A 115,343-nucleotide genomic window follows, 5' to 3' on the forward strand; every position below is an offset into this window, starting at 1 on the left:
CTAATTTCTCTTGATATCCCAGTTCTTTTTGGCACAGATGAAATTCCTGGATTACTGCTGGAGTATGGTAGTGTTGCAATAATGGGTGCAAAACACGTAATGCGGCCGTATAAAGTTTCATTGCCCGGAATGTTTTTGCCTGTAACAAGGAAGGTCGCGGGTTAGGAAGACCGGTGAATGCACCCCAGAGGTCAAAGCAATCAGGCGTTCCGGAGGCCTCTGGAAGTGAATAAGTCCAGGCTTGCCGGTTGAGAAACTCTTTGGCAGGTAGTAGCGCCACGATTTTGGGGCTACTCAACAATTCGCCAGACCAGCCAAACGGAATCACAGAAGCATCAACAGACATCGGTTGCCAACGACTGTCTATCAGAGCGCGAATGGTTTTCGCGTCGCCATTGGGTACCAGTAACAACTGGCAGTTTCTTTTTTTCAGTCGAACCCACCAGCCTCCCCAGCTATTATCAGATCGGGGATGTTGAAATACCCAGCCGTTCGATAATTCTTGATTTAATGAGATCTCTTCAAACAGTAACCCTTGCAGCAGCGCTTGCCTCAATGTTCTGACTGGTTGAATTTTTCGATCAGATTTAATCCAGCAGAGCATGCCTGTTGAAGCGATTCCCATACAGTGGCCCGTACCACGATAGTCGATAGGGCCAATCGTTTGATTTAATAATGTAATATCCAGTTCAGGATCAATTCCCCAGCCTAATCTTTGTGGGTGTCCTGATAATGTACCCGAAGCGGACTTCCAGCTTATCAGGAACACACCAATGATGAGTAATAACCTCCCCATTGCCGGAGAAATAAGTAGTTTCCATTTCTGAACCTGGACTGGTACATCGTGGGTGAGCATACATTGACAGACCAGTAGTGAGACACCAATCACGCACGGAGGCAGGCAATCATAGTTGGTCCAACCTGGTATTGCGAAAGCAAGAAAAGCAACGGTGTCAAGCCAATTCGCCGAATGCAATATTAGTAAGAGAGCCATCCACGCCGTCAGAATTCCAAATGCCAGAACTTCAATCGTGGCGCCTTGCTGAAACGTGGGTTGCCAAATCGTAAGCGAGAGTAATACCCTATCATAAAACAGGCCGGGAAACAGTTGCACAAAAGAATCAAAAGGGGTGAACCATCCGCGTGGAGTGACCATTAATGCCAGACATGTTGCAAGAAGCATGAGGCAAGTCTGTTTCCGAATTGAGGTACTCTCTGTTCGAACTCCTTTTAACCAGGGAACGAAGAGCACCACTGGAATTCCCAGTAAACTGAGCGGTGAAATATTTGCCCAAAGGATGAGTAAGACCAAAACAGGAAGCTTTTTTTTCCAATGCGGCTCCTGACACCAGCGTTCGGTCATGATCCAGGTCAGAAATAAAAACCAGCAATCCAGGAGTCGCGGCGTTGGTTGCCAGGCAGGATTGGCTGCCATTAAGGTTAGTGTCACGACGAAAAAAGCACGCCAGTTGAGCTGTGTCTCATAACGATTCAATAATGAATAGAGCAGCAGTCCCACAGCGGCAATTTTTAGAATCATCAATCCCGAAAAGCCTGCTACCTGATAGGCGAGATAAAACGGGAGCCCTCCCAGCCAGTCTGCTTCAGCAGGATTGTTTCCGGCAGTTAAAATGGGACCTGGAGGTGACAAATCAGAAATGACGACTCTTCCGCGACTCAGTTGCCACCAGATTTCTGGAGCGGAGAGGGGAGTCAGAACAAAACTGACCGTCATCACCAACAGCAAAAATCTGCGCAGTCGCCAGTCAATCGTTGATAAGTCCTGTTCAGTCATGCAGCGCTGGATTATGAGTATTAAAAATAAGAAAAATAAAGAGTTACGGACGAAGTCGGAGAGTAGTGTCAAGTCAATTATAAAGAGGAGATGCAGGGATGAATATGGTGGTTTTGACTTGCCTGATGAGAATTTTCAAGATGTGAACTTAAAATCGATAAGATCGCTCTCCTATAAGGCTCTCTCATAGATTCACAGTACCCTAAAAGATGAATATTGTGAACAAACTGATCAGTAATTGGGGATGACTCACTGAGAGTGAGTTTTGGGAATGAGCAGAAGACGTCGTTTTAAATGCGAACGAATCCGTCTCTAACCCTTTGAAGTGATACATTCAAGTCTTCAACAAGAGTATTTAAAATTACCGTTTTGTATTGCCAGTGTTAGACCTCGCCTTGATGGCTCTTGCTTCGGCTTCTGCATCGTACTTGTGATTGGGCCTGGTAGGGATGGGAGCACCCAAAGTTTTTTGCCATTGCTGAAGTGTTGCGAGTAATTGTCTGGTCACTTCTGGTTTTGAAGAACTCAGGTCATGCGTTTCACCAATGTCTTCTTTAAGGTTGTATAGTTCGAGTTGGTTGTCTTCAAAATATTGATGCAACTTCCAGGGGCCAGATCGGATTATGCTGCAGGGGCGAGTACGAAATAACGGGTCTCGCTGTTCTTTTGAGCCTGTGGAGGACTGCAGGTATGCTGGGAAATGCCAGTACAAGGGGCGCTTGTAAAAAGATTTCTTTGACCCATTCAGCAGTGGTACCAAACTCACTCCATCCGCCGGTTGACTGGAGGGCATGGAAGCACCACCGATCTCACAAATTGTCGGGTAAATGTCGACTCCAATAACGGGTTCGGCCGAACGCGTGCCTGACTTGACGACTCCCGGCCACTTAACAAAGAAGGGAACACGGATCCCGCCTTCGTAATACGTCCCTTTGTAGCCTCTCAACGGTTTCATGTCTGTCGCTCGTCTGTAACCTCCATTGTCTGAGAAGAAGACGACAACTGTGTTGTCAACAAGTCCCAGTGTTTCCAGAGTGGCTTGAATCTTTCCAATACCATCATCAACAGATTGAATCATTGTCGCCATCGCGATATGACTATGAAGTTTACCGGTCTTTTTCGCTTTGTATTTCGCAACCAGTTCTTTCTTGGCGTTCAAAGGGGTATGCACTGCAAAGTGGGTCAGGTACAGCGCCCACCGTTTGTCTTTGTGCTTCTGAATGAACTTAACCGCTTCATCACTCAGGCGATCTGTTAAGTATTCACCTTGGGGTGCCTCCTTGAGACCTGGTACATTCTTGTGAGGTGGATAGTACCCCTTGGGGGGGCTTCCAGAATGGGTTCCCCCAATGTTGATGTCGAATCCGTAGGGAATCGGGTCGTCACTTAAGTGCCATTTACCCATGCTGGCTGTGGTGTAGCCTGCTTTTTGTAACTGATGAGCCCACGTGACAATCTTAGGGTCAAGTACGTCTTTACCGGCAATGTGTTCCAGCTTTCGATGTTTTGCGTTTCCACGCGGGGACGTTCCAACATTGTAGATTTCGTGACGGGGTGTGTACTGACCAGACAACAGGCAGGCTCTAGCGGGAGCACAGTTGGCAGCGCAGGAATACGCATCACTGAAAACCATTCCTTCCGAAGCCAGACGATCCAGGTTTGGCGTTTCGTAGAAATCCGAACCCATATAACTGGTGTCTCGCCAGCCAAAATCGTCTAAAAAAATAAATAGAATGTTGGGCCGATCAGCGGCGGATGCTGATACAGGAGAGAAAATAGTAAAAAGCAGAATCAGATACAGGAATCGAATCATGGTAAATCGCTTCGTAAGGAAAATGTGTGAAACAAACCCACTTATTGAGTGTCCTGACCAGGCCAGTGCGGGCTGACTGTTCTGGCACCATCGAGCAAGTCTGCGAGCTTTCGAGCCAGTTCGGGATGTTGTGCGGCGAGATCCCTGGTTTCTTCAGGATCATTTGAAAGATCGTAGAGCTTTACCGGTTCTTTGAGACCGAAGCGAATTCCCTTCCAATGGTCCTTACGGATGGCTTGATGAAACGGATTGTGAAATTCCCAGTAAATATATTCCAGAGGTTTTTGTTTTTTGCCCATCAAAGTCGGTACGACGCTGACTCCATCGGTATCAGGGATATCCTGAACAGCAGCTAAATCACTGATGGTTGCCAGAATGTCGGTATGCGACCAGGCAAATTCACTCACACGTCCAGCAGGTACGTGATCCGGCCAGCGGACGATCATGGGGCAGCGAATTCCCCCTTCGTTCAGACTGCGTTTCGTTCCCTTAAACGGTCCGGCTGATTTCATCCGCGCGAGAAGTGGTTTGTTGGGGCCGTTATCTCCCGTAAAGAATACAATCGTGTTTTTGTCTAGATTCAGTTTTTTCAGCAGCGCAAAAAGTTCCCCCATATCTTTATCCAATCGAGTGACCATCGCTGCGTGAGTTTTTTCGTTCTTTGTCCATGCTCGATCCTCATAGGGGGCAAGCGAGGGCATTTCATATTTTCCATGGGGAAGCGTGACGGGAAGGTAGAGGAAGAAACGTTGATTTTGATTCTTTTCAACGAAATGAAGCGCTCGTTCCATGATGAGATCGTGGCTCCAGACCGCTTTCGATTTGCCTTTGTTCTCTGGTAGTGCCACATATTGATCTGTATCCCACAAGCGGTCTGTGTAATAGTTGTGGGCATGCACCTGGTCGAGATAGCCATAAAATTCATCAAATCCATGTTTTGCTGGTGCTCCCGTGGTGTCGAAATCTCCGAGCCCCCACTTTCCAAAGCCTCCCGTCACGTAACCGGCCTTTTTCAGAACTGTCGCCACGGTGATATCTTCTGGTTTGAGCGGTACAAGCGGACGTTTGTAGTAGGGGCCTTTTCCCACTGAGGGACGATTATCACGTCTGGTGCAATGGCCAGAGTGCAGCCCCGTCATGAGTACACAACGTGTGGGCGCGCAAACGGCAGAGCCACTATAGCAGTTTGTGAACCGCGTGCCTTCTGCAGCCATACGATCCAGATGAGGAGTTTGAATTAACCTGGAACCATAACAGCCAAGGTCGCCCCAACCCTGATCATCCGACATGACAAGTATGATGTTTGGGGGATCAGATTCAGTGGCTGATGTGAGATTACAGATACAAAATGCAATCAGGAAGTAAACGTAGAAATCGTGTTTCATTAGATCACTCAAGAAAAAATGGATGAAAGAATCACGTTATGATTCAATGGCAAAATGGATATGATTGTTATTCAAAGTCTTCAAATTTCAAATTTTTGGGCTTAAAACCATCTGAATTTAAATCGAAATCGATCTCACTACCGCCTGATTCGACGATTGCATTCAGAGAAGATTCAATATTGTATTTCGGTGGAACACGTTCCGGTCTGGGGCGGTCATCTCCGACATCTTCGTTATAGACAAATTGCTTTGTTGAGATACGAACCGTGTGAGTGCCCAGTAGAGCGCCATCGAGGTCCGTTGTGTACTGGAGTCGGTAATATCCATTCGCATCTGTGTTTCCAATTGAAGGGCGGCCGGGCCCCGTCGGTTCAAATGAGACGATTGCATCAGCCAACGGACTACCATCCATCATGACAGTACCCGTTACCCTTGCAACTTTCGGACCGCTATCACTACAGCCGGAAAAAAACAAAAGCACACACATTGTGATTGGAAGTACGCAACAAAGACGCATGGCTCGCTTCTCCTCATCCATTTATAGAACTAATGAAAGTAATATAAAAAGTAGTCGCCTCGAAAGGCTGAGGCGACTCTCGAAATGATCGCATTATCTAGAAGTCACCGATGATATTTCCATCGTCGCGACCCATCAGGTTTTCCAGGAGACTATTTCGATTATGCTGAGATTTGGCAGTATCTCCCTTGAAATCAATGTTTTCAGAAATAAATCGAACCGATCCATCAGCCATCGTGACTTGAACGCCGCCGACATGGAGACTACTGATCGAAGTAGTACAGGAAACGAGGCTATTGATTCCTTGATTATTTCGCATATTGAACATCACATCGGAAAACCTCTGTCCTTTGTAAAGATTGGGGTAAGGGCTGCCCCCAATTCCCTGACGTCCTTGTGAACCGTACACGAGTGCCGAGTTGCAAAATCGTGTTGGATTCAATTTCCAGCAGCGTTCACTCAGCATAATTGTGTTACTGGTACCATCGGTGATGTCACGGATTTTCACTTTGCTTGCGGGAGCGAAAATCCCATCAAATCCAGCGAAACCATCGACGCTTTCAGCAGCATCCACCTTACGAGCCCATGTTCCGGAATTTGATCCCACATAATTCGATGTTGCAATACGTCTATTATTTGTGTTACTCGCATTTCGGATTCCATTACGTCTGTTATTCAGGTCCGGAGCGGTATCACTGGGACAGCGGAATGTAGGAACTGGTTGTTGCATGAGATCGTAAGTTGCTCCTGGTTCCAGTGCGTTGATCATGGGCTGATTGCCAACGCCGAGCGTATTGTAATTGTTGGCCAAGTCGATATAGGGCATCACCATAGCAGACCACCCCCATGCGCCTCCTCTGTCCCTGTTGCCCTGATTGACACATCCAGGTGGGAATGTGCTAAAGACGTCATGGTAATTGTGCAAAGCCAGCCCCAATTGTTTGAGATTGTTTTTGCACTGAGAACGACGTGCTGCTTCTCTGGCTTGCTGAACTGCAGGCAACAACAAAGCGATGAGAATTGCAATGATCGCGATGACCACCAGCAATTCGATGAGTGTAAATCCGCGAATTCGATTTCTCTTCATTTGATTCCCCCCCAAATAAGAAAATTAGAATAAAACAAGGGAATTCGATTCCCAACTATTATTTACTTTGAATCAGCACTCGAAATTGATCTCTTGCGAGCCTTAGTTTCAGTTTATATTCAAGCCGGCGGCGATCACCGGAGATGATGATTTCGTCATCACTCTCGAGTTCTGTTTTTCTGTATTTTGTTGCATTCGGATTTGTGTATTTCATATCGGGAATTCCGAGGAGGTTGTCGGTCGCTTTGAGCCCATCATCTTCTACAATCACCGCAATAATCGGCTCTTCGAATTCAATGAAACCCGACACAGTACGCTCTTTTTTGGGACCGGAGTCTCCGTGGACTAAAAAACTATCGATTTTCTCCTCTACACTGTCTGGATTTGACAGGCTTTCCAGATCCAGCAAACTTTGTTCACTGAGATCGGTGATTACTTTCCGTAATTCCTCATCAACGGGGACTTCGCGTCCTTCAGGGATGAGAAAAACACGTTGTGTGTCTGTCAGTGCTCCCCGATCAACACTGGGGGGAGGATTGTGCAAATAAGCGGTTGTGGGACTTAAACTTTTGATTCCCTTAAACATCGATAAAGCGTCAGCGAATTTATCTGGTGCAAACGGAGTTTTACGAATGGTTGTGTTTGACATGTCGAACGCGACTGCTGAATTTTGCTCCACCACTTGAGGCTCAGACTCCCAATTCTGCTTGACCACAGCAGCGGAGACGCGTCCTTTGATCACATGAGTTTGAGTCGCTCCCTCGTTGCCTATCTCGACACCAAATTCTGTACCGAGATCAACGACTCGACCAGCGGGAGTTTCTACAGTAAACCCAATTGCTTCTTCAGGAACTTTCGCGACGAGCTGACCAGCACTAAGAATACAGCGATTCGGTTCGACCAGCTCGAGAATTGCAGGACCGCGCAATGCCACCATCACGCCATTCAAAAACTTCAGCCGCATTGTTCCGGAATCAAGGTCGATCACTTCATTATTGACTAACGTCTCACCTACTTGAAATGGAAGATCGATTCTTGAAGCGCCATAACCAACGGCATCTACGGTTGCAATGGGAATATCTGGAACAACCGGTGGCACATCAGCCAGAGGTACCGGTGCTTTCTCGGGAGTCACCAGAGTTACGATTCCTACCATCGCGAATACACAAATGGCAATTACAACCCAATACCCTGTGGCTTGACGCTTTGGATTTGAAGTTGCAGGGAGTGAAACTTCTACTGTCTCATCTTGATGGTGTACCCGTTGGAGTAACGAATCTATTTCGATCAGGGCAATATAGTCAGATCGCGCACGCTCATCGACCAGGAGAATCTCTTCGAGACGCTTTGCCTGCTCCGAGGAGAGAGTCTGGTCAAGCATTGCCTGAAACAGAAAATCTAGTTCGAAATCTTCTTGAGGATTTGACATATAAAACTAACTATTTGCTGTGCGACGTACACAGTCCATCAGTGCCAGACGAATACGATAAAGTAATGAGGATATTGTTTCTGCCGACCGTCCATTCAACTTTGCTATCGAAGACACGGACAGGTCTTCGTAGTACCGCTTACGAACCATCGTTCGATGATTGGCTGGTAGTTTTTTAATGCACTCTTTCAAGCGTTCATTTCTTTCATCTACGCAAGCGGTCTCAGCGTCATATTCTGAGACTAGTTTTTCGATCAGTTCCCCACCAAAAAGTACCGGTTTTCGGTTTCGGTCCCGAATTTCGGAAAGGACGCAAAAATGGGCGATCCGTTTCGCCCAGGCTTCAAAATCTGTACCGAATTTGAAAGTTGATGACTTACGCCACAAAACTAAATTTGCCTCCTGTAGTACGTCTTTCGCACGATTGTGCTGTCCCGACATTAACGTAAGTACGTACCGATACAGCACATCCTGCGAAGATGTTAAGAGCGTTACGAATTTTTCGGTTTCTTCAGGAGTCAAGACTCTACTCACGATAAATTGCCATGCCGCTTAAGCCATTATTAATAATTCCAAATTGCGGCATGTCATGATGGGCTTTTTTGATAAATCTCAAAAAAAAGAAATTAACAGGAGTTAATCCTATGAATGCATGCTGTTTATTAAAAAACAAGTCTATGACAAAGTGTGATCGATTTTGCTGATGGGAAATTTTTCTCGTGTTTGATTCTGTAACACAATATGACTAATTCTGAGCGCATACGGTAATTTTTCAGACTCACAAACAATAAAAAAACCCGACAGATCATACTGTCGGGCTCAGAGGTTTTTTCTAATGATGAATTACGAAATGATCTTTATTTTGAGAGGGACTTCAATTCTTCAGCCGTCAATACACGGTCAAAAACAGCGATTTCGTCCAGACGTCCTTCCCAATTGGATTGATTGTCGGTTCGACCACCAAAGAAGAACTGCTCCAGGACAACGCCTTCTGTTCCAGGGACAGATTCCATTTCTATTTCCGGTTTGGTATTTCCATTGAGATAAACTCGTACCATTTTTCCATCGCGCACCAAAGCTACATGATTCCAGGTCCAGCGTTCAATCGCAGTTTTACCTGCATGCAATTTACGATCTGCTCCGTTCATATAAACCAGCTTACCAGGGTGTTGTGTGCCTCCGACTCCTAAAAAGTCTCCATAGGCGGCAAGTCCATGATTGGGACCTTGTGAGAACATCCATCCGCTGATTTCGCGTGCATCGAGGGGCATCCCGTTCCAGATCCAAAGTGATATGGAATAGTGGTCCTTCAAATCGTTGATCCGCGCCTGTAATCGATTACCGGCAAAATGGACAGCGCGGTTTGTTTCATCTCCTCCACAGAAGGATTTCGAACGGGGGCCTTCCAGAAAGTAGGCGATCGCCGGTTCATAGAACGCATCGCGTTGATTGCCGGATGTGTCTCTTGCACGGGGACCGTTGAATTCATCGAGTCGCCAGTAAGCAACTGGTTTCGCAGCTAAGATTGTTTTGACCGCAGAGCCCTGGCTTTGCTGATAGAATCGCCGGTGTTGATTACACACTTTTTCCAAGAGTTGCAGATCAGATTCGACGATTTTGGGTTCGGCTAAGACTTCAAGACCAGCGGAGCGCGCCGCCCAGGTATTATACCCCCCCAACAGGTGTTGTTCCGGAGGAGGAATATAGCCATCACCACCATTGGCCAGTTCAATGACCATTGTATTAGCCAAGGGGCTTTGCAATTTTAATTTTAAACCAGTGAGTGCATATGTTTCATTGGGAGTGGTGGTAATGGCAATGTCGCCGATCCGCAGTGCCTGTGTGACGACTTCTGTCGACTGCCGTTCGTGCAGAATGATTTGCTCCCTGGCGTAAACTTCTTCTGTGGTTTTGGGGAGACGATCACCAGTCTTCTTGACCACTTTTTGTGCCCATTCCAGGAGTTGTTGATTGGGAACGCGATAATTCAGTTGCATCCGTTGTTCTGCCATCTCAATATCAGCGTCTTTTCGATACTGAATCTTCTTGTAAACATCGGTCGTGATTTTAATCAGTCCTGCTGCATACTCATTGATATCATCGGTCACGGCCCATTGCTCTGTCGGTTTCGTGTAGTCACGGCGATAAATATCACCACTACAACCGTGTGACATAATGGCAACAAAAGGAGGAGCGTCTTCACCAATATCTTTTCCAAGTTGGGTTTGTAAACCGTTGCAGTACAGACCGAAATAGTCAGCACTCAAATCCCTGTCACCAAAATAATGCATCGAGAAATTGGCGAGTAATGCAATCGGTCGTCCATCTTTGGCCTGAAAAGAAATGATGGAAAGGTCGGGATCTTCAGGCCCCGATTCGCCGGTAACATCTTCCCATTTCCTGCCTGCATGCATGTTCGCCCGAACTGTCGGGTTTCCAAACGGATCGTTGCTGATTCGATCAGGGCGTTTGATCCAACGACGCAGTGCTGTATACTCTGGCGCTTTACCTAAACCCCAGCCAACTTGTGCTGGTTCCAGATTGGCTTCCGCTTTGGCGATCGCATCAACAAGTTTACCTCTGAGGTAGGGGACATAGTCGGGATCCGCGCTGGTTCCCAGACAGGCCAGACTGGAAGGAGCCGTATGCGTATGCGTAGCTGAGATCAGCATATGATCGGCTCGAATTTTGGTTCGTTGCGCTGCCAGCGTTTTGACTTCATCCAGTAAAGGGCGGGGCAGCATACAGCTATCGACGACGACAATCGCCAGCCGATCCTCACCATCGGCGACAACAATCGCCCGGGCGTTGACTTTGGTTTTGACTTTTTTCACACTCCGACTAACCATGCTGCCATTAACCAGTACAGGGAATTTGGTGGGTGTCACGTCAACAATCGTGGCACCGACTTTAAGTTCTGCAATTAATTGAGAGGGAAGAAAAAACGTCAGGCAGGAGAGCAGGAGGGTCGCGAAAGCCGGTTTCATCTGAGGAGATCCTTATTGAATGTCAGCTAACTTTGAGGTTGGAAAAATGTCACTATATCTTGAATATAGCCGCTCTCTGGGAAGAAAGATACCGAAATAATTAGAGTTATTAATTAAAAAAATGGGGTCAAATAAGAGCCAGTTTCAGAGGGGATTGGCCACTCGTACTTTCCTGATTTGTGGTTAACAAATAGGAATAAGTTCTACCACGAAATACACGAAACTCACGAAAAAATTGAGAATTCGAGTGGCCAATTATTATTGAGCGTGGCACTATCAGTGCGATTTGAATGAGCTTCTTGGAAACGAAATATATTCGTGTTTTTTCTTGTATTTCGTGGTTAATAGATTTAAGAATTCATTGGTTATCGTAAATCTTCGGAATCGATGTAGATCGACTTCAGGAAGTGGGGGTTGCAGACTACGATGAAGACCAGATCGTCCTCTCCGATGTTGGTGATCCGCTGGTCTGTATCTGGCGGAATGCGTACGACGTCTCCCGGATGAACTTCGGTCGGCTCGTAGTCGCCGACTTCGACTAACCCGGTTCCGGAGAGCATAATATAACGTTCAAACGTGCCTTTGAGTCGATGGAAACGGGTCTTTCTTCCTGGTTCGACACGTGCCCGTGCAATCGAAACTTCCGGATCAACGTCGGGGTGCGACATCTCCAGGATGTAACAACCTTCTTCGAAATAGTATTCGTCAGCTTCCTGGGGGCGTGTGATGTGATCCATGTTACTAGTCCTTTGGTCGTTTGAAGTGATTTGAACTTGTTATCGTATGGATCAGAGGCAATGAATACCACCGAACCAAAATGAAATTTACAAAATTTTGATTCGGTGTTCTCAATGGAAGTATGAAAGTTAAGTCAGTTCAGACAAAATTCCATCGCCGCAGAAGTTCGAATTACCGAATGTTTTGATACGGTGTCCCATGCCGTGGGCGAAGGACATCAGCAATCGGTTGTGGGGAACATTCTTGAATTGGAGTGAGCGTCCCATTTTGAAGTCCAGGCCTTTACCAACGAGTACAAGGGGAACATCATTCAAGGTATGAGAGTTGCCTTTGCCTAACTCATTCGTCCAGACCACCAGCGTGTTGTCCAGCAAAGTTCCTTCGCCATTTGGTTCGGGAGTTTTATCCAGTTTTTCGACCAGATAAGCGAGTTGTTCACAGAACCACTTATTGATTTTCGTGAGTTTGTCCTGTGATTCCTGGTCTTTATCAGGCTTATGAGATAATGAGTGATGTCCATCATCAATGCCGAGCCACTTCATTCGCGCCTGACCGACTGAATTGGTATATTGCAGTGTCGCAACGCGCGCCATGTCGTTTGCCAGGCTGTTGACCATCAGATCGATCTGCATCTTACTGGTGATGGGCATGTTGTCGTTGTCATTTTTGATTCCGACTTCTTGCACAGGAACTTCAACTGCCAGCTTCTGGTTTTTATTGGCTTTCAGTTCCTGTTCCATTTGACGAACATAAGATTCATGTTCTTCCAGGAGCTGACGATCCGCACGACTTAATTTCGTTCGGACTTTTTTCAAGTCTTCGCGCACATCATCCAGAATGCTTGCCAGACTTTTGCGGTCTTTCATCTGACCATAGATTTTTTCAAACATCTGATAGGGATCGTCAATGGGGGCGATCGGTTTATTAGATCCTGCGTAGACCATTCGAGTCCAGGGATCGGCGCGATCAGGAACATTGACACCGAATTCCAATGAGCCGAATCGGGTGCGTGTTTCCGGTTGGCTCTGCAGAAAACGTTTGATTTCCTGATCAATTGAATGCCCACTAGCCCAACCAGCGGGGGTGTGTGAACCGCCTTGAATATTACCGGGTAATAATTCAATTCCCGTCAAGAGGCAGCTCATGCCGCGCATATGACTGTCGCCGTCGCCTCGTACACGGTCGGCTACACCTTTAATGACCAGCATTTGATCCTGATATGCCTTGAGCGGCTGCATGATCTCTTTCAGTTCAAACTTCTCTCCCACTTCATCGGGCCAATAGGTTTTGGGGACGATTCCATTGGGGCTGAACATTACGATCAATCGCTGCTTGCGAATGCTCGCATCAGCGGCAAAGCCGAGACTCGGTAAATGGGTTACCAGCGGTAGGACAGCCGTGGAAAGCCCCAGTTCTTTTAAAAATGCGCGGCGGGATTGGAATGTCATCAGATATCACTTTCTCAGGACTGAGGTTGGTGTAAAGCGGCAACCTTCATAATTTCTATCAGCAGTTGTTGAATATTATAGTCAGACTTTTCAAATTGCGTGGTTAATTTTTCACGAATCTTTTCGCCATAGGCATTAATGGGCTGTTTCACAGCCTGATGAAATAACTGATCGACAAATGCTGCGTGGGCATGCCGATCTTTGGCAATATGTTCAGCCAGGTCTCGGGCTCCATTAAATTGAATTGTTTCACCGGTGACGGAAACTAATTCCGATTTAGCATCAATCGATTTTTGGGATTCCTTTTCTCTATATCGGCCAATGGCATCAAAGTGCTCCAAACTAAAACCAAGCGGGTTGATGATGCTGTGGCACGACATACAGGCCGCAGGCTTGGTGATCAACGCCACTTTTTCGCGTGTGGTCATACCCGGCTTGAAATCTGCATCTTTGAATTCCGTGGCCTGTGGTGGTGGTTTCAATGTTCTTCCTAACAGATGACGTGTCACAAAAACACCACGGTGGATGGGCGAACTTAAATTGTGATAAGCAAAGTTAGCCATGAGGTATGGGTGTGTGACCACACCGGCCCGCTTATCTTTATCCAGCGAAACTTTTTGAAAACCTTTTCCTTCCGGGAGTTTCACATTATAAACTTTGGCTAATCGATCATTAAGATAGACGTAGTCTGACAGGAGCAATTGCCGATAATCAGAAGAGCCTTTCCAGACCACATCATCGAGGAACAGATCGAGTGAGGTCCGGAGGTCGGAGACCGTCAGCTTATCAAATTCCGGAAAGAGTGCTTTGTCTTTTGATAGTTCTTCCTTATCATCTAACTGTAACCAGTGATGAAAGAAATAACGGAGCTTGGATTGTGCACGCGGATCTTTGAGCATCCGTTCTGCCTGTTGGGCGACCTGAGTCGAGGTCTTCAATTTTCCCGCTTTGGCGGCCTTATAGAGTTGTGTGTCTGGCATTGAATCCCACAAACCATATGAGAGCCGGGACGCGACTGCAAAACTGTCTACCGATTCAAACTCGCGGTCTGTATAAAGGAATCGTGGTGATTTCAAGATCAAAAGAATAGCGCGTTTGACTGATATTTCGATCGCAGTTTGCTTTTTGAAGTGTTGATCGACAAAAAATGTTTTTTGGTCGTCAGTTAAAGGACGACGAAATGCCAGTTCTGCGAAGCGATGGCAAAACTGCCTGACTTTTTCTTTACGATTTTTGTCATTCTGTTTTGTGCGTGCCATTCGGTCGAGATGTTTGATGACCTTGGTCATGATCTCGATGGCTGCCGTGGTTGTTGCTTCGTCCCAGGATTTGGAAACCGCGATACCCCGTTCGTACCCGGACACGCTGTCATCAGGTGGAAAGACGGTCGAACTGATAAACGTTCCCGGCACTTGCTGAGGAACCAGATTCCGTTGCGGAATCACTTCCTGTGCTTTGCGAGGAGGTTTCCATTCCAGTATAACCGATGCCGATTTGTCTTTGTATTTGAATAGATGCAATCGGAGTGTATAAGGTTTGCCTGCCAACAAACGGATGGTGGCTTTATGCTCTTTGGCCCGTCCCTGAGAACTGACCCATTCATCAATAATGGGCTCTGCCTGATTCACCCATAAGCGGGCCCCATTTTCAGTTTTCAGAATGAACTCGTAGTCACCAGTTTCTTCTGCGAGGACCGAACCCTCCCATTTGATAGAGAACTCTTCGGCGTTTGTGACTTTTTCAACGGGCTTTTTATTGTCAAACTGAAAGTTCACGACGGGATCAATACGTTGGAGAATCCGTTTGTCGCGACGTAAACTGCGACTGTCGTAGTATTCTGCATTTAAACCGCGCTTTTGATTTGTCGTTCTGGCGTGGCCCAGAAAATTCGCCATTAAGTCGGCAGTGGTATACAGGTACTGTCGCACAGTCAAACGCGAAAGTTGAACGCGCGCGCTTTGGTTGGCTGACTGAGAATCTTTTGTATAAAACCGCTTGAAAACATACTCTGCTACACGTTTTGCCTCTTCACCCTGGCAGGTCTCCGGATCTTCTTCCGGCATCGTTTCATGAATGAGCATGCTCAATTCAGCCAGGCTTTTATGACCTTGCAAGGGGTTTGCCTTATCGTCAACGCCTTGGCCATTGGCGGCGTGGCATTGAATACACATCTTGCGATAGATCTGCTCACCCGTAAGAGGTTTCGCTTCAATTAACTCAGCAGTACTGTGGAAACTCAAAAAGCAAAGAGTTGAGAAAAGGCAAAACGTACGAACTCTGAACTGAAAGCAGCGTCGATTCTTTCGAACAATCTTATTTCTCATCACACAGTCTCAGGTAGGGTATGTTGGAGGGCACTCTTATGGCTCTCCTATTAGGTGGGTGATGACAGGAGAGCCTTTTCTTTTCACTGAAGCTATTTTATGAGTTACAAATAGCAGGGTCAAGCAAGTCTATTTCTCGTAAGCCCTTTTGAATTTAAGAGTTTAGTTAATAAAAGGCCCACTTCGCATACCTGAAAACAAGGTACTCTTGTTACTTTTGCTCTTCAAAGAATGAGTAGATGCCTGTTATTTGGAGATCAGTTTAAACTCTACGTCTTTATTTTTATCTTTTACTTCATATGTGAGCACAGACTTTACATTGTAAATCGCTGGGACTTGTTTTTCATAAGAGACGATTCGAACGATATGATTTCCGACTGCCGCTCCCTTGAGATCTTTTAAATAATTGAGCGAAAATTTTCCTTGCTCATCTGTGATGCCTACTGATTGTGCTGGTTTTTTATCTTCCTTCCATGTGTCCTGGGGAACAAAAGTAACCTCGGCACGTGGTAGTGGTTGACCATCAAGGGTTACGATCCCGCTCACAATTTCCAGTGGTGGATGATCAACGGTTTTGACCATCGAAGACATTAAAGAATATAAGCCATAACAAACCAAAATCACTACGGCAGCACCAGGAAGAATCATTTTTGCATAATGTTTGCCGACTTCTTTTGCATATTGATTCTCATCCAACCATTTTTTGATTCCCGTTTTTTTCTTTTGTTTTGATTCTTCAGGTTTGGGTTTTCCTGAGTCAAAAGAATCTGTTTTGTCCGCTTTGGACGAATCCGTATGACGCAGTAATTGATTCGCAATATTACTAGACGCAGGTGCTTCCGGTTTTTTAGGAGACGTTTCCTCGGAATCATGTTCCTCAGGTTTGTGAACTTCCGAGAGCGGGGGAAGCTGAACATAGCTTGCTGAAGAGAGTTTGCTTTTTTCTTTCGCTGCAAGCACTTTTTCTTTGTCAGGAACTCTTGAAATGTGGCCACATTTTGAACAGGAGACTTTTTTGCCTATGTACTCATCAGGCGCTTTCAGCTTTTTGCCGCATTTGCATAAAAATCGAATCACCATTTTGGGGCCCACTGGTTATGTTAGAGTAAAAAACTTCCTGTCAGATAACATTCCTTATTCAGTACAAGCTACAAGTCGCTTGATTGATTCGCATGTGAGAAAATTCTAGCGCTAAAGTCTTACTTTGCATCATCTTCGAAACGGAATGAAAATGAGAGACGCTTCGGTTTCTCAAAGATTCATTTCCAAACAACGTCCAGCAAATTATTCCCCTACGGGAATTCCATTCGACATGTTGCCCAAGTTAGCAAATATGAAACCATCGATATTCTCTGAGATCGCACGAACTCCACCATCAGCAAACGCAAATTGTGCAATCCCATCGTGATCGCTTCCAGGACCTGCAATACTGAGTGCTTTATTAGGTCCTTCTCGTGTGCTGAAGAGCGTAGCGGCTCCTCCCCAGGCCCAACCATCGCGGCTTCTTAAATTATCCAATGTGCCAGGAATTGTCAGACGTTGTGCTTCACCGACAATGATTACATTTGATGTACCATCTTTAATGTCACCCATTCTGGTACTGCTATTCACAGAGAAAACTCCAATATCGAATGGATGTGGCGTTTTCATGATACCGGGAGGGCCGAGAGCCGTTGGCTGAATAGGTTCATTAAGATTTTGAGCTGGTGTGACAGCCCAGGTTGCTCCAGGGATACCTAAAGACAAATTGTTGAAAGCAAGTCCTGAGCCGATACAACCTACATAGTCATTTCCGCCTTTGGTGAAGTTAACATTCACCCTTTGCAGATTACTAAACTGGGTTAAATTCATATCACTGCGTCGAGAGGGGCAGTAATATGCAGGGATATTTGTCTGAGTTGGAGTGAAAAGCGGGGTGAAGGTATCTGTCGGGAGTAACAGGACTCCGTTCCCATAGACATTACGTTGGAAATTCCATAAGTCGTAAATCTGTGCCTGCTCAATCTGCGGTAGGATATGGAACATCCAGCTTGTTCCATGGCGCCCTGATCCATTAATGAGCGTTCCTTCAGTAGCAAACGCATAGGTGCGATCATTAGCACCGAGTCCACCATCAAAAGAGGACGTTAATTCTCCAGGAGGAAAAGTACCATGTAAGTCATGATAGTTATGAAGGGCCAAAGCAATTTGCTTTAAATTGTTTTGACATGTGGAACGGCGAGCTGCTTCGCGTGCCTGTTGAACTGCTGGTAAAAGGAGAGCAATAAGAATCGCAATGATTGCAATGACTACCAACAACTCAATCAACGTAAAGCCTCGAGCGAGACGCATTCGGTTTCTACGCATGGTCGTTCTCCTGAATTTGATTTTAGTCTATAGATTAAACCTTTCGATATATAAGCTCTTATCAGTACTCCCCACTCAATTGCTCAATTGAGCAAACATGAAGAGATTTATTTATGATGAAGATATTGTTAATAGTTTTAGTTTGTTTAACTTTTAAGTTAATTTCTCTTATTTAAAGGGTATCAGGATTAGATTTGAGACTCAAGAAAATTATCTGTATTTAGCTGTTTGTAGACAAAAGTATCTTACTTCAATGCGGCCGTTTGTATTTCCAGTATTTGTAGAAACGAACTATTTCAGAAGTGGCGCTGTTTGTGCTTTGCTTGTGACGCCGGGGGGCAGTTCCATGATCTGGATACTGCGAAATTGGATTTCTGCCCCTTCTGATTCGAGACAGAGATATCCTTTCTTAACAGAAGCATTTCGGACTCCATTCACAAATTTCCCATTTACAGAAAGTTTCACAACACCGTCGACACAGACGACATCATAGACATTCCATTCCCCTTTTCCTTTGCAGCGATTTTCGATGGATTTACTGCGAGTGCCACGTGGGTTATCGGGAATTGTCGTCAAACCATTGGCACCAAAGAGTTCTCCATGAACGTAGGCAATCGGAGGGAGAGTTCCATCTTTTTTCTTGTGGAGATTGACCCACTCCAGTTCCAGCATTTGAATTTCCATACCTTTGGGCAAGCGTTTGCCTTCGGGGACGGTGCCTTCACTCCAGGCAAACACACCTGAATTTCCACCCGCTTCCATATGGCGCCATTCAACATGGAGCAGAAAGTTCTCGTACTGTTTCTCGGTTCGCATCACACCGATGGGGTGCCCGGTGCAGATCAGCATGCCATCGCGAACGAACCAGGTATCTTTGTCGGTGTTAACATTCACCCAGCCGGTGAGATCTTTGCCATTGAAGAGAGGCTTGTAATGTGGGAGGTCTTCTGAATGGCCAACATTTGGAATGCAAAGCAGAGTCAGAGAAAAGCAGAACAAGGTAGTGATGCTATGTTTCACGGTAGAGTCTCTCCTGTTGGGAAGCCGTTGGTACGTGGTTTAAGTGCAGTTCGTAAGTTTCAAACACAGATAGCGATCATACCGGGAGTAAAAGCGTGAAACAAGTTGTTTGCTGCAGGGATGTGTAATTCACATCTCACGCAAGTTCCGTGAGACGCTGGCCTTCATCGAGCAGGTATTGCGGTCTGCCCCGTGGATCGATGAGGGTGACGGCATGTGGATCAATTCCCAGGTTATGGTACAGCGTAGCGAAGACATCTTTATAATCGACGGGGCGCTGAATGACTGCGCTGGCGGTGCGGTCTGTTTTGCCGATGACCTGTCCTGTCCGCATGCCTCCACCGGCGAGAATAGCAGGGCCAACGCGTGGCCAATGATCGCGGCCTCCCTTTTTGGAATTGATGCGAGGTGTCCGCCCAAATTCTCCCCAGGCAACGATTGTCACATCATCCAGCATCCCGCGTTCTTCGAGGTCTGTTACCAGAGTCGTGAGACCATGATCTACAATCGGCAATATTTGTCGCAGGCGATCAAAATTGCTGCTATGAGTATCAAAATCACTGATGGAAATACTCACGCAACGAACACCCGCTTCGATGAGCCGGCGGGCTAATAGAAATTTTTTCACCGCATCCGGTCCTTCCGTTGTATAAAAACGGGGGTCAGCTTTGCGAGACAGGGGAGTATAGCGCGCTAAGCTGGCGGGATCTTCTTTGGAAAAATCCATCGCGTCAGCCATTCGACCCGATGTCAGAATGCTCACCGCCTGTTGAGAAAAACGATCCATAGCATCCATCATGCCGCTTGCATCGACCTGACGCCGAATGGAATCTAATTCGGAAAGTAACGTTGTTCGGTTTTCCAGACGTTGGATGCTGAGCGAAGGGTTCAGCTTCAGACTGACTTGATGGTCTGTCCCCAGTCGTTTGAGTTCACCTTGCATCCCTTTTTCCAGCTCACGTTTGAATAACTCAGAGATATCCGGGCGAAAGGGTTGATGTGCGGGACCTAAAAAACCGGGACGCGCACTATTACGGACTAAACCTCGACCCTGCATAATGTCAACAAAGGAAGGAGCGCGATCTTGAGGTGAGCCTTTGAGTTTGGAAATCACGGAACCCAGTGCAGGGCGCCCCCCCACAGAGAGCATGTCTTTTTTACGAAAGCCGGACTGACACTGAAAGGCATCGTGCACACCGGCAGATCCTACCAGGGATCGGATGAAGGCAAACTGATTCGCATTCGCTGCCATCCGCGGCAGCATCTCACAGAGTTTCAGCCCCGGCACATTGGTAGCGATCGGTTGAAATTCCCCCCGAATTTCCGCTGGAGCCTCGGGTTTCAAATCGATCATATCCATATGCGGAGGGCCACCATCCAGATGCACATTGATGATGGCTTTGGAAGAGGAGCGAACTCCTGCCTGTTCTTCAGCCCGCAACAGGTCAGCCAGTGTGAATCCCGTGAGTCCCAGCACTCCTGCTTGAAGAAAGGTACGACGAGAGCAGGCCTGATGTCGCTGTATGTGTGAGCTTTTGAATGACAGCATCGCTTCCCTTTCTTGTCAGACACGACAGCACTAAGCCGTTTTGGAATCGCCTTTTGAGAAGGTCGAAATACGTATCAACGTTTGTTTATAACAAAAGAGACTCAATCGGCTCAAGCGTGATTCCGCAATTAACAGAAATCTCAATAAGTCTTTTATTGATCGAACAGCGAACTATGTAGTGATATATCGGGCTTTCCGCCAATTTTGATACAGATCATCTTAAAAACGTAAAACAGGATAATGATGTCTGGTTTTGATGTGTCTGAGCTGATAGAATGGTTTTTCATACGAGAAGATGGGAGGAATTTCCGTTGCTTTTCCAGATATGTAAAGCCTGATGAAATCAGGTTTATTGTTAGATTTTTTAATAGTCGGCAAACTTAATGCTCAACGTGGGTTTTAAGTCTGAGGATTTCAGGAGCAATCCAATGCGTTTCACTGTACCAATGGCTTTTTGTTCGGCGATGACTTTGGCTGGCATGTTCTGTTTTGCTATTTTTCTATTTGCTGAACCGCCGGAAGAGAAAAAAAGCAGTGTGAGTGTGAAACCGAAATCCGTTGATCCAGGTCGGAAAACGGAGACTCAAAAGGCTTCGAAGAAACGTCTTGTATCCGTGGAAGTCGCGCGCGAGCGTGCGAAATTAACACATAGTATTTATGCAACTACTCTCGAAGCAATGCACCATCACTACTTCTTCCATGACAGGGCGAACGTTCCTGCGCGTGTGATGGAAGATATGTTTGAGGATATCGCACGTCAGGAGAATATCAAGGCGAAGTGGATTGCCGTCAATGCCAAGGCAATGAGCATTGATCATGAACCCGAAAGCGCGTTTGAAAAACAGGCAGTCAAGGAAATTTCGTCAGGTAAACCCACATATGAACGAGTCGAAAAGGGTGTGTACCGAAGTGCCTTCGCGGTTTCATTAATGAATAACGGATGTCTGGGCTGCCACCTTGGTTTTGGCGCGAATGAAAACAAAAAACCTCGTTTTGCCGGGTTGGTGATTTCGATCCCCGTCAAAGAAGATTAATGGATTTGTTTTCCAAAGCTTTTTAGATCAATGCGACTATCGCTGGGAACTTTTCTGTTTGAGTTGCTTGCGATTTCTTTATCACGATGCAGCACGAATGAAACTCTCTGCGCGCGATTTCTATGAAGTTCTTTCCAAATCGGAGAGCAGTATAGGCTAAGGCAGCATGAATAAAGAGACATCTTTATTCATGTTATGGATGGCGAAAGCGGGATGTTAATCATGACACCGTGAACAATTTTTCTTTTGGATTCACGAGAAATTCATAATTCAAAAACAGAGCCTCATTTTTGTCGATAAGTGGCCGATTTAAGCTGTTTTGAAAAGTCGGACTCTTGCCCTTAATTGTATATCGCAGAAATGCCCAAAACGTTAACAACTATTTTCAAAAAAAACGAAATTCCCGCGTATCGCCATCTTTTTGCGTTAATGAATAAAACTTCTTAGTGATCTTCATCAACTCTTAACAGATTCTACTAGAATATAAAATATTGAGATTACTGACGCGATGTATTAAAGTTTGCAAATTAAATCAGATACGATTCTCATCAGATATTCTTTTAGTTACGTCATAACGAAACTTCGGAACTCATTCAAAAATCAGCAAATAGAAGAGACGCACTAGTCCGATGAATGCGACACAAACAACAACACTTCAAGTCGATTCTGCACGCAGCCGAGCAGATTTGGCACGCAACTGGGTCAAAGTTCAACCTTCATTGATGGCATTCGTGGTGGCATCAACTCCACAGTTCAATGATGCAGAGGACTTACTGCAAGAGGTCGCAGCGGAAGTCGCATTACGTTATGATGAGTATGACAGTTCTCGCCCTTTTTTGCCTTGGGCTTTGTGGATTGCAAAGCTCAAAATTGCCGACTACTACCGAGGTAAACGCCGCGATCGAGTGTTGTTCATGGGTGAGGCCATGGATGCACTCGCTGATGCCTGCTCTCGTGTCCAACGCTTGATGTCAGAAGAACGGGATCTCTTGGAATACTGTCTTGATCAATTAACTGAGCGATCCCGGCGTTTGTTAGGGCTGCGTTATACAGATGATTTGAAGCCAAAAGAAATTGCCAGTGAGTTAGGAACATCAACTGGCTCAGTACGGGTGACGCTTTCCCGTATTCGTACCAGCTTAATGGATTGCGTTCAAAAACGAGCCGCCGGTGAAGCGAATGTCGGAAACTAACGAACTGAAAGAAGTTACAGCGCTCGAGAATATCGATGCGTATCTGGACGGTGAAGATCTTTCGCTGGAAGAGGCGCAAAAGTTAGAGCAGTGGATCAAGTCAGACAGCGACAATGCTGATCAGGCCTTTCGTCGTGTATTTCTGCATTCGTATCTTAGACAGCGGTTCCAGGTCCGATCGATTGGTGAAGCACAAGTCAAAGAGATGCAATCGCGTCAAAAAGAACCGTTGGTTCTACCTTCTGAGTCTGAAATCGAAGTCAAATCCCGTCAGACGACACCACAAAAACAAACACGAAGGCAGAAACGACATACACTGCTGACTTGGCGTTGGTTCCTGATGATCGGAATAGGAATCGTTTCTACTATTAACCTGGCAGTTTTGTTTATCAAAGATTTTCAACTTCCCTATGACGAAGACAAAGCGTTTGAAACTCTTTTTCAGCAGTCTGATTATGCTAAAAAAACGTTTCTGATGGCGCGCATCGCGGCTCAACCTTTTTTATATGAAGGATTTGATTATTCAGAAGCACTTCTGGATGAGAAGGAATCCAAAGGTGCCACCGGTTTGAATGGAGGGCAGGGATGGTCTGGGCCCTGGATCGACAAGGGACCCAAGTACTCTACCATTATTCATGACCCGAAACGACAGACTTCGGGTGGTAATGATATGCGGTTGTTTGGTTCCCTCGGATTTTCTGATCAATATGGGAATATGCTCTTAACAGAAGGTGGCCAGTTTCGTTCGGGGGGGCCTGCAGAATCTGTGACGGTTCGTCACATTGATCTACAACAGGTCCCTTATGCATTATCCGACGAAAAGGGTTTTGGAGCCGACGGCGAAACGGTCTGGCTCAGTTTCATGGCGCAATCCTACGATAATGCAGGTGAGGGACGCTATGCTTATATCGATTTTGGAAACGAAGAATCGAGCCTGCGAATCGGAAAGTTGGCTTCCGCTCCCAGAGGAAACTGGGCTGCCGCGGGACAAGTCAATGGAACCGAATATAATACGACTTCGAGTGACGTGCTTTCGGGGCAGGTTGTCCTGATTGTGGCTCGGATTCTCTTTCGTCCCGGTGCTGAAGAAGTTGCCATGTGGCTGAATCCCCCTCTCAACCACATTCCCGATCTGGGAGATGTGGACTTGCGACTGATGACGCCGGATCTGAGAATCGAGCGTGTCAAAATTGTCAGTCAATACTCAACTGACTTCGATGAACTGCGCGTGGGAGTCTCTTTTGTCGATGTGATTCCAGCCCCTGATGAAAACTGAGTGCATTACACAGAATGTGGGTTTCGTTCGTTCTGATCTCCTTTCTCTGTACCGTATCAGGCCCAGATGTGCAGCAGCAGCTATTAATGTCGCTGCTGGGTGGACAGCTGGTTGTGTTGCTGCAGCCGCTGCTTGCGCGCTGGTGGCAAATAACAACTTCGATACTTGTGTCGGTAATCAAAATATTCTTTACGTCAACTGTATTAATAAAGCTACCGGAGATTATAATGATGCGATAGCAGCAGATGCTGCAGTGGCTACTTGTTATGCCGATGCAGATAGTGCATACGCTGATTGTCTAACTGCCGCAACCGATGCCTACAATGCTTGTCTTGATGCATGCCCTGTGGAATAAGTGAACTATCAAATCTGGATCCCGTACGAGAAGATGCGGGATCCAGTTTGATTCTTGATATTGGATCAAAACTGTATACAATAGAGTTGATGTATCATTATGGTAGCCAACATGTTGACCCCCCACACTTACAGGCAAGGTTTTCTATTATGCAAATTTCTGGAGGTTAAAGTGAATTCACCATTTTTGCTGATTTTCATGGCCATGTGTCCTTTTTTACTGCTTTCCCTATTTATTTCCTGGTGGAGCAGCAGACTGCAAAAAACGAGTACAGGTCAGAATGGCGCCACTAAAATCCCTACTTATAAAACTGTCATCGTTTATATAGTAGCGGTTCTCATCATAATATTCCTACCACAGCCTCTCTATAATTTTCTAATCCCTAAAATAGAACCAGCTGTTCCTCAAAACTTGCAACCTCCAGCACCATTAGCACCCACCGAGCATCATCCTGCTCCTGATGCAAAAAAGAGTACTCCTTTACCAAACAACATCAAATAAGGTCCATATTGCAAAGTAATTTACTGCTTGCCTTTAACTTAAGTCATACTGGATAACTGAAACGTTTACGGAGCGTTTCATAATAAGAAGGCAATGAAGTGGCCTGCTACATCACCCATCTGAGAGAGCGGTGATCTACAATCAGATTCTCAACTTTAGCTCTGCCACTCCTGATAGTGGATACTGACACTGATCAGATAGTCTCTGTTTCAAAGTCTAGAGAAATTGACGTGATACTATGACCGCCGTGTCAAGCCCCCTCCCTGAAACGCTAAAATAAGTGTTCCAGTTTTTCCTGACCTGAACACTCTATTAAGGATGCAAAATTATGTGGCATATTGGTATCGATCTTCATCGGAGAACGGTTGTCACGTCCGCGGTCAATGATTCTGGAGAAGTGGTCTCTCCTGTGACAATCGAATGTCGGAACACAAAAGCCATTCTCAAATTTCTACAACCACTCAAACCGTTCCGAGCGGTTGTCGAGTCCACAGCAACTTATCGTTGGTTATATAAGTTACTCTCTGAGGAAGGAACCATCCTGTTGGTCCATCCAGCGAAATTACGCTTGATGATTCAACGGCGCGCTAAAACAGATCGTTTGGACTGTCAGCTCCTAGCGAACCTGTTACGGATCAACCAGATCCCGCTCTCCTACATTCCCCCCAGACGATTATCAGCAACTGAGAGAGATTACACGCCACCGCGCCCGCCTGGTCCGTGACAGAGCCCAGGTCAAGATTGGTTTACGGTCATTGTTGGCGCGTCATAATCGGGACGCCCCCTATCGCATCCCTTTTGGTCCTGGAGGGATCAAGTGGTTCCGGGATCAATCATTTTCGCCCATTGACGATCTGATCCGTGATGAACTGATCACGCGACTTAATCACTTTACTGAGCAAATTAATGCGATCGATCAACAACTGGAAGAACTACGGGAGTCTTTTCCCCAGGTAGAAGCATTACTCGATATTCACGGAATCGGACTGTATTCCGCTTTGGTGATTGTTGCTGAACTGGGGGAGATTGAACGATTTCGCTCTGCGAAACAGGTGGGTGCTTATGCAGGATTGACATCAAAAGTGAACCAGTCTGGAGGTCACTGTTATTACGGTTCCATTACCAGACAAGGACCACCCTGGTTACGTTGGGTGCTGACCGAAGTCGCGATTCACGCGATCAAACGCTATGTTCCCTTGAAAAGGTTTTACACCCGAATTCGTAAGCGATCTGGAGCCAAGAAAGCCTGGGTTGCTGTAGCTTGTAAACTTGCGGAAATTTCCTGGAAACGATTATTCCGCTGGCAGATTGAGCACTCAGTACAGTTGGCTTAAAAAGAGAAAAGACGAATTACGCGAAAGCAGTGAGTTCGGCCCGCTGTGGGGGCTGGTGAGAGAAGCTCTGCGCCGTTGACGTGAATGGGCTGCTCACTGATTGAATTGTAATCTGCGCGACGGCGTTTTGCCGGACGGCGCGAATGGGTGCCTAGTTTCGCGTAAAAACAAATTTAGAATACAATGGAACGGAGGCTTGACACGGCGTAGTCATGGGTGCCCCCACGAATGTCTCGAGTCGCTGGAAACAGTAATGATTTGTTCTTTTAAGATTGAGTTGCTTGGTGTGAAGTGGAACCATAGAATGGAAAGCAGTATTTGTTTGTGGGATTCCAGACGTTCATTTATCGCTTCCGATTGGAAATTAGATGAGACTGCTTTGCATTAGTTGGCTTGTTTGTGTGTTCTTAGGTTTACCTCAGTTCTCAGAGAAAGTAAATGCGGCGGAAAATCAATATAACGTGTTATTTATCATTTCAGATGATCTGACAGCGACCGCGCTTTCCTGTTATGGCAACAAAGTCTGTCACACTCCCAACATTGATGAAATCGCTGCGAAAGGAACACGTTTTACACGCGCTTATTGTCAGGCCACCTATTGCGGACCCTCTCGGGCTTCGTTTATGTCGGGCTATTATCCACATGCTTCATTGGCCTTTGGTTATGTGAGTCCGCGTTCCTATATTGGTGACCGGCCCACCTGGTCACAACACTTCAAGAACAATGGGTATTACACTGCTCGGGTGAGCAAGATTTATCATATGGGAGTACCCGGAGATATTGAAAAAGGAAGCAACGGCACTGATGATCCTGCGTCGTGGACCGAACGCTTTAATAGCCAGGGACCGGAATGGAAAGCGCCTGGAAACGGCGAAACACTGGAAAACAATCCTGATGGAAAGAAACCTGCCGTTGGTGGAAACACATTTGTCGTTGTGGAAGCGAACGGGGATGATCTCGTGCACTCCGACGGAAAGACAGCAAAAAAAGCAGTGGAGTTAATTGAGAAACATAAAAACGAACCCTTCTTTCTGGGCGTAGGTTTTGTAAGACCGCACGTGCCGTTTGTCGCTCCTAAATCTTATTATCCTCCATTCCTGCCTTACGGAAAACATATTCTTCCCAAAAAGGTGAAAGGAGACTGGGATGATATTCCGAAGTTCGGCATTAATTACAAAACGAGTGTGAACATGAAGATGGATCTCCGCCGACAGAAAAAAGCGGTCGGTGGTTATCTGGCCTCGGTCGCTTATATGGACGCGCAGGTCGGAAAATTACTGGATGCTTTGAAACGTGCGGGGATTGAGGATAAGACGATTGTGATCTTTACCAGCGATCATGGCTATCACCTGGGTGAACATGATTTCTGGGCTAAGGTCAGCTTGCATGAAGAGTCGGCGGCGGTTCCGTTGATTATCAGTGTGCCTGGCAAGAAACCGGCTGTCTGTCATTCTCTCACCGAGTTGCTTGATTTGTATCCGACGATCACAAGCTTGTGCGGCTTAAAAATTCCGAACGGAATTCAAGGTAAAGACCTTTCTGGCATGCTGGACGATCCAAGTGTGAGTGTGAGAGATGCTGCCTTTAGTGTGGATCCGCGAAATAAAGGGAATCGAGGCTTTCTCCTTCGCGATGACCGCTGGGCCTTCATTCAATATAAAGAAGACGCTTCCGAGGGTGTGGAATTGTACGACATGCAAAATGATCCGCAGCAATTCACAAATCTAGCAGAAAAACTCGAGCATCAGTCCAAAGTCGCTGAATTTAAGAAACGACTTGCGAAAAAGCTGAAAGCAATCCGCACGAATGACCTGGGTCATACCTACACGAAACAATAAGATGTGCGAAAGAGGGCAAAATCAATTGACGGGAATGCTCTGAGTTTGTCCTGTCTCGGCTGCTTTGTAGGCGGCGTAGATCGTTCTGAGAACCTGTAAGCTGTCATGGCTGGTGAGCGTGGGTGGTTCTTTTTCCAGTACAGACCTGACTGCGGCATGCACACAGGGAGTATAGCCCCGAGGTTGAATGGGACCTTCAAACTTGTGAATGGTTCCGGGTTTGTCATCATTCAGAGACCATTGTAAATGTTTGCCAGTCGAATAATCCATTTCCAGCCAGCCTTTGGAACCCCAGATTTTAATCAACGACTGCTTGCCCCGTTTAGTGTAATAACCGGATGTCATCGTACCTAAAAATCCTTTATCGAATTTCAGGCTGAGGGCTGCGGAATCTTCGACGTCAATGGGCTGTCCACCGACATTGGTGATGAAACCGCACACATCCGTGATTTTGGAATCTGTGATATACATTCCCAGGTCGAGCCAGTGAATTCCCAGCCAGATGAGGTGACCGCCACCGGCACACTTTTTTTGAGCAAACCAGCCAGCCTGATAACTTTTGCTTGTCAGTCTCGTCTGATCGGCAATGAAGTTGAGTTCAATGCCATAAATCTTACCGAAGGTTCCTTTGCGGATCATACGACGCGCGGCTTTGACTTCCGGGTTATTACGATTTGCTAAAGCCAGCATCAGATTGAGATGTTTTCCGTCTGCTTTTTGCACCAATGCTTCAAATTGTTCGATGTTCGTGCAGGAAGGCTTTTCGGCAAATACAGGACAGCCATTTTCTAGCGCAAGATCAATGGCCGCCGGTGACTGGATGGCTTCCATGGTGATTAATGCCATGTCGGGCTTTTCTTTTTTAAACAATTTTTGGGGATCGTCATAAACCCGGGTTAATTTATCGCCCAGTTTGTTGCGTGCCGTTGCGACATGTTTCTGGCTTGGATCACAGAGAATGACTTCGCTGACGTCCTCGCAGGAAGCGAGTGCCGGATAGTAGGCGCCCAAATGTGCGGATGTGTCATTGATGAGAAGGGCGACGATTGCCTTGTCTGCCATGAAACTGCTTTCTCTTAAAACGAAATGGGATTAGCTGTCAATATTGAGTCAAAGGTTCAAACTCGGGGTAGCTCAAAACCGTCTCGATAATCACGGGTCAGATAGCGGTTGGCTTCCTTATCTTCAGGGAACGTCTCCGTTTTCGGATCAAATACGAGCCGACGCCCCGTGCGATACGAAATATTTCCGAGATGGCTGAGCATGGAAGAATAATGGCCTTCCTCGATTTCTGCTAACAGATTTTCAGATTTACGACTTTTGACGCAGTCAATAAAGTTTTGATAGTGGGTTGGTGTATCCTGCCACTTCTGCTCATAGGCGGGGCCGCGTTTGTGCTTATAAAAGATGCGATAGCCGGATCGATCGACCATCATAAATCCTTTATCGCCGTAGAAAATGTTATCGTTATCATGGCGATGTGCCTGCATGCGGTACGGTGTGAAATCACGCTGCTCATAGACATAGAGCAGATCGTCGTATTCCCAGGTGACGACCATGGTGTCGGGGGTTTCCTGTGCGTCTCCTTTGGAGCCGAGCTTGGCACCACTGCAGGAAACGGCATTCGGTGCTTTTAAATTCAGAGCCCAGCGGCCAATATCAATCTGGTGTACGCCGTCATTACCAATATCACCGGTGCCAAAGTCCCAGGTCCAATGCCATGAGGTATGAAAGCGATTTCTATTAAAGGGGCGTTTTTTTGCAGGGCCTAACCAGAGGTCGTAGTTCACTCCTTTGGGAACAGGCTCATCCGGGCGGTGGGCATAGAGCGCACGCCGTTGGTTATTGATGGCCTTGACCATCATTACTTTGCCGATGGCACCATCCTGAATCTGCTTCCACGCTTTTTCATAAACGGGAGTGGCTCGTAAATTGGTACCATGCTGGACAACGCGTTTATATTTGCGGGCTGCATTGACCAACTGGCGCCCTTCATGAATATTATGCGAGCAGGGCTTTTCTACATACACGTCTTTGCCCGCCTGACAGGCCATGATCGCCGCCGGTGTATGCCAATGATCGGGAGTGGCGATCACAATCGCATCAATGGTATTTCCATCCAGCAGTGTGCGAAAATCTTCGACGAGCTGGGGACGTTTGCCTGAAGACTTTTCGACCTGATCTGCCATCTGGCCAGATCGGTTTTCATCGGGATCACATAAGGCGACAAGTTGACTTTCCGGCAGACTGGAGAACCAGTTGGCTAATCCGCGTCCGCGACCACCACAACCCACGAGTGCGACGTTGACTTTTTCGTTCGCGGAGACGGCTGTATGTCCGACCGCTGACATTCCAGCCCAAACAAGAGACGCTCCCAAAAATCCCCGACGGCTCACATCACTCATAGCGGATCTCCTCGCATGTTGACATTACTAATGCGTAAACTGCTATAAATGATCCTAAACAACACAGAATGATACATCAAGGGCTATTGATGCTTTGGGGCTTTCGTTATCAAGAGGGTTCTTAGTGCTCGAAAGATCTCGGAACTAAAAAGAACCTTTCATTCTAGTAGTCTTCGTCCTCATAGTCATCGTAGGGGGGCGATAGATAAATCTCGCCTTTCCAAGGGTGGTTTGTTGAGCCATGTAGTGAGTATTTTTTATCGGCAGGTAATAAATCTAATGCTCTATGGAATCCGTCCATGATTGAGTCCGCTGAATCAAAGAGCGATTTGAGTTGGTTCTCTGTCCGTTCATAAAGATCATCATCTTCATCGAAATCATCACTGTAGGAGATGGTATCTGCTAGCTCAGAGATGATCGATTCAACATCAGACCGTTCATGTACAATAAAGATCCGGTCGACCGTCTCCTCCCATTCATCACCTGACATATTGGTTTCTTTAAGATAATTCTTACGAATCTGTTCGTCGATAAAGTAGCTGATTTCTTGTTTCCAGGGCTGTTTCACCATTTCAATTTCTTCGTCTGAAAGGTCCGTGCGGCCTTCCTTGGCGGAAACCCGCATGACTTCTTCTGTTGTGATACCTCCTCGCTCAATGCGCCAATCCATAGTACGCGCCCAGGATTTCTTGAATACTTCTTCAAAGCTTTTATCTGTATGGTCGACGACGGTCTTTCCGGCGATTTCTTCAAGCATCCGATTATGCAATTCATTGACATGACTTTCATCTGATAGATTCAGATGATCCATTCTAATCATTTGGCTGAATTCAGGATGGTCCATTCCATCATCGGGGGCCGTACTGACTGTGATCTGTGTTTCGTCTGACATTTCACAAACCAGATCCAGATAAAACGCGTTTGCTTGATCGACTTCATAGATTAAAGCGAAGCCCGGTAAATCTGAGTTTTTGAATCCCAGCATTTTGACATGCACAGGAGCATATGAGTCAAATGATCCGGTAACCCGATACCCTAATCTTTCCAGTGCTTCCGTTGTTGTTTTTTTCTTTGAGAAATCAGTCCATTCCAGTTCATTATTTTTTTCCAACTCAATACGAAGTGGAGGAACGCCTGCCCCTCCCATATTTGAGAGTGCTTCTGCTAAATGCGAAGAAAATTTTCGGAGCTTGAATTTAATCCAAAACCAGATGAGCAGAATTAAAATCACAAAGCCTAAAATAACGCCGAGCGCAACGTAGAGGATCATGATCATCGGGCTTCCGTTCTACCAGTTGGATACAGGGAATAGATGTCCCAACTGGAATATCAAATTTTGGAATGCAAACTCAGAGAGGTGATCTCAACTAGTACTAAGGTACCAATCTGAAAAAGAGGATCAAGAAAATTTAGAAGCCACTCATACTTTTTTAACTAAAGTCGATCAATCATTCATTTTTCACGGGATGGGGCTGATTCCACAAGATTTTTGAAACATACACGCTGTTGTCTGCCCCGTATTTGTTATCAACGGGCATGATGTGATTGGGGCCGTGAGTTTGCATCCACTCACTGACAATCACCCAGGTTTCATGTTTGTTTACATTAACGACTCCAAAATTTCCCAAACGGGCACCACGTTCGGGTACCAGGATACGTTCCGAATTTCGAATGATGGCCATCTTTTCTGGATTCACACGGCCAATGAAAAGAGGAGCACGGTTTCGAAAGACGTGGTCATTCTTTGCTCCTCTGCGCGTGTAAACCAAAAATAACCCGTTTGCGTGAGTGACCCAGTGGGCCTGCGTATTGTAACTGCCCAGATCCTGACCATCATCGAACGTCCATTTTTGCGGTGGTGCGAAATGCAGCCCATCCCTGCTGCGGGTGACATAAGCAAATTTGTCGTTCCGCAATGTCAGGTAAAACCAATCACCAAATTTTGTGATCGATGGCTCGGCAAATCCCCGTCCGAAATCGATCGATAATTCATTACCGTGTTCAACATACTTCAACGTTTCACCGTCAAAGCGACAACGGATCACCATCACATCAGAGACTTTTTTACCAGGCTTCGTAAAATAGACCGGTAGCAGAATGTCACCGTTGGGTAAATCATAACGTTGCACCGAGCCAGCGCCGCTACTGGCAAACTCGGGGCCGTCCGGCAGTTTGAGCGATTTCCAGTTCGACCAGACATTCGTTTTGGGATCGTAAGCGGCATATGATGTGACGCGAATATTCTTTTTGTGGTCGATGCGATTGTTGTAGTAGCGGACGGTATGGCCGATACCCAGAAGTGTTTTCGATTTCGCGTGCCATTGCGGCCAGAAATCAGAGACAACAACTTCACCACCGTCGGGGAGGTTATGGCGGCTAAGGTTTTTCTGTTCGACTGGACCCTGCCAGCTTTTCCCCAGGTTGTCAGTTCGCATTGAGTTCAATGCATAAAAAATATCACTACCCGATAATAGTAATTTTTGCATCGTCATCACCACAATTGGATCAGAGGATGAGTTGCCCGGTGCTCCGACAGGAATCGCTCCGGCTCGTGCATGTACCCAGCAAGTCTTTCCATCATAGCCTTTGATGGCGGTACTCAACTGAATGCGAAAATCCAACTGCTGCGGCTTTTGATCTGCAGCATGCAAATTATTGTGTGTGAATAACCAGAGCATCGACAGCATCAATAGAAACGATTTTTGTAAGGGCATGGTTTGTTCTCGATCTATTATTTAAGTTGTGCCATTGAATTCAGAGGTGATCGCAGATTCATCATACCCGCAGTAGTCCAGACCGGCAATCATTTGCTGCTTTGCAGAATTGAGCAGAGTCTATTTGCCAATGCGCTTGCGGTTGCTCACGAACTGCTTACAATAAAATGCAATGCTCATTGATTACTGATTTGCAATCCCATATGCCCCACACATTGCCAACCCGTTAGAAAGCCCACCGATGAAGCGACTCCTCAGTCTCAGCTTGTTGTTTTTGATTTCCCATCCCATCTGCATCATTGCGGGGGAAGAAAAAAAGGATTCTGTCGAGCCGATTAATGTCAAAGCAATCGATTGGCCCTGGTGGCGAGGCCCACAGCGAAATGGGATTGCCTATGCGAACCAGAATCCTCCACTCAAATGGAGTAAAGCAGAAAACATCGTCTGGAAATCACCGATTCCCGGGCGCGGCTATAGTTCTCCGACAGTCGTCGGAAATCGAATTTATCTCGCGACGGCGAATAAGAAGAATGAAGCACAGTCTGTCCTGTGCTATGACCGTGCAACAGGGAAACAACTCTGGCAAACCATCATTCACAAAGGGGGCTTCAGTACTAAAGGTAATAAAAAATCGACGCATGCGTCTTCAACGGTTGCCTGTGACGGAAAACGACTTTTTATCAACTTTGTCAATAATGGGGCCGCTTACACCACGGCACTGACATTGGATGGCAGGCTTCTCTGGCAGACGAAGATTACAGATTACGTCATTCATCAGGGATATGGTTCCTCACCCGCAATTTATGATTCACTGGTGATTGTCTCAGCGGATAACAAAGGGGGCGGCGCGATAGCCGCATTGAAACGAAAAGATGGTTCGGTAGTCTGGAAAATTGATCGTCCCAAGACTCCGAACTATCCTTCGCCCATCATTCTAAACGTGGCGGGGAAAGATCAAGTGCTGATGACGGGTTGTGATTTGGTAACGGGCATTGAACCACTCACGGGGAAAAAACTCTGGGAGATCGAAGGGGCAACCACGGAATGTGTGACTTCTACCGTGACGAATGGCGATCTTATTTTGACCAGTGGTGGTTATCCCAAAAATCATATGTCCGCTGTCAAAGCCGATGGTTCTGGTACCGTCGTCTGGGAGAACAGCAATCGCATGTATGTACCTTCCATGTTAGTGCAGGGTGACACGATTTACTCTGTCACCGATAATGGCGTTGCCATCTGCTGGGATATTAAGACCGGTAAACAAATCTGGAAGGCGCGATTAGGCGGAACTTTCAGTTCATCTCCCGTGTTGGTGGGAGATCGGATTTATGTGACCAATGAAGCGGGCGAGACGTATATTTTCAAAGCCGATCCGAAAGAATTCGAATTATTGGGAGAGAATAAATTAGGAACGGAAGTTTTTGCAACTCCCACATTTTGTGACAGTCGCATTTATATGCGTGTTTCTGAAGAGGTCGACGGTAAACGTCAGGAATTATTGTACTGCATCGGAAAACGCTGATTGGTTCTGAATCAGTCATCCGCTGGTTGATAAAACCAGGCCAGTGGTACCGAACGGAAGCGCGACGAAATCACATTCTTCTCATAGCTGACGTAATAACCCATGATGGCTCGTCCCTGATGGAACATAAGGCTGATATAGGAATATTCGTGATCTGGGTTGTTCTCCAGGTTCTTTTTGAATTTCCAGGTTTTGCCTTCATCAGAACTAATGGCGACGGTTAAGGGAGTGCGTTTGCCGCCGTGTCCTGCTCCTGCTTTAAAATGATCGTTCCAGATCAGCATCAGATCACCGGTGGAGGGAATGCGACGCAGCGTGGCTGGTGCCTCGGGAGCCCGTACACCCCACGAACCTGGCTTGCCCCAGGTCTCTCCTCCATCTTCGGAAACACTTGATCCGATGTGACCGGATTGCGTACGGAAAATCATCAGAACGTTACCATTTTTTAACTCACAAACTTCTGGTTCCATCGCACCTCGTTTTGCGTAATCGACGCTTCCCTTTGATTGCCGCCAGGTCTTTCCCTGATCATCAGAGATGAAGCAGGTGCATACGAAGTGGTTCACATTACGCACATCAGCTGTGGATGCGACCGGAGCGAGCCAACGGCCTGAAGAGAGGATTGTGATACGATCATTATTCATCACGTGGTAACCGGGAGGCACCGTGATTTCGATTGCCTCCCCAAATGTTTTTCCGTTGTCTTCGGAAATCTTTAAATAGGCTTTCAGGTCAGAGTATGTATTTTTCTTGAGATAGAACAGTCCGATAGGGCGTTTTTCATGCATGGGTCCTTTTATGTAACGCAGTGTGGCCGACATGACATTTTTCTTGCCCGTGTTTTCCTGCAAGACGCGGGGTTCGCTCCAGGTTCTGCCTCCATCGGTTGATGTTTTACCGATGATTCGCGCAGTGGCGAAGTCAGAGCCACTGTCGATGAATTGTGTGGTTGCGTACAATAAACTGCCGTCGTTCAAAGGCAAGATCGAACCTTCACTGTAACGGGGGTACTTTTTCGATGACGGGAAGAGTTCATTGACGACAACTTCTCCTCGCGGATGTGGAGCTGTTTTCGCAAGGACAATTAACGCCTGGGCAGCCCGCACTCTGGCGTCCAGATTGTCATCGTTTAACTGTTTGATCAGCTTTGCTTTCAAATGACTGGCGCCCGCTTCACCGGCAAAGATGGCGGAATAGGTTTTGATGGCGGGGTTATCGCTGTCCAGATTCTTTTCAATGGCCTGTAACCCTTCCGGATCGCCATGCATGGCCAATGCCGTTTCGAAATAAGCACGTACAAACGGATCATCGGTTCGTTTCAGATTTGCTTTAAGTGCGGGGATATCCTGCTGGTCTCCCACGCGAGCGATAATCCAGGCGGCCACGCTGGCGACGCTGATATCCGGATCGTTCAGGAATTTTCGTACTAAACGCAGTGCATCCTGGTTACCCCAACGCGAGAGCAGGGCGGCAGCCATCATCGCTTTACGGGGGTTTTCGGATTGCATCGCTTCGCGAATGAGAATCCCGTCACCCAACTCATTGACTTTGTACAAGGATTCGCAGGCATGTACGTGTCCGTGAGGATCTTTGCCAGCGAGAATCTGAAACATGATTGCAGCTTTGGAACGATCGCCAGCACGTACGAGTTCTCGTGCCAGCCCGCAACGGTGCTGGTCATCTTTCTCTGTCTTCAATTTGGGTTCCAGCAAGTCACGAACTTCTGCCCCTTCACCGGCCAGAGTGAGTGCTTCCGCCGCATGCATGGAAGGCCAGAACTCATCACTGCGAATGGCCTCTCGCAATACTTCCAGGCAACGCGCCCTGGTTTGGGGACTCAATTTGATCTGAGGTGACTTCGTTTCGTTACCAGCCACCAATACTGATTGGCAGAATAAAGTCAAAGCCAAAGTAACCGTCGTGAACCAGGAGAGTGATTTCATCATGCTGCTTCTATCAAAAGGTGTGATTCAGTGTGTGGTGGATTTAAGAAGACAGCAGCTGTGTCTGCTGTCGTTGGCATTCCGTTTTAACTAAGCCGTTTCAGTTTTGTGATTCGCCCCGTGGCCACCCATTCGGCAACAAAAATATTTCCATCCTGATCAAAACAGGCATCGTGCGGATGCACAAACCGACCGGCTTGCCACTTCTGTGGTGTTTCCCGCATGCGGGGTTTGGCGGTTTTCATCGCTTTGGCCCAATCCGGATCCTGTCCTAAATGAGCGACAACTTTATTATCAGCATCCAGCAGCGTGATACGCGATGCCAGGTCGGGAACCAGCAAGAGTTCCTGGTAGGCATCCACATTCGCGGGCAGAATAAAGTCTGTCATCGTTTTGAGATGCTTTCCCTCTAACGTGAACCATTGCAGGCGGCCATTAGCCCGGTCTGCCACCACAACGGATGGCTCGCGTCCTTCACGGTCATCAATCCACAGGCCATGCGGCAGGTTGAATTTACCATCTTCTTTGCCTTGACCCCCGAAGGCAGAAAGCCATTTTCCATTTTTGTCATAACGGTGGATCTGATAGGCGCCATAACCATCGGCCAGATAAAAACCACCATCGGTATGAAAGGCAAAGTTGGTCGGCATGAATCGGTTTCGTCCCCAGACTTTCTTGGGTTGGGTCGCTTCTCCTTTCGCATACGCTTTGGATTCCATCGGCGCATAGTTCTGCCAGACCGTTTCCCCTTTCAGATCAAGCTTGGCAAAGGTTTTCAGATGTTGATAACCTGTAACATAGAGAAACTGTTCATTGCCTTCCTGCCGGACTTCGAGACCGTGGCCGCCACCTTGAAACTGTTTGCCAAATGAGCGGACATAGTTTCCTTTCGGATCAAATACAAAGATCGAAGGATGATCTTTCTGATTGGCGCGGCCTTCGTGGATGACATACACAAACCCGTCTTTGTCAACGGCGACATTGTGTGTGGTCTGCCACGTGAATTGGGAAGGGAGTTTCGCCCAGTCGTGATTCACTTCGTATTGATAGTCGCCAGAACCCAGCACAATACGCGAGTCGGTTTTTGTGCCTGCATGAATGGCGGGAGCACCGAATAAGGCGGCCGTGGTTCCGGCTGCTGTCGTTTTTAAAAATTCACGACGCGTTTGTGACGGTTGCGGTTGACTCATGATCGATCTCCCTGAGCGGTTTTATTGAGATAAGCGAATTTGGTAATGAAATTAAAATAGGGTTCCTTAAACTGTAACCAGTGCTGAAAGCCAGATCAATTCGTAACTCGAATCTTCCTGCATTTCTTCAGAACCGGCGTGACAGTGATTTTCGATTGTTGAGTCCTGTCTCATGTCTGTTTACAATAGAGTCCATATCTCTTTGAATTCCGTGATCTCTCACATTAGTAAAGCAGCAACATGCCAAACTCGCGTCTCCCTAGATTTGTGATTCTCTTTTGTACGTTCTGTTTTCTGTTTTCGTTTGGAACGCATCTGAGTGCCGCTGAAAAGCCGAATATCATTCTCATTATGTGTGATGATATGGGCTATTCCGATATCGGCTGTTACGGAGGCGAAGTCGAGACTCCCCATCTGAATCGACTGGCGCGGGAAGGGATGCGGTTCACTCAGTTTTATAACAACGCCAAATGTACGACCACGCGGGCTTCTATTCTGACCGGCCTCTATCCCCGTTTCGGCAAGGGAGGCCATATGCGACAAAATATGGTGACGCTCGGCGAAGCGATGAAGGTCGCCGGTTATCATACGGGACTCAGCGGCAAGTGGCATTTAATGCGCACGAAGGGCTACGCCAAGAGCAAATATCCCGGTGGCTGGATTGATCGTTACGATAAAACAACACATCCGTTCTTTCGTGGCTTTGACTCGTATTACGGTGTGCTGGATGGTTGTTGTAATTTCTTCGATCCAACGATTTCTGATCCTCCCTACAAACGCGCCGGCATTCGCAGCTTTGGGCATGACGACAAAGCGGTGACCCAATTTAAAGAGGATTACTACACAACGGATGCCTTTACCGACCATACACTCGATATGATTCAGCGTTATAGCAAAGATGAGAAACCGTTTTTTATTCATCTTTGCTACACTGCCCCGCATTATCCGCTCCATGCAAAGCCCAAAGACATCGCAAAGTATGTCGGAAAGTTCAAAATGGGGTGGGATCAGATGCGGAAAGACCGTTGGAAACGGATTCAAAAGATGGGTTTGGCGGGTGAGAACTGGTCTTTGTCGGAAGGAGACAGCCGTAGTTACGCATGGGAGACGGCGAATCACGAGTTCGAAGACCTGCGAATGGCCGTTTATGCCGCCATGATTGACAGTATGGATCAAAATATTGGTCGGATTATGACCACTTTGAAAGCAACGAATCAACTCGATAATACCCTGGTCCTGTTTCTCTCAGACAATGGGGGCTGCAGTGAAGAACCGGGCGGACGTGATCCTAACAAGCGGACTCCCGGTCCCAAAGACGATTATGTGGCCGTCGGTCCTTCCTGGGGCTGGGCGCAGAATTCTCCTTTCCGGCGGTATAAATCGTGGGTACATGAAGGGGGCATCTCGACGCCTTGCATCGCCTGGTGGCCGGGTAAAGTTCCGGCTGGGAGTATCAATCGCAGTCCGGCTCACATTATTGACCTGATGCCGACCTTTCTGGAAATGGCGGAGACCGAGTATCCAAAAACCTATCAGGGACACGACATTCTACCCGTTGAAGGTACCAGCATGCTGGCACTCTTAAAAGGTGAAGAGAAATCACTGCACAATTCTCTCGCCTGGTACTGGTCAGGTAATCGTGCACTGCGACAAGGTCCCTGGAAACTCGTTTGGGACTCTCAGGTCAAAGAGTGGGAACTGTATGACATCAATGCCGACCGGTGTGAGATTAACAACCTCGCCGCGCAGCATCCCGATCGGGTCAAACAGATGACCAAAGACTGGTTTGCCTGGGCAGACAAGGTGGAGTTGCGGTCGAAGCTCAAAGCAGACCGGAAGAAGAAAAAGTGACCTTTTATCGGAATCAGGTTCGACCTGAAGACGGCTGCCCGAATACCAATCGGCGGACCCGATAAAATCAACCATTTTTGACACGCTCAGTAAATCAAAGATGGTCCACGACTTCAAGATCCAGAAATTCGCCTAATTGCTCGGCAGCGTGTCGTGGTTGGTCCGGGGATTCGTGAGCCCGGACATCGAAGCTCATGAGATTGATGCGATTTCCCATGAAGGAATCCTCGATCAGGTTGATCTCGTAACGCGTAGCACGTTCGGGGATCTCCTCTTTGCATAACTGAAGAGCAACGCAATCATCATACGGAATGGATTTCTCGTCGTGATTTGAATAGATAATACGGATCGCTTCATTATTTGTTTCGATGCGAACGGGATAGACATCGGCAGCGTGGTCAACAATGCTGCGGTCACGGCTGAACGCCTTTCGTTTGATTTCGGCTGCATTTTCGGCGACAACAGACAATCGGCTCTTGTATCGTCGCTCATGGCCGACTTCCCACGTCGCCAGGCGATCGACTCGCAGCGGCGAGCCGTCTGCCAGGGTGATCGCGGCTTGCGTGTAGTTGTGGCTGCCCTCGGCCAGGATTCGTGACAAGGCATCAAAGACCGGCAGTGCGTCCTCGCTTTTCAAAGTGTAGCCAAGATGGGCGACCTCCTGTGTTTCAACGTGACGCAACAAAATGATCTTAAATCCACCCCAAGTGCGATGTAGCTCGGTCTTGGCCCCTACCTGGTAATCGACGACAACACTTTGGCGATTCAGCACAAGACGCGTCGGCAACAGAAAGAAGCCATATCGAACGATCACCTCATCCGCGCCCGTCGGTATCAAAACGCTGCGGGGAAAGCACAGTTGGTGAATCACTGCCCAAAGAACCAACCCGCCGGGCAGGAGGGTCGCCGCCTTGGATTCCGTCATAAAAAACAAGAGCCCCGCAAAAAAAACACCACAACCAATAATGAACGCCAGACGCTCCAGTTTGGGGCGGACCTGCGTGCCTTCTGCCGTCAGCACGGCCTTGGGATCAAACATCAACGGTCGCTTGCGGGTTTTACGGACAAGTCGATTCCAGTCAGCATCGGACGGATGGTTCATATTGGATTCTTCACGCCTTTAATAACCGGGCCTCTGCTACTCCGACGAAGAGCGCACTTAAACAGGAATTCTACAGTCATGGTTGAAAAACCACATCACACTTCCACCTCCGATACTAACGGGGCAAAACTAGTCTCGGATCATTCATTTGTGAACAAGAGCGAAAAAAAACGGACGTTTTCGTTTGAGTCAGTGCGTTCAGGTGTGGTCGCGCTCAATCAGCTTCAAAACTGATCCAAGACAGGCCACGCGTAGTTTTAGTCTGCGAAACTCGTCATTTCACGGACACACCGTAAAACCACCCAATTTGCTGACACATCATATGAGGTAGAGGAAACTGTATTTGGTTAGCAGTGAAAAGAATCCCAAAATGGCTGCAAGGGATTTTCGTCGAAATGCTTTCGCGTAACTCATCATTTGCGGGACAGTCAACTCAAACGAACGATTTACGGGTTTACTGAAGTAGCATATCAATTACGAAAGGCGGGGCAGCGGTTTGCCACACACATCACTACGGGGTGTGCAGCTTTTCAACGACGTGGCAGCAATCAGTTCTCTTTTGTGTTAAACATTTCTCCAAAGCTGACTTCAACACTCGTCGAACGTGTTTCAAATCTTTGAGGCGTTTCTCGACATCTTCCAGCCGATCTTCAATCAATTCTTGGACACTACCACAGGTCGGTGCTTCACCCGATTCATCTGATAGCAGTGCTTTCACATCTTCGAGAGTAAAGCCAATGGATTGAGCCGACTTGATGAATTTGAGCTTTTGTAACGACTCGTCACCGTAGAGTCGATAGTTCCCCGCACTACGGTCTTCGGGCTGGATAAGACTGATTCGCTCATAGTAGCGAATAGTCGTTGTTGGGATATCGGCTTCTTTTGCCAATTGGCTGATTATAAATCGCTTGTTCATTCTGCCCTAATTCCTGCGACTTTTCCGTAAAAACAGCTAAGTATTATGATCTATAACAAAACATGTGAAACAGGCTTGACCTTACACTATAGTGCAAGGTCGATAATAAGTAATTAACAACGGCTTTGCAACAACATCTATCGTGCAGAACTTGGAAAAGAACAGCTAATATGGCTTCTGAAAAAACCATACAAAACCGAATTCAGTGTCCCTCCTGCGATAAAAAAGCAAAACGGGTCAGCGCCGTCACACTGGCATCTTTACTTAACAAGGAGTCTGCTCAATTGTTCCAAACAGATGGTCATGACTGTTGCGATTCAAACGAAGAAGGCTGCACACCAATTAATGGAGATACTGGTTGGCGATTTTGTGACTCAGAAGATTGCGATGTGGTCTATTTCTCTGAGGTAGAAGACACGGTATTTAACAAATCGCAACTAAATGTTTCAGTTGGTGTGAAAGAAACGACTGGTGAGCGTCCACTTTGTTATTGCTTTGGACATTCGGTTTCCAGCATTAAAGAAGAGCTAAATACTAAAGGGCATTCCGATGCCTCTGACGATATTCGTGCAAAGATGAAAAGCCCTGGTTGTCGATGTGAAACTGAAAACCCCTCTGGTTCGTGCTGTTTGGGAAGTGTTACTAAGGGAATTAAGATAGCACAGGATGAACTAGAAATGGATAACGCTGAGATAGATACTCCAGCCACCCCATCAGGCAATAAGGGTGAGAAGATTGCCAAAATTGGAACTATTGTTTCTGCAATCATGGCATCAAGTTGTTGTTGGTTGCCACTGTTGTTGTTGGCAGTAGGAGTCTCTGGAGCAGGCATTGCATCGACATTGGAAGCCTACCGACCGTTGTTAATCATGGTAACATTTAGTTTTCTCGGTGCAGCATTCTATTATACATATCGCCCCAAAAAAGCGGCTGCCAATGGTGGGCATGGTTGCTGTGCGACAGAGCCAGTAGGTGGAGAAGATTGTTGTGCTCCGGCGGCTAAAGGTAAATTCAATATAATGTCTCTCAATAATCTGATGCTGTGGGGCGTGACAGTCATGGCTCTCGTTTTCCTACTCTTCCCGAGATATGTCGGGATAATTATCGGCGGTGATGGAAAGGCTGTTTCTGAAAACATGAACAGTGCCGTTTTCAAAATTGAAGGCATGTCTTGTGAAGGTTGCACGGAAAGTGTTTCAAAAGCTATCAGTGGCGTAACTGGTGTAAGTAGCGTGAAGGTCGATTTCAAATCGGGCACTGCAACAGTGCAACATCTTTCATGCTGTAAACTTCCCACAGATGCTGTTTTATCCGCTGTGAAGAATGCGGGATTCAAAGGCAATGTCGTACGGAACCACATTGCGAAACCAAAACCTGATAGGAAGAAATAAACTGGCCTCAGCTTACGAATTTGGCTCTATTCATTCAACAGCTTTGTTTTCAGAGTTTTTGATCGTGACTGAAACTCGTAAGCCTTCCATAATCCTTTAAAACCACCATTTTAAAAGACACTGTCTAAAATAGTGACGGGGAAATTAAGGTTTCGTAAACAGTGCAAACTGATCGTCCTATAACAATTAACTTTCGAATTGCCAGCAGTGTCACATTTTCAGTTCGAGTTGCCGGGCGCTATTTCATATCATTTCTTCGGATTTCTTTAGCCAGATTGTTTTTGTAATCTTTGGCAAGTACTCCATCAGACATGGCTGAGATGTCCTTTTAGGTTGAGAGGTTTTGTGATGCTTCTGTCTCGCTGGTTTCTATTCATGGTTTCATTTCGAATCATGTTAAATCATACAGGACGGCGGGAGATAGACAAGAGAAACTTTTGCGCAGTTTTGTCTGAGATGTGGTATGAAATTGATATTTTGTCTCGCCTACGTTGCCGGAAAGCATGCTCAAAGGGAGCGAGTCATTACGAATGTGTTCTCAATTTGCAGGTGAAGATGTGGAAAAAACAGGCGTTTTTGTGGTGTGGAAATCCTCAGTGTTCACGATGAGCACCTGCTGGAAAAATTCTCCTCGCGCGCGCGACGCAGATCAGCTAGTTTCAAAAATGGTATGACGGTGTCAAGTTCAAAAAATACACTTGGATTCAAAGTGAAAATGGTTGTTCGAAGGTTACTGAAATTGTCAAGACTTTTTGATTGGGAGACTTTTGGATACTGTTTATGAATCAGTTTCTTCCGAACACAATGGAAATAAAAAGATTTAAACCGCTTCTGAGTCCGGTTAGACTGAAGTGTGGTATAAAATCAGAGTTGATTACACAGGAATCAATAAGCTTAAACTCGACTATGAGAACTTTATTATGCAGGAAGTCACACAAATTTTGAAAGCGCTGGAAGCGGGTGATGTGGCTGCTACCGATCAACTGCTGCCGATTGTGTATGCGGAGTTGAGGAAACTGGCGGGGAATAAAATCTCTCAGGAAGCACCGGGGCAAACACTGACGGCAACAGCGCTGGTGCATGAGGCCTATTTACGGTTGGTGGGGAAGGAAGAGGAGCCGCAGTGGGATCATCGGGGGCATTTCTTCGCGGCGGCTGCGGAATCGATGCGGCGGATCCTGATCGAAAACGCACGACGCAAAAAAAGACAGAAACATGGTGGCGAACTGGATCGTGTTGAGCTTCCTGAGATTGCGGTGCCCGCTCAGAAACAGTTCGATGATCTGTTGGCACTGGATGACGCTTTGACTCAATTTGCGAAGGAAAGTCCTGAGAAAGCCGAGTTGGTGAAGCTGAGATACTTCGCTGGATTAAGTGAACAGGAAGCCGCGGAGGTATTGGGAATTTCCCGTGCGACGGCCGCTCGTCACTGGGCTTATTCTCGTGCCTGGTTATTTAGCCAGATTAATTCCGATTTAAATCAAACCGAATAATTATAAGGACTTACAGATAATAAGGAGAACATGACGAAAACCAATCTTCAAAAAATTTTGTTTTTTGAAAGAAACTGTGAGGCGCGCCATATGACAAAATCGCATGGTTGAATAGTCGGGGAACAATGACTGTTCCCATTTAAAATCTTTACCTGGTGGGGCGACCCATCCTGAAGAAAACAAAATCATGTCCGACCCTGAAATACCAGAAAATCCTGAGCCGGAACCAACACGTGAGAATGTGAATCCTCAATCAGTAGAGGGTCTGTTTCTGCAGGCATTGGAAAAGAAAACTCCAGCGGAACGTGCACAATTTCTGGATGAGATGTGCGGTGATAACATGGAACAACGCCGTCGTGTTGAGGCACTGTTATTGGCATATGACGATGCGGGCAGCTTTCTGGAAAAATCCCCCATTGGATCAAGTGAACCACAGCCCGTTTCTCTTGAGTTTCTAACACCCTCCGATAATCCAGAATTGTTGGGGACACTGGGAGAGTACGATATCTATGAAGTGATCGGGCAGGGGGGGATGGGGATTGTCTTTCGTGCGCTCGATCCGAAATTAAATCGTATCGTTGCCATTAAAGTGATGTCACCACTTTTGGCGATTAACCCCAATGCGCGGAAACGATTTTTACGGGAAGCCCAGGCGGCTGCTGCCGTCAGTCATCCGCATATTGTCACGATTCATGCCGTTGACGAAGACAAATTACCGTATCTCGTGATGGAGTATGTCGTTGGCCAGTCGTTGCAGGAAAAACTTGATAAAGTCGGTTCTCTGAAAGTGACAGAAATCCTGCGGATTGGAAATCAGATTGCCGAGGGACTTGCCGCCGCTCATAAACAGGGATTGATTCACCGCGATATCAAGCCGGCGAATATTCTGCTGGAAAACGGTGTGGAGCGGGTTAAGATCACCGACTTTGGTTTGGCGCGAGCCGTCGATGATGTGACGATCACGAAGACCGGCGAAGTCTCAGGCACTCCCCAGTATATGTCTCCTGAGCAGACAACGGGAGAACGCGTAGACCAGCGCAGTGACCTGTTCAGCCTGGGTGCGGTGATGTATGCGATGTGTACCGGACGTTCGCCTTTTCGAGCGAGCAATCTGGCTGCTGTGGTGCGACGGGTTTGTGATGATACGCCACGTCGCATTCAGGAAGTCAATGAAGAGATTCCACCCTGGTTAATTGAGATCATTGATTGTCTGCTGGAAAAACGACCGGAAGATCGATTTCAAACAGCGCAAGAGGTCGCTGAATTATTGGGAACGCATTTAGCGATTGTGCAGCAGCCTGGAAAAGTACCGGCGATCGATGAGAGACCGCGAGAAACTCACAGGCAAGGCACTGAAGCACGACACACTGAAACTCAGTCGATCAAAGAAAGTGACCCACGTGCCTTCTATCCTGTTGCCCACGCGGTGATGTTCCTGGGGGGGATGGTTGCATTTTCGGAAGCACATGCACCACTTTCGTTTCCAATCAGTGCGGGGTGTGGAGTCTTTCTGGGGCTGTTGATTGCATTAGTCGTCTACGAGGCAGAACGCCGTCACGCGCAACCATTTGCCGCATTACGCATGTCTGATGTACTCTCAATGCCGATTGCCTTTGCAGGTGGTACGCTCTTGATGCAAATACTGTTCTATCTTGAATTTCTTCCCAGCATTCCCAGACCACTTCTATATCTCCTGTTTCTGTTGGGGATCCCTTTGTATTTTGTCTGGATTCTCATTAAACAGCAGGGGCATGCGGATCGAGACTTTCAGTCGAATTCGAACCAGCGACAAGGCCAATGGGTAGATCGTCTGGCAGTCTGGGCAGGTGCGTTGATGTTACTGACCCCGATCTTCATCGGGTTGTTTGGAATCGCTACAGGACGGCATTTTGCTGGAAACGTTCCAGAAATGATACTGGTGTCGCTGTTGTTCTTTGGTCCTGTGGGATTGTTAGTCCTGGTTTGTGGTGCACAAAATATCGTTCAGCCAAATTCAACTACTGCGAAAATTTTGGATGGATTATTTTTGTTGGCGTGTTTCTGTTTGGGGCCTTTGGGTATTCTGCTTTACATTGCACGCTACATCAAACGACGCGACGCGCGGGAACAAGAAAAGTCCGAGCCAACGCCGGTTAGCCCCCACCAAGATCCGATTACTGCAGAGCATAAACGCTCCAACAAACGAATTATTGTAGGAGTGATCTTAGGTGTCATCACTCTTCCGTTACTGTTTTTGTTTGCTCTTGCATTCAGACATATGAATCCCACTGAGAAATCCTGGGTCGTGAACTGGGGACTGATGACAGTTGTTGTCTGCGGGATGTTTGGAGCAATGTACTACATTAAACGGAAAGGCGTTTTGGATGCTTTGAGTAATCCATGGAAATTGATTGGCTGGCTGGTTCTTTCTGTCATGTTATTGATTCCCAGCCTGTTTGCAGTTTCATTGCTCGTGCCAATGTTAGCGAGAACGCCCGGCAGTAATGAAGTTGTGATTAACTACGATCCTGATTATCCCATTACCAAAATTATGACCGAAACAGGCAAGGCATATGATGTGTATTCCAAACCGTTTACTCTGAAGTTGACGCCGGGAAGTCATGTCTTACAAATTTCATATAACGCTAATAACTTGATACACCGATTTACAAAAAAGATAAAGAAAGAAGCCGGTAAACAACTGAAGATCGACCTGAGCACAGAGATTAAACGATTGTATGATGCCAATGTAAATCAGCGAGCTTCGGTGGATATGGAGGAGGCAGGGGAGGCTGATATGGATGGATCCTTGTTTTCCGATGACTCAAAAGCTGTGTCAGCAGAACGGAAAAAAAATCTGGGAGCGATTTTACTTAGTGGGCAGGAGCCTGGCTTACGGGCAGGGATATTTCCCGTTAATCCATTCCAGGCCAAACCTGAAGACGGTGTGTTTGGTTTTGCTGACCGGTTTTTTACTTTTGAGTCATTAACGCATGAGGTCCCCGCCGGGAAGTACTTCATACGGGTTTCCAGTAATTATGCTGGTTGGGAAATTGATGACGGAACGCCAAAGTATGATCTGACTGAGATCGAGGTGAAGCCGGGGACCATTGTTCCAGTGACGATTCAACGTGATTTCACGAAATTGGTGGAGAGTCACCCGGACTGGTCAAAGGGAGGACTGTTTAAGTTTCATTGGCCTGTTCCCGAGATGGGAGCATATTTTATGGTTTATACGCTGACACTACCGCAGGCGGAGGTCGTGCAGGAGTTGTTAGCTGCGTTTGTTGCAGGAAAGCCTAGTGTACATGAATTAGAATTAATGGAGACTGCGAACAAACATATCATAACGAAAAGTTATGCGTCGATGAAGAACCTGTTTAATAACGGGAAACATCCTGCCTGGAAAAAATTAATTGTGTCTGGCGAGGGAGAGAATACCTGGCGGTTAATCGCACCAGAGTCAGAGTTGAAGAATACACGAGACAATAAACCGAATAACGGAACAATTTTGCTTAAGATGCAGGATACAGGCCTGCGGGCGAGTCTCTTAACTACTACTGATTCAAGTTTGACTCGGAAAACCGATTATGGAATTTATTTCCCTGATCCAGATATGACATTCAAAGTTCCTGCGGGAATGTACCTCATTGAAGTCACAAGTGATGATGCTGGCTGGGTAGTTGATGATAGTGCCTCTCAATACCTTCATTCAAACATCAAGGTGAAGCCAGGAGTGCTTGATATTGTTGCGATCTCGCGCGATTATCAGAAACTGGCGGAGAATCATCCTGACTGGACGCAGAGTGATGTGTTTGAGTTTAGCTGGCCGCTTCAGGTCAAGTCTGATTGGCCCGTACCTTCTGTATCAGGTCCTCCAAAAAACTACCAACTTTCAAGACCGCAGGCAAAAGTGGTCCAACAATTATTTACCGCATATGCCGAAGGCAAACCAGACGTTAATGAAAAAATATTATTGGAAAAAGCAAACGAAGATTTAAAAAAGGAAACATACAAATCACTGAAAGAGTTATTTGACAAGGGAGAACATACTGCCTGGGGAACCTTGATTGTACCTGGTAAGGAAAAGAATACTTATCGGTTAAGAGAACCGAAATAAAAACACTGAATATAAATAGATTCAATCGCTCCACAGAAAGTCTTTTTAGTCTCATATAAAGTGTCATGTCGGTAGAAAATAATGACTGATAGGAACACTAGAAGTAGGAAATGTCGATCATGCGAGACCTGCTTACAACGATATCTTCGATTATTGTGATTTTGTTTTGTTTGTCACTTTTGTTTGTAAGTGAGGAGATTGAAACAGATCAACAATATAAGGAAGAGATTTCGAATCAGAACGCGAGTCATCAAATTTCACAGCCGCCTGATAACAAATCAATCGTGTTTAATAGAGTTCAGTCTGTGGAACTGGAACACGGGATTTTAAAGTTTTCAACGTTCGAGAATGAAACATTCAAGGAGCATTTTTTCAAGATTCGTGATAAGAACGTCATATTTACGAGAGAAGCAGACGGTGGTATGCCTTTGCATTCCATCAAATTTGTAGACAGCGGTTGTAATACTTTGTTGGTAACGATACCACCTTCGTTTGAGGTCGACATCATGAAAGATTTGATCTCAAATTAAAACGAACCCGCCAGGAATTACCGAGGCGGGTTCACACATCATTTGTCAATAAAATGATCTTCTGCGATCTGAACCGATCAGAGGCGTACCTCTTACTTCACAGGCTCACGGTCTCGAAGAGAGGGAAGATCATTTACAAAATTTTGATGCGGCATTACATACCCCCTTTCCATTTATCTAAAGAAAAATGAGACTTTCCTTAGTCTCTGTGACACATCTCATTTAGAATGGTTCGGAGAAAAAATTCGAATTCAAAAAAACTGCGAAATGTTGATGGTGCGATTCTAAAGCGATTAGAATGCGATGAGGCTTGAACTCTCTTTGAGGGATGTGAAGAACTCGTCTGTTTCAGAATCTGATTGTAAAACGTGTTCATCCGCAAAGTGCGGAAGCTTACGAATGCCAGGAGCCAGGGTTTCCTCCATCACTCCTTCGTTTTCATGTTCGTATCCCAACAGGTGGCCGAGTTCGTGCATGATGACGGACCAGAGATCCACTCGACCAGCGGCATCACTGTCGGGCAGGGCAATGAGGGATAAGTGACTTGACTGTTCGAACTCACTATGATCACCAGGTGTGTCATCAATAAACCATCCATATCCAGCCGCATTAACATCGATGTAAATTGTACCGGTAACGGCGCGACCTAATGTGTTCCCCGTAAGGTCAACGATTTCAATGTCGATATTTTCGAGTGTTTCGTTTTGGCTTGGAGTAAGCTGAGGACTCACATATTCAACAACACCGTCCAATACTGAGTCGGCAGCAGACTGTGAAAGAGAAACTGGTGAGGTTTGCGGTTCAGCCTGAGACGTATCGGCAATCAGTAGATTGTTCCAGGCTTCAGGGAAATTCTGGGAATACACGATCGTAGATTGATTTGATTTCCGCTTGCCATAGTTACTGGCAAACAAGATCAAGTCTTTAAAGTTGACTCGATCACTTTGATTCAAATCAGCAAACCAGGAATAATTTGAATTCGATTCGCTGGGTATCGTATTGTAGGCACTGGCAAATAACATCAGATCTCGGAAATTAATAGCGTCGTCATCGTTTAAATCATAGGGGTTCGCGTAGATTTTTGTTTCAGGTGATGGACCATGAATCTCTTCGCTGGGAGCGCCTCCTACAAAAATGACTTCTGGTTGTCCGATTGAAAAATCAGGACTTTGCGGGTTTAGACTCTGGACTTGCAAGTCCAGGTCGATTGAATCGTCATTGGTTGACTCAAATCTGATGCGGGCAAAGAGTACATGTTGATCATCTCCTGCATCAGTCAGACTTGTCTCCGCTGTTAAGTCCTCAATCGTTCCTGTTAGATCATTGATAGTTCCTGTTTGATTCAATGTGAACGCGGCACCATATTCAATGCTGGTGGCGGTTGTGATCTCAGTGTTATAGGTCAAGTTAAGATTCGCTGACAGAATTCCTAAATCTCCTGTGGATGGTTTATTGATCCAGATTTCTAACCAGTAACCACTCCATTCATCTAGCCAGCCAAGATTTTCAGGAAGTGCACTGGATTCTCCATTGCTCTGTGTAGAAGTCTTTGATTTAACAACTCGTAAATCAATCTGAGTGAAAGGCGTTTGAACTTCATAAGCACCGATATCAATTGTACCATCAATAATACGATCAAAACCTGTACCACGTTGATCATTATTTAATCCTGCAAGAATAGCGGCTGAATTGTCTCCTGCATTAATCGCAAGACTTCCTATTAGTAATGCATGTGTCTGGGTAAGACCTCCATTGTTGCTCAGAACTGGATCAAGTAAGCCTTCAATGTTGTGTTGTATAATACTAGTATTGTTCGCAAAATTGCCGAAGATCTGTGAATCCAGACCTGCAGTATTCCCAGCAACGATGCTGTTTGTAATCGTCGGTGTCACCAAGTGGCTATAAATCCCGCCACCCTTGCTTGTCGCTGAGTTCAGAACGATGGTAGTGTTAATGATTGTCAGCGGTAACGTGCTTATGGAGTAAAGTCCACCACCCAAAATAGATGAACTGTTTCCAGAAAGAGTAGTGTTGATGGTGGTTGTCGTACCGGTTGAGCTATTATAAACAGCACCTCCTGATGAACCAGATGTATTTTCTGTGAGCGTACTTCTGAGAATTGAGAGCGTCCCCCCGTTTCCGATTCCACCACCGTTCGCTGTTGCTGTGTTTTTACTAAACGTACTATCTTCAACAGCCAAAGTAGCCAAAGAATTGAAAACTCCGCCACCACTAAACATGGAAGAGTTTTCAGTAAAGGTACTCTCAGAGATCGACACGATACCATTTAGAATATTGATGCCCCCACCAAAAAACTTTGCAGAGTTCTTCGAGAATTGACTGTGCATAATTATGGCTTCATAAATTTCCGTATGATTAGGGTTTATGGAGTGATAGATTCCTCCTCCATCATCGGTCGTTGCTTCATTTTCAGTAAAGGTTCCGTCTACTACAGCCATAGAGCCATTAATGTTATAGATTCCGCCACCATATTTTGCAGAATTTTGGACGAAAGTAGAGTTGGATACGAGATGAGTATCGCTTATAGAGTTAAAGATTCCTCCTCCATATGTTGTTGCCGTGTTACCAGAAAAGAGACTGTTGGTAACAGTCAACGAACCAGAGCTGCTATAAATTCCTCCACCTAAACCAATTTGATTAGGGTTACCAACAAGATTATCTGAAAAAGTTGAGCCTTCGACTGTTAGTAAGCCGTCACTATTATAAATTCCGCCTCCATAAGATGAACGATTTTCTGTGATGGTGGAGTTGGTAACAGATAACTCTCCCTCGTTTGTATAAATTCCTCCCCCATGAATTCGCCCCTCATTTTTGGTGATAGTGGAGTCAATAATTGAAAGAGTCTCTGAATTCCGAACCGCGCCACCTTGATCTGAATATCCATTGGTCAAATTAAGACCACTGAGTTCAACTAAGATTGATGTATTGGAATTTCCGTTATCAATGTCAAAAATGCGGCTGTTTTTATTTCCATCAATAGTAAGTTGATCTGCTCCTAAGCCGATAATCGTCAGGTTATCAGAGATTGACATTTCACTCTCAAGAACAATTGTCTGACCGGTAAGCGTGGCATCGAAGGAAATGACGTCTGCACCGGCATTGGAATTTGCCAATTTGATTGCTTCTCGTAGTGACAATTGTCCGTCAGAATAATCTCCATCATCTAGGTCAGAATTGGTATCAACGAGAAAGTGTAATGGATTGGCTTCAAACGCGCCAATATCCACAGTGCCATCAAGAAGCCTCGCAAAACCAGTTCCACGTTGATCTGTTGTGAGTCCTGCATTCGTAGCTGCTGAATTATTACCTGCATTAATCGCAGCACTACCAGCTAGTAATGCGTGGGTTTTGGTGGGGCCGCCATGATCTTTCAAAACTGGGTCCAGTAATCCGGTAATACTTGACGAGATGATATTATTCTGACCTGAATAACTACCGTCGACTTGAGCAGCCGAGCTACCGGATGTATTACCTGCAACAATACTATTCCTAAGCGTGAAGTTGGGTATGGCCTGGAGTGAATAAATACCACCTCCAGAAAAAGTATTTGCTTTATTTCCCACGACTGTACTGTTAACGACAGAGAAATCTGTAATACCGATTAAAAAGATCGCTCCTCCCGAGAAATTACTCATATTTTCCGAAAAAGTGGAGTTATAAATGGTTAATTTCTCTGCTCCCAGATTATAGAGCGCACCACCATTGAAGGTGGTGGTATTTTCTGCAAATGTTGAACCGGAAATAAATAGCGTTCCCCTATTATCAATCGCTCCACCATTAGAAGTGGTATGGTTTTTGATAAACGAACTGTCATAAATACTCAAGTTTCCAGATTCATTATTGATTGCTCCACCGCCGAAATTGTGTGATGCATTATTGGAAAAAATACTGTTTTGGATGATGATAGGTGCACTTCGATTATAGATCGCTCCACCTGAACCAGAGTTGTTCAAATCGAATGTTGAATATGAAACGGAAAGGCTAGACGCCGAATTGGAATAGATTGCACCACCAGAAGAAGATGCTTCGTTTCCAATGAATTCGGTCTGGGTTACTGTCAGTGTGCCAAAATTTTGATAGATCCCACCACCGTGTCCCTCTAGATTTCCTTCCCCCACTTTGTTCTCTTGAAGGCGTGAATTGTCTACCGACAGAATCCCACGATCATTGTAAATCGCAGCCCCTTGTTGAGTAGCGGTATTTCGACTCAGTGTGGAATCGATAACCGAGAGCGATTCTGAATTATAAATTGCTCCTCCCGTAGCCGCCGATCCATTGGTCAGTGTCAGGCCACGAATCTCAACATCGATTTTTGTGCCTGTTCTACTGTCGTCTATGTTAAAAATGCGACTGTTAGCATTGCCATTTATTGTGAGTTGGCTCGCTCCCAATCCCGTAATCGTTAGGTCATCAGTAATCAATAACTCATCCAAGAGAACAATAGTCTGACCAGAAAAACTGTTATCGAAGGAAATGGTGTCTGAGCCGGTATTGGAATTTGCCAGTTTGATCGCTTCCCGTAGTGAGAGCTGACCAAGGGAATAATCGCCATCGTCGAGATCAGAATTCGAATCAACAAGAAGATGTACTGGCTCAGGTACAATGAAGCCTTCAAATGCGCCGATGTCTACAGTGCCGTCAATAATTCTTGGAAAGCCGATTCCACGTTGATCTAAAGCAAGTCCTATATCCGTAGCCGCTGAATTATTACCGGCATTAATCGCAGCGCTACCAGCTAGTAAGGCGTGTATTTTGGTGGAACCACCATGATCTTTCAGAACCGGGTCCAGTAATCCGGAAATACTTGATGAAATGATATTATTCTGTCCCGAATAACTGCCATCGATCTGTGCAGCCGAGTTACCCGATGAATTACCAGCAACAATACTGTTTCTAAGCGTGAAGTCGGGTATGGCCTGGAGTGAATAAATGCCACCTCCAGAAAAAGTAGTTGCTTTATTTCCAACAATAGTACTGTTAACCACAGAGAATACTGAACTGCCGAGTAAATAAATCGCTCCTCCCGAGAAGTGGCTCGTATTTTCGGAGAAGGTAGAGTTATAAATGGTTACTTTCTCTGCTCCCAGATTATAGAGTGCACCACCATTGAAAGTGGTGGTATTTTCTGCAAATGTTGAACCAGAAACAAACAGCGTTCCATTATTATCAATCGCTCCACCGTTAAGAGTGGTATGATTCTTAATAAACGAACTGTCATAAATACTCAAGCTGCCAGTTTCATTCTTGATTGCTCCACCGTCGAGACTATTGGAAAAAAAACTGTTTTGGACAATTAATTGTGTACCTGAATTTCTAATCGCCCCACCTGACCTAGCATTGTTCAAATCGAATGTTGAATTTGAAACGGAAAAGCTAGACGCCCAGCTGGAATTGATTGCACCACCAGAAGAAGATGCTTCGTTTCCAATGAACTCGGTCTGGGTTACTGTCAGTGTGCCAAAAATTTGATATATCCCACCACCTTGTCCCTCAAGATTTCCTTCCCCCACTTTGTTCTCTTGAAGGCGTGAATTGTCAACCGACAGAATCCCACGATCATTGTAAATCGCAGCCCCTTGTTGAGTAGCGGTATTTCGACTCAGTGTGGAATCGATAACAGAGAGCGATTCTAAATTATAAATTGCTCCTCCCGTAGCCGCAGATCCATTGGTCAGCGTCAGGCCACGAATCTCAACATCGATCATTGTGGCTGGTCTACTATCGTCTATTTTAAAAATGCGACTGTTGGTATTGCCGTTTATTGTGAGTTGGCTCGCTCCCAATCCCGTAATTGTCAGGTCATCAGTAATCTGTAGTTCATCCAAGAGAACAATGGTCTGACCCGTGAGGCTGTTGTTGAAGGAAATGGTGTCTGCGCCGAGATTAGAATTTGCCAGTTTGATCGCTTCCCGTAGTGAGAGCTGACCGAGGGAATAATCGCCATCGTCGAAATCGGAATTTGAATCAACAAGAAGATGTAAAGGTTCAGGTACAATGAAGCCTTCAAATGCGCCGATGTCTACAGTGCCGTCAATAATTCTTGGAAAACCGGTTCCACGTTGATCTGTGGAAAGTCCTATACTGGTGGCTGCTAAATTATTACCAGCATTAATCGCAGCACTACCAGCTAGTAAGGCGTGTGTTTGGGTGGGGCCACCATTATCATTCAAAACCCGGTGCAGTAATCCGGAAATACTTGATGAAATGATATTATTCTGTCCTGAATAACTGCCATCGATTTGAGCAGGCGAGAAGCTGGGGCCGGATCTATTTCCTGCAACAATACTATTCCTAAGTGTGAAGTTGGGTGTACTTTGGAATGAATAAATGCCACCCCCGGTAAAAGTAGTGGTTCCATTTCCAACGATCGTACTATTAATAACAGAGAAATCTGTATTACCAAATAAATCGATCGCTCCACCATTGAATCTAGCCTTATTTTCGGAGAAGGTGGAGTTATAAATAGTTACTTTATCAGCTCCCGAATTACTTAGTGCACCACCACTGACGTTGGCGGTATTTTTAAAAAATGTTGAACTGGAAATAAACAGCGTTCCACTATTGTCGATTGCCCCGCCGTCGGACCCACTGTTGGGAGCAGTATGATTCTTGATAAAGGAGCTGTCATAAATGCTCAATTTTCCAGTATCATTCTTGATTGCTCCACCATCGGATTTTGTCATATTTTCGGTGAAGGTACTGGCTGTCACAGTCATTTTACTTTGCTGAATATAGATTGCACCACCAGACCATCTGGAATAGTTGTTTGTGAACCGGCTGTTACTAATTGAGTCTTCATCATCTGTGGTATTAATTAACACTGATCTATGATAGATCGCCCCACCTGAAAGAGAGTTGTTCGAATCGAAAGCCGAATATGAAACGGAAAAGCTAGACACAAAGGTAGTATAGATTGCACCACCGAAAGAAGAGGCTTCGTTTCCAATGAACTCTGTCTGGGTTACTGTCAGTGTGCCATCTATTTGATATATCCCACCACCTGAACCATGAATAGCCTTGTTCGAATCAAAAGTCGAATTTGAAACGGATAAGCTAGACGCCGAGTTGGAATAGATTCCCCCACCGGAAGAAGATGCTTCGTTTTCAATGAACTCTGACTGGGTTATTATCAGTGTGCCATGATATTGATATATCGCACCACCTTGCCCCTGAACAACCTTGTTCTCTTGAAAACGTGAATTGTCTACCGACAGAATCCCATCACTGTTGTAAATCGCTGCCCCTCCTTGAGTAGCGGCATTTTTGCTCAGTATGGAATCGACAATGGAGAGCGATTCTGAACTATAAATCGCTCCTCCTTGTTCTGCAGATCCATTCGTCAGTGTAAGACCACGAATCTCAACATCGATCGTAGTAGTTGTACTACTATCGTCTATGTTAAAAATGCGGTTGTTAGCATTGCCATCTATTATCAGTTGGTCTGAACCAAGACCGGTGATGGTCAGGTCATCGGAAATTACGAGTTCATTCGAGAGTACTATACTTTGACCTGCGAGACTGACATCGAAAGTAATTGTGTCTGCGCCTACGTTAGCATTTGCCAACTCAATTGCTTCTCTAAGACTGCCTGTTCCAGAATCGTTAGTATTCACAACTGTGAATGCTGTTAATAGCGTACGATCTTCCAATGATTCTGTAACGAACTTGGAAACAGAAGTCTGCGCGAACGGTGCTTGAACACTGCGATTTTGCTTTCGACATGTTCTGCGGTTTCTGGAGTGAGGGGTGCGGAGCTTGTACTTCAATGAAGAAAGCCAATGGAATCGATACATATGAGAAAAATCCGGTTGGGGATCAGGTAGGCGACATTTAAATGAGGTCAGTTTATGCTTGTGTATACTAGCATAAGAGGAAACAAATACAATGAATGTTTCATTAAGAATGCTCATGAATAGAGAGCATTAACTAAGAAATAGGTATCTGACCTTATTGTAATCATACCTCTTTAAAACGGCACTAATTCTGTCTCATTTTGTATAGTCAAAAAGAATGAATCCGCTTCTTCAGGCGTGGAATGCTCACCGAGGTCAATATTCAATTCCCAGGATGGTAGGTTGCGAATACCGGGAGCCAGGGTCTCTTGCATCACTCCTTCTGCTTCATGATCATAGCCTAACAGGTGGCCGAGTTCGTGCATGATGACGGACCAGAGATCCACTCGACCAGCGGCATCACTGTCGGGCAGGGCAATGAGGGATAAGTGACTTGACTGTTCGAACTCACTATGATCACCAGGTGTGTCATCAATAAACCAGCCATATCCGGCGGCATTAACATCGATGTAAATTGTACCGGTAACGGCGCGACCTAATGTGTTTCCCGTAAGGTTAACGATTTCAATGTCGATATTTTCCAGTGTTTCGTTTTGGCTTGGAGTAAGCTGAGGACTGACGTATTCAACAACACCGTCCAATACTGAGTCGGCAGCAGACTGTGAAAGAGAAACTGGTGAGGTTTGCGGTTCAGCTTGAGACGTATCGGCAATCAATGGATTGTTCCAGGCTTCCGGGAAATTCTGAGGATAGGTAATCGCCGTTTGACCAAGCTTACTTTTGTTGTAGTTGCTCACAAACAAATTGAGATCTTTAAAGTCGACGCTATTGTTTTGATTATAGTCGGCAAACCAGGAAAGGTCTGAAGCAGACTCGCTGGGGATGGTCTGATAAACACTGGCGAACAGCATCAGATCTTTAAAATTGATTGCGTCATCATCGTCGAGATCAAAGGGGTTCGCCCAAATATCGGCTCCTGCAAATTCTACTAAGTTCGTTGTGACGGGAATATTACCATCCAAATGGACTTGCTGCGAATTGATATTAAAACCAAGATCATAAGGGCCAATACTTCTGCCGGGAAGATCGAGTTCGACTTGGTCTTCTGCAAGGGGTTCAAATTTGATACGAGCAAACAAAAGATGACCTGCAATTCCTAGTTCAGATGCATTTGTTTCGGCGAACAGACCTTCTACTGTTCCCAAAGCATCGTTAATTGTTCCTGCCTGATTTTGAGAGAAGCTTGCACCAAATTCGATATCAGTTGCTGATGTAAATTCTGTATGATAATTGAGATCTAGTTCTACGGAGAAAATTCCCTGATTGGTAGGACTGCTGGCATTGACCCATATTTCGACCCAGTAAGAAGACCATTCGGTAATGGAATCCTGATTTTCTGGAAGTAAATTGACTTCTCCGTTTGGTTGTGTATTTGTGGGTGAGTTGACAACACGCAAATCAATATTCGCTGAGGCAATGATATCATCTACAATGGTAACTTCTGCCTGATTGTCTGCAAATAAAACGTTGCGACCATTCGCTTGAAGATTCGTTAAATTAACGAGAAACGTTTCATCAGCTTCTAACAGAAAAGAATCGATAATCGAAATCGTAATGGTTTTTGATTGTTCTCCCGGAGAGAAGTTGATCGTGCCAGACGTGGCCACATAGTCTTCTAGGTCAATAGCAGTTTGATCTGTCGTAGCAAAATCAACGTTGACTGTTGTGTCAACTGGCGAGTCCAGAGATACAGTCAACGTTGCGAATCCCGAATCTTCGTCGACAAAGATATCATCAATTGATATGCGGGCTTGATCATCATCGAAGATGGTGACTTCGCCCTGGTCATCTGTGAGAATGACATCGGTGCCATTTGTTTGAAGGTTACTCAGATTAACGAATAAGAATTCACTGAGCTCTACGAGGTCATTATTCACTATAGGAATTGTGATTGTTTGGGTTTGCTCGCCTGGATTGAAGGTCAGAGTTCCAGTTTGAGATAAATAGTCTTCAGGACCTGTCGCTGTCTGATCAACCGTTTCAAAGTCAACAGTGATGATTTCTCCAACTGGTTGATCTAAGGATACAGTCAGAGTTGCAGTTCCAATGTCTTCATTGACAGAAATATCATTGATGGAAATGGTGGTCTGGTCATCGTCAGTGATGGTGATTTCTGACTGCGAGTCTGCGAACGTGACATCAAGTCCGTTGGCTTGAATATTGGATAGATTGATAAAAAATGATTCTGTTAACTCTACGTCATCGGTATCGATTATGGGAATAGTTATGGTTTGCGGTTGCTCTCCCAGAGTGAAAACTAAAGTGCCTGTGTGGTGGAGATAATCTGTAGGATTTGTTGCTGAATTATCAACGGTAGCAAAATCGACGGTGACGGTTGTGTCCACCGGTTGGTCCAACGACACGAGTACGGTTGCAGTTCCCGCGTCTTCATTGACGGTAATATCAGTAATCGAAAACGTAGACTGGTCATCATCAACGATAGTTACTTCTGCCTGATCGTCTGCAAGAATGACATCTGAACTACTGGTTTGTAAATTACTGAGAGTCACAAAAAATGTTTCATCAAATTCGACAGCGGCATTGTCCAGGATCGTGATGGTTATGCTTTTCGATTGCTCTCCTGGATTAAATGTTAAACTGCCTGATTGGAATAGATAATCAATTGAATTTAATGCTGACTGATCATCGGTTATAAAATCGATACTAACTGCTGTGTCGACGGGACTGTCTAAAGAGACGGTGAGAACCGCGGTTCCATCCATTTCGTCAATCGAGAGATCACTAATTGTTAAATTAGACTGATCGTCATCAAGAATCGTGACTTCGCCCTGATTATCGGCGAATGTGATATTTGCACCGTTTGCTTGGATATTACTCAGGTTCACAAGAAATGATTCTGTAAATTCCACAAGAGCAGTGTCAGTGATATCAATAATGATCTCTTGTGATTGCATACCCGCATTGAAGGTGAGGGTGCCTGACTGGGCGGTATAGTCGTCGGGGTCGACGGCGAGCTGATCTGCGGTGGCAAAATCGACGTTGACGGTGGTGGCGACCGGTTGATCCAGGGTGACCGTGAGCGTGGCGGTACCGTCATTTTCGTTGACTGTGACATCGTCGATGTCGATGGTCGCTTGCTCGTCATCGAGAATGGTGACTTCACCCTGGTCGTCGGCAAAGGTGATGTTGGCGCCACTGGCCTGGATGTTGGTGAGGTTGACGAGGAACGTTTCAATGCCTTCCACGATGTCCAGGTCATCGATGATATCGACGATGATGGTCTGGGACTGCTCTCCCGGATTGAAGGTGAGTGTGCCGGTTTGGGCGGTATAGTCGTCGGGATCGAAAGCCGTCAGATTATCGGTGGCAAAGTCGACGGTGACGGTGGTGGCAACCGGTTGATCCAGGGTGACCGTGAGTGTGGCGGTACCGTCATTTTCGTTGACGGTGACGTCGTCGATGTCGATCGTGGTCGCTTCATCATCGAGAATGGTGACTTCACCCTGGTCATCGTCGAAGGTGATGTTGGCGCCGCTGGCCTGGATGTTGGTAAGGTTGACGAGGAACGTTTCAATGCCTTCCACAATGTCCAGATCATCGATGATATCGACGATGATGGTCTGGGATTGCTCTCCCGGATTGAAGGTGAGGGTGCCTGTCTGGGCGGTATAGTCGTCGGGATCAACGGCGAGTTGATTTGCCGTGGCAAAGTCGACGGTGACGGTGGTGGCAACCGGTTGATCCAGGGTGACCGTGAGTGTGGCGGTACCGTCATTTTCGTTGACGGTGACGTCGTCGATGTCGATCGTGGTCGCTTCATCATCGAGAATGGTGACTTCACCCTGGTCATCGGCAAAGGTGATGTTGGCGCCACTGGCCTGGATGTTGCTAAGGTTGACGAGGAACGTTTCAATGCCTTCCACGATGTCGATGTTATCGATGATATCGACGATGATGGTCTGGGACTGCTCTCCCGGATTGAAGGTGAGGGTACCTGTTTGAGCGGTATAGTCGTCGGGATCGAAAGCCGTCAGATTATCGGTGGCAAAGTCGACGGTGACGGTGGTGGCAACCGGTTGATCCAGGGTGACCGTGAGTGTGGCGGTACCGTCATTTTCGTTGACGGTGACGTCGTCGATGTTGATGGTCGCTTGCTCATCATCGAGAATGGTGACTTCACCCTGATCATCGGCAAAGGTGATGTTGGCGCCGCTGGCCTGGATGTTGGTAAGGTTGACGAGGAACGTTTCAATGCCTTCCACAATGTCCAGATCATCGATGATATCGACGATGATGGTCTGGGACTGCTCTCCCGGATTGAAGGTGAGGGTGCCGGTTTGAGCGGTATAGTCGTCGGGATCAACGGCGAGTTGATTTGCCGTGGCAAAGTCGACGGTGACGGTGGTGGCAACCGGTTGATCCAGGGTGACCGTGAGTGTGGCGGTACCGTCATTTTCGTTGACGGTGACGTCGTCGATGTCGATGGTGGCTTGTTCATCATCGAGAATGGTGACTTCACCCTGATCATCGGCAAAGGTAATGTTGGCGCCGCTGGCCTGGATGTTGGTAAGGTTGACGAGGAACGTTTCAATGCCTTCCACAATGTCCAGATCATCGATGATATCGACGATGATGGTCTGGGATTGCTCTCCCGGATTGAAGGTGAGGGTGCCTGACTGGGCGGTATAGTCGTCGGGATCAACGGCGAGTTGATTTGCCGTGGCAAAGTCGACGGTGACGGTGGTGGCAACCGGTTGATCCAGGGTGACCGTGAGTGTGGCGGTACCGTCATTTTCGTTGACGGTGACGTCGTCGATGTCGATCGTGGTCGCTTCATCATCGAGAATGGTGACTTCACCCTGGTCGTCGGCAAAGGTGATGTTGGCGCCACTGGCCTGGATGTTGCTAAGGTTGACGAGGAACGTTTCAATGCCTTCCACGATGTCGATGTTATCGATGATATCCAGAACGATAGTCTGGGATTGCTCTCCCGGATTGAAGGTGAGCGTACCTGTTTGAGCGGTATAGTCGTCGGGATCGAAAGCCGTCAGATTATCGGTGGCAAAGTCGACGGTGACGGTGGTGGCGACCGGTTGATCCAGGGTGACCGTGAGTGTGGCCGTGCCGTCATTTTCGTTGACGGTGACATCGTCGATGGAGATTGTGGTCGCTTCATTATCGAGAATGGTGACTTCTGCCTGATTGTCTCCCATAATGACATCGGCACCATTGGGCTGAAGGTTAGTGAGATTCAGGAGAAATGATTCATCACCTTCTACAATATTCACATCATCGGTGATATCGACGATGATGGTCTGAGATTGCACTCCCGGATCAAAGGTCACAGTCCCTGTTTGGGTAGTATAATCGCCGGGATCGAAAGCCGTCTGATTATCGGTGGCAAAGTCGACGGTGACGGTCGTATCAACTGGTTGATCTAACGAGACGGTAAGTGTGGCGGTACCGTTATTTTCGTTCACTGTCAAGTCACTGATTGATATGATAGCTTGATCATTATCTTCAATCAGGACCGTTGCCAGACTATTAGAAAAAGTAACGTTCTCCCCATTCTGAATGTTACTTAAACTGATCAGAATGGATTCATCATCTTCCACGAGATTATCATCAATGATGTTTACAGCGATAGTGTGAGACTGCTCTCCCGGATTGAAGGTGAGCGTGCCAGTTTGTGCCGAATAGTCATCTGGAGCGACCGCTGTTAGATTCGTTGTGGTGTAGTCTACACTTATGGCGGTATCGACTGCGAAATCCAAAGAGACAGTCAGCATGGCTGTTCCCGCATCTTCATTCACTGATATATTATTAATTGAGAAACTGGCCGACTCATTATCCAGAATAGTGACCTCTGCCTGAGCATCGGCAAAAGTAACATTTGCCCCGTTGGCCATGATGTTGGATAAGTCTACAAGAAACCTTTCATCGCCTTCCACAATGTTATTATCGACAATGGAAATAATGATGGACTGTGACTGCTCTCCCGGATTGAAGGTGAGTGTGCCGGTTTGGGTGGTATAGTCGTCGGGATCGAAAGCCGTCAGATTATCGGTGGCAAAATCGACGGTGACGGTGGTGGCCACGGGTTGGTCTAATGAAACGGTAAGTGTGGCCGTGCCGTCGTTTTCATTGACGGTGACATCGTCGATGGAGATGGAAGCTTGTTCGTCATCAAAAATGGTGACAATTGCCTGATTATCTCCCATAATCACATCAGCACCATTCGCCAGAAAAGCAGTCAGATCGACCTGAAATGTTTCGTCAGCTTCCACAATATCAAGATCATTGATAATAGGAACGATGATGGTTTGTGACTGTACTCCGGGGTTAAAGGTGAGGGTGCCTGTCTGAGCGGTGTAGTCGTCCAATTCAATTGCCGACTGATCCGCAGTGGCAAATTCCACAGTGACAATTTCGTCGACCGGTTGGTCTAATGAAACGGTGAGTGTGGCCGTGCCGTCATTCTCGTTGACCGAAATATCATCGATGGAGATGGTGGCTTGATCATCGTCCTGAATGGTGACAATTGCCTGATTATCTCCCATAATCACATCAGCACCATTCGCCAGAAAAGCAGTCAGGTCGACCTGGAATGTTTCGTCGTTTTCTACCAGATCATCATCAATGAGAGAAACGAGTATCTGTTGTGATTGAACTCCGGGGTTAAAGGTGAGGGTGCCTGTCTGAGCGGTGTAGTCGTCCAATTCAATTGCCGACTGGTCCGCAGTGGTGAACTCCACTGTGACGGTCGTAGCGACCGGTTGGTCTAACGAGACAGTGAGCGTGGCGGTGCCATCATTCTCGTTCACTGTAATATCATCGATGGAGATGCTGGCTTGATCATTATCTTGAATGGTGATCTCACCCTGATCATCGGCAAAGGTAATGTTCGCACCACTGGCCTGGATGTTGGTGAGATTGACGAGAAATGTTTCGTCAGGTTCTACCAGATCAGTATCATCGACAATGGAAATAATGATGGACTGTGACTGCTCTCCCGGATTGAAGGTGATTGTGCCTGATTGTGCGGTATAGTCGTCGGGGTCGACGGCCGTCAGATTATCGGTGGCAAAATTGACGGTGACGGTGGTGGCGACTGGTTGATCCAAGGTGACCGTGAGCGTGGCGGTACCGTCATTTTCGTTGACGGTGACATCGTCGATGGAGATGGAAGCTTGTTCGTCATCAAAAATGGTGACGATTGCCTGGTCATCTCCCATAACCACATCAGCACCATTTGCTAGAAAAGCAGTCAGATCGACCTGAAATGTTTCGTCAGCTTCCACAATATCAAGATCATTGATAATAGGAACGATGATGGTTTGTGACTGTACTCCGGGGTTAAAGGTGAGGGTGCCTGTCTGAGCGGTATAGTCGTCCAATTCAATTGCCGACTGATCCGCAGTGGTAAATTCCACAGTGACAATTTCGTCGACCGGTTGGTCTAATGAAACGGTAAGTGTGGCCGTGCCGTCATTCTCGTTGACCGAAATATCATCGATGGAGATGGTGGCTTGATCATCGTCCTGAATGGTGACGATTGCCTGATTATCTCTCATAATCACATCAGCACCATTCGCCAGAAAAGCAGTCAGATCGACCTGGAATGTTTCGTCGTTTTCTACCAGATCATCATCAATGAGAGAAACGAGTATCTGTTGTGATTGAACTCCGGGGTTAAAGGTGAGTGTGCCTGTCTGAGCGGTATAGTCGTCCAATTCAATTGCCGACTGGTCCGCAGTGGTGAACTCCACTGTGACGGTCGTAGCGACCGGTTGGTCTAACGAGACAGTGAGCGTGGCGGTGCCATCATTCTCGTTCACTGTAATATCATCGATGGAGATGCTGGCTTGATCATTATCTTGAATGGTGATCTCACCCTGATCATCGGCAAAGGTAATGTTCGCACCACTGGCCTGGATGTTGGTGAGATTGACGAGAAATGTTTCGTCAGGTTCTACCAGATCAGTATCATCGACAATGGAAATAATGATGGACTGTGACTGCTCTCCCGGATTGAAGGTGATTGTGCCTGATTGTGCGGTATAGTCGTCGGGGTCGACGGCGAGTTGATTGAGGGTGGCAAAATCGACGGTGACGGTGGTGGCAACCAGTTGATCCAGGGTGACCGTAAGCGTGGCGGTACCGTCATTTTCATTGACCGTGACGTCGTCGATGGCGATTGTGGTCGCTTCATCATCGAGAATGGTGATTTCACCCTGGTCGTCGGCGAAGGTGATGTTGGCGCCGCTGGCCTGGATGTTGGTAAGGTTGACGAGGAACGTTTCAATACCTTCCACGATGTCCAGATCATCGATGTTGTCAACGACGATAGTTTGAGATTGCACTCCAGGTGTGAAGGTGAGGGTACCCATCTGGGTGGTGTAGTCGTCTGGGCTGACGGCTGATTGATCAACGGTGTCGAAGTCGACGTTGACGGTCGTGGCGACCGGTTGGTCTAACGAGACAGTGAGAGTGGCAGTGCCGTCATTTTCGTTGACGGTGACATCGTCAATGGAGATCGTGGCTATTTCATCATCGATAATGGTGACTGTTCCTTCTGCATCTCCCATTGATACGTCGAACCCATTGGCCATGATGTTGGATAGATTGACGAAAAATATTTCATCACCTTCGATAATGTCAACGTCGTCAATGATGTCAACGACGATAGTTTGAGATTGCACTCCCGGGGTGAAAGTGAGGGTGCCTGTTTGGGCAGTATAGTCGGTTGGATTGAGAGCCGACTGATCAGCAGTGGCGAAGTCGACCGTGACAGTGGTGTCAACCGGTTGATCAAATGAGACGGTGAGTGTGGCGGTGCCATCATTCTCGTTCACCGTAATATCATCGATTGAAATGCTGGCCTGATCATTATCTTGAATGGTGATCTCACCCTGATCATCGGCAAAGGTGATGTTGGCGCCATTGGCCTGGATATCGGCCAGACTAACGAGAAATAGTTCCGTGTCTTCTACAAGATTATCATCATCGATGGAAATATCGATGGTTTGTGATTGCACTCCCGGATTGAAAGTCAGAGTGCCCGTTTGGGCAGTATAATCGTCTGGACTGGCGGCTGATTGATCGGCGGTGGCGAAGTCGATGGTGACGGTCGTGGTCACGGGTTGGTCTAATGAAACGGTAAGCGTGGCCGTTCCGTCATTTTCGTTCACAGAGATATCATTAATCGAGATCGTGGCCTGTTCGTCATCGATAATGGTAACTTCTGCCTGAGAATTTCTCATCAATACATTGAATCCATTGGCTATGATGTTGGACAGATTGACGAAAAATGTTTCATCACCTTCGACGATGTTAACGTCATCAATGATATCTACGACGATGGTTTGAGATTGCACTCCCGGAGTGAAGGTCAGGGTACCCGTCTGGGTGGTATAGTCGTCGGGGGCCACAGCGAGTTCATCGAGGGTGTCAAAGTCAACGGTGACAGTCGTGGCGACCGGTTGATCTAACGAGACCGTGAGAGTGGCCGTTCCGTCATTTTCATTCACGGAAATATCATCAATCGAAATATTAGCCTGATCATCGTTTAATATTGTGACTTCAGATTGCTCATCAGCAAAAGTGATATTTGCACCATTGGACAGGATATTGCTCAGATTGACGAAAAATATTTCATCTGCTTCCACAATATTATTATCGGTGATATCAACGATTATGGTGTGTGACTGTTCTCCCGGGTTAAAGATCAGGGTGCCTGTTTGGGAAGTATAATCGTCTGGGCTGGCGGCTGATTGATCAGCGGTAGCAAAGTCTACACTCACAGTGGTGGCGACTGGTTGGTCTAACGAAACGGTGAGAGTGGCCGTTCCATCACTTTCGTCCACAGAGATATCGTCGATTGCGATCGTAGCTTCATCGTCATCTAAGATGGTAACAGTAGCCTGAGGATCTCCCATAATCACATCGGCATCACTAGTTAGAAGATTGGTCAGGTTAACCAGAAATGTTTCATTGCCTTCCACGAGATTGTCATCACTGAGAGGGACTGTGATGGTTTGTGATTGTACTCCCGGGTTGAAGATCAGGGTGCCTGTCTGGGCAATATAGTCACCAGTAGTGAGGGCCGATTGATCTGCAGTCATGAAGTCCACACTGATAGCTGTATCGACAGGATGATTCAGCGAAACTGAAATCATTGCTGTGCCGTCATTTTCATTTACGGAAACATCATCGATCGAAACAATGGCTTGATCGTCATCCAGGATTCTAACTTTGGCCAGCGTATCGGAAACAATCAGGTTGGAACTTGTGGTTTGAATGTTAGACAAACTTACTAAAAATGTTTCCGTACTTTCCACCAAATTCGAATCGACGATGGGAACGTTAATGGTTTTTGATAGTTCGCCTGGAGCAAACGTCATTGAGCCAGATGCAGCAAGATAGTCATCGGGATTATTGGCTGTTTCATCAAAGATCAAAAAGTCAAAACTGACTTCGGTATCGATGGGGTTATCAAGAGAAACAACTACAGATGCCGTTCCATCAAATTCATTCACAGTAATGTCATTGATCGATAGAGTGGATTGGTCATCATTTAGAATTGTGACTGTTGCTTCGCTATTGTCGAGAGATGTCCCTGTGCTATTGTTAAGCAAATGGACTTCAAATGTTTCATTTTCTTCAGTTAAGACATCACCATTAACCTGAATTGAAATCGTTTGTGTTTGTAAAGTACTTGATGGATCTGCCGCGAAGTTAAGCGTGTTTCCTTGTGAAACGTAGTCAGCATCTACTGTTGTTGCTGTAGCATCTGCTGTTGTGAAATCGACAGATGCAATACTATTGAGGTCCCCTGGAGCTGCGCCAGTTCGTGAGACTGTTAGAACGACATTAGAAGTGCCGGCATCACCTTCGACAAATGATACATCATCTATGCTAAAAAGCGATGTTAAGAGTGTGCGATCTTCGAGCTGTTCGATTAAATTTCTATAACGGCCTTGAATTGTTTGATAACGTTTCAGTGAGCGGGAACGTTGCTTGCTAAACGTGCGTGGGCGAGATGATCGACATTTCGAGGCGATTGACCTTAACCAGTTCGTCAACAACATGGATGGAGTTTCTTTCTGGAGTGTCTAAATTCTTGTAATCAATTCTGTGTTCATGTGTATTACAAGAATGTTGGTTTGGGTGATATGGGGTGATTAAGCATAGTGTATGGTTTCTAGGGCATAAGATAAATTTTCATTATGTAAAAGCGTACCAATGCACTCGTTATCATTCCAGCACTTTTGTTCGGAATTATTGACGGTTTAGGGTTTTTCTGAGACGTCCTGTTATTGTCTGCATAGGAGACGAATTTGACATTGCAAGTGGTTGAATGTATATGTTATTTTGTTCATATAGACTGAATTCAATGCTATGTCTTTTGAAATGAATAAAGATCGCTACAGAGTCTACTAGGTCAAATTTTTACGTTATTGAACTGGGAATATTTCATTTGACCTGTTGAATTAACATGAAATCAGTTCCGAGGTTGAGGAACTGATTTCATGGTCGTACTAAGAGGTTAAAACGCGCATGGCAGAATTGAATCGAAACTCAACCGATCTATTCCGAGCTGCTTTATTCGTCACTGGCATGCACTAATACCAGTGAGTGGAGTTCAAACATTGATAAGTATTCTGATTGAGAATTATCGAATTGGACTGGCTCTAGCGCACTCGAAAAGGCTTGTTATCTAGCAGTGCTCAGTTGTGTAATTTTTCTTTGAGTTGTTTTTCAAGCTCTGGATTCGGTTAGAGGGGGCACATCAACCCCCCCCTCATTCAGGCTGAGTTTTTTGATGGGCTAAGTAATGAAAAAACGTTTCTTAAATGAGGTAGCAACAGAGCAGTTTGTTAATGCGATTTTCAATTTTTATTTTGTTATGTTTTTTAATGAACTAAATGTCATAACTTTATAATTCGTTTCTGAAATCAGTTGACAAATATTATAGGAATTCTATAAACGAACAATATATTGAGTATTACATATTGTATTAGTAAGTATTACATATTGTTGTTTATTGTGTTGGATTTTGTTTGATTTCCTATTTGATGTGATGATATAGAGATTTGTTGTTGTGAAAAACTTGATTTGCGCATGTTCGATATCATGGCTCTATTTTACAAATTATATAAATTTATTTTACAAATTGATCTGACCAATTAACTCATTGTTTAGATTGTGAATGTATCATTTGTATATTGATAGATTTAGGGCTAGAAGAGTCTCTATGAACCAGTTCAGAGTTGTTAATGCATCATTTGATTCAAGCCCGAATTCTTTTAGAGATCAACAACAAAGAGTGGCACTACATCTCTTTCAAAAATCGTTCCTTTTTTGAAATGGGATTATCCAATTGTTTTAAACATGTTCGATTCTTTCGGAGCTTTTTTAGTAGGTTACCAGTATGCGCATTTTGCTTTTGGTTGTGATGTTTTTAGGAACTACAGGTTGTGGAAAAAGTATAGAGCAAGCAAGCTCTTCAGCTTCCGGTAAGATCACCCTAGACGGTAAGCCACTCACATCCGGAACTTTGAATTTTTATCCCGCTAACGAAGGTAACAGTGCATTTGCAACCATCAACTCGGATGGGACATTCACCGTTAATACAAGTGCTGGAACAAATGGATTAGAACCAGGAGACTATAGCGTTGTAGTTAGCTACGAGGTGCCTTCAATGATAGATGATGAAGGTGCCGAAGTGCCAGGTGTTAATCCTATTCCAGCTAGATTTCGGAATGAAGAGGCCCCTGAAATATCGATCACTGTTCCTAAGAGCGGCACAGATGCATTGAATATTGATTTAACCTCTCAATAGGAACTGTTTACTAGATTACGATATTTTAAAGCTCAGTTTTATTATATTTTTATTTGAAAAAGGGTGCTCTCATGAGAAATCAATTCAAACGAGGATTCACACTAATTGAACTACTGGTTGTCATTGCCATCATTGCGATTCTCATTGCACTACTCCTGCCTGCAGTACAGCAGGCACGCGAAGCCGCCCGCCGATCGCAATGTAAGAACAATCTGAAGCAGTTCGGATTAGCAATACACAACTATGTCGAGACACATGGAGTATTGCCACCCGGCTATGTCAGGCAACGTGGGAGTGACTCTAACAATTTTGGAAACTGGTCATGGGGAACCTACCTTCTTCCGTTCGTAGATCAAGCTTCTCTTTACAACCAACTCAATCCAGGCAACGTCCAGATGGTTGACGCTATCAATCCGAACGATCCCGTGCACGGAGATTCTGGAACGAGGTTGCTCCGCCTAATGCAAAAGCCAGTGGTTATATTTCGTTGTCCTTCTGATGTTGGACCAGACGTTAATAGAAATGTTGGTGGTGATCGTGAAGTAAGGGACGCGGGGTCGCAAAATCGGAATACGGCCATTTCGAATTATGTCGCTGTCAATCGTAGTCATGAAACCAATCGAGGTGCTGGTGGAGTTCAAGGCGGTCCCTTTTATCAAAACAGCAAAGTAAAGATTCGGGATCTGACCGATGGTACGAGCAACCAGTTATTGCTTGGTGAACGAATTTGGAAAAAAGTAGCCACTGTTTCCACCAATAATCCTTGGGCAGGTAATGTTTTTGGAGCTGCCGGAACGCGTCAGGCTCATAATGGTGGTGTTGCTTCTGTCATGGGGTGTGGAAAGCGAAAACTTAACTGTCCTGAAAACAATGAATGTCGACGTGGATTCCTGAGCACTCACGAAGGAGGCGTTCATTTCTTGATGGCTGATGGCGCTGTTCGGTTCATCAGCGAAAACATAGATCACAATACAAACCCAGCTGTGAATTCAACATTGGAATACCTGATGGCGATTCAGGATGGCAATACCATCGGCGATTTTTGATTGATGATGTTCTCCGGTCCCTCCGACACCAAGTTGGTAATCCGAATAGGACTCTGATTTAATAATGATCTATCACCTTTTGACAGTCACGGCCATCACGATAGGGGCGGTGTTTTCGTTGCCTTTGATAAACTCGATGTTTGTGATTTTGTCTTGGCGTTTTGGCTTTACTGCGAGGTATCGGATCTACTGAGCACGTAGTTGGAAAGCGAATTCACTTATCGATACATTGACACGGCGGATATCGTTGGCGAAGTGGATTCCGTTGAGAAGCTCGTGGTCTTCCATTAGGCTGTTCATGTAGTAAAGTCGTACGACCTCAAAACGATCTTTTCTATGTTGTTGGGGAAGCTCCAGCCAGCCACGCCTCTTAACAGGTGAATGGTTTAGGCACTGGTCTTTCATGTCAGTGAGACTGACTTTGGCGGAAGGGGCCGTACGGGGCGTTGAGCAGAACGATATACTGTGTTGTCTTCCGATGTGGGGCTGATAGTGCAAAGGGAATTTCATTAAAACTTTTAGGTTTCCAGTTGCGAAAAATCATTCGGTCCAGATCATTTTCTTCGGTGTGAAATAAAGATTGAGTACTTACTGCAGTGGCATACCGGATTTTACGGAATTAGAAGAAATCGTTTCTTAATGGTGTTGTAATCTGCCCTATTCTCATCAATATCTGATTAACGGTGTACTCAACCCTCGACTTTATATATAATGACACGCTAGTAGCAAACATTGTCTCAAGACCCACGACCCGCCAGGTGCGCCGAATGATGCCAGCGCGCTATTGACTCCATTACTTCTGAATTTTTCCATCAAGAGGATTCCAATCGATGTCAACATCTCGACAAATAACGCGCCGTAATTTCCTTCAGGGAGCTGCCTTCGCTGGGGCTGCCACTTTTTTTTGCCCCTCCGCAAATCGTGCTTTCGGATACCAGTCACCCAATGACCGTCCGGTCTTTGCGACCATTGGACTGAGAAACCAGGGCTGGGCGATTACTTCGAAGTCGTTTAGCTTTGCTGATTTCGCTGCACTTGCCGATGTTGACTCGAATGTCCTTGAGACCAACGTAAAAAAAACAGAAAAGAAACAAGGTAAGAAACCAGACGCCTATAAAGACTATCGGAAAGTCCTCGACCGAAGAGATATTGATGCTGTTATGATCGCCACGCCCGACCATTGGCACACGAAAATCGCGGTCGAAGCGATGTATGCTGGAAAAGATGTGTACTGTGAAAAACCATTGACTCTGACGATCGATGAAGGCAAGTTGATTGAAAAGGTCGTTAAGGAAACCGGCCGTGTTTTCCAGGTTGGCACGATGCAGCGATCTGAATCGGCACAGCGGTTTCTACAGGCCGTTGCTCTGGTGAAAGATGGACGCATTGGTACGGTTAAAAAAGTGACATGTGGGATCAACAGTATGTCAGCTTCACCCACGATACCAGTTGCTCCAGTTCCTAAAGAACTTGACTGGGACTTTTGGCTGGGACCGGCCCCAAAAGTTGATTACCGAGCTTTACCTAAAATGCGTAGGGGGTACGGTGGTGGTGTCCCGCTTTACAGCAATTGTCACTATGCCTTCCGAAACTGGCACGAGTACTCCGGTGGAAAACTGACCGATTGGGGTGCACATCATGTTGATATTGCCTGCTGGGCTCTTGGTGCCAGCGACACGGGGCCGAGTAAGGTAACGCCGCTCGAATTTTCGTTGCCAGTGGAATATAAGGATGGACATCCTGTGGTCAATGACCAGTACAATGCTGCTACCAAGTTTAAAATTGGAGTAGATATGCCCAACAATGTAGAAATGATTATCACCAGCGAAGGTGACAACGGCATTCTTTTCGAAGGCACAAAAGGTCGGTTCTTTGTTAACCGAGGTAAGATTGTTGGAAAGCCTGTTGACAATCTCAAAGACAATCCATTGCCAGAAGGGGCTATCGAAGAGGTTTATGGTGGCAAAGTCAGCGCGAATCACACTGCCAACTTTATCGAGGGTATGAAATCTCGCAAGCAACCAATTTCCGATGTCTGGTCGCATAATCGTATGCTTGAAATCTGTCATCTCTCCAACATCGCCATGCGTCTGGACCGTCAACTCAAATGGGATCCCGTTAAGCGAGAAATTATTGATGATACCCAAGCGAATTCGTTCCTCACACGAGAAAACCGTAAGGGTTACGAAATCAATATGTAGTCAGTGTAGGTCAGGAAATAGAATTCGCGGATTCACTCGGTGATTCTGCCACTCCAGCGACCGAAAGAGAGTTCTGAAAAATGTAGAACTTTACTCTACAGCTAGCAAAAAAGGACTTACGCCTCAATGACGTAGGTCCTTTTTTAGATGAATACCGGAGGGGGGACTCGAACCCACACGGGGTTTACCCCCACTGGATTTTGAATCCGACGCATGCATTGTTGAGAATCATTGTGTTTTAGGTTCAATGAGATTGGTCACAGGAATTTACACCGGAATATTACTTGGTCTGAGATCTATTGATATTACGTTTCAGATGCCAAAATTGTCACCAATTCCGATTAAGATTCTATTTGTTCTCGCATCTTGAAATTGAGTACGGATTCTCATAAATAAGTGAGGAACACGATTACAAACAGTACTTTCGGGCAAACACTGATTTACTCAATCGTTTGGAAGAAAGAACTAAAAATACCTGCAACAAAATCGGATTTTATTCTCACCAAGGTAGGCAATTTTGAAGACTCGTTGCATCTCTCTGTACTAAATAACAGATTTGTTGTTGTGATTTTTTACAATAACGTTATCATTTGTTCTCATGGCCAAGTGGGAATCTGATTATGATACCAACTCAAGTAAAAATATAAAGTGGAATACTTCAATAGGTTGATTGTTGCAGCCAGAAAGATTTTCTCATATATCATCTTTGTATAGATGATGACCGATACAGTAGCGAGGGCAGCATGAGTATCGTTATCGAGGTTAATAATTCTAATGACTCCAGTGGTCGCTATCTTTCATGGGCACCAACGCCCTGCCGTGTTCGGGTTACTGACCCCGCCGGTGCAACAGGTCCGACTGTTAACGTTACACTAAGCGGGAGGTCAACGGCCACGGGGGGAGCAGTGGTTTTCCGCAAAGGGACAACCGGAGCCTTCTCAACGACACTGAGTTTTCCCGTGCCAGTTTCTGGTTTGTCGGAAACATTCTTCGTCGCAGGGGAGTTCAGTAGGCCAAGCAGACAAGACGGCGATGTTACGATCGAGGGGCAGGTTAATGGATCGAACTCAGGCCCAATCAGGATTCGGGTAATGGTTCGTGTTCGAAAGAACGCTAACGAATTGCGGGCTGGCGAGCGAGATCGATTCATCAACGCGATGGCGACACTCAACGACCGCGGATTGGGACGCTTCACTGACTTCAGAGAAATGCATTTCGGTGGTGGATTGGGGCAGGCCCATGGTGCAGCTGGGTTCTTGGCCTGGCATAGAAACTATTTACTTGACCTCGAACGAGAACTTCAGGCGATTGATCCATCCGTCGCTCTACCATATTGGAAGTTCGATGAGCCTGCTCCGAACATCTTTACCGAAAATTTTCTCGGAGCCCCCGATGGCTCCGGGTTCGTACGGTTCGCTTCAGGCCATCCTATGAATTTCTGGAGAACGGGGACTGTCACTGGAATCGAACGCAGATTGCGATTCTCTCGAACCGTGGCACCACCAGGTCTGTTGAACCAGGACGAAACTTTAGGCCTGGGGCTAAATTACCAGATGTTCCGTGATATGGAGTTCAATCCGCACAATCGAGCCCATACAAGTTTCCGTGGTTTCGTTTCTAATGCCGCCACAGCTCCACGGGATCCATTGTTCTTTTTGCTGCATTGCAACGTCGATCGTCTCTGGGCTATGTGGCAGCATGAAGACAGTCGTCGATTTGATGCTTCTCATAGTGCTTCCTATGACAACCGACCGTTACCCTCACGCCAGATCGGACACAATCTGACAGACACAATGTGGCCATGGAATGGCGTCACTGGAAACCCTCGCCCTCCCGTCGCACCGGGGGGAGATCTTGCGAGTTCGCCGATCGTCACAGCGCCGGGTCCATCGCCGCGGGTCGACCAGACTCTCGATTACCAGGGCCGGGTGTCGGCTATTAATCGCCTCGGCTTCGACTACGAAGATGTTCCATTTGCCTAATCCTAACAACGGAGAAATCCATGGCTAAAAAGACTAAAACGCCGCGCACAACGAAACAGGTACTTGCCTTAGTGAAGGACAGGAAGAAGACGGTTAATGATCGGATTCAGGCTCTCTCTGAGATGTCGATCGCGGTTTGCGACAAGAAGTCAGCGCTTGAGGGGGTTATCAACATACTGACTGATGTCGATGAGGAATTTGAGGTGCGTGAAGAGGCGCTTCGAACACTACAGGCGGCAAGCTTTAGCGTTGTGCGTTTTGAGTCTAGCCGACCAGCTTACGTGGCTGCACTACGGAAAGTTGCAAAGGACGAAAACGAAGCTCTTCGTGAGCAGGCTTTTGAAATCCTCGCTGCCCAGCAGGATGGTCAGGTCCAGCGGAACCTCATCAAAGGTCTGAAGGATCCGAATAAAGCAAAGATCGCTCCCGAGCGAGCCCTCCAGCTTCTTGCTTATGATTCCCATGCCGATGCATACGATGTCGCCCGTCATATTTTCGATGATCCACCCAGCAAAGAGGCAAAACGTGAGGCACTTCGTCTGCTCTCATCTGATTCAAAGGCAGTGAAGATTTTCTCGAAAGTGCTTCGCGACAAGGCCGAGTCAACTGAGGTGCGCCAGATTTGCGCTGCAGCACTGCATTCACTTGAGCCGAAGACGCTTTACAGACAAGCGAAGCAAATCGTACTCGACAAAACGGATTCCGATAATTTGCATGCGACGTGTTTAAGCGCACTTACCTATTTCAATGAGAAGCTGTCGGATAAGGATGGCAAGCTCGTCGATCATGTTCGAGAGTTGAAAACGAAGGCTTCATCTAAAGTTAAGAAACGAGCGAGTGCGTTCCTGAAACGCTTTGGTGATAACGACTAGCAATTGGCATTAGGAGGTTCACAGTGACTGCGATTGCTCTTACGAAGAGTGCGACAGAAGCGGATTTCGTTGAGTCTGTCGACTGCCTAATTATAGCAGCTGACACTCCACGGCTCACCGAGTTGTTATCCGAAGAGCACCCTGTTTATTCGCAGAAGAGCACTGCCGCGACGGCGCGGATGCGCGCTTGGATTCTGGTCGGACTTGGCCGTATTGGACTCTGCCATGGATCGTTGATCTACGTGATCGAAGAACTTGATACCGGTATTGAACCTTATCTTGTCGCGGCGGCTGCGGTTGCATTGCGTTCCTATCCATCGAAAGAACGTACTTTTGCCCGCTACTTGGTACATGCAATTGAGAACATTCGCTATCACGATGAGCCAGTTAATTATGAGCGATATGGTGAGTATTCCGAGGATGAGAGCCGCACGGCGGTCACAGAGATTCTTGAATCATTGGAGTGGCATGGGGCGGGTATGCTGACCAACGATGAGATGACGTTTCTTCGTGGTCTACCGGATTGTCATCAGGAGATCGTGAGTCGCCTGGCATTGCGAGCAGACTCGCACAGTACCAGTTGCTGTGAAATTCCAGAAATTTTCGGAAGGTTTTCACTCCCCTCAGGCCGACAAGTCAATGAAGCCGCGTTGGGGGCTGTGTTGTTTGAAGACCAAGACGGTTCAGTCTTTGGCTTTCGAGAGTACTTTAGAGGTACATCCTCTATCGTTGCATTCTTCTACACACGCTGCGATAACCCGTTTAAATGCTCTCTAACAGTTGCGAAGCTTGCGAACATTCAGCGCATTTTACAGAAACGTGACTTACAGCGACCAGTGCGTGTCGCCGCAATTACTTACGACCCTGAGTTTGATGACACTACTCGTATTCGGGTTTACGGTGCAGATCGTGGGATTGAATTCGATTCACACACGAAACTATTGCGTTGTATTCGCGGTATGGAGACGGTCCGAAAGTACTTTCGTTCCGGCTCGAACTTCATTGGTTCGTTGATCAACCGTCATCGAATCGAGGCATTTGTTCTCGATAGGAGCGGCGAGATTGTGGCCACGTTCCAGCGGATGAGATGGGACGAAGAAGAGATTATCGAGTTTGCGGTGGACCACGCCGAGGGCTGTGAATCGGTTCAACGAAAAAACATTAGTCATGCGCGAAGTCACTTGCGACGGTTTTTCATGGGGCTGCTTTCAATACTGCCACCCGCGGCAGTTGCGTTCTTTCCCAAATGTCCTTTTTGCTGGGCCGCCTACTTCAGTGCTGTGGGCCTTTCCGGGTTAGAGCTTGCTTATAGTCCGTGGTTCTATCCTGTATTATGGTTTTTTCTCTGTATCCATGTGGTAAGCTCAGGAATACGCTCGCGAACAACGGGGAAGTTGTATTCGTTCGTGATGGCTGTGGCGGGGGCGGGACTTTTGGTGTTGCCGGCAGGGCAGTGGTCGAAGCTGTTGGCGATTGGGTTGATCGGAACCAGTTCACTGATTGGTTCAATGGAGCATCAGCGATCACGACTCAAGACTACTGCGCGGTCACGATCAAGTTCTGAGTTCGTATGTAGTGCCGATGATAACGAAGAGACCCCATGATTACGCCGTGTCAAGATTCCGTTTCATTGTATTCTGAATTTACGCGAAAATAGGAATCCATTCGCACCGTACGCTAAAACGCCGTCGCACAGATTACAATTCAATAAGCGAGCTGCCCATTCAGGCCAACGACCCAGGGTTTCTCTCACCAGCCCTCACAGCGGTCGTACTGTCAGGTCAACTTCAAATGCATTCCATGGGAGGTGTCATGACATTTCATGTGGTATGGAATCAGGTGGAGATCAGCTTATTGATGCGAAATTTCAGTTTTTCAAACGTAGGGTGGTGAAGGTATTATGAAGCAGTTATTGTAACCTTCGAGAGATGGTGCATTGGGTTCATGGGAAGAATAGGAGATTTCGGAGCACGGATTTCTGGTGCAGAGAAGGGCGTCAGGGAAAGAACCATCCCAAGTGCCCACCTGCCCCAAATATGTCCTAAACGAAAACAGAGGTTTCCATCAGAATGATGAAAACCCCTTGTTTTTCAGTACCGGAGGGGGGACTTGAACCCCCACGAGGTTTACCCTCACTGGATTTTGAATCCAGCGCGTCTGCCGATTCCGCCACTCCGGCTTTTGGAATAAAAGTATATAGTCTAACGCTTTACGGAATTCAATGGAAACACGGAAAAATCTTTCGATCAGTACCGCCTCTGTTGTTTTTCTGCAGAGATTGACTCAAACGAGACTAAGCGGCTTCAATTGCTGCAGGAGAGAGTGGAAATTTCAGAGTAAATGCAGTCCCTTTTCCAACAGCACTTTCCACGCGGATTCTGCCATTGTGAGCTTCCATTACTTCTTTCGCGAGAGAGAGTCCCAGCCCAGTTCCACCCTGACCGTTTTCATCAGCCTCTTTTGTTGTGTAAAACTGGTTGAAAATCTCATGCAATTGTTCAGAAGGAATTCCGTCTCCGCTGTCACGAACAATGACTTCTGCCAAATTTGATTCCTGATTAAGTCGAACAGCTAAATCAAGTCTACCACCAGAAGGCATTGCCTGTCGTGCATTCACGATTAAGTTGACAAGGACCTGTTGAATCTGGTTCGGATTTAATACGACTTCCGGATTCGCTTCAAAATGAGTATGTAAATTGACTCGATTCATCTGAAGGTCTTTCTCAACTAGTGCAATGACACTTTTTACCAGCAGGAGGAGATCAGCCGGTTCCTGGCGACTTTCACTTCCACGAGCGTAAGAAAGCATACCAGTTGTAATTTTGGCAGCACGTTGACCTGCAGATAATATTTTAGTAAAGGCTTTTTCTCGGCGCTCTTCTTCTTTGTGTCGTAATCCTAATTTTGCATAGTTGATGACAGTGGTGAGAATATTATTGAACTCATGAGTAATTGAAGACGCTAGGGCGCCCACAGAACTCATTTTTTGGGCGTGTATTAATTGTTTTTGATAGTCTTCAACTTGTGTTTCCAACTCTTGAATTCGTTTTTCCATCGATTCGAATGTTTGGTTTGACATAAACGTGCCCACATCCTTGTATGACAATCAAATTACTTTTTTAAGTCGTAGCCCAAGATGGCTCGTCTATTTAATATGACAAGTGTTTTCACTCACTGTTATTTAGATATCGGCCTCTTCTATTCTGGAATCCAGAGTGTGCCGTAAGTCGGAATGATTGCATCATGATAATTAGTAAGCGCGATCTACTTATGTTGAATAGAGAGAATTGTGAAAATAGGATGAATGGGATTTTGTTGGAGATGTCAAGTTGCGTTCATAACGCAATTAAGCTTTTGCAACATGCTATGCATTTCAATCGGCTTCGCTTTTTCTATTTATATCAGTGTATGCTTAACTGATTGTAACTCTTTATCTATAAGTGAGTTTGAGAGGATTTCTAATGCGCAAGTGTTTGAGGTTATTTTACTCTTATTGTTATTTTTTTCTGAAAGACCATTGCTATTGCAGACGCAAAAAACGAATCAGAGGAATGGTTTTTCTTATTCATTCGATTCACAGGCCCAAATAGAACTCTTTGTGTAAAATGTCTAAATTATCACACCTGCGGCCATTGATTTAGGTGAATGTAAGCGGGCTTGAGCGACTAAGAGTAAAACGCATTTTTCCGCTAAGAAGGGTATCGTCGAGCTGGTAGTGATCCTGTTCAGGACTTCTCAGATCAGAATTGTGATGGTAAAGCAGGTAAAGTATTTGCATTTACTGATAGGTTGAAGCACACGATGAGTATCGCTGTAAATACAACCGGACTCAAATACCTGGAAGGGCTGAGGTAACAACTTCAGGCAGCGGATCGTTGTTCTGGCGGTTCTTCGTCCTGCTGATCTTCTATTTGAACTGGCTGCTTTACTGTCTTGAGCCGGTAGGTGATTTCTTTTGTAATTGCTTTATTAAAAGAAATCTGGAATTGTTGGTATGAGTATTGAGCGGCACAACACCAACCGATCACCGCCTGACAACGTTGAGGGCGCAGCTCTAATTCCTGTAGGGCAGAGACAAGCGATTTGACGCTTTTCTCATCGAAGTAGATTCCACTGCCCAGGCCATGCTGTTCAAAGCAGACAACAGAGTTGGCTGCCTCACAGTTGGCATAAATGACGACGGGTGTACCACAGCTTTGTGCTTCTATGGCAGAAAGGTCGAAGTCAACATCGCGTGGACAGATTACTCCTGAGCAGAGTCGATATTGTTCTCGTAGCATCTGGTCGTCGACAGGGCCGATAATTTCAACATGTGGTTCTTTATGTAAGTTCGCAGGCAACTGCTCTTCAGCAATGCCAATAATCGATAAGCTCAGCTTTAATTCTTTGCAGGCATCTACTGCCAGCTGATCTTCTGCAGACCATTCTCCATCTACAATCAGGAGATAGAATGAGCTTCGTTTTTCAGAGCCGGAGCAAAAAAAATCGGTATCGACTGGAGGTTTTACGAATGAAGTAAATCGATCACGATTCAAGTTCTGAATTGTCTTGGTTGGAACAACAAATTCGACTTCGGTTAAAGAGTTTACCAATTGCTGATTGATAGGAGACTGGTTGCTGGAATGTGGTTCCAGATAGCACAGATGTAATTGGTCTGCATTGCATTGAACAGATGCAGCAGCTTCCAGGCTCGTACTGATGATTAAGTTTGACTGGGTGAAATCAGGCGATTGTTCAGAAGAGAAACCGGTGCCAAATCGGGCGATAGTCGATGCCTTGGGCCAAGCCTGATTCAGTGCCTCCCAAATACAATACTCAGTACGAGTATGTGATATGCCGGTATGCACTAATGTGACACTCATTTTGTTTCCTCCTTGAAACCATGATGAGCCTGAATTCATTCCTGTTGAATTACTACTGGCAGCGTCTTCGTCAGTAGTTGTACGCTGTGTCTCAGCGATTGAGAGGTGAAAGTGGATTCATTGAAGTATTGACAGATCTCGATACAGACAACAGAGAAAGGAATCAGTATTAGGACAGAAAGTCATTTAAAGCTGCCCAGATATAAGTAATTGGAAAATGAAGGAGAAAATAGTGTGCTTCACTCCTTCATCGTGATCTTGACAAATCTCAAAAAATTGGTCAATGCGAATCTGAGTTGATTGGAGGTCGACTTAGCGATTGTCAGCAAAATAGTTTTGAATGCAGTCTTTATAGCCTAACTGGATTAAATGATCTTTAATAGCAAGATGTGGACAAATGGTTTGTGGTGTTCTCGATTAATGTTCGAGAACAGTTTGTATTTGTCTTAGGTCAGCACTTTGGACTCTCGAAATGTATCAGTAAGGATCGATTCGAAATCTGGAACAGAGATTCCTTGTTCTGCCTGATGGATGAGTGCAGCCATTTCCCAGGCAGTGACATAGTAATACTTCCATTCCGGGTGTCGGGCTGCCTCTTGTTTTAATGCAGAGTGGAACGCCTCTGTTTCCGGTCCGAGCAGAGTATCAATATTCCCCGGTTTGGCACCATGTGTGTGGAGTTTGATAAATGTCCAATCAGGACGACCAGCGACGTGTACGTCGGCTGAAAGCCAGTGTTGAAATCGTTTCAGTGAGGCAGGACGGCCACCGTGAAGATCGGAATTTTCAATGCGTGGTAAACAACCCCATTTGCGTTGATTCCAGTCAAGGCATAAGGGACCTTGAATCATTAGCAGGCTGTTATCTTCGGGTGATTGGCCTACGCGAGCCAGAGTACCCTGGTTGTGAGATTTACGCTCATTCGGTCGGTGTTTTGCGTAGTAAATACTGTTAATGATTTGAGTTTGTGTATCACTGGGGGCAGAAGGCATTGTCAGGTCGGCATAACAACCTGTTTCCAGTAGGATTTCAATCTCGTTATCAACGCCGCACCATCGCCCATCTGGGCGGGAGTTGCACAAAGCCCAGTTCCCATGGATGAAGCCATAAACGATCTCTCCCGTCAGTGGATCTTTTCTTAAGAGTCCATGTCGATGATAAAGAGTCTCTCGGAACTCATTCATCTTTTGACGGAGGCCTTCCGCTGTATCCTGGTCATGGTGTAAATGCACATCAACGTCACCATAGCCTTGCTTGCAGAGTTCAGCTAGACGATCTAAATACTCTGGGGAGTACTGATCTTGTGGAAAGAAAAAAGTATGCTGCGGTACCTGGCCGCGAGAATCGCTGAACTTCGAAAAGCGGGCAGGGTATTCCTGGCACCAGCGATCAACGCGGGCCAATGCTTCAGATTTAACAGGGTTTCCCCATTCCGGTTCGAAATGATCACAGACAGCGATGAAAATATGCCGTGGCTTTTCAGGAGTGAAAGCTACTGACTCTTTCCTTCTTTTCAACCGATAATAGCTGGGAAGCCAATATTGCATATTGCGCGAGCGAATAATGAGAAAAAGAGCACAAACACTACTCACAAATACGAGTAAGCAAATTGAAATAACGGATAACAGAAGTGATGACATAACAGATCAGCTTTTCGTAGTTTGAATTAAGGCTGTATGAGAAGATTCCGTCTCAATGGGATCAAGGCCTGCTTCTTTCGGATTTAATTCTTCAATTGGTAATGGTGTGGATTGCTCTCGCTCAGTTCGCTCCCATGTGCCGTTTTGCCGTATGAAGAGGCAACGAAACAGGCCGATTGCCAGAGCAAAATTCATTTGTACGAACATACCCGGAATTCGAAAGATTTTAGAATGTCGCCCGCGAATCACAAAATGGATACCGATCAGTGCTGATAGATAAAATAGTTCCTGTAAAATCAAAGTCGACTGATAGAATTCATAATTGAATAAATAAATGTTGGTGAGCAAAGCGATCAGCATAAAGACCGGACAAAACCAACGCAGCACTTTATGTGACCAAAAAGCAAAAGCAATGTATCCATATTTCGGATGCAGGAGCCCTTTGAGGTGTTTCAAGCATTGAAAACCTCCCGTGCCGATTCTGACTCGTCGTTGAAATTCTGCCTGAACCGAAGGTGCGGTTTCTTCAGTTGCAAAGGCTGACTTCTCATAAATGACACGTTGGCCAGCCAGATGGACCCGCATTCCAATGAGAAAATCATCATTGATTAATTCTGGTGGAATTGGCGTATAGAGTTCTTTTCGGAGTGCGTACAGGGCGCCATTCACTCCCAGAACGGCGCCAAGTTTGGTTTCACACTGTTTCAGGAAGTTCTCGTATTTCCAGTAGATTCCATCGACATTATTACCCGCGACTGCATCTTCCAGGATGAGTTGACCGCAGACGCATCCCGTGTCCTCATCCTGAAAATGTTTCACCAGCTGTTTAATACATTGTGGGTCCATTTTTGTGTTTGCATCGGAAAAGACAATAATCTCTCCTTTTGCTTCAGGAACACAATCATTAAGAACCGATGCTTTACCGCGGCGTTTTTCAAACTGGATCAGCCGGATGCGGTCATCATCATACGTACTGACAAGTTCCCCCGTCAGGTCTAAGTTGCCATCACAGCCAATCAAGACTTCAAATTTATCGCTCGGATAATCAATTTTCGCCAGATTATTAAGCCGCTCCAGAATAACAGATTCTTCACGATAAGCGGCAATCACTACCGTTACAGATGGCAGGGAATTCGCATCGATTGTTTTTTTCTCTTCAATGGACTGATTGAGATTATTTTGTCTTCGTCGACGAGATAAAAACCAGACGATCAACGGATATCCTACATAAGAATACACGATGAGAGAGAGGGATGTCCAAAACAGGAATTCCATAAAGAAGGTCATCATAGTACCGATCCTTTCTGATACTGAGTATATGTAGGATCTTCCTCTGATCGTATGTCGTTTTCCTGCTTGATTGGTAGGTTTTCAGAGTGAACTTTCAGAACCCGAGCTGGAATTCCTCCAACCGTAGTATGTGGTGCCACGTTTTTGACAACGACGGCATTGGCTCCAATTTTTGAGTGCGATCCAACGTCAACCGGGCCGATAATTTTTGCACCGGCACCGATAAAAATATCTGAACCGAGAGTTGGAGAAATATTACGCTCTGCTCCAATCGTCACCTGATGTTCCAGTTTGATGTCATCTCCGGCAGTGACTGAGCTATTAATTACGATTCCCTGGCTGTGAATAATGACAAAACGGCGACCAAATTCTGCACTCCGTCCGATGATGCACTGGCAGAAAATAGCGTTACATTTATTGAAAATCATGGCTAAAGGAGTTAGTTTCCAATGACTGGACCACTGCATCAGTCGATACCAGAGCATAGCCATTGTGCCATCGGTGAGGCACGTTTTCAGCATAGTGCGCATGGAAACATTTCCATAACACCATTCTGATTTTGCTTTGAGATCTTCCCAGAAATTCATATGATTCTCACTTAACTGTCTAGATTGCCCCAACTTCATGTTATCTGATCAGGGAGTTAGGCGTGATTCTGAACGAGCTCACCTAATAACTCTGCCAATTCCCCCGCCTGAGATTCCCTGTTAAATTGGTTGATCTTTTCAGGGTTCGAGATAGAAGAAGCGGTCTGACTATTTAGACGTTCTGTTAACCAACGTGCGATTCCCTCAGTATCATCGGCTCTGAAATTTCCTGATGGCCAGAATCCGTTTAAAATATCAGTTGTCTCACCAGCCGGGGTGATTGCTAAGATTTCACGCCTGGTGGCCAGATACTCGAATAATTTTGCCGGTGCAACACGATTTGCCCCTTCAACATCGCTTAGTAACAAACAGAGCGCATCCGCTGTTCCCATTTTTTTCAATGCTTCTTGATGAGCACAATATTCTTCGGTGACCAGAGTACAGGCTGATTGATGAATTCGTTCGAGTAGCGTCAATTGTTCTGGAGTTTTTCTGCCGATGAACTGGAATTCCAGCTTGTTTAGAAGTTCGGGATTCACTTGATGAATTGATTCAATGGCTTTTACCAAAGGTTCCACAGTGGTCAGATTCCAAAGTGTTCCTGTATAAACGATACGAAATTGTTTTGGTGTATCCAAAGATCTCTGGGGCTGATCCAATTCTTCCAGAAGGTCAAAATCGTCCTGATCGAATCCGTTGTAAATGCATTTTCCAATCGCATCTGTTCCAAACTGATGTGCGCGGCTCAAAAGACGTTCTGTACTGGCCTGGGTTGTCGCAACAATGGCATCAGAGGCTTTCATAACCGATTTTTGTAAGCGCGTTTGAATCAGATTTGAAATACGATCTTGTTGATGGTTTTCCAGATATTTACTGCTTAGATCCCATTCATCTCGAAAGTCAGCAACGAAGGGGATTTGAAAGATTTGTTTCAGTTTTTTAGCGAGGATTAAGTTCGAGTAGGGAGGGGCAGTGGCCATAATCGCATCATGAGGCAGGTTCCTAAGTAGTTTTTTTCCTGCTTTTAACGCATTAGGGTACCACAAGATTTGTGCATCTGGCTGTAGGAGTAATCCAGCACCCGCTTTCATCGCTTTGCGGCAGGCTGATTTAACGGGCGTCAGCAAGCCGGTTCGCTGTCCGTTTGATTTTTGAGCTGCCACATTCTTTTTTAGGGCATAATTTGGTTCCCATGTTCGGGCTCGTTCCAGAAGTGTGTCTTCAGGAATGTCGACAAGCAGACTGTTGTCGAATACGGGAACTGAAGGGTTGGCCGCCATCAATACACTTACGTCCCAGCCAAAACGTCGTAGATACTTCACGAATTTGACGGGCCGCTGAACTCCAGCGCCTCCGACAGGAGGAAAATGATAGCTGATTAATAACAGGCGTTTTCTATTTCGACTTGCGTACTCATTCGCACTCGAGTCTTGTGATTCAATCGATTGTGAAGTCATTGTGGACATGAATAAGTATTCCTCGAATATGGATAATCAGGCAGACGCCTGTTGGGTCAAGATGGCCTGATCACCTTTGGGGGCTAGCCAATGACTGACAGTATGAGATTGGATTTGGAACTCTTGATGCTCTGAAAGTTGTCTGACCGCCTCGATTGCATAGGGGTGGTTATCGTGTAGTAAGCAGAAGTTTCCTTCTACTGGATGATAGTGCTGACACCAGTTCTTCATTTCAGCTAGATCTGACATTAAATAATCGCGTGGGTCAGTATCCCAGAGGACAACAGTACGATGCTGGAGCCAGAGTCCCAGCATTTTTCCGAGACTCAATTTGCCCTTCGGAGGGCGAACGAGGTTTGTCTCAATTCCGGTAATCTGTTTCAGTGTTTGATCGGTTTGTTTGATTTCATCCAGAAAGCAACGTGTCGATGACTGGGAAGGTTCTTGATGAGTGAATGTGTGATTCCCGATTTCATGTCCTTCATTGATGATCCGCTCAATGAGTTCTGGATATTGCTGGGCCTTTTCACCAATCACAAAAAATGTACCTCGTTGTTGATATTGATTCAGAAGGTCGAGTAACTGAGGTGTATATTCAGGATGAGGACCATCATCGAATGTAAAAGAAATATTAATCGCGGATCGATTCGTATTTTGCCGAGGCGCACCATGAACCAGAAACAGTTTTTGGGGAATCACTGCTGAAATCGTTTTTTTGATGAGTTGACGAATCGGATTCATAGTCGTGAGTTTCAGGTTTGCTGTTCTACTTTTCTTTTTTTATGTTGATCGACTGAACTGGATTTCTGTTTAATTGTTAATTCTGATGTAAATTGAACGCTACAGTCAGAGAGAATCTGACTGAGGTGCATTGCAGATTCCTTCCAGGAATTAGGTTTAAAATCTCGTTTTTCATTTTGATCAGGTGAGTCAAGCATGTCAGTGATCGCCTCCGCCAATCTCTCAGAATTGTCAGGAGGCACTAACTGGTCACAGCTGGGATCTGCTATTTCTGGTATGCCACCCACATTGCTGGCTACAAAGCTCCTGCCACAGGAAATTGCCTCTAGAAGTACATTGGGGATGCCCTCTGAAATACTGGGCAAAACGATAAAGTCAGCGGCTCGATACCAGTCAGCCAGTCGAGACTGCTGTTGTGATCCGGTTAATTGGAAATACTCTCCTAATCCATATTGTTTTATTTTTTGGCTTAATACGGCTTTTAATGAACCGTCTCCTAAAACATAGCACGTAAAAGGAGTGCCCTGTTTACTTATTTTGTGGCAGGCATCGAGAAGAACGGAATGCCCTTTGACTGGTTCTAAACGTCCAACGCTGACTATGATTTTTCTGTTATGAGGTAGTCCCAGTCTCTGACGCGCTTCCTGTTGATTACCAGGAGTGAACAAATTCTGGTCCACTCCTCGATAGACTGTGTTTATTTTTTCTGAGTGAATGTCCAAGTTTTTCACAGCTTGTTTAATATCATTACTGACTGTGATCACTCCATCCGCCTGTTGCAGTACTGATTTAATTGCACGTTTTCGACGGTGATTTTTGGTCAGTAGCAAAATGTCACTGCCACCGGTCATTACAACAACGGGTATCCCGTGTTCGCGTGCTGCCTTCACAGCGACTTCTCCATCTGGATGGAGCCAATATGACAAGATTATGTCAGGTTGAAATTGTGAAATGGTTTCATGAAGCCTTCGATTGATTGACCAATGTAGAAATTGTCCATAAAACTGATGGAATAGTTTCGGTAAATAATAAAAACGCGGATACTCTATGCTGAGTGAGTCAGTGATATCTGTCGGTAGCCATTCACGGTTCAGACGCGTTTTATCTTTGAAGTAGTGTGAAAACTCATCCATCCAAGATACCGGAGAGACTACATGTGTTTGATGCAGCTCGGACAATGCTTGAATCATTGAATAATTAAAGGTGCCTTTTCCAGGTTGCAGCGAATTTGGAAATACACTGGAAATGAATAAAATTTTCATAGCAGGCCTGCTGATCGTGAGTAGTGAAACTGAACTGTTCTTTATGGTGGATTATCTGCTTCCTAATTTTCCATAACGCAGTAATTGCCGAATGGCTGTGTAAGTTCCGGTGGCTTTTAATACTTTTCTAATGTTACGATCTACAACACGTGATGATTTTAAATAAAACAATAAGAGTTTGTTTTTGATCGTGGGAGCGAGCAGTAGCACTGATCCACTTTGTGTAATTTCGGAACTATAACGCTGTTTGTATTCCGCATCTCCTTCACCAAAATCAAATGTGTGAGGGGGATCATGTTGTATGAGGTCATCTAATGTCATCAACAAGAGGGCTTCTCCTGGAGACTTGCTGGCATAATCCAGATCAAATCCAACTTCAACATCGCGGAAGACTCCTTTATGCTGGTGTCCGATTTTAAATGCGACAGGTTGATCATCTTTCTTTAGCATGTAGCAACGTAAAAAACCGTTCGATGCCAGGAAGACAAGTTCTTCGAGTTCCATGTCATCATTTTTGATGCGGAGTCCCAGACGCTGAGTTTGCCAGGTATTGAGGGATATCTGATGTGCTGCTTCCAGAAAATCTGCTACCTGGTCAGGTTCTGTTACGCGGATGAAAGTCATCTCACTGTTTTGTCGTAAGAGTCTTCTTTGTTTACCCCTTGATTTTGAACGAAATTGTTTCCAGTAATCGATTGGGTTCTCTGGAAAATGAATCAAACTACGGTCTTGAAAACCGGTATGTGAAAACTTTAAAAAAGGAGTTTCTGAGTCTTGAGCAATTTTGTTAAGAGGGTCATTTACGAGTAAATCATCCAATAACAGAAATACTGATTTTTGTTGATGACAAAACGTAGTTGCTGACTCCAGAAGCGATTTCAAAAGCGTTTTATCTTGCTGGAGTTCCGGCTGCACCAGAAATCGGTTACCAGAGAGATAGTAACCTGGAAGCAGACGGGCAGGTCCCAGCCCCTTGAGAACTTTTGTGCTCATATTTTTGGGTAGTAAAATTCCTGCTGCGATTAGGGTTCCTTGCCTATAGCATTGCATCAAGTAACCCGGGTATTGGGGATATGCTTTCGCAAGGATTGGGAGCAAAGGAATAATATAATCCGGGTGTTGATAAAGATCTGAGTTGATATCATTTTGATAGAGCTGCATCCATGTCTGATACAATTCTGAGACAGGCTGTAGTTGTGCGCAATCCAAGGCATGGATTTTAAACTGAACTCCATCAGATACTTTATGTTTATTGGACAGTTCGATGACCTGGGTGTTCACGTTGTCTTGTTGTTCTGGATTTAATTTAGTTTTCATGGTTACTTACTTTGAGTGATGAAGCTAAAGTTTCAAGATAAAGGTTTTCGTACTCTTTGATCATGGATTGAATGTTAAAGTGCTGTTCGACTCGATCTCGGGCCGCTTGACCCATTTGTTGCCAGCATTCTTTTTGGCGGCACATTTGGAGCACGGCTTCCGCTAATTTTGTAGCATCGGCAGAAGGTACAAGTATTCCCGTTTCTGGTTGCTGAACAATTTCCGGATTTCCCCCTACGGAAGTTGCTACGATTGGAAGTCCTACCGACATCGCTTCCAGTAGAGTCAGCGAGATTCCTTCTGTGAGCGAAGACGAAACATAGAAACCTGACTGACTGAGCAGGGAAGGCACGTCGTTTCGTTCGCCCAGGAATTGCACATTCGATTCGAGCTGAAGTGCAGCCGTTTTCTGTTCCAGCACAGTTCGTTCTGGTCCATCTCCCACGATATGTAGTTGAAAGGTGGGAATAGAGTTCACGACGATCCTGACTGCCTCCAGCATAGTCAGCAGGTCCTTTTCGGGTGATAACCGTGAAACGGTAACTGCCGTCAAGTCATCAGTCGGACCTGTGAAAACGAAGCGATCGACGTCGATTCCGTTCCAAATACGAGTGATTTTACTATCAGGTAACCAGCCAATTCTTTTACAGCGTTTTCCGGTATCATCCGAAACAGGGACCACACGGTCTGCAATCCGGCTGGCTACGGCGAATTGGATGCGTTCATTCAAAGTGTTTCCAAAACGTCTTCCGTGCCGGGTATGAATGATTGCTGGGATCTTTGCCCGATATGCTGCCAGACTACCATAGAAATGAGGGTAGGCATTATGAGTGTGTAAAAGATCGAAATTTCTAACTTTCAAAAAATATGCCAGTTGATTGATTCGAGCCAGTTTACCAGGGGCCGTCAACGGATATTCAATAACCGGACAACCCCAATTTTGAATCTCTTCTGCAGGTTGTCCCGTTTCTCCCAATGCAATAAATTCTAACTCGAATTGTTCTGGATTATGATAGCGCGCAAAATCAACCAGCAATCGTTCTAAACCTCCGGTGCATAATGTAAGGCTCAGGTGGCAGATGCGCAATCGTCTGCCACCGGCCAGAAACTGGTCGGAAGTGTCTCGAATGTTAGTCGCTTCGATCGTGCTCATATTAACTAATCCAAAAAAACGCTCTTCTATTCGTTTAATTTCCAGTATCTCATTATTCTGAGTGATGATTCTCTCTATTAATCAGTTTCAGCGATTGTTTGATTTTTCTTAAGGCATTTAAAGCTGTGAATTTCCACCGTGGCCGTTTGATTTGAGCCCAGGTGAGATAGCTATGCGTTGTGCTCATCTTCTGTTTATGGTGACTGTTTCCTGCCAGAAAGTCATAAGCATCAAAGCCTCGGTTGAAGCATTCTTCGATACAGAGATAGTCGGCGATCACTCCCGGACTGAGTTTGCCTTTATATTCCGCGGAACCACCCTGATAACAGAGAACACGATTCCGATCGATGAGTACTTGAACACAGCCAATCACTTCTCCTTCAATTTTGACTCGGAAGAGTCCCATCTGGCCTTTAGGAATCAATTTATGAATGAGCGCTTTGTGAAAATTTGTGAATCGTTCACTGGCATAAGAACCTGGTTGTCCCTCTTTTTGCCAACGAGCCTGATGGAGTGTGACGAGGTCAGTGAAAATAGAGTTGGCATGTTCTATATCCTCAGCCCACTCTGTTGTGAGGTTGCCATAGGATTTCATGTTCTTTCGCAAGTTTTTACGAGTGGAATAACCAAAACCGGAAATGACTTCCCGTTCCTCATCGCGAATCTGTTTTAAATCGAAATAGTGACTTTCCACTTTTCGAGTCGACGTTTCCTGTTGTGGGAGATCCCATGATTCCAACTCATCACTGGCAAAACCATCAAATTGGAATGAATCCCATGCATCGTTTTTCGAAAGCTCGTTTAACAGCTCATTGATAAAGCTAGGTTGGTCTTCGGGTTGAACGAGCAACGAATTGTATTCAACACAGACACTGTCAGCCGCTGGTTCTCCCGCTGTGCCTAAGTGTCGAGTTTTGAGAGATAGAGGGCCATCGTGTTGATCCACGCCTTCGGCGAGTAAACAGATTCCACAGGGGATCTCGTCTTTTGATGCGACAACGAAGGAGTAGGGGACTAGATCCTGGTAGTGTTCAATCCACGTAGATGTCCAGACATGAGAGCACATCAAGGGGACATATTCAAATTGTGCTTCCAGGGTTTTCCACAACTTGAGGCAATCGTCTGTTTGTTTGCTGTCGTGAATTTTGATTTTCAGTACCTGCGTTGTACTTTGATCTGAATTAATATCAGACTGATCTGCAGCTCGTTGATCTTGGTATTGAATTGTCGTCATCGAATTACTCATGGATATGGATCAATAAAAATTACGTGTTCAGAGATTTTGAAAGAGAACGATGTAAAATCATGGTTCCTTTTTCACAAACGAACCAGGTTCCAATAAGAAATACGCCACCTCCTGCAGCAACTCCAATTAATGTGAACCAGGTATTATTAACTTCAATGAATTGGGGTAAGAAATAGGAATACGCCAACAGTGCCAATAGTGGTGCAACAGTTGGTCCTATGGCGGACCGTAATAATTGGCTTAAGGAGATATCTAATTTTTTCATAGCGTACGGCAGGATGATGCCGAGTTCAGCGACTAAAATGGGAATCGCGGTTCCCAAAGCGACGCCAATGAGCCCTAGTGACTGAATCAGTATTAATGACAGAACCAAGTTGGCTACTGCCTCACTCATATAGATTAATGAAGGAACTTTTACATTTCCCATGCCATAGAGGACGGATCGAAATGTAGCAACAGGTAAGGCTACAATACGGGCTCCCAGTAATATTAATAACAGCAAATGACTTTGAGGGTAGTCAGGGCCGATCCAGGTCGTAATCAGGGTATTTCCAAAGAAGTAAACACCGATAAAAAATCCAGTCACTAATAAAAACGAGAGAGAGACTCCATTTAGAACTAATTTTCGCAAAGCATGACGTTCTTCGTTGGCATGTAATTCACCAGCACGCGGCATGAATACTTTACCAATTTGTGATATCGGCATGTTGATGAACTGTGTCACGCGCAATGCGATATAATAAGGGACAATCGCTGCGGGGCTGTAGAAGATTCCAATAACAATTGAGTCGGTGGCTTCAATCAGCGTCCAGGCAATCGCGTCGATAAAAGCATAGCCACTAAATGACCCACATTCTTTAAGAATAGACCAATCCATAAACTGACGGCCAATTCGGAGTGTTTTGACCTGACGAAATGCAAAAAATAAATGTCCCAGATTTTCAACCAGGGTGACTGTAAAAAAGATAATGGCAATCGTCAGTAGGCCCCATTCGGCTTTCAGGAATGCAACGGTTAAGATTAAACGCAGAATGGCTCCCGTCAAATTGACGCCCCGTTCGATGTCGAAGCGTTGGATTCCCATTAAAACTCCGCCAAACACACTTCCTGCGAGACCGACAAAGACATTCAAGCCAAGTATGAGAATGACCATTCGGATTTCAAAAAGTGAAATGGTTCCCCAGTCACTCAAGTGGGGTGCCAGCCAGGCGATAATTCCCGCTGCAAACAATGCCAGTAATCCCATACCCAGGTAAATGGCAAAAATCACGTTCGAGACGCTGTTGAGTTTCACCCATTCTTGTTTGGCATGATAATGCGATACGTAACGGCTGATAGTTTGGCCGAAGCCGAGATAGAGTAATCCTGAATAGCCTGCGATTGCATTAATGAAAATCCAGCTTCCGTATTGCGCATCTCCCAGGATGTGCAATACGTAAGGCATTAGAAACACGCCGATCAACAGGCTCACTCCATGAGTGAGCCAGTTAGCAAACAGATTCAATTTTACTGATCGACGTTGATTCATTATTAAACTTTCAGAGTGGACTCTCTCAATATGATTTAATGTGCAAAAATCCGTACAAAAATAAATAATGCGATTAACAGCGCGAAGCTGACACCTATCAGACGTACTAGATGTTGTTTGTTCCAATAAATCACGGGCGTTGGTTTAGCCAAGCTGGCCCCGGCCAGATTTAAATAAGCTGCTGAAACTCCAACAATCATGTAAGTGGGAACGACATAACATCGAGACAACGACATCATTCCGCCACACCAGGCTGCAAGCACCGCACCAGCATATGGCAGATAACGCTCCAGTTCCTGATTTCGGAAAATGGGTTTGCCCTGGCAGGAATTCTGGAAACGTGCCAAGCGATACAGCCCCAGACCGGCAAAGAAAAAACAACCTATGAACAAGGTACCGCCAAAAATACCGAGTTCAGTAAATGCATGTACGAATGAGTTATGGGCGGCCAAACCTGCCAGATCGGAATACAATCCCTGGCCAATTCCGAAAAATAAGTCGGGAGATTTCAAGGCACTCAATCCTTCTCTCCACAGCAGAATTCGATCATGTCCAGTTCCGGAATTTAAATCGATATTTCCTTGCCGTCCGGCAAGTACAGTCAGTCCTGCGAGACCGACAAGTGCGCAGGTAATGGCTGCTTTTTTTCCATATTTCGGTAATACAAAAGCCATACTGGCGATGCCGAGAGTTAACAATCCTCCCCGAGATCGTGTATAGAGTAATCCAACTCCCAGCACGATTAAGCTGACGATCCAGAAAAAACGTAATGAGCCGGCTGTGGGATCGTTGAAAAAGTACAAACAGAGAATTCCCGTTGTGACAATCAAGACAGACAAGTCGTTAGGATCCTGAAAAATTCCGGTACCGCGCATTCGGAAGACACGTAGATCTTCACCTGCATCGGAAACACCATCGCGGTCGCTGACATGCTTGATAAATTCAAAATCAAAAACACCCGAGTAGTCGACGACGCAGAACAGAATCATGATCGATGCTGCGATGGCAACTGTCTTTAATAGTCCTTTCAGGCGTTGAGGAGAGTCGATAATTGAAACGAGCAGGAGGTAATAAATTAATGTCTTCAGGAACGCGAAGGTTGATGTATGAATTCCATAAAAATACATATGAGATGCATGTGAAAGTGCCACTGCCGCCAATAAGCCAATCACACAAAATGTGATTGGCTGTCGTTTAAGCATGGGGACTTGAAGAGTTCTTTTTATCTGATCGAGTGAAAAGAGGAACGATGATACAATGAGCACTTCATAGATCGGTAAATTTTCTAAGCTCGGGATCAGTTCTGCTGGTCTCAGGAATAACGTGATATTAACCATCAAGAACAGGTAATAGGCGTAGTCTGGTGCTGAGGAGCCTCCCATAATTGAGAGTGGATACTGCGGATGTCGTTTTTTTGAACGAGCCGTCTTTGGGACGGGTGGGCGCGTAGACTGACTTGGTGACGTCGATTGAGGATGATCGACTTCACAAACAGAGGAATGAGTTGAATTGGATTCATTCACCATTAATGATTTATGCCAGTAAAACGGTTGTTCTACGCCAATCGTTGAGATGAACCGCACTTAGTGCCGGTAATCCCCCGAATTAGTTTAAATGGGTACAGTTTTTTAAAAGATAGAACAGGAACAGGAGGCATGTGTGGCGAATTAAAGGTTTCCCAAGCATTCCGGCTGGTAATAATCGATTCAACCGGCATGATTCATTTAGAACCGAAATTAAGATTGCTTCTTAGCGCAATTCCAGCACGCATGATCAATTGAATCATTTCCCGTATCACGTTATCTTCTCTGTCCTCGTGTATACGGGCGAATAAACGATTTTCTGTTTCAACTATTGAGAAGAGTGATGGCGACCCTGATTGAAATATCAAGTGTGACAAAGAGTTATGGCGCGCAGGAATTATTGAAAGAAGCATCTATTGCACTTGGTGATGAGCAAAAAATTGGATTTATTGGGCGAAATGGTGCTGGTAAATCAACATTATTACGCATTTTGCTTGAAGAAGAGACGGTTGATAGTGGCCAGGTGATTCGACATCCCAATCTCATGATTGGATACCTACGCCAGCACGATCCTTTTAAGCCTGGTGAAAGTGCGCTCGATTTTCTGATTCGCGACAGTGGGCAGCCGGAATGGAAATGTGGAGAGGTTGCTGGAGAATTTGAATTGAAAGGCCGGTTTCTGAATGGCCCGGTTAAAGAACTGTCTGGTGGCTGGCAGACACGTGTCAAACTGGCGTCTTTGTTGCTGCATGAACCGAATTTCCTCATGCTCGACGAACCAACAAACTTCCTTGATTTAAGAACCCAATTGCTGCTGGAAGATTTTTTAAAGCACTATCGCGGAGCTTGTCTTGTCGTATCTCACGATCGTTCCTTTCTCAAAGCCATCTGCACACAAACGCTCGAATTAAAACGGGGGAAGCTGACACTATTTAATGGAAATGTAGATCAGTATCTCGAAAATCAGGAAATTCTCAAGGAACGTGATGCGCGAACAAATGCCACCGTCATGGCAAAACGTCGACAGTTAGAAACGTTTATCGCTAAGAATAAAGCGGGAGCCAATACGGCTTCACAAGCCAGAAGTAAAGAGAAACAGTTGGCACGCCTGACATTGACAGAGATTGAAGGAGCGGAGTCCACAGTCAATATTGTGATTCCCCAGACGGAGAAACGACAGGGAACCGCTCTGACCTGCGATGATTTGGCAATTGGATATCCGGATTTACGCGTTGCTGAAAAAATTACGCTCGAAATTGAGCATGGATCAAGGGCTGCCATTGTTGGGGACAATGGACAGGGAAAAACAACCTTTTTACGCACCATTGCGGGATCGTTGAAAGCGTTAGAGGGAGATCTCAAATGGGGATATCACTGTAAAATCGCCTGTTATGCGCAGCATGTTTATACCTCATTACCAGATGACCAGACGATTCGAGACTATCTGGAAATGGAGTCGGCTCCTGGAACCACAAATCAGCAAATTCTGAACGTCGCAGGCAGCTTTCTGTTTAAAGAGCAGGCATTAGATAAACCTATCAAAGTGTTGAGTGGGGGAGAACGAGCCCGTTTATGCCTGGCTGGAATTTTGTTAGGGAATTATTCGATTTTGATTTTGGACGAACCAGGGAACCATCTCGATGTCGAAACAGTGGAAGCCTTGGGAGACGCACTGGTGAAATTTCAGGGAACTGTGATATTTACCAGTCACGATCGTCATTTTATGGGCAAAGTAGCGACAGATGTGATTGAAGTCGTCAACGGAAGTGTCAAAGCCTATGAAGGCGATTACGAATCTTATCTTTATCGCGTGAAAAAGGAAGTCGCTGATGGGCACCGTGAACAACATCAGGAGTCTGTCGCTAAGCAGGAACAGAAAAGCTCTAAAAAGCGTGAGAAAGGGCTGGGAGGCAAAATCAAAAATGCGCGGAAGGAACTTTCAGCCATCGAACGAAAAATCGCGCAACTTGATGAGAAAAAGAACAAAATTAACGAACAATTTTTGAAGGCGACCAGTTCCCAGGAAGCACAAGAACACCATGCAGAAATGCAGCCGCTTATTGAAGAAATTGCGGAACTGGAATCCCGTTGGATGGAACTCTATGAGATATTAGAACAATAAAAAGGCTTGTTTTAAGTGTTCTCAGGCGGTTTTCCGTCGATCCAGGGGCCCGCCAATTTTTGATATTTGGGTGGTATGAGAATACTGCCTTTGTCTCCTGCTTTCCAACCGGCAACGTGTCGCGGTTTGCTGCGTTCTTTAGACATCTTTTCCCAATTAGCCGCCCAACTCTGATCTCCATCCTGGATTTGTTTGGATTTCTCGTCAACCTGAAAGACTTTTCCGTTTCGATAACTGAGTACGGCCAGATTCACAAGCATTACAGCCGCTGCACCGAGTTCCGGAGAATTATTAACCATCGCGGGGTCACCAGCTTTGACTGCATCAATGAAATTCTCAAAGTGAAGCAATGTCTGATCGGGGACACGTTGCGAGATTACTTCTTCTTTTTTCAGTTTACTGTTTAACGTCACCTGGGGGCGTTCTGGAATAAACTCATACGCTTGTTTCTTACCGAATACATCTTTATCAAACACAATCGTACCATGGTGACCTCGAATCAAGTGTCGAATGGGGACCGCGCTGGAAATCATAGTACTGGAAACGAGTCCTTGAACACCCTCGTGAAAATCAGCAATGATGGAAGCCACATCAGTGACTTCGCGGTCATCGTATTCTAGAAAAATACCACCGCCTCCCACAACGCGTCCCGGGTACATCAAACCGGTGGCTTTGAGCATCGCTGTAACGCGATGTACGAACAGGTCTGAGTACATACCGTAGCCAAAGGGCCAGTAGCAACGCCATTGGCCAAACGTGGCGCGGTCGAATGGTAAATCTGGGGCGAGTCCTTCTTCGACACCCAGCCAGCGTTTCCAGTCAACGGTTTTCGGAGTCATCTCTTTTGTGATGACATTATGACGAGACATTCCCCCGAGAGAATTACGAAAACTTTCTGCCTGAAACTGTACGATTTTTCCCAGTTTTCCTTCGTTGACCAGGGCTCGCACCTCATTCCAAATCGGCATACTCGTTGATTGGACACCGACTTGAACAACCAGTCTGGATTTCTTCCAGGCATCAACGACATCCATTGCCTCCGAAATATGATGGGTCATTGGTTTTTCACAATATATGTGCTTCCCCGCTTTAAGGGAATCTAAAACTTGCTTAGCATGCCAATGGTCCGGTGTTGCAATACACACAGCATCGATTTCTTTGTCATTCAGTAGATCGCGGTAATCAGCATAAGTTTTAGGTGCCTGCTTTGTTTGTTTTTTGATATAGTCAACAGCCTGGTCCTGGTGGACGGAATAGACATCGTTAATGGCAGTGATATCGAGATTGACTCCTTTTTCATTGCGTAATTTGATGAGTGACTTGACGTGTGAACCAAAGCCGCGTCTTCCAGGTCCGATGATACCGATCCTGATTCGTTCGTTGGCTTGATAAGCATTTGAGGGGGCAACTGCCGAAAACTGACTTGCTGCGACAGAAGCTATCGCGGATTGTTTAAGAAAAGTACGGCGGCTTTCTTTGTTCTGATTCATGTTTCCCTCAAGAATAAATTTCGAAAACGAATAAATTAAAATTCTTTAATCAAGATGTTTTTATATTCGACATGGCTTCCATGCCCCAAGAGTCCGATATGTCCTCGTTGATTCTGTAAGCCCGGATGTTTCGCCAGCACATTTGTATCTTTGATTTTAGAGAGATCGGTGTTTAATACGGGAATATCATTTACAATAACTGTAATCTGTGAGCCGCGGCAAATGATTTCTTCGTGATTCCATTCGCCGGCAGGTTTCAGAGCTCCTTTTTTGGCGGGGATCACATCATAAACTGACCCATGGTATTGTGTCGGTTTGAGTTTTTTCGGGTAGCCTTTGTTATCCAGTACTTGAATTTCCATACCTTCATAAGCAGGGCGTCGATCAACGAGAGGACAGCGAATGGCAATGCCATTATTGGCTCCTTTGGACAATTTAAAATCGAACTGGAGACTGAAATCGCCATATTCCTTTTCTGTGAACAAAAAGCCGCCTCCATCGGCTGGGCAGACCAGCTTCCCCGCATCCACATGATACCCTTTGCGGTTGGCGCGTTTTAATGTCCAGCCGGTTAAGTCGTGACCGTTGAACAAAGGAGTGTATTTCGCTTGTTTTTTTGTGACTTTACTTTCAATGGAAACCGGAAGTGTGTACTGCTTCAACCATAAATCATCAGTTTCTTGTAGATGCTGTAATAATTTTTCAGAGAGTTCTTTGCGAACATCCTGGAATTCAGGCTGATAAGCTAAATTGATCACTTCATCGGGATCATTCTTGAGATCGTACAATTCGACTTCATCGCGATAGAGAAATTTCTTCACCGTCCGCTGTCCGAGGAGCGGCTCTTCTAAACGAAGTGTTTCGTTCCAGGTGGCACGGGATAAGGTATCGATAGGCAGAGGGTATTTCGAACGCCATTCCAGGTTCCAGATTAATTTATAATCACGGGTACGAATCGTACGCATCGGATAATACATGGTCACTTCATGGAATACGTGACTCAAATAAGCTTCATCCCAACCTGAAGTACTCGTTTTTCCAATTGTTGGTAAAATGCTGCGACCGTGTAGCGGATAGTACGGTCCTTTGGTATTCGTCCACTCAAGAACAGTTGGTGTGACATCCAGTAGGGAGACCATGGAGTCCGAGACAACTCCTTCTGACCCTTTTTTGAGTTTCGGATTTCGCATAATAAAGGGTACACGTACCCCCGGTTCATAATGATTGGCCATCGCGCCCGGTTCCGAACTACCGTGGTCGCTGGTGAATATGACCAGAGTGTTGTCCGCTTGACCTGAATCTTCCAGAGCTTTCAAAATCTGACCGATAGCTTGATCCATGTAACTGATCTGTTGGTAATAACCAGCCAGACCTTGTCTCACTTCGCGGCGGTCAGGTAAGTAATGGGGGACTTTGATCTTTTCTGGATCATAGGTTTCTAGAGACATTCCTGGTTCTTTGACTTTCACTCCCCATTCCGGTTGTGTGCGAGAAGTAGGATGTGGATCGTGAAAACCCATCACCAGAAAAAATGGTTGGTCACTTTTTTGATTCAGAAAATCAGAAGCCAGATCAGCCATACCTTTTGCGCGATGACCATTGATTTTCGGCTGAAAGTCAATCGTTGTGTCTTCTGGATAAAGATGATACTTGCCGATCATTCCCGTGCGATAATTGTTTTTCGCGAGCAAAGAAAAGATAGTTTTAACCTTTGGTTTCAAGCGGAAATTATGATCGCCATGTGGGTGCCCGTATTGACCGTTGGCGTGCACATGAAGACCCGTGTAAAACACACCACGACAAGGCCCACATGAAGCAGTGGTGGCAAATGCATGCTGGTAACGCGTGCCTTCTCTTGCCAGTTGATCGATATTTGGTGTCTTAACAACCGAATTACCATAACAACCGCAATCATCCCAGTTCTGATTGTCGGAAAACAGGATGAGCACATTTCGCTGTTCCGCCGAAAACAGGGATGGTGATCCCAGCACGAAAGTTATTATGACAGTGAGATAAGAGAAAGGTCTCATTCCAATTTCCTAAGCATTGATTTAATGATTGACTGTCAGGTTGCTTTTACTTTTTCTGGCCAGTCGCCTGATTGACGAGGATCCGCTTGCGGACTTTTCCCGAGACTGGTTTACCGGCAAGAACGTCTTCTTCTTTAAACGTAGCCATTAGAATCTTCTTATCGCCCGTTCGAGAGTAATCATAAATCAGATAAATCGTGCCGTCTTCACTTTGAACGCCATCAGGATAAGAGACACCAGGTCGCTCATCGAGCAGTAAGCCGCCTTGCCAGGTCTTTCCATCATCAGTCGAGAGGTATGCCGTCAAGTCCCGACGCGTTTTTCGATTTTCGGGATTATGTCGTACCAGTAACAGGTTTCCCGACTTCAACCTACGAATAAAAAAGCGAGCGTTAATATGCGGGATTGAGGAAGCACTCCCTTTTGACCAGATTTTACCACCATCTTCAGAGAATGTCTCTCCGATCCCATATTTCGTTCTGACCAACGTCCACAGGCTTTTGTCTTTCCGTTCTACAATCATGTGTTCGTCGAATGTTCTTTGGGGGACTTTGGTTTGACCCTGCAGTTGAAAAGAGTTTCCATTATCTTTCGAGATGAAAATATTTCCGCCTCGTTCTTTCGGTAAATCAAATCGATGTTCAATCGAGTCTTTCGCTTTCTGATCCCAGATCGCCACCGGTAGCAACCAGTCACCGTTGGAAAGCACCGTCGGCTTATTCATCATAATTCCATTACAGATCCGCCGTGGTTGACTCCACTTGGGATTTTCCTTATCGGATTCCTCTGTTGTAATAGCCCAGACCCCACTTCGCCCATCCCACCAGCGGTAAGACTGAGCCCAGAACAGCCAGAGACGTCCACTGGGGTCATGCCAGATGGCTGGATCATAAGCGCGAACAGGGCCGGGGGGATCGATGACCAGTTTCGGAGCAGACCAGGTTTTTCCATCGTCATCACTGGTGACCAGCACGACATAATTCAGTTCGCCTTCGCCAGTTCCTCCTGCATACCAGAGTGCCCAGAGACGTCCATTGGTAGCGCGTTCGATTCCCGGAATACCCTGGAAAAGACGAGTCTTGTCTGCATACTCTTTTCCCGGATGTGTATTGATCGGAGGGGCGACAAGTGCGGGGTCATCTGTTTTTTTGGTTTCTTGCGCAAAACTGATTTTCGTGATATTCGTCAACAATAATGATGAGGTAAGAATTGATACAAGGAGGATAGCGGTTCGCACGATGTGAGTCCTGGAAAAACGTTAATGATAGTTAATGAATTTTAATACAAAGAAGTTCGTTCGTTATCATTAATGCTAACAAAATCGAGGCTGTGAGGCGAGCATCTTAGCGAAAGTATGAAAATAAGTGCGGCTTGCCTTTGAAGGCAGAAGTGAAATGCTGAGCGGAATAACAGAGATCTCAAAGTGCGGCTGGACAGACAGTCTTTACTGACATAAAGTATTTATGCATGGATTATATAGGGAACCTTTCAGACTGAACGCCAATCACTCGCAATCTTATTTCAATATCGCTTGAGACTAGATAGAAATACGAGGCTCATAATGACATTAGCAGAATTGATCATCTTACTGATCGTTGCCGGGATTTGCGGAAGCATCGCGCGGGCACTGGCAGGTGGTTCGCGAGGCGGGTGCCTGGTTTCGATTGCGTTAGGCTTCATTGGGGCATTATTGGGAAGTAAAATAGCGATAATGTTGGGGTTACCAGAAATTTTTTCCATTTCGTTTGGTGGGAGCGATTATCCCATAGTCTGGTCAATCATTGGAGCATCGATTTTTGTAGCCATTCTTGGCTTGTTGACAGGTCGATCTCGACGTTGAAATTTGATTGATATTGTGAATTCATCGAGCTCTCAATCAATCCATGAGAGAGGGCATTGCAGAATTCTGATTCCTTTCCCATACTATGGCTGCGTCCGAATGACTCCCGACTTCTTGAGTCGGGTTTTTTTATTAATGTGTTGTTGGAAGTACTGCTGTATGTCTCTGTTGAGTATGAATCAGGTCTCTTTTACCTGGGGGGGAGCCCCCCTGTTAGACAAAATCAGCCTGGAGATTAATCCTGGCGAGCGAATTGGTCTGTTAGGAAGAAACGGAGCCGGGAAGTCGACACTGATGAAATTGATCGCCGGCGAAATTGATCCGGATGATGGTGAAGTAAAACCTGAGAAGGATTTGCGAATTGCCAGGCTGGTCCAGGAAGTTCCTTCAGGTTGCGCACAACGAGTTCACGATTACGTTGCAGAGGAGGCGGCCCCTTTTTATGAACATGAGTGGGAAGCCGAACACGCGGTTGAGAAAATTCTGTCACGCATGAGCTTGCAAGGTGATGCTCCCTTTGATTCTTTATCTTCAGGGATGAAGCGGCGTGTTTTATTAGCGCGATCCATTGTGCAGTCTCCCGATATCTTACTGTTGGATGAACCAACAAATCATCTGGATATACCCTCCATCAGATGGCTAGAACAGTTTCTACAGTCGTATTCCAGTACGTTGTTATTTGTGACTCATGACCGAATGTTTTTACAGACCCTGGCGACGCGGATTGTCGAAATCGACCGTGGTCATTTATATGATTGGACTTGCGATTACGACACATTTCTCAAACGTAAAGAAGCATTTCTGGAGGCAGAAGAGAAACAGAATGCGTTATTTGATAAAAAGCTGGCTGAAGAAGAAGTCTGGATTCGAAAGGGCATCAAAGCCCGTCGAACGCGAAATGAAGGTCGTGTTCGTGCGTTGAAAAAAATGCGTGAGGAACGGAGACAACGACGCAGTCAGGTTGGCAATGTTAACATGCAGGTAGCCAACGCAGAGCGTTCGGGGCAATTAGTCATTGAGGCCAAAGACGTTGCATTTTCTTATGACAACAATCCCGTGATTCAAGACTTTTCGACTTTAATTACACGAGGCGATAAGATCGGCATCATTGGCAGAAATGGTGCTGGTAAAACGACATTACTGAAACTGCTTTTGGGAGAGCTCAAGCCTGACAGAGGCACAGTACGCCTGGGAACCAATCTGGAAATTCTCTATTTTGATCAACTGAGAGAGCAGCTTGATGAAGAGAAAACCGTCGTTGAAAACGTGGGTGAGGGACAAGAGACACTTGTCATCAACGGGAAGCCCAAGAACATATATGGTTATCTACAGGATTTCCTCTTTACTCCGGAACGGGCGCGAAGGCCCGCCCGCTATCTGTCCGGAGGTGAACGGAATCGGCTGTTGTTGGCAAAATTGTTCAAACGCCCTACGAATCTTATGATATTTGATGAACCGACGAATGATCTGGATGCGGAAACATTGGAGTTGCTCGAAGAATTAATCGGTAATCATCCGGGAACATTATTGCTCGTCAGTCACGATCGGGCCTTTCTCAATAATGTCGTGTCTGCGACGTTGGTCTTTGAAGAAGAAGGACGAGTGAAAGAGTACGCAGGAGGCTATGATGATTATTTGTTACAGTCAGGAATTAATAATGACACCCAAAAAAGTGACAATGTCTCAAAAGCAAAAATAGAATCACCCAAAGTACAGAAAAAAAAGGTAGTCAAGTTAAGTTTCAAAGAACAGCGTGAGCTAGAACAGATTCCGCAGCGTATTGAAGAGTTGGAGCAGGAGCAGGCGGAATTACACACAGCGATGGCATCACCTGAATTTTTTAAACAGACAAATGAGATTATTGCGGAAGCTTCTGCACGCGTTGAAACAGTGCAGCAGGAATTGGAGTCTCTCCTTGAGCGTTGGGAAGAATTAGAAGCACGATCATAACGAGAAGGAGTCGATAATGCGTTTATTTGAAGGAACTCCCTTTGATCGCCCGCCACGTTGTGAAAAGTGTGATCAATTAGAAGAGGAATGTATTTGTCCGCCAGAGCCTCCCTTTCGTATTCCGCCTGAACAACAGACTGCCAGGCTGGCCATTGAAAAACGAAAGAAGGGAAAACGTGTGACCGTAGTACGTGGGTTACCGGAAGAGGGCAATGATCTTCCCGAGTTGTTGAAACAATTGAAGTCCCAATGTGGAGCCGGTGGTGCCTTAAAAGAGGAAGAACTCGAAATTCAAGGCGATCAACTGGACCGCGTTCGTGAGGTCTTGAAAGCAATGGGATTTCAAGTGAAAGGGTAACTAAAACCTAATCTAAAAATCTGGTGCACTATCGTAGGGGATTTCAACGGGATAAAAATCCTGTTTTCTATGTTGATGATTAAGCTTGGCAAAATCATGTGTATGAATCGCTTTGGCTTCGACATTGAAAATCGAGCCAGCAAATGGTTCAAAGCTGGCTCGGAAATGAGCCGAAGATTTGACTGAGATGTAATTCATTGATTCACAGTCGATTCCCAGCGTTTTGGAGAATGCGGGACCGAAGGGTTGCTCTCGTGCTGTGACCACAACGACAGAGACACCATCCTGTTGAATCCAGACTGAGGGACCCATATTACCGGTTAGTCCTGCATACATCGGCCCATCATATTTAAACTTTCCCTCTGAAAGTGCTTTGACTTCTGCCTTCATTTTGACCGGTGGGCCTTGTATGGGATGAGATTTACCTCCCACTTCAGTTTCGATGATCCCACCAACGCCCGCTTTCTGTGCCAGCGCAACGACTTCAGGATCGACGATATACAAAATTAAAGCCTTGTCTAGTTTTTGATCGAGAAACGTTTGCAGAATTTCTGTGGAATCACCGGCAGTTCCGCCACCGGTGTTGTCTGCATGATCGGCGAGAACAATGGGATATTTTCCCATTTCCTGTCCTTGCTTGATGGCATCTTTCACAGAAAAGGGAAGTTGGTACCATCTTCGACGTCGTTCCCAGATCCAGGAACCGAATTCCTCAGCCGTTTTATCTGCCAAACTTTGGTCATTGTCAGCGACAATGATGATGGAAGGACCAACGTCAGGCACATCTGCCCAGGGAAATCCAGTGGAGACTGTCACACTCAGAATCCCGGGGCGAGATTCGATTTCGTGTGCGTAGTCCATCACTTCCTTCATTGGTTGATGCGCGGTGACCTGACAGGCAGTGCTCCAAAAGAACGGAAGTTGGTATAAAGACATGACTGGTTTTACATCGTCTTGAATAATACGGACGATGAGATCGGCTGCTTCCTGGCCACGTTCATTCATGTCAATATGAGGATACGTGTCGTACCCTAAAATCGCAGTCGCTTCCTGGACGCGTAGTGGAGTGTGATTGCCATGTAAATCGGGCGTGACCAGAATGGGACGATCTGGACCGATGTACTCTCGAACTTTTGAAATGAAGTGTCCGTCTCCATCTTCAATACCTTCAATCACCATCGCCCCGTGAAGATCTAACAGAACACCATCAAGGGGACCTGCCTGTTCTGCTTCTTTGAGACGTTGCAGAAATTCTTCCAATAAAGCATCGTATGTCTTTCGTTCGATCAATCCACTGGGAAAGGCGAATGTCCACAGGAGCGGAACTAACTCAAAACCATGTTTTTTTGCCCCATCAATGAAACCACCGATGCAAACATTCGAGCCAGGGAACGTTTCCATAATTTCCTGCCCGCGATATAAGCCACGGTCATTGATGAAGTCATCAAGCGTTGTCGGAAGAGAAGAATAGGTACTTGTTTCATGTAGCACACCACCGGCCGCAATTCTCATGGTTGTTATTCCTGGATGAATGTAATGCAATTGAGCGTTGTGATTCACAGATCAGTACAGTGAATATTAAGATAGACAATCTGTGTTTGAAAAGAAAGCAAGACTTTGTAATAGAATTTCATCTTCTAAAGAACGGTTTAATTCGCTATGAAAACGATTTCAGTGATATTTGAGTCTTCATCAAAACTAATTTCTCTTGATTGAGCCAGCGTTATGAAAATTGCGATTGCAGGATGCGGCATTGCGGGAACTGCGGCTGGTTATCTTCTTGCCCAACAAGGGCATGAGGTGACTATTTTTGAGCAGGCACAGCGCTGTGGGCCTATTGGTGCAGGGATTCTCGTCCAACCAATTGGACAGGCAGTTTTGAAATCACTGGGAATATATGATGAGATTTATCAGCAGTCTGCTCAATTAAATTGTATTGAAGCCCTCAAACATTCTGGAAAACGGTTGATTCGTTTAGAGTATCAACGACTCCGAACGGGGCTCTATGGTTTAGGTGTCCATCGTGGTCTTTTATTTAACTCATTGCTGGAATTGGCAAAACAGGGCGGAGTCGAGGTTCGTGAAGATGCGCGCATCGCGACTTACCATCTTTCTGATTCAGGAGTTTCATTAGAATTGGATTCAAATGAGCACACAGAATCATTCGATTTCATGATTGCCACAGATGGAGCACGCTCAGCGCTACGGATCGCTTCAGGAATTCGTCATCACACGACTGAATATGCCTATGGTGCTCTCTGGGCAACAGGAACTTGTTCTTCAATTGAAGATCGATTGTTTCAGGTAGTGGAAGGAACAAAAAGACTGGTGGGAATCTTACCGATTGGCAATCAGGAGTGCAGTTTCTTCTGGGGATTGACGGCGGCTCAGCTAGAGAGTTTTAAGCAAAGTGGCCTTGATGTCTGGAAAGATGAAGTCTTGAAACTTTGTCCTCAAGGAGAAGAATTAGTGACTCGAATCAATTCCTTCGAAGAGTTGACGTTTACGACCTATCGCAGTGTTTCGATGCAATCCTGGTTTGCAGATCGTATCATCTTTCTGGGAGATGCCGCGCATCCGACAAGCCCGCATTTAGGGCAGGGAGCCAATTTTGCGCTTGAAGATGCATGGGTGTTTTCGGAATGCTTGAAACAGGAAACGAATTTTAGTGTTGCTTGTTTACATTATGAGTCACTCAGGAGAAAAAAGATCCGATTTTACCAACAGATTACAAGTTGGTTAACTCCTTTTTTTCAATCAGATGGATTTGTAAAAGGCTGGGGCCGTGATATCACTTTGCCTGTGATGTCTCAGATTCCAATTCTACGTCAACAAATGTTAAAGACACTTTGCGGATTCAAAACGGGTTGGCTAAAGAGTCAAATTGGTGAGGAATAAATTGTCTAAGATAATGAAACTGTGCACCTACTTGGCTTTTTGATTAGTCCCCCTTTTTAAAAACAGATGGATTAAGAATCCCAGAGCCAAACCCGCTGCCACCATGACCCAGAAGGGTATCGGAGTCATGTATTGTTCGTACCCGTGACGAAAATTTGAACCAAAGATGGTGCTCAAAGTAGCTATCGGGAAAAAGTACGCGATCAGTAAGTTTAAACGATGTGAAGACAGCTCAATTCGAGCAGAAACTTCTGCTTGTTCCTCCGCTCGTTTTGCGATGAGATACTCCAACGAATTTTTTGCATCTTCAATCAGTAATTCTGCTGTTCGTTCCAGTCGATAAGAATTATCACGATAATCAATGAGAATTTTATCTTTGGGAACGGCTTCGCGTGCCATCTGCAACGCCTGAGTTGCATGGCACAGGGAGCGATGGACTGGTCCCAGATGATTTAAGACTTCGAGGTATTCCACCGAACTGGTTGCCTGGTCTATTTTTTCGTCAAAGTCTTCCAGTATTTCTTCATATTCCTGGAGATGACGATTCAAGGCATCAGGCCCCCCCTGAAATTCAGTATCATGCCAGATTGCGTCTGGTTCTCGCCAGAAGAATCGTCCTTTGCGATTCATGTCGTCCGGATTGGGAGCAGCATGTAAAATTATGAGCAGGTGTCCTTCTGCCACCATAGTACGTTGGCGACCTGCCCGTTTTCCAAGTCGATCGTGAAATTCCTCAGGCACATTCCAGGTTGCCGGCAGTAGGGAAGATTCATGCATCTTTCTATCCAATCTCTTTTTCAAGGATATGGGAATTGCAATTCAAGTGTTTTTATTTGTAGTATGCCTGTTAAACCATTCAAAGGGAATTGAAGGCAATCAGGACTCATCAATTCTCAAGACAAATCTGTCTTGTATGATATCAAAGGGAGAGCTGTGAACGAACTACCCAAAAGATTACTTTCTCTGAAAATACTTGGCTGGCTTTGCCCTCTTATAATTTGTTCCGGTTGTAATGCACCACCGCCTCCGGCTCCGATGAAACCTCCCACAGTCACAGTCGCAGAACCACTGCAAAAAACTGTGATCTTTAATGAGGATTTCACTGGAACGCTTGCTTCAGTTGCCACTGTCGATATACGAGCGCGTGTTGATGGCATTCTTGAGAAAGTTGATTTTGAACAATCAACGCTGGTGAAGAAAGGTGATTTACTGTTTCAGATTGAACGAGATCAATATCAAGCTGCTTTAGATAAAGCAAATTCTGTGCTAGCGGCGAGTAATGCGCAGTTAATTGACTCTCAGGCAACATTGGAACGGAATGAAATTCTATTTAAAAAGAAAGCTGTCACCCCTCAGGATTTAAACGATGCGACGGCAGAGCGCGATAAAGCCAAAGCCAGTGTGATGGGAGCCAAGGCGGATGTGGAACAGGCAACCATCGATTTGAATTACACACGTATTTATGCCCCCATCACTGGTGAAATTGGACGGACGTTAGTCGATGCCGGGAACCTGGTCGGTTCAGGAGAAAACACATTATTGACGACCATCGTCACCATGGATCCGATTTATGTTTACTTTGATGCCAGCGAACGTTTACTCCTGGAGGCTTTAAAAAAGAAACAGACTCCTCACGAAAAAAATCCGCTGAAAGTCTATGTAGGTTTATCAAATGAGGAAGGTTTTCCCCATAAGGGAGTTCTCGATTATGCAAGTAACACAGTCGATCCAGGTACTGGAACTATCCAACTGAGAGCGATATTTGAAAACAAAAAAGGATTGCTTTATCCCGGTGTCTATGTACGCGTACGAGTTCCGGGGAATCCGATCCCTAATGCAGTATTAGTCCACGATGTTGCCATTGGAACCGATCTTGCGGGAAAATATCTCCTCATTGTCGGTAAAGATAATATTGTCGAAAAACGGCAGGTTGAGTTAGGTCAGCTAGAAAACAATATGCGGGTAATTTTGAAGGGAGTCAAACCCGGAGAGAAATATATTTATGAAGGGATTCAGCGCGCCCGTCCAGGTCGTCCTGTGACCATTAAGAATGAGCCACCAAAGCAGACGAATTCTCAAAAACAAACACAGCCAAAAACACAAACCAGCAATAAGAAGCCAAAACCGGTTCCCGCCTCAAAGTGAAGAGGGATTTAATTGATCGATCTATTTTACATTCATTAACTGAAATTCACTGATCTGAAAATTCAAGAACGAAACGGATTACGATGTTTTCCCGGTTTTTTATCTATCATCCTATCTTTGCCAGTGTCATCTCGATTGTAATTGCCATTGTCGGTGCATTGGCTCTCCCCTTATTACCCGTGGAATTATTTCCAGATATCACACCACCGACTGTTGCCGTTACCGCGACATATCGGGGAGCTGATGCTCAAGTGGTTGCCGATACTGTTGCTACACCCATTGAACAGCAGGTGAATGGTGTGGAGGACATGCTCTATATGTCGTCCAGTAGTACCAGTGACGGCAACATGACGTTAACTGTGACGTTTGATGTAGGTACGGATCTGGATATGGCAAACGTGCTGGTACAGAACCGGGTTGCGATCGCGAATCCCCAACTACCTGAAGATGTGAAACGAGAAGGGGTGACTACAAAGAAAAAGTCAACGAATATGACTTTAGTGGTTGCCTTGAACTCACCTGATGAAACGTTTGATGAACTCTATTTGAGTAATTACGCCTCCATTAATATCAATGATGAATTGAAACGAATTGATGGGGTCAGCGATGTGACTGTGATTAATGCCAAGGACTTTGGCATGCGGATCTGGTTGAATCCGAATCAACTCGATACGAGAAACATCACGACGACTGATGTAGTTAATGCGCTACGTCAACAGAATGTGCAGGTAGCTGCAGGGCAGATTGGCCAGGAGCCTAATCCTGATAATCAGGATTTTCAATTAACGATCACAACTTTGGGACGTTTATCAGATCCCAAAGAATTTGCCAACATTATTATCAAAACCGGTGAAGATGGACAAATTACTCAGATCAAAGATGTGGCCACAGTACAATTAGGTGCGCAAAGCTATGATGGTTACTCTCAGTTAGATGGGAAGCCAGCTGCTCTGATCGCCATCTATCAGTTGCCTGGTGCGAATGCGTTGCAAGTAGCAGAAGAGTCAAAAAAACTGCTGGAAAAACTAAAAGCAGATTTTCCGAAAGGTCTCGATTATTCTGTACCCTATGACTCAACCGAATTTGTGACTGCCTCGATTACGGAAGTGGTTGAGACGTTGTTCATTGCACTCGGTCTTGTGTTTGTCACGATCTTTGTCTTTTTACAAGACTTCAGAGCGACTCTGATTCCTGCTGTGACGATTCCCGTTTCGCTGTTGGGAACAATGGCGGTCATGCTCGCAATGGGATACACGATCAATACTCTGTCATTGTTTGGAATTGTGCTTGTGATCGGGATCGTGGTCGATGATGCCATCGTCGTTGTAGAGAACGTTACTCGTATATTAGACACGGAAAAGTGTTCTCCCAAAAAAGCCACTGAACTTGCCATGATCGAAATCACTGGCCCTGTGGTTGCGACCACTCTTGTGTTATTGGCCGTATTCGTACCTACGATGGTTCTGCCGGGAATTACCGGGCGTTTATATCGTCAGTTTGCGTTAACTATTTCAATCGCAACTCTCTTTTCTTCTGTCTGTGCATTAACGTTGAGTCCAGCGATGTGCGGTATTATGTTGCGACCTACTCAGGAAAGACGTGGTTTCTTCTTTCGTGCGTTTAACTGGTGTTTTGATCGATCTTTAAACGTCTATATGAAATTCGTCAAGGTATTTGTCAGACGTGCATTTTTTATGATTATCCCACTAGGAGCGATATTTGCAGCAACAGGAGTCGGATTCCTTTCGGTTCCTGGTGGCTTTTTGCCAGATGAGGACCAGGGATACATTTTTATAAATACACAATTGCCAGATGGTGCCTCCTTAAATCGAACACGTGCCGTTCAGAATCGGATCAACAAGATCGCTGCCGACCTGCCTGCTGTAACCAATGTGATTACAATGGGAGGCTTTTCCATGTTGAACAATTCCAATGCCTCTAATTATTCCACAACAATTGTTGCCTTGGAGAATTGGGACCAGCGGCAAGAACCTAGCCTCAGTGTGTTTGCATTAGTTCGCAGACTACATGTCCCATTATCACAGATCCAGGAATCGATTTCTTTTCCATTCATTCCTCCCGCGATTCAGGGTCTGGGTAATGCAGGGGGATTTCAGATACAGATTCAGGATCGTGGTTCGGCTGGATCTGATGTCTTACAAATGGCGACGATGGATCTAATGGATCGTGGAAATTCTGATCCCGTTCTATCAGGTTTGAATACCAGCTTTAGCGCCACAGTCCCACAGATCTATCTCGATATTGATCGCGAGAAAGCTATTAAGATGGGAGTGCCCCTTGATTCTATCTTTGACACCTTGCAGGCAGAACTGGGGTCTATGTATGTCAATGATTTCAATATCTTTAATCGCGTGTTTAAGGTGATGGTTCAGGCTGATGAGAATTTCCGAAGCAAGGTGGAAGACATTACTCGTTTAAAAGTACGAGACCGTAGAGGGAGCATGGTGCCCCTTCACACGCTGGTGAAAGTCAATAATTCAGCCGGTCCTCAAAATGTGAGCCACTACAACCTGTATCCGACAGCTTCTATCACCGGGAACTCAGCGCCCGGATACAGTTCTGGGCAAGCCATTACTCGAATGGAACAACTTTCAGATGAGGTTTTACCGCAGGGATTTGGTTATGAATGGACGGGAATCTCTTATCAGCAGATTGAAGCGGGAAATATGGCGCCCTTCATTTTTGCGATGGCGCTGGTATTTGTCTATTTATTCTTATGTGCTCAATACGAAAGCTGGTCGATTCCCCTTTCGGTGATTCTGTCCGTACCTCTCGGAATCTTTGGTGCCATTTTTGCCACGATGCTGCGTGGATTCGACAATAATATTTATACACAAGTTGGATTTGTTTTGTTGATTGCATTGGCTAGTAAAAATGCGATTCTGATTGTGGAATTTGCAAAGCTCCAGCGTGAGTCGGGGAAATCAATCACTGATGCGGCAATTGAAGCCTGTTTTCTACGTTTCCGCCCTATTCTGATGACAGCCATTAGCGCGATTCTGGGTGCGGTACCATTGGCGATTGCCTCTGGTGCCGGAGCAGCGAGTCGACAGGCTTTGGGCACAGCCGTCGTAGCAGGATTAACGGCTGCAACATTCTTCGGTGTGTTTATGGTTCCTGTGATGTACGTGATTGTTCAGAAAATCAGCGAATGGATTGGTGGCAGGCAGCAAGTACATGAAGAAGGGACAGATAGTTCTCCTGCGCCTTCAGCTTGAATTATCAAACAAAAAAGTACGGTACATCAACTGAAGTGGCGCTGCCGATTAGCCTCGTAAAGCAGTATCCCAGCAGAAACTGCTACATTGAGCGACTCCGTTTTTCCTTGCTGTGGAATGCGCACGAGGTGGGAACATTCTTCGAGAAGTGCAGCCTGAATTCCGGTACCTTCGTTTCCCACAATGACAGCGGTCGGTTGCTGAAAATCATATTCTGAAAGCGATTGTTGAGCGTGCATTGTTGTGCCCACTACACAAACTCCTTTATTTTTCAAGTCATGACATAATTGAATCAGGTCGGGAGTTTGAGCAATCGGGATGCGGTTCAGGGCACCGACCGAAGTACGGCAGACGAGACTGGTGACTTCACATTGTTCATCGGTTCCTACAAAAATGCCGTGTGTTCCTAAAACTTCGGCTGATCTAATCATCGCACCAAAATTATAGGGATCTTGAATTCGATCCAGAACTAAATATAAGGGGGATTTGGTTTGTTTCTGGAGCAGATCCTGTGCAGAGGCGTACGGAAAAGGTGACATCTTTGCAATCATTCCCTGATGATCACTAGCCCGGCATTTTTGTGTGATTGCATCGGTCGAAGAGATCGAGACAGGAACTGATAATCGATTCGCAAGATGTTCTGCCTGAGCAATCACGTCTGATTCCAATTGGTCTGACAAATGCAGTTCCCACATTGGCCAGAAACCCACGGATAATGTTTCCATGACGGCGTTCCGACCCCAAATCCAACACTTTTGATGGTTTCCGAGAAGGGGCTTTTTTTTCTTTGATCTAGATTGCTTTCCGACCATAGGAATTCTATTTCGTTTTGACTATTCTATGAAGGCAACTGGTGACTTATCAAATTCTGAAAATCAATTTTATAATGCATTCGAGTGGAATATTGATCCTTGTTGGGGATCGCAATTTCATATTAACGAATCAAGTGACCCTCGTTATGCTATAATAAGTTACTAGCAGTTTTTTACTGAAAATAATACAGAGGCGGTTATTTTGTCTGGAAATCCAATTATATATAAACCATACGAGTGGGAACGACTCAGAATCGCATCTCAGTTTAATGCGAAATTGATGGACCATTTACGCCCTTTTGTCAAGCCGGGTGTTACCACTGATGAAATTAATGAAGTCGTTCATGAATATACAGTGTCTCATGGTCATGTTCCGGCAACACTGGGATATATGGGGTATCCCAAAAGCTGCTGTATCAGTATTAATGAAGTCGTCTGCCATGGCATTCCAGATGAGACTGTACTGAAAGAAGGTGATATTGTTAACGTCGATATCACCAGTATTGTCGGTGGTTGGTATGGTGATCAATCGGAGACATTTCTAGTAGGAGAGGTCTCCGAAGATGCGCGAAAGCTGGTACAAGTTACGTTTGACTCACTGTTTCTGGCCATTAATACCATTCGACCTTCATCCAGCGTCGTTGAAATTGGGGAAGCGATCTATGGCTATGCGACAGGGTTGGGTTATGGTGTCGTACGTCAATATCAAGGTCATGGGATCGGTCGAGAATTTCATACTGATCCCGGGATTCCACATTATCCCACCTCGGCATCAGAGCGAGATATCCTGCTTCCTGGGATGTGCTTTACGATCGAGCCGATGTTAAATGCCGGCACCTGGAAAACCGTAGAAGACCGTAGTGATGGATGGACCGTCCGCACGAAAGATAATAAATTATCGGCACAGTTTGAACACACAATTCTAATGACTGAAGATGGTCCTGAAATCTTGACTTTAACGAAAGAGGGGCCTCAGCCCGGTCATCAATTCTGATAGGCACAATTGGTTTTCATTTTCGGAACAACTCTCATTTTTTCTGAAATTCAGGTCATGTTTTGCTTTTCATGCTTTGATGATGCTTGTCGTACTTAGAGTTTGAAATGCGGCAACGCTCTCTAGAGTAATAAATCTCTTTTGCGATTTTCATTTTGCTGCAGGCTATTGCAGTTTCTTAAGAACATATAGTATCTTAAGATCATAATCCCTTTTTCGTTGAAGGATTACAATGTGCTAGCCGTTTCTTGATGTTGCTTGAACAAAAGTAGCGAGATTTGGAGTCAACATGATGCGACTTACGATGCTGATAGCGGGTGTCATTTTTTCGATAACAATTTCTGTTTTTGCAGAAGAGAAAACTCTGGACTGGGCTCAAGTCACTGACAAAGCAGGTTGGCAACCACGCGATTCACAGGGCGAGTTAGTTTATAAAGATCAATTGTGGATTTTTGGTGGCTGGTTCAATTCTTATGAAGCACCACCTCGTGATGTGTGGAACTCATCTGACGGAAAGAAGTGGAATCTTGTTACCAAACAGGCTCCCTGGATTCATAGTGACTTGCCGATGTCAATCGTCTTTGATGACAAAATGTGGATGATGGGGGGGTGGTATAACGGCAGGCTCAAAGGGCATTCTGCAGGAAATCAAGTCTGGTCATCGGTGAATGGCAAAGATTGGGATCTCGTGACCGAGCAAGCCAAATGGACCCCGCGCCTGGCTGCAGCGATTGTGGAATTCAAGGGGAAGATGTGGTTACTGGGGGGCATTGAAAATTATTATTTTGGTGATGATAAAAGTCTAAAAAATGATGTCTGGTATTCTTCAAATGGCAAAGATTGGAAACTGGCAACTGCTGATGCAGGGTGGTCACCTCGCGCGTACCATCAGGCTGCTGTATTGAATGGGAAAATCTATGTATTTGGAGGTGGCAATTATACACCCAAATATCA

The 115,343-nt window shown here is 45.7% G+C and carries 73 protein-coding genes and 1 tRNA gene (2 of these 74 cut by a window edge); 29 read left to right on the forward strand and 45 right to left on the reverse strand.

Annotated features, from left to right (window positions below; all coding sequences use genetic code 11):
- The 15 genes from V144x_RS13155 to V144x_RS13225 all read right to left on the reverse strand — a co-directional run.
- Positions 1-1,795, reverse strand: partial view of a tetratricopeptide repeat protein gene (locus V144x_RS13155; RefSeq protein ID WP_144985614.1) — the 5' portion only. It extends 347 nt beyond the left edge of the window; 1,795 of the gene's 2,142 nt are visible here — the first part of the coding sequence; the start codon lies at positions 1,793-1,795; its stop codon lies off the left edge, out of view.
- Positions 1,796-2,156: 361 nt separating this feature from the next.
- Positions 2,157-3,608, reverse strand: a complete 1,452-nt coding sequence (locus V144x_RS13160) for a sulfatase (protein ID WP_144985615.1) — start codon at positions 3,606-3,608, stop codon at positions 2,157-2,159.
- Positions 3,609-3,649: 41 nt separating this feature from the next.
- Positions 3,650-4,993 carry an arylsulfatase gene (locus V144x_RS13165; RefSeq protein WP_144985616.1) on the reverse strand — a complete coding sequence of 448 codons (1,344 nt, stop codon included), beginning with the start codon at positions 4,991-4,993 and terminating at the stop codon, positions 3,650-3,652.
- Between the two features lie 67 nt (positions 4,994-5,060).
- Positions 5,061-5,510: a carboxypeptidase-like regulatory domain-containing protein gene (locus V144x_RS13170; protein WP_144985617.1), complete on the reverse strand. Its 450-nt coding sequence runs from the start codon at positions 5,508-5,510 to the stop codon at positions 5,061-5,063.
- A 97-nt stretch (positions 5,511-5,607) separates the two neighbouring features.
- Complete coding sequence (locus V144x_RS13175; RefSeq protein ID WP_144985618.1) at positions 5,608-6,597, reverse strand: DUF1559 domain-containing protein; 990 nt, start codon at positions 6,595-6,597, stop codon at positions 5,608-5,610.
- 58 nt (positions 6,598-6,655) lie between these two features.
- On the reverse strand, positions 6,656-8,026 hold the full coding sequence (locus tag V144x_RS13180; protein ID WP_144985619.1) for a FecR domain-containing protein: 1,371 nt from the start codon (positions 8,024-8,026) through the stop codon (positions 6,656-6,658).
- A 6-nt stretch (positions 8,027-8,032) separates the two neighbouring features.
- Positions 8,033-8,560, reverse strand: coding sequence for a sigma-70 family RNA polymerase sigma factor (locus tag V144x_RS13185; RefSeq protein WP_197992998.1), 528 nt, complete (start codon positions 8,558-8,560; stop codon positions 8,033-8,035).
- A 323-nt stretch (positions 8,561-8,883) separates the two neighbouring features.
- On the reverse strand, positions 8,884-11,013 hold the full coding sequence (locus V144x_RS13190) for a LamG-like jellyroll fold domain-containing protein (RefSeq protein WP_144985621.1): 2,130 nt from the start codon (positions 11,011-11,013) through the stop codon (positions 8,884-8,886).
- A gap of 365 nt (positions 11,014-11,378) precedes the next feature.
- The gene (locus V144x_RS13195) at positions 11,379-11,750 is read right to left on the reverse strand and encodes a cupin domain-containing protein (protein WP_144985622.1); all 372 of its coding nucleotides are present in this window, start codon (positions 11,748-11,750) and stop codon (positions 11,379-11,381) included.
- A 129-nt stretch (positions 11,751-11,879) separates the two neighbouring features.
- A complete protein-coding gene (locus tag V144x_RS13200; RefSeq protein ID WP_144985623.1) occupies positions 11,880-13,199 on the reverse strand; it encodes a DUF1552 domain-containing protein in 1,320 nt (439 codons plus the stop codon).
- 14 nt (positions 13,200-13,213) lie between these two features.
- Positions 13,214-15,523, reverse strand: a complete 2,310-nt coding sequence (locus tag V144x_RS13205) for a DUF1592 domain-containing protein (RefSeq protein WP_144985624.1) — start codon at positions 15,521-15,523, stop codon at positions 13,214-13,216.
- Positions 15,524-15,769: 246 nt separating this feature from the next.
- A complete protein-coding gene (locus tag V144x_RS13210; RefSeq protein ID WP_144985625.1) occupies positions 15,770-16,603 on the reverse strand; it encodes a transthyretin-like family protein in 834 nt (277 codons plus the stop codon).
- A gap of 204 nt (positions 16,604-16,807) precedes the next feature.
- Complete coding sequence (locus V144x_RS13215) at positions 16,808-17,869, reverse strand: DUF1559 domain-containing protein (RefSeq protein WP_144985626.1); 1,062 nt, start codon at positions 17,867-17,869, stop codon at positions 16,808-16,810.
- 291 nt (positions 17,870-18,160) lie between these two features.
- On the reverse strand, positions 18,161-18,853 hold the full coding sequence (locus V144x_RS13220) for a 3-keto-disaccharide hydrolase (protein ID WP_390620812.1): 693 nt from the start codon (positions 18,851-18,853) through the stop codon (positions 18,161-18,163).
- Positions 18,854-19,025: 172 nt separating this feature from the next.
- Entirely contained in the window at positions 19,026-20,438 is a 1,413-nt protein-coding gene (locus V144x_RS13225) for a DUF1501 domain-containing protein (protein WP_144985628.1), read from the reverse strand.
- Positions 20,439-20,866: 428 nt separating this feature from the next.
- On the opposite strand from V144x_RS13225, the gene V144x_RS13230 reads away from it, so the two are divergent.
- The 8 genes from V144x_RS13230 to V144x_RS13265 all read left to right on the forward strand — a co-directional run bounded on the left by V144x_RS13230 (position 20,867) and on the right by V144x_RS13265 (position 27,969).
- Positions 20,867-21,472, forward strand: coding sequence for a c-type heme family protein (locus tag V144x_RS13230; protein WP_144985629.1), 606 nt, complete (start codon positions 20,867-20,869; stop codon positions 21,470-21,472).
- A gap of 629 nt (positions 21,473-22,101) precedes the next feature.
- Entirely contained in the window at positions 22,102-22,665 is a 564-nt protein-coding gene (locus V144x_RS13235) for a sigma-70 family RNA polymerase sigma factor (RefSeq protein WP_144985630.1), read from the forward strand.
- Complete coding sequence (locus tag V144x_RS13240; RefSeq protein ID WP_144985631.1) at positions 22,652-23,941, forward strand: anti-sigma factor; 1,290 nt, start codon at positions 22,652-22,654, stop codon at positions 23,939-23,941. The genes V144x_RS13235 and V144x_RS13240 overlap by 14 nt, the downstream gene beginning before the upstream one ends.
- Entirely contained in the window at positions 23,931-24,296 is a 366-nt protein-coding gene (locus V144x_RS13245; RefSeq protein ID WP_144985632.1) for a hypothetical protein, read from the forward strand. Before V144x_RS13240 ends, V144x_RS13245 begins: the two co-directional genes overlap by 11 nt.
- Positions 24,297-24,467: 171 nt before the next feature.
- On the forward strand, positions 24,468-24,797 hold the full coding sequence (locus tag V144x_RS13250; protein ID WP_144985633.1) for a hypothetical protein: 330 nt from the start codon (positions 24,468-24,470) through the stop codon (positions 24,795-24,797).
- A 328-nt stretch (positions 24,798-25,125) separates the two neighbouring features.
- Positions 25,126-25,521, forward strand: coding sequence for an IS110 family transposase (locus V144x_RS13255; protein WP_144985634.1), 396 nt, complete (start codon positions 25,126-25,128; stop codon positions 25,519-25,521).
- A complete protein-coding gene (locus V144x_RS13260) occupies positions 25,490-26,131 on the forward strand; it encodes a transposase (RefSeq protein ID WP_232102835.1) in 642 nt (213 codons plus the stop codon). Before V144x_RS13255 ends, V144x_RS13260 begins: the two co-directional genes overlap by 32 nt.
- A 368-nt stretch (positions 26,132-26,499) precedes the next feature.
- Complete coding sequence (locus tag V144x_RS13265) at positions 26,500-27,969, forward strand: sulfatase (protein WP_144985636.1); 1,470 nt, start codon at positions 26,500-26,502, stop codon at positions 27,967-27,969.
- Between the two features lie 21 nt (positions 27,970-27,990).
- Here the strand turns inward: V144x_RS13265 and V144x_RS13270 are convergent, their stop codons facing one another.
- From V144x_RS13270 to V144x_RS13285, 4 genes are all read right to left on the reverse strand, one after another.
- Positions 27,991-29,031 (reverse strand): Gfo/Idh/MocA family protein, encoded by a 1,041-nt coding sequence (locus V144x_RS13270; RefSeq protein WP_144985637.1) that lies wholly within the window; start codon positions 29,029-29,031, stop codon positions 27,991-27,993.
- Between the two features lie 56 nt (positions 29,032-29,087).
- Positions 29,088-30,374 carry a Gfo/Idh/MocA family protein gene (locus V144x_RS13275; RefSeq protein ID WP_144985638.1) on the reverse strand — a complete coding sequence of 429 codons (1,287 nt, stop codon included), beginning with the start codon at positions 30,372-30,374 and terminating at the stop codon, positions 29,088-29,090.
- A 163-nt stretch (positions 30,375-30,537) separates the two neighbouring features.
- Positions 30,538-31,644, reverse strand: a complete 1,107-nt coding sequence (locus tag V144x_RS13280) for a hypothetical protein (RefSeq protein ID WP_144985639.1) — start codon at positions 31,642-31,644, stop codon at positions 30,538-30,540.
- A gap of 178 nt (positions 31,645-31,822) precedes the next feature.
- A complete protein-coding gene (locus tag V144x_RS13285) occupies positions 31,823-33,088 on the reverse strand; it encodes a sialidase family protein (protein ID WP_144985640.1) in 1,266 nt (421 codons plus the stop codon).
- Between the two features lie 241 nt (positions 33,089-33,329).
- On the opposite strand from V144x_RS13285, the gene V144x_RS13290 reads away from it, so the two are divergent.
- Positions 33,330-34,610 carry an outer membrane protein assembly factor BamB family protein gene (locus V144x_RS13290; RefSeq protein WP_144985641.1) on the forward strand — a complete coding sequence of 427 codons (1,281 nt, stop codon included), beginning with the start codon at positions 33,330-33,332 and terminating at the stop codon, positions 34,608-34,610.
- 11 nt (positions 34,611-34,621) lie between these two features.
- Here the strand turns inward: V144x_RS13290 and V144x_RS13295 are convergent, their stop codons facing one another.
- Positions 34,622-36,556, reverse strand: a complete 1,935-nt coding sequence (locus tag V144x_RS13295; RefSeq protein WP_232102809.1) for an exo-alpha-sialidase — start codon at positions 36,554-36,556, stop codon at positions 34,622-34,624.
- An 83-nt stretch (positions 36,557-36,639) separates the two neighbouring features.
- The gene (locus V144x_RS13300; RefSeq protein ID WP_144985642.1) at positions 36,640-37,743 is read right to left on the reverse strand and encodes a twin-arginine translocation signal domain-containing protein; all 1,104 of its coding nucleotides are present in this window, start codon (positions 37,741-37,743) and stop codon (positions 36,640-36,642) included.
- Between the two features lie 240 nt (positions 37,744-37,983).
- Here V144x_RS13300 and V144x_RS13305 point away from each other — a divergent pair, with 240 nt between their 5' ends.
- Entirely contained in the window at positions 37,984-39,594 is a 1,611-nt protein-coding gene (locus V144x_RS13305) for an arylsulfatase (protein WP_144985643.1), read from the forward strand.
- A 94-nt stretch (positions 39,595-39,688) separates the two neighbouring features.
- Here V144x_RS13305 and V144x_RS13310 read toward each other — a convergent pair whose 3' ends face one another.
- Positions 39,689-40,696 carry a hypothetical protein gene (locus tag V144x_RS13310; protein WP_144985644.1) on the reverse strand — a complete coding sequence of 336 codons (1,008 nt, stop codon included), beginning with the start codon at positions 40,694-40,696 and terminating at the stop codon, positions 39,689-39,691.
- A gap of 511 nt (positions 40,697-41,207) precedes the next feature.
- Positions 41,208-41,612, reverse strand: coding sequence for a MerR family transcriptional regulator (locus V144x_RS13315; protein WP_144985645.1), 405 nt, complete (start codon positions 41,610-41,612; stop codon positions 41,208-41,210).
- 170 nt (positions 41,613-41,782) lie between these two features.
- Here V144x_RS13315 and V144x_RS13320 point away from each other — a divergent pair, with 170 nt between their 5' ends.
- The 4 genes from V144x_RS13320 to V144x_RS13335 all read left to right on the forward strand — a co-directional run bounded on the left by V144x_RS13320 (position 41,783) and on the right by V144x_RS13335 (position 49,125).
- Complete coding sequence (locus tag V144x_RS13320) at positions 41,783-43,003, forward strand: mercuric transporter MerT family protein (protein ID WP_144985646.1); 1,221 nt, start codon at positions 41,783-41,785, stop codon at positions 43,001-43,003.
- A gap of 920 nt (positions 43,004-43,923) precedes the next feature.
- On the forward strand, positions 43,924-44,496 hold the full coding sequence (locus V144x_RS13325; protein WP_144985647.1) for an ECF-type sigma factor: 573 nt from the start codon (positions 43,924-43,926) through the stop codon (positions 44,494-44,496).
- Positions 44,497-44,683: 187 nt separating this feature from the next.
- A complete protein-coding gene (locus tag V144x_RS13330) occupies positions 44,684-48,595 on the forward strand; it encodes a serine/threonine protein kinase (RefSeq protein WP_144985648.1) in 3,912 nt (1,303 codons plus the stop codon).
- A gap of 110 nt (positions 48,596-48,705) precedes the next feature.
- Complete coding sequence (locus V144x_RS13335; RefSeq protein ID WP_144985649.1) at positions 48,706-49,125, forward strand: hypothetical protein; 420 nt, start codon at positions 48,706-48,708, stop codon at positions 49,123-49,125.
- A 293-nt stretch (positions 49,126-49,418) separates the two neighbouring features.
- Here the strand turns inward: V144x_RS13335 and V144x_RS13340 are convergent, their stop codons facing one another.
- Together V144x_RS13340 and V144x_RS13345 are read right to left on the reverse strand one after the other, a co-directional pair.
- Positions 49,419-56,939 carry a choice-of-anchor Q domain-containing protein gene (locus tag V144x_RS13340; RefSeq protein ID WP_197998912.1) on the reverse strand — a complete coding sequence of 2,507 codons (7,521 nt, stop codon included), beginning with the start codon at positions 56,937-56,939 and terminating at the stop codon, positions 49,419-49,421.
- A gap of 173 nt (positions 56,940-57,112) precedes the next feature.
- The gene (locus V144x_RS13345; protein ID WP_144985651.1) at positions 57,113-68,050 is read right to left on the reverse strand and encodes a Calx-beta domain-containing protein; all 10,938 of its coding nucleotides are present in this window, start codon (positions 68,048-68,050) and stop codon (positions 57,113-57,115) included.
- Positions 68,051-69,393: 1,343 nt separating this feature from the next.
- Here V144x_RS13345 and V144x_RS13350 point away from each other — a divergent pair.
- The 6 genes from V144x_RS13350 (at position 69,394) to V144x_RS13375 (ending at position 77,509) form a co-directional block, all read left to right on the forward strand.
- Complete coding sequence (locus V144x_RS13350) at positions 69,394-69,804, forward strand: hypothetical protein (protein WP_144985652.1); 411 nt, start codon at positions 69,394-69,396, stop codon at positions 69,802-69,804.
- 71 nt (positions 69,805-69,875) lie between these two features.
- On the forward strand, positions 69,876-70,850 hold the full coding sequence (locus tag V144x_RS13355; protein ID WP_144985653.1) for a DUF1559 domain-containing protein: 975 nt from the start codon (positions 69,876-69,878) through the stop codon (positions 70,848-70,850).
- 830 nt (positions 70,851-71,680) lie between these two features.
- Entirely contained in the window at positions 71,681-73,051 is a 1,371-nt protein-coding gene (locus V144x_RS13360; protein WP_144985654.1) for a Gfo/Idh/MocA family protein, read from the forward strand.
- 743 nt (positions 73,052-73,794) lie between these two features.
- Positions 73,795-75,033, forward strand: coding sequence for a tyrosinase family protein (locus V144x_RS13365; protein ID WP_144985655.1), 1,239 nt, complete (start codon positions 73,795-73,797; stop codon positions 75,031-75,033).
- A gap of 20 nt (positions 75,034-75,053) precedes the next feature.
- Positions 75,054-75,905 carry a HEAT repeat domain-containing protein gene (locus V144x_RS13370; RefSeq protein WP_144985656.1) on the forward strand — a complete coding sequence of 284 codons (852 nt, stop codon included), beginning with the start codon at positions 75,054-75,056 and terminating at the stop codon, positions 75,903-75,905.
- 23 nt (positions 75,906-75,928) lie between these two features.
- On the forward strand, positions 75,929-77,509 hold the full coding sequence (locus V144x_RS13375; protein ID WP_144985657.1) for an SCO family protein: 1,581 nt from the start codon (positions 75,929-75,931) through the stop codon (positions 77,507-77,509).
- 490 nt (positions 77,510-77,999) lie between these two features.
- On the opposite strand, the gene V144x_RS13380 is transcribed toward V144x_RS13375, so the two are convergent.
- The 14 genes from V144x_RS13380 to V144x_RS13445 all read right to left on the reverse strand — a co-directional run bounded on the left by V144x_RS13380 (position 78,000) and on the right by V144x_RS13445 (position 94,571).
- Positions 78,000-78,084: transfer RNA gene (locus V144x_RS13380), tRNA-Leu, on the reverse strand.
- Positions 78,085-78,198: 114 nt separating this feature from the next.
- Positions 78,199-78,984 (reverse strand): sensor histidine kinase, encoded by a 786-nt coding sequence (locus V144x_RS13385; protein ID WP_144985658.1) that lies wholly within the window; start codon positions 78,982-78,984, stop codon positions 78,199-78,201.
- Between the two features lie 781 nt (positions 78,985-79,765).
- Positions 79,766-80,767, reverse strand: coding sequence for a glycosyltransferase (locus V144x_RS13390; protein WP_197998913.1), 1,002 nt, complete (start codon positions 80,765-80,767; stop codon positions 79,766-79,768).
- Positions 80,768-81,213: 446 nt separating this feature from the next.
- Positions 81,214-82,407 (reverse strand): hypothetical protein, encoded by a 1,194-nt coding sequence (locus tag V144x_RS13395; RefSeq protein ID WP_144985660.1) that lies wholly within the window; start codon positions 82,405-82,407, stop codon positions 81,214-81,216.
- 6 nt (positions 82,408-82,413) lie between these two features.
- A complete protein-coding gene (locus V144x_RS13400) occupies positions 82,414-83,697 on the reverse strand; it encodes a glycosyltransferase family 2 protein (protein ID WP_144985661.1) in 1,284 nt (427 codons plus the stop codon).
- Positions 83,694-84,284 carry a serine O-acetyltransferase gene (locus V144x_RS13405; RefSeq protein WP_144985662.1) on the reverse strand — a complete coding sequence of 197 codons (591 nt, stop codon included), beginning with the start codon at positions 84,282-84,284 and terminating at the stop codon, positions 83,694-83,696. Before V144x_RS13405 ends, V144x_RS13400 begins: the two co-directional genes overlap by 4 nt.
- Positions 84,285-84,340: 56 nt before the next feature.
- Positions 84,341-85,750 carry a glycosyltransferase family protein gene (locus V144x_RS13410; protein WP_144985663.1) on the reverse strand — a complete coding sequence of 470 codons (1,410 nt, stop codon included), beginning with the start codon at positions 85,748-85,750 and terminating at the stop codon, positions 84,341-84,343.
- A gap of 27 nt (positions 85,751-85,777) precedes the next feature.
- Positions 85,778-86,482, reverse strand: coding sequence for a polysaccharide deacetylase family protein (locus V144x_RS13415; RefSeq protein ID WP_144985664.1), 705 nt, complete (start codon positions 86,480-86,482; stop codon positions 85,778-85,780).
- A gap of 11 nt (positions 86,483-86,493) precedes the next feature.
- The gene (locus V144x_RS13420) at positions 86,494-87,744 is read right to left on the reverse strand and encodes a glycosyltransferase (protein ID WP_144985665.1); all 1,251 of its coding nucleotides are present in this window, start codon (positions 87,742-87,744) and stop codon (positions 86,494-86,496) included.
- A gap of 51 nt (positions 87,745-87,795) precedes the next feature.
- Complete coding sequence (locus V144x_RS13425; protein ID WP_144985666.1) at positions 87,796-89,061, reverse strand: GNAT family N-acetyltransferase; 1,266 nt, start codon at positions 89,059-89,061, stop codon at positions 87,796-87,798.
- Entirely contained in the window at positions 89,051-90,214 is a 1,164-nt protein-coding gene (locus V144x_RS13430; RefSeq protein ID WP_144985667.1) for a glycosyltransferase, read from the reverse strand. The genes V144x_RS13425 and V144x_RS13430 overlap by 11 nt, the downstream gene beginning before the upstream one ends.
- Before the next feature lie 52 nt (positions 90,215-90,266).
- Complete coding sequence (locus tag V144x_RS13435; RefSeq protein ID WP_197998914.1) at positions 90,267-91,448, reverse strand: GNAT family N-acetyltransferase; 1,182 nt, start codon at positions 91,446-91,448, stop codon at positions 90,267-90,269.
- Between the two features lie 31 nt (positions 91,449-91,479).
- Complete coding sequence (locus V144x_RS13440) at positions 91,480-92,988, reverse strand: oligosaccharide flippase family protein (protein ID WP_144985669.1); 1,509 nt, start codon at positions 92,986-92,988, stop codon at positions 91,480-91,482.
- A gap of 35 nt (positions 92,989-93,023) precedes the next feature.
- Complete coding sequence (locus V144x_RS13445) at positions 93,024-94,571, reverse strand: O-antigen ligase family protein (RefSeq protein WP_232102810.1); 1,548 nt, start codon at positions 94,569-94,571, stop codon at positions 93,024-93,026.
- A 283-nt stretch (positions 94,572-94,854) separates the two neighbouring features.
- Here V144x_RS13445 and V144x_RS13450 point away from each other — a divergent pair, with 283 nt between their 5' ends.
- Positions 94,855-96,633 (forward strand): ABC-F family ATP-binding cassette domain-containing protein, encoded by a 1,779-nt coding sequence (locus V144x_RS13450; RefSeq protein WP_144985670.1) that lies wholly within the window; start codon positions 94,855-94,857, stop codon positions 96,631-96,633.
- Positions 96,634-96,644: 11 nt separating this feature from the next.
- On the opposite strand, the gene V144x_RS13455 is transcribed toward V144x_RS13450, so the two are convergent.
- Genes V144x_RS13455 through V144x_RS13465 form a run of 3 tightly spaced genes read right to left on the reverse strand, consistent with a single transcriptional unit; the run spans position 96,645 to position 101,390 of the window.
- Entirely contained in the window at positions 96,645-98,123 is a 1,479-nt protein-coding gene (locus V144x_RS13455) for a Gfo/Idh/MocA family protein (protein ID WP_144985671.1), read from the reverse strand.
- 35 nt (positions 98,124-98,158) lie between these two features.
- Complete coding sequence (locus tag V144x_RS13460) at positions 98,159-100,153, reverse strand: sulfatase-like hydrolase/transferase (protein ID WP_144985672.1); 1,995 nt, start codon at positions 100,151-100,153, stop codon at positions 98,159-98,161.
- Between the two features lie 46 nt (positions 100,154-100,199).
- The gene (locus V144x_RS13465; protein ID WP_197998915.1) at positions 100,200-101,390 is read right to left on the reverse strand and encodes a sialidase family protein; all 1,191 of its coding nucleotides are present in this window, start codon (positions 101,388-101,390) and stop codon (positions 100,200-100,202) included.
- 324 nt (positions 101,391-101,714) lie between these two features.
- On the opposite strand from V144x_RS13465, the gene V144x_RS13470 reads away from it, so the two are divergent.
- The 3 genes from V144x_RS13470 (at position 101,715) to V144x_RS13480 (ending at position 104,301) form a co-directional block, all read left to right on the forward strand.
- Complete coding sequence (locus V144x_RS13470; protein WP_144985673.1) at positions 101,715-101,993, forward strand: hypothetical protein; 279 nt, start codon at positions 101,715-101,717, stop codon at positions 101,991-101,993.
- 159 nt (positions 101,994-102,152) lie between these two features.
- A complete protein-coding gene (locus V144x_RS13475; protein ID WP_144985674.1) occupies positions 102,153-103,943 on the forward strand; it encodes an ATP-binding cassette domain-containing protein in 1,791 nt (596 codons plus the stop codon).
- Positions 103,944-103,959: 16 nt separating this feature from the next.
- Positions 103,960-104,301: a translation initiation factor gene (locus tag V144x_RS13480; protein WP_197998916.1), complete on the forward strand. Its 342-nt coding sequence runs from the start codon at positions 103,960-103,962 to the stop codon at positions 104,299-104,301.
- Between the two features lie 12 nt (positions 104,302-104,313).
- Here V144x_RS13480 and V144x_RS13485 read toward each other — a convergent pair whose 3' ends face one another.
- Positions 104,314-105,813 carry a M81 family metallopeptidase gene (locus V144x_RS13485; protein ID WP_144985676.1) on the reverse strand — a complete coding sequence of 500 codons (1,500 nt, stop codon included), beginning with the start codon at positions 105,811-105,813 and terminating at the stop codon, positions 104,314-104,316.
- 213 nt (positions 105,814-106,026) lie between these two features.
- Here V144x_RS13485 and V144x_RS13490 point away from each other — a divergent pair, with 213 nt between their 5' ends.
- On the forward strand, positions 106,027-107,199 hold the full coding sequence (locus tag V144x_RS13490) for an FAD-dependent oxidoreductase (protein ID WP_144985677.1): 1,173 nt from the start codon (positions 106,027-106,029) through the stop codon (positions 107,197-107,199).
- A gap of 27 nt (positions 107,200-107,226) precedes the next feature.
- On the opposite strand, the gene V144x_RS13495 is transcribed toward V144x_RS13490, so the two are convergent.
- The gene (locus V144x_RS13495) at positions 107,227-107,976 is read right to left on the reverse strand and encodes a magnesium transporter CorA family protein (protein ID WP_144985678.1); all 750 of its coding nucleotides are present in this window, start codon (positions 107,974-107,976) and stop codon (positions 107,227-107,229) included.
- A gap of 156 nt (positions 107,977-108,132) precedes the next feature.
- On the opposite strand from V144x_RS13495, the gene V144x_RS13500 reads away from it, so the two are divergent.
- Positions 108,133-109,344 carry an efflux RND transporter periplasmic adaptor subunit gene (locus V144x_RS13500; protein WP_144985679.1) on the forward strand — a complete coding sequence of 404 codons (1,212 nt, stop codon included), beginning with the start codon at positions 108,133-108,135 and terminating at the stop codon, positions 109,342-109,344.
- Positions 109,345-109,427: 83 nt separating this feature from the next.
- Positions 109,428-112,583, forward strand: coding sequence for an efflux RND transporter permease subunit (locus V144x_RS13505; protein WP_144985680.1), 3,156 nt, complete (start codon positions 109,428-109,430; stop codon positions 112,581-112,583).
- A 26-nt stretch (positions 112,584-112,609) separates the two neighbouring features.
- Here V144x_RS13505 and rlmB read toward each other — a convergent pair whose 3' ends face one another.
- Positions 112,610-113,395, reverse strand: a complete 786-nt coding sequence (gene rlmB / locus V144x_RS13510) for a 23S rRNA (guanosine(2251)-2'-O)-methyltransferase RlmB (protein WP_144985681.1) — start codon at positions 113,393-113,395, stop codon at positions 112,610-112,612.
- A gap of 202 nt (positions 113,396-113,597) precedes the next feature.
- Here rlmB and map point away from each other — a divergent pair, with 202 nt between their 5' ends.
- Both map and V144x_RS28385 read left to right on the forward strand, forming a co-directional pair.
- Positions 113,598-114,389 (forward strand): type I methionyl aminopeptidase, encoded by a 792-nt coding sequence (gene map, locus V144x_RS13515; RefSeq protein ID WP_144985682.1) that lies wholly within the window; start codon positions 113,598-113,600, stop codon positions 114,387-114,389.
- Between the two features lie 289 nt (positions 114,390-114,678).
- Positions 114,679-115,343 carry the start of a GDSL-type esterase/lipase family protein gene (locus V144x_RS28385; RefSeq protein WP_197998918.1) on the forward strand. The gene runs 1,525 nt beyond the window's last position, so the window shows 665 of its 2,190 coding nt (coding positions 1-665); its start codon is at positions 114,679-114,681; the stop codon falls past the right edge of the window.

Source organism: Gimesia aquarii (assembly GCF_007748195.1).
Lineage (GTDB): Bacteria > Planctomycetota > Planctomycetia > Planctomycetales > Planctomycetaceae > Gimesia > Gimesia aquarii.

Bases quoted from the DNA above. Each gene is read 5' to 3' on its own strand.
- V144x_RS13395 (WP_144985660.1), bottom strand. From the start codon at position 82,407: ATGTCATCACTTCTGTTATCCGTTATTTCAATTTGCTTACTCGTATTT.
- V144x_RS13205 (WP_144985624.1), bottom strand. From the start codon at position 15,523: ATGAGAAATAAGATTGTTCGAAAGAATCGACGCTGCTTTCAGTTCAGA.
- V144x_RS13310 (WP_144985644.1), bottom strand. From the start codon at position 40,696: ATGAACCATCCGTCCGATGCTGACTGGAATCGACTTGTCCGTAAAACC.
- V144x_RS13365 (WP_144985655.1), top strand. From the start codon at position 73,795: ATGAGTATCGTTATCGAGGTTAATAATTCTAATGACTCCAGTGGTCGC.
- V144x_RS13455 (WP_144985671.1), bottom strand. From the start codon at position 98,123: ATGAATCAGAACAAAGAAAGCCGCCGTACTTTTCTTAAACAATCCGCG.
- V144x_RS13415 (WP_144985664.1), bottom strand. From the start codon at position 86,482: ATGAATCCGATTCGTCAACTCATCAAAAAAACGATTTCAGCAGTGATT.
- V144x_RS13240 (WP_144985631.1), top strand. From the start codon at position 22,652: ATGTCGGAAACTAACGAACTGAAAGAAGTTACAGCGCTCGAGAATATC.
- V144x_RS13495 (WP_144985678.1), bottom strand. From the start codon at position 107,976: ATGCATGAATCTTCCCTACTGCCGGCAACCTGGAATGTGCCTGAGGAA.
- V144x_RS13335 (WP_144985649.1), top strand. From the start codon at position 48,706: ATGTCGATCATGCGAGACCTGCTTACAACGATATCTTCGATTATTGTG.
- V144x_RS13425 (WP_144985666.1), bottom strand. From the start codon at position 89,061: ATGAAAACTAAATTAAATCCAGAACAACAAGACAACGTGAACACCCAG.
- V144x_RS13400 (WP_144985661.1), bottom strand. From the start codon at position 83,697: ATGATGACCTTCTTTATGGAATTCCTGTTTTGGACATCCCTCTCTCTC.
- V144x_RS13475 (WP_144985674.1), top strand. From the start codon at position 102,153: ATGTCTCTGTTGAGTATGAATCAGGTCTCTTTTACCTGGGGGGGAGCC.
- V144x_RS13290 (WP_144985641.1), top strand. From the start codon at position 33,330: ATGAAGCGACTCCTCAGTCTCAGCTTGTTGTTTTTGATTTCCCATCCC.
- V144x_RS13410 (WP_144985663.1), bottom strand. From the start codon at position 85,750: ATGTCCACAATGACTTCACAATCGATTGAATCACAAGACTCGAGTGCG.
- V144x_RS13300 (WP_144985642.1), bottom strand. From the start codon at position 37,743: ATGAGTCAACCGCAACCGTCACAAACGCGTCGTGAATTTTTAAAAACG.
- V144x_RS13345 (WP_144985651.1), bottom strand. From the start codon at position 68,050: ATGTTGTTGACGAACTGGTTAAGGTCAATCGCCTCGAAATGTCGATCA.
- V144x_RS13245 (WP_144985632.1), top strand. From the start codon at position 23,931: ATGAAAACTGAGTGCATTACACAGAATGTGGGTTTCGTTCGTTCTGAT.
- V144x_RS13420 (WP_144985665.1), bottom strand. From the start codon at position 87,744: ATGAAAATTTTATTCATTTCCAGTGTATTTCCAAATTCGCTGCAACCT.
- rlmB (WP_144985681.1), bottom strand. From the start codon at position 113,395: ATGGTCGGAAAGCAATCTAGATCAAAGAAAAAAAAGCCCCTTCTCGGA.
- V144x_RS13390 (WP_197998913.1), bottom strand. From the start codon at position 80,767: ATGAGTGTCACATTAGTGCATACCGGCATATCACATACTCGTACTGAG.
- V144x_RS13505 (WP_144985680.1), top strand. From the start codon at position 109,428: ATGTTTTCCCGGTTTTTTATCTATCATCCTATCTTTGCCAGTGTCATC.
- V144x_RS13160 (WP_144985615.1), bottom strand. From the start codon at position 3,608: ATGATTCGATTCCTGTATCTGATTCTGCTTTTTACTATTTTCTCTCCT.
- V144x_RS13340 (WP_197998912.1), bottom strand. From the start codon at position 56,939: ATGTATCGATTCCATTGGCTTTCTTCATTGAAGTACAAGCTCCGCACC.
- V144x_RS13230 (WP_144985629.1), top strand. From the start codon at position 20,867: ATGCGTTTCACTGTACCAATGGCTTTTTGTTCGGCGATGACTTTGGCT.
- V144x_RS13280 (WP_144985639.1), bottom strand. From the start codon at position 31,644: ATGATCCTCTACGTTGCGCTCGGCGTTATTTTAGGCTTTGTGATTTTA.
- V144x_RS13165 (WP_144985616.1), bottom strand. From the start codon at position 4,993: ATGAAACACGATTTCTACGTTTACTTCCTGATTGCATTTTGTATCTGT.
- V144x_RS13225 (WP_144985628.1), bottom strand. From the start codon at position 20,438: ATGCTGTCATTCAAAAGCTCACACATACAGCGACATCAGGCCTGCTCT.
- V144x_RS13480 (WP_197998916.1), top strand. From the start codon at position 103,960: ATGCGTTTATTTGAAGGAACTCCCTTTGATCGCCCGCCACGTTGTGAA.
- V144x_RS13435 (WP_197998914.1), bottom strand. From the start codon at position 91,448: ATGACGACAATTCAATACCAAGATCAACGAGCTGCAGATCAGTCTGAT.
- V144x_RS13430 (WP_144985667.1), bottom strand. From the start codon at position 90,214: ATGAGCACGATCGAAGCGACTAACATTCGAGACACTTCCGACCAGTTT.
- V144x_RS13405 (WP_144985662.1), bottom strand. From the start codon at position 84,284: ATGAATTTCTGGGAAGATCTCAAAGCAAAATCAGAATGGTGTTATGGA.
- V144x_RS13190 (WP_144985621.1), bottom strand. From the start codon at position 11,013: ATGAAACCGGCTTTCGCGACCCTCCTGCTCTCCTGCCTGACGTTTTTT.
- V144x_RS13305 (WP_144985643.1), top strand. From the start codon at position 37,984: ATGCCAAACTCGCGTCTCCCTAGATTTGTGATTCTCTTTTGTACGTTC.
- V144x_RS13385 (WP_144985658.1), bottom strand. From the start codon at position 78,984: ATGTCAAACCAAACATTCGAATCGATGGAAAAACGAATTCAAGAGTTG.
- V144x_RS13180 (WP_144985619.1), bottom strand. From the start codon at position 8,026: ATGTCAAATCCTCAAGAAGATTTCGAACTAGATTTTCTGTTTCAGGCA.
- V144x_RS13195 (WP_144985622.1), bottom strand. From the start codon at position 11,750: ATGGATCACATCACACGCCCCCAGGAAGCTGACGAATACTATTTCGAA.
- V144x_RS13325 (WP_144985647.1), top strand. From the start codon at position 43,924: ATGCAGGAAGTCACACAAATTTTGAAAGCGCTGGAAGCGGGTGATGTG.
- V144x_RS13315 (WP_144985645.1), bottom strand. From the start codon at position 41,612: ATGAACAAGCGATTTATAATCAGCCAATTGGCAAAAGAAGCCGATATC.
- V144x_RS13210 (WP_144985625.1), bottom strand. From the start codon at position 16,603: ATGGTGATTCGATTTTTATGCAAATGCGGCAAAAAGCTGAAAGCGCCT.
- V144x_RS13330 (WP_144985648.1), top strand. From the start codon at position 44,684: ATGTCCGACCCTGAAATACCAGAAAATCCTGAGCCGGAACCAACACGT.
- V144x_RS13470 (WP_144985673.1), top strand. From the start codon at position 101,715: ATGACATTAGCAGAATTGATCATCTTACTGATCGTTGCCGGGATTTGC.
- V144x_RS13215 (WP_144985626.1), bottom strand. From the start codon at position 17,869: ATGCGTAGAAACCGAATGCGTCTCGCTCGAGGCTTTACGTTGATTGAG.
- V144x_RS13275 (WP_144985638.1), bottom strand. From the start codon at position 30,374: ATGAGTGATGTGAGCCGTCGGGGATTTTTGGGAGCGTCTCTTGTTTGG.
- V144x_RS13490 (WP_144985677.1), top strand. From the start codon at position 106,027: ATGAAAATTGCGATTGCAGGATGCGGCATTGCGGGAACTGCGGCTGGT.
- V144x_RS13355 (WP_144985653.1), top strand. From the start codon at position 69,876: ATGAGAAATCAATTCAAACGAGGATTCACACTAATTGAACTACTGGTT.
- V144x_RS13350 (WP_144985652.1), top strand. From the start codon at position 69,394: ATGCGCATTTTGCTTTTGGTTGTGATGTTTTTAGGAACTACAGGTTGT.
- V144x_RS13450 (WP_144985670.1), top strand. From the start codon at position 94,855: ATGGCGACCCTGATTGAAATATCAAGTGTGACAAAGAGTTATGGCGCG.
- V144x_RS13270 (WP_144985637.1), bottom strand. From the start codon at position 29,031: ATGGCAGACAAGGCAATCGTCGCCCTTCTCATCAATGACACATCCGCA.
- V144x_RS13265 (WP_144985636.1), top strand. From the start codon at position 26,500: ATGAGACTGCTTTGCATTAGTTGGCTTGTTTGTGTGTTCTTAGGTTTA.
- V144x_RS13285 (WP_144985640.1), bottom strand. From the start codon at position 33,088: ATGCCCTTACAAAAATCGTTTCTATTGATGCTGTCGATGCTCTGGTTA.
- V144x_RS13295 (WP_232102809.1), bottom strand. From the start codon at position 36,556: ATGATGAAATCACTCTCCTGGTTCACGACGGTTACTTTGGCTTTGACT.
- V144x_RS13485 (WP_144985676.1), bottom strand. From the start codon at position 105,813: ATGAGAATTGCGGCCGGTGGTGTGCTACATGAAACAAGTACCTATTCT.
- V144x_RS13175 (WP_144985618.1), bottom strand. From the start codon at position 6,597: ATGAAGAGAAATCGAATTCGCGGATTTACACTCATCGAATTGCTGGTG.
- V144x_RS13170 (WP_144985617.1), bottom strand. From the start codon at position 5,510: ATGCGTCTTTGTTGCGTACTTCCAATCACAATGTGTGTGCTTTTGTTT.
- V144x_RS13360 (WP_144985654.1), top strand. From the start codon at position 71,681: ATGTCAACATCTCGACAAATAACGCGCCGTAATTTCCTTCAGGGAGCT.
- V144x_RS13370 (WP_144985656.1), top strand. From the start codon at position 75,054: ATGGCTAAAAAGACTAAAACGCCGCGCACAACGAAACAGGTACTTGCC.
- V144x_RS13460 (WP_144985672.1), bottom strand. From the start codon at position 100,153: ATGAGACCTTTCTCTTATCTCACTGTCATAATAACTTTCGTGCTGGGA.
- V144x_RS13440 (WP_144985669.1), bottom strand. From the start codon at position 92,988: ATGAATCAACGTCGATCAGTAAAATTGAATCTGTTTGCTAACTGGCTC.
- V144x_RS13235 (WP_144985630.1), top strand. From the start codon at position 22,102: ATGAATGCGACACAAACAACAACACTTCAAGTCGATTCTGCACGCAGC.
- V144x_RS13255 (WP_144985634.1), top strand. From the start codon at position 25,126: ATGTGGCATATTGGTATCGATCTTCATCGGAGAACGGTTGTCACGTCC.
- V144x_RS13200 (WP_144985623.1), bottom strand. From the start codon at position 13,199: ATGACATTCCAATCCCGCCGCGCATTTTTAAAAGAACTGGGGCTTTCC.
- V144x_RS13320 (WP_144985646.1), top strand. From the start codon at position 41,783: ATGGCTTCTGAAAAAACCATACAAAACCGAATTCAGTGTCCCTCCTGC.